Raw genomic sequence first — 113,897 nt, 5'->3', positions numbered from 1 at the left:
CGCCTCTACCAGATGGAGTTGGACCGCCGTCACGCGGAGATCAACGCCCAGCACGAGGCCAAGGGCGAGGCGGGCTGGGGGAACCAGATCCGCTCCTACGTGCTGCAGCCCTACCAGATGGTCAAGGATCTGCGCACGGGGGTCGAGACCTCGGACACGCAGGGCGTGCTGGACGGGGCGCTCGATCCGTTCATGGCGGCGACGCTGGCGCTGAAAGTGTCGGGCAAGAGCCGGTCGGACGCGCAGGCGGAATAAGCCTACGGGCGGGTTGATAAAGCGCGCTTGGTCCGGTCCGATCCCGTGAGAGAAGCGTATCGTTCTGCATGAATGGGGTGCCCGTCTGGGGTGGCTCTTCGGCGTGACACACCTTGAGCATCGCGCGCGCTGAACCCCATGAGTGTAAGACGCGCCCGTTGAACCCTGCGGCCGAAACCGGCGGCGGGTCAGGTAAGGGCCTGACCGACTTTCAATTGCTGACGATGGAAGGGCGGCAGGTCTGCCGCCTCGCAAAGACCGGACTGACGGGCCGCCCGAAGCGCGTTGGCCCGCGACGGACCGATATGTTCATAGACCTGCCGGGCAAATCGCGCGCCGGTTTCCGTCTCCGAGATGGTGCGCGCGGTATAGCCGGACCAGAAATTGTTCTCGAATGTCGGGACGCGGCTCAGGAAGTTGAAGCTCGTCGTCTGACCGCCCCGGCGGCTGATGAGGATCGCGACTCCGTTGAATTGCGGGATGACCAGCCCGCGGAATTCGCGCATCCTCCGATCTAGGGGGAGGCCCTGACGCCGCATTGCCTCGCGTGCTTCGAGACCGCGCAGAAAGGCCTGACCGGATCTGCGGTAGATCATCACGATGCTGATCAGAAATCGCTCGTCATCGACGAAACTGGGGCGTGTGAAGCGGTAGAATCCGGACGGGAAGTCCGCCTCGGGTGGGGCCAGCACGTTCTTTCCGCCGAGGAAATCCTGCAATTCCGCCGATGAGGTCAATCCGTGGCGACCGCGTTCGATCTCCTCCACGGGATCGAGCAGGATGCGCGCATCCACGTCGAAGAATTCGCAGATGCGGTGCAGGATATCGGGTCTGGGGAAGCTTTCACCGGACAAGTAGCGGTTGTACTGCGTACGATTTATACCGATTTCTCGGCACAATGCAGAGATTGACGGCGCCCGTCGGCTCAGGTGACGCAGATTAGCGCCAAACCGGGCCCTGAGATCCGATGGGTTTGGCGGGTCTGTATCCGGCATCGAAAATCCCTGTATTTCAGCTCATTCTACATAAAAACCCAAAATAACGAGACACCAAAACCCTCACTTCTGACGCAGTTAGGCTACAACACCGACGCTATCAAGCGCCACTGTAATCGGCTGTTGGCACAATTTGCTCCGCAGAGTGTCAGCTTGGTCCATATGCGTTGCGCCTGTTTTCTCGGAGACTGAAACCAATGGGGAATAAGGAATTTGAGAAATGACCAGGAACAACGTTTACGGAGTCGTGCTTTGGGCCAACGCTCAAAAGGGTACAGCGGTCATTTGGTGTGAGGACCAGGGGGATCTGGCCTTCGTCACGCCGGACACCGACACCACGCATCTCGGAGCCGAGATAGATGCAGGGGATCTTGTAATGTGTTCGGTTGAAGATGCGGACGATCTCTATCGTCGTGCAGGTAACCTTCGCCGCGTTCAGCAAGGCTCCCACAAGCCGCTTCCGCGGATGCTTGTCCGCGGCGATATTTCCGCCGCAAACAATATTTTCCCGATCCGCTCCACGCCGGACGAGGACAGCGAGCAGCGCGAAAGCTGCGTCGCTTAATTCCGCAATCCCTCGATCAGTGAGTGCCGCGCGCCAGGGCTGCAACCCCGGTGCGCGCCACTTCGAGCAGGCCCAGGGGCCGCATCAGATCGGCAAAGGCATCAACCTTCTCGGGCGTGCCGGTGATCTGAAAGACGAAGCTTTCCAGCGTTGAATCAACAACCTGCGCCCGGAAGATATCCGCAAGCCGCAATGCTTCGACGCGCTTGTCACCTGTGCCCGCGACCTTGATCAGCGCGAGCTCCCGCTCCACCGAGCCGCCTTCGACGGTCAGGTCATGCACTTCATGCACCGGCACGATGCGGCCAAGCTGCGCCTTGATCTGGTTGATCACCTGGGGCGTGCCGGTCGTGACGATGGTGATGCGGGACTGATGGCCCGCATGATCGATCTCGGCCACGGTCAGGCTGTCGATATTGTAGCCGCGTCCCGAGAACAGGCCGATGACCCGGGCGAGGACACCGGGCTCGTTATCCACGATCACTGCAAGGGTGTGCGTCTCCTGATGCTCGGAAAAGGTCGGGCGGAGATTGTAGGCCGAATGCTTGGTCGAGCCCTTCTTGATCTTCAATGCGGACATATGGCGTTTCCTTGAAGGAGGCGCGAGCTTGCGCGCCGGTCGTTTCGACTGGGTGGCATGGGGCAGGGGGCGCGCATCAGCGCGCCCCCGCATATCACACCATCACTGCGCCCTTGGCGCCGATCGCGTCCTTGGTGGACGCCTCGCCCAGCAGCATCTTGTTATGCGGCTCGCCCGACGGGATCATCGGGAAGCAGTTCTCGTGCTTCTCGACGAGGCAGTCGAAGACCACCGGTCCGTCATGCTCGATCATCTCCATGAGCGCGTCATCGAGGTCTGCCGGATCGTTGCAGATGATCCCCTTGCAGCCGAAGGCTTCGGCCAGCTTCACGAAATCGGGCAGGGCCTCGGACCAGCTTTGCGAATAGCGCTCGCCGTGCAGAAGTTCCTGCCACTGACGGACCATGCCAAGGCGTTCGTTGTTCAGGATGAACTGCTTCACCGGCAGGCGGAACTGCACGGCGGTGCCCAGCTCCTGCATGTTCATGAGCCAGGAGGCTTCGCCCGCGACGTTGATGACCAGCGCGTCGGGATGGCCCATCTGCACGCCGATCGAGGCCGGGAAGCCGTAACCCATCGTGCCGAGGCCGCCGCTCGTCATCCAGCGGTTCGGATCCTCGAAGCCCAGATATTGCGCCGCCCACATCTGGTGCTGGCCGACCTCGGTGCAGATGTAGCGGTCGCGATCCTTGGTCAGCGCCTCGAGCCGCGCCAGCGCGTGTTGCGGGCGGATCAACTTTCCGGAGGGCTTGTATTTCAGGCAATCGACCTTCTTCCATTCCTCGATCTCGGCCCACCAGCGCTGCAGGCCTTCGCGGTTGACCTTGCGCCCGCGCGCCTTCCAGACCTTCAGCACATCCTCTAGGACATGGCCCACATCGCCCATGATCGGGAAATCCGTGCGCACGACCTTGTTGATCGACGACGGGTCAATATCGATATGCGCCTTCTTGGAATTGGGCGAGAAGGCATCGAGCCGGCCCGTGATCCGGTCGTCGAAGCGCGCGCCCACATTGATCATCAGGTCGCAGCCATGCATGGCGAGGTTGGCCTCGTAGAGACCGTGCATGCCCAGCATGCCGAGCCATCCGCGCCCCGAGGCGGGATAGGCCCCGAGGCCCATCAGCGTCGAGGTGATCGGGAAACCCGTCGCATCCACGAGCTCGCGCAGAAGCTGGCTGGCCGCGGGGCCCGAATTGATCACGCCACCGCCGGTGTAGAAGATCGGGCGGGATGCCGTCTCGATTGCCTCGACGAGCTTGGTGATCATCTCCATGTCGCCCTTAACCTGCGGCTGGTAGCGCTGGGTCTTGGCGGCGTGGCGCGGCTGGTATTCGGCCGATGCGAACTGCACGTCCTTCGGGATGTCGACAAGGACGGGGCCGGGGCGGCCCGCGGTCGCGACATGGAAGGCTTCGTGGATCGTGGCCGACAGCTTCTCGGTCTCCTTCACCAGCCAGTTATGCTTGGTGCAGGGGCGCGTGATACCCACGGTGTCGGCTTCCTGGAACGCGTCGGAGCCGATCATGAAGGTCGGCACCTGGCCGGTCAGCACGATGATCGGGATCGAATCCATCAGCGCATCGGTCAGGCCGGTCACGGCATTCGTGGCGCCGGGCCCCGAGGTGACGAGGCAGACGCCGGGCTTGCCCGTGGCGCGCGCATAGCCCTCGGCTGCGTGCACCGCACCCTGTTCGTGCCGCACCAGGATGTGGCGAATATCGTTCTGCTGAAAGATCTCGTCATAGATCGGCAGCACAGCGCCGCCGGGATAGCCGAATACCGTGTCCACACCCTGATCCTTCAGGGCTTGAACCACCATTTTCGCTCCGGTCATCGCCTTGCTCATCGAGTGTCTCCATCTGAGGCGTTCAGTCGTGTCGCGCGCATAAAAAAGCCCCCGGTTTTCCGAGGGCGCATGGGGTACCTGTCAGGGTGTCCGTTACCGGCCCATGCGCCAAGATCCTACGATGCCTACAAGGGGGGTGCCCATCTTGTGCTCTCCGTCAGCGTGCCATCTTCGTTTAGGGAGGTGTGACGGCAGGGTCAACCGCCAAAATTCAGAAAAGATTGCGTCGGCCTGCCGCACTTCTTTGCGAATGTTGCGTCTGGCGCGGGTCTTGGGATCGATCTTGGAAATTCCGCAGGGCAGACGTCGCGTCAGCGCCGCCTCGCGCCGCGCCAGCACGAGAACGTGACCGGCTTGCCCTTGGATCGGCGGCGCCATCGGCCACCTCGAAGGGTGCAGCGCGCAATCCGCAGGAGCCTTGATGACCAACCATCCGATCCAACTGACCCGACGTGCCACCTTGCGCGGATTGGCCGGAGCCGCCTGTCTTGCGGCCCCCGCACGGCTTTGGGCGCAAGATGCGGGCGCGCCGTCCGATTTCGCAACCCGCGCCGCCGGGCTCGATCAGTTGCATGCGCTCGTCATCTCGAAAGGCGGGGAGCGCGTCTTCGCGGAGGCGTTTCGCGGCCCCGCCCTCTCGGCGCCCGCGAATATCAAGTCGGTCTCGAAAACCCTCCTTGCGCTGCTGACGGGCCGCGCGATTGCGGAAGGCGCGCTAGACGGGACGGATGCGCGGGTTCTGCCACTTCTGGGCCGCGCGCCTGCGGGCGATGCCCGCGACGCGCTGACCATCGGGCATCTTCTGTCCATGCGCACCGGCCTCGACAGCACTTCGGGCGGCGATTACGGCGCCTGGATCGCGAGCAGTGACTGGGTGGATTATGTCCTGACCCGCGATCTGGTCGCGGAGCCGGGCGGACGGTTCATCTATTCCACCGGCGGCTGGCACGTTCTGGGCGCGGTGCTGGCGCGCGCCACGGGCCGCGATCTGCACGATCTGGCGCAGGACTGGATTGGCGACCCGCTTGATCTGGCGATGCCCATCTGGGTGCGCGACCCGCAGGGCCGCTATCTGGGTGGCAACGAAATGGCCGTGAGTGCGGCAGGCCTCGCCCGGATCGGCGAAGCCGTTCTGTCGCAGGACTCCGCAATTGTGCCGCAGAACTGGATCGAGACGTCCTGGCAGCGGCGCGCGCGCTCGCCCTTCTCCGGGGACGGATATGGCTACGGTTGGTTCCTGACGGAGATCGACGGCACGCCGGTGCGCTATGGTCGCGGCTATGGTGGACAGATCCTTGCCGTCGCACCGGAGCGCGAGGTGGTCATCTCGATCACCTCGGATCCGACGCGGCCCGCGCGCTCAGGCGGCTATTTCGGCGATTTGAAAACGCTCATGTCAGACATTCTGCAGCAAGTCTAAGGCGCGGCATGGGCGCCAGCCCCACGATGGCCTGCAATCGCCTCAACTTTCGGGCGACCTGCTAAACAGGTGTAGGCCCGCACTTTCGGGATCGCCGCACCGCAACGCGGCCGCATCGTCCGGCCGGGTGCGCAGCCCTGATCGGCGCGCCCTTGTTTTCCACCCTCGGCTCCCGAAAGGGCCGCCCGCGCATTTTCATTGATAAAGCGCTGCCGTCTTGCGCTTCACCTTTCTGAAAAAACGCTCTTCTGGTGGCCCGTCGCCACGCGCGCGACGGCAGGAAACCTTACCGCCTGCGCCGCCGCCGCCCGCCTTCGCGGTCTCCGCCCGCGCCGAAGACCACATTGGGAATGGCCGCAATCGCATTCAGCTCCGGGAACGGGTCGGTCTTGTGCGGGATCGCATTGGCCGCGACGAAATGCTCCTGGAAGCGCGGCTCGATTGCCGTTTCGACCTTGGTGATCTCGCGCACCACACGCTCGATCTCGGCCCGGGCGTTGATATTGCACAGCGCGATGCGCGCGCCGGTCCCGGCGGCATTGCCCGCCGAGGTCACCTTGTCGAGCGGCACATCCGGGATCATGCCGAGCACCATGGCGTGTTTGGGAGAGATATGCGCCCCGAACGCGCCCGCCAGCACCACGCGGTCGACCTTCTCGACGCCGCGTTCGTCCATCAAAAGGCGCGCGCCCGCGTAAAGCGCCGATTTCGCGAGCTGGATCGCACGGATATCGCCTTGTGTCACCGTGATGCGCGGCCCGCCCGACGCGGTCCCGTCCCAGATCAGGTATTCATGCGTGCGCCCGTCCGCGACCATGCGCGTGCTGCCCGTCTGCTCGGCCGAGCCCAGAAGCCCGCTTTCATCCATCAGGCCCGCAAGGCGCAACTCCGCCACGGCCTCGATGATGCCCGAGCCGCAGATGCCGGTGATGCCGCCCGCGCCGACGGCTTCGGCAAAGCCCGGCTCGTCCGACCACAGGTCAGAGCCGATCACCCGGAAGCGCGGCTCTTTCGTGTCGGGGTCGATGCGGATCGCTTCGATGGCGCCGGGGGCGGCGCGCTGGCCGCTTGAAATCTGCGCGCCCTCGAAGGCCGGACCCGTGGGCGAGGAACAGGCCAGAACGCGGCTCTTGTCGCCCAGAAGGATCTCGGCATTGGTGCCCACGTCGACGACGAGCACCAGATCGTCAGACTTGCCGGGCTCCTCGGACAGCGCCACTGCCGCCGCATCGGCGCCCACATGGCCTGCAATGCACGGCAGAACGTAGATCTGCGCCGCGCCGGGCAGGGCGGCAAGGCCCAGATCGCGCGCGGTCAGCGTCATCGCGTCGGAGGTGGCAAGCGCGAAGGGCGCCTGGCCCAGCTCCACTGGGTCGATGCCCAGAAGCAGGTGGTGCATGACCGGATTGCAGACGAAGACCGTCTCGAGGATCAGCGCCGGATCGATCCCGGCCTCGGCGGCAATCTCGCCCGTCAGCGTGTCGATGGCCTCGCGCACGGCGCGGGTCATCTCCGCATCGCCGCCCGGATTCATCATCGCGTAGGAGACGCGGCTCATCAGATCCTCGCCGAAGCGGATCTGCGGGTTCATCACGCCCGCCGAGGCCACGACCGCGCCGGTATCGAGATCGGTCAGATGCGCCGCCACGGTGGTCGAGCCCAGATCGATGGCAAGCCCGTAGATGCCGCTTTCATGCAGGCCGGGATAAAGCGCCACGAGGCGGGGCGCGCCCCCTTGGTGATCAGTGTGTACCGCCGCCGTCACCTGCCATTTGCCCTTGCGCAGCACCGTTTGCAGGGTGGCCAGGACCGGAAGGTCGGCCACCAGCCCCTCGATGCCCCATTCGCGCTTGAGCGCGGAAGCGAGGCGTTCGAAATCGCCCGTGGGCACGTGCATGTCCGGCTCGGCCACCTCGACGAAATGCAGACGGGTGGCGGGATCCATGGCGATGGCGCGCGTGCTCGCAGCCTTGCGCACGACCTGGCGATGTACCTGGCTTTCGGCGGGCACGTCGATGACCACGTCGCCCTCGATCTTGGCCTGGCAGCCAAGGCGGCGGCCCGGCTTCAGCCCGCGCTTTTCGTCATATCGCGCCTCGACCGCGTTCCACTCGGACAGCGCATCCTCGCGCGAGGTCAGGCCATGTTTGGAGAATTCCCCGAACGAGGGCGTGATCTGGCATTTCGAGCAAATCCCGCGCCCCCCGCACACCGAATCGAGATCGACCCCGAGCTGGCGCGCGGCCTGCAGGACGGGCGTTCCGACCGGGAAATGGCCGCGCTTGCCCGACGGGGTGAAAACGACGAGGGGATCGCGTGTCATGATGGCTCCTAACGCTGTTCGCCGGGCACATTAGGTATTTTGCAGGCAAGGGAAAGACGGGAGGCGACGTGTCGCGGTCACTCTCCGTCGAGCCAGCGCAATATCTCGCCGCGATTGCCGTCGAGGTCCGGGGCGGGGGTGCGCACGGTGCGATCCTCCGCGCTCGACATCTTGATAGGATTGCCGGGGGCGAGATAGGCCTTGCGCCCGTTCCGGTCGAGCACGTCCACCACCATGTTCCGCGCGGTGATCTGCGGATCCTTCATGGCCTCGTCGATGCCTTGGACGGGCGCGCAGGGAATGCCCGCGGCGGTCAGACGGGCCAGCCAATGGGCGCGCGTCTTCTCCAAGGTGACCGCTTCGATCAGGCGGCGCAGAAGGCGCGCATTCTGCACCCGGTCGGCATTGGTGGCAAAACGCGCATCATCGCTGAGTGGCAGGTTCAGGGCGGTGCAGAGCTTCTCGAAAAGCCGGTCATTGCCCGCCGCCAGCACAATCCGCCCGTCAGAGGTGGCGACGGCTTCCGACGGGGCGATCTCCGCGCTCCGCGTGCCGCGCGGCTCGGGCGTCTTGCCACCCACGGCGCTTTGCGCCACGCCGCGCGATTGCAGGGAAAGCTGCGCATCGAGCATCGCCACGTCGATCCGGCGCCCCTGGCCCGTGCGTTCGCGATCAAAGAGGGCGGCGAGGATGCCTTGAACGAGATACATGGAAGCGGCGATATCGCCGATCGGAGCGCCCAGGCGCACCGGCTCCCCGCCGCGCTCCCCGGTTTCCGCCATGACGCCGCCGCGCGCTTCGGCGATCACGTCGTAGGAGGGGCGCTTCGCATCGGGCCCGGTCTGGCCGTAGCCCGAGATCGATCCATAGATGAGCCGGGGATGGCGCGCCTGCAGCGCCTCATAGCCCAAGCCGAACTTGTCCATGACGCCGGGGCGAAAGCCCTCCACGATGATATCGGCCCGCGCGACGAGCCGCTCGGCGATCTCTTGTCCCGCCTCCGATTTCAGGTCGAGCGCGATGGAGGCCTTGGAATGGTTGAGCGCTGCGAAATGCGCGCTCTTGTCGGCCTTGAAGGGCGGCAGCGCGCGGCCGTCATCGCCCGTGCCCGGGCGCTCGATCTTGATGATGCGGGCGCCGAGATCGGCGAGGATACGTGTCGCAAAGGGGCCCGCGACCACATGGCTGAAGTCGAGGACGATCAGTCCGGCAAGCGGCTGTGACATTGTGAGGGGCTCGTCTGCTCAGGGTCGTGTTTTACACGTTTGAACGCGCTGCAACGCGGCGATGCAAGGGATTTCGGGCGCGCGCGCCGGGATCGGCGGCAAGCTGCTTTCCAGATGGCGCATTCTTCCTGCGCGGGCTCAGCCCCCGGCGCGGCGGGCGTGAAAGACGAAGCCCAGAAGGTTCATCAGGATCTGCGCGGCGAGGATCGCTGTCGATCCGGACGGGTCGTAATCCGGGGCCACCTCCACGAGGTCGATGCCGACGACGTCATGGGCGCGGGCGACCTCCTGCAGGATCTCGAGCACCTCGTAATAGAGAAAGCCGCCATGGGACGGCGTGCCGGTGCCCGGCGCGATCGAGGGGCAGAAGGCGTCGATATCGAGCGTGATGTAGACGCGGGCCCCGGGCGGGATGCGCGCGGCCGCAGCACGGGCGCCAACGCGGCGCACCTGCCGCACCGACAGGATATCGGCGCCCATCGCGCGGGCATCGTCATAGCCTTCCTTCGCGGTGGAGCTGACATTGCGAATGCCAAGCTGGGTGAGGCCGGTGACATAGGGCCGCTCTGCCGCGCGGCGCATCGGATTGCCGTGGCCGTGCCGGACGCCGTGGCGTTCATCGACGAAATCGAGATGCGCGTCGATCTGCAGAACATGGATGTCGCCCGCATCGTCGAAGGCGCGGATCGCGGGAATATTCACCGAGTGATCGCCGCCGATCAGCACCGGAAGCGCTGCGGCGCGCAGGGCGGCACGGATGCCGGTTTCGATATTGGCGTGGCTTTGATGCGTGTCGGTATGGATGATGTCCGCATCGCCCATATCGACGATCTGCACGTCGGGGCCGAGATAGGTGACATCGTCCTCGTGATCGTAGGCGCCTGCATGACCGAAGGAGAACAGCGTGGAGGCTTCCCGCACCGCGCGCGGGCCGAACCGTGCGCCCGCGCGGTATTGCGTGCCTGCATCGAAGGGGGCACCCAGGATCGCCGCATCGGCATCGAGACGGGACCAGTCCGGCTCGAACGGCTTCTTGGCGAAGGTGCAAATTCCGGTGAAGGGCAGGTTGAGTCGGCCCGTATCGTATCCATGGCTCATGCGGTCAGTGTCGACGCAGGCGCGGCCCGTGGCAAGCGCGGATCCGGCGGAATGCGCGCAAGACGCGCATGCAGGTCATGTCCACGGGCAAGCCCGCGGACGGAGGAGGGGGCCGGCCCCCTCTTGGCTCGCAGGCGGGCCAATTCATCCGCTGGGTCCCAATTCGGAAAGGCGGAGGGCAGGGCCCGCGATACTCTCCCCGCAGCATTCGCGTCTTGACCGGACCGGGACGGGACGGTGGCGCGGCCCAGCATATCGGGCCCGCGGCACCTAGAGGGATCAAGGCGCCCTTGTTTCGCGCCCTCGGTTCCCGCATGCGCCGCCCCGCGCAGGCTTTGGTCTGCCGGGCCTGGCCATACCGCTTCACCTTTCCCAAAAAACGCTCTTCTGGCGGCCGTGTGCCATGGCCGTGGCGCGGTCGATCCGCGCATATGCCAGAAAACCCGTGCTTGGCCTTTCCAATCACTCCGCTCCATGTAATAGGGAAGCGCCAAACGAGGCTCCCCACGGAAAGGTCCGACCATGGAGATTCGCGAGGCACTCACCTTCGATGACGTCCTTCTCATTCCCGGTGCGAGCGAGGTCCTGCCCTCGACCGCCGATACCCGCACGCGGGTGACAAAGTCGATCGCGCTCAACATCCCGCTTCTGTCCTCTGCGATGGATACGGTGACCGAGGCGCGGATGGCCATCACCATGGCCCAAGCGGGCGGCATGGGTGTCATCCACAAGAACCTCGGCGTCGAGGAGCAGGCCCGCGAAGTCCGGCGGGTCAAGCGCTTCGAATCCGGTATCGTGTACAACCCCGTGACGCTGACCGCGAACCAGACGCTGGCCGATGCCCGCGCGCTGACGGAGCGCTACGGTTTCACCGGTTTTCCGGTCATCGACGAGGCGCATCGCGTCGTGGGGATCGTGACCAACCGCGATATGCGCTTTGCCGGTCGGGACGACACGCCCGTGCATGCCATGATGACCTCCGAGAACCTCGCCATTCTGCACGAGCCTGCGGATCGCGACGAGGCGATCAACAAGATGAAGGAGCGGCGGATCGAAAAGCTGCTCGTGACCGACAAGGACGGCAAGCTGACCGGCCTTCTGACGCTCAAGGATACCGAGCAGGCCGTCGTGAACCCGACCGCCTGCAAGGACAATCTGGGCCGCCTCCGCGTGGCTGCGGCCACCTCCGTGGGTGATGCGGGCTTCGAGCGGACCGAGGCGCTTCTGGATGCGGGCGTGGATGTCGTCGTGATCGACACGGCCCATGGCCATTCAGCCGGCGTGATCGAGGCCGTGCGCCGCGCCAAGCGTCTGTCGAACGAGCTGCAGGTCATCGCGGGCAATGTGGCGACCGCAGAGGCCACGCGCGCGCTGATCGATGCGGGTGCGGATGCGGTCAAGGTAGGCATCGGGCCGGGCTCGATCTGCACCACGCGCATGGTCGCGGGCGTCGGCGTGCCGCAGCTGACGGCGGTGATGGATTGCGCCGCGGCAGCGGGCGACATTCCGGTCATCGCCGATGGCGGCATCAAGTTCTCGGGCGATTTCGCCAAGGCCATCGCGGCGGGCGCGTCCTGCGCGATGGTGGGCTCGATGCTCGCAGGCACGGATGAAAGCCCGGGCGAGGTGATCCTCTATCAGGGGCGCTCCTTCAAGGCCTATCGCGGCATGGGCTCGCTCGGGGCGATGGCCAGCGGGTCTGCGGATCGGTACTTCCAGAAAGATGCCGCCTCCGACAAGCTCGTGCCCGAGGGGATCGAGGGGCAGGTGCCTTACAAGGGCTCGGCCGGCACGGTGCTCCACCAGCTCGTGGGCGGCCTGCGCGCGGCGATGGGCTATACCGGGAATGCGACGGTCGGCGATATGCGGGGCGGCTGCAATTTCGTGCGCATCACCAATGCGGGCCTGCGCGAAAGCCACGTGCATGACGTGGCAATCACGCGGGAGAGCCCGAACTACCGCATCGGCTAAAAGACGCGCCCGAGATGCAATATGCCCGGTTCGGCCCCTGGCCGCGCCGGGCATTTTTTGTCGCGGAGCAAGGGCAGGAGGTGACGGCCCTGTGAGCGGGTTGGGGGCCTTTCGCGCAGCGGGACACGGCATTCGGGCGCCGAAGACGGAGGCCGCAGAGCACGCCGCGGTCTGACGGTTCCGTGCCGCCACCGTCTTCTGGCAAGGTGCCGCGTGCCCCCCATCGCATCAGGGCTCGATCACACGAGCGCTCCTTTCACTGACGCGCATCTACGCCGAAATTTTCATCAATAGCGCGCTTTGACGCTGCTTCGGGCAGCAGGAGCGCCGCAAACGCCACTCCTTCGCCAACGGAAAGCCGCCGAAAATCCATCCCGGCGGTAACGCGACTGTACATGCAGATCGGATCATGCAACCTAGGCGTGTATCCAGCTGAGAGAAAGGAACTGGCATGAGGTTCTTTGTACTCTGCGCGATGTTCGCGTCCGTATCGACCGCGGCCGCTTCGGGTGAAGCCGCACTCGAGCCTGTCCAACAGAGCGAGCTCAACGCCATGGTCCAGAACGGACAAGCGGCTGAGGCCTTTCTTCACGCCTTCGAGGCCGGGGACGAGTTGACCGAATTCAGTTTCGACGCCGCGGCGGGGGTTGGAGCAAATATCGGTGAAGGGCGCAGATTCACCCGGTTCCCGAGGGCGGATCTGACCGGGGCTGACGAATGGGCCAACCACATCCCGAAGCGCGAAGGCGGTGCGAACGCCACGTCCTGTATCGCTTGCCATAATGCGCCCTTTGCCAACGGCGCGGGCGACGTCGCCCTGAATGTCGTGATCGATCCCGGTCACACCGGCGATCCCTCGAAGTACCTGGAGCGCAATACATTGCCGCTTTTCGCGCTCGGCATTCCTCAACGGCTTGCGGAGGAAATGAGCCTGGAGCTTTACCTGCAACGGGACGCCGCCATCACGAAAGCATGCGGCACCGGACGCGCGGTGGCGCCCCTGTCGGCCAAGACCATCTCCTTCGGCACATTGGAGGTCACACGCCGATCGACCGAGCCCTGCGAAGTTGCCGTCGATACATCCAGGCTGGAAGGCATCGACGATGACCTCGTCGTAAAAGCCTTCGGCTGGAAGGGCACCCATTCGACGATCCGGTCCTTCACCCGAAGCGCGGCGCACAACGAATTGGGTCTGCAAGCGGTGGAACTTGTGGGAGATCTCGACGGGGATTTCGACGGTGTCACCGATGAACTGACCGTCGGAGACATGACCGCCCTCACGGTCTACATGGCCGCGTTGGAAAGGCCCGTCAGCAAGATCGAACTGGCTGATCTGGGATTGCTCGAGCTTTCCGACATTGCGCGTGCGGATATCGTCGCAGGCGAGGCATTGTTCGGGGAAGCCCGATGCGCCAGTTGTCACATCCCTGAGATGGCCCTGTCCGACACCGAATTCCGCGAACCGAGCCGGGTCGCCGGGTTCCATGACGCCACCTTTCCGGACGGGTCTGTTCCTGCGTCTCATGGCCTCGCCGATGCGACCGCCATCGCTTTCGATCTCGCGGCGGATCCGCCCAACAACCGGGTCGAGGCCGTCACAGGCGAAACGTATCATCTGGGCGCGCTCGAACCCTCGGAGGGTGAGGGCGGGATTGCCCGGTGGTTCACGGATCTCAAACGTCACGATATGGGACCTGCGCTGTCGGATCCGGACGATCCGCTTGGTCTTGGCGCGTCGATGTTCCTCACGCGCTCTCTCGCGGGCGTCGGTGTGACCGGCCCGTGGCTGCATGACGGTCGGGCGACCACGTTGAGAGAAGCGATCCTGCTTCACGGTGGAGACGCCTCCGAGAGCGTCGCGCGTTTCGATCAAATGAATGCAGAGGCGCAGGAGAAGCTGCTCGCGTTTCTTGAGAACCTCGTAATGTATCAGGCCGAAGACGCGCACTAGAGCGCGCAAGCGATGCAAGCTGCGGAGACGTGCCTGCGAGCCATGGCGCGATTTTCGACAATGGCGGACACGATCATGTCAGGTCGCGCAGTCAAATCTTCTCAAGAGACCGAAAATTGCGCAGATTTGACCTGAGCGACACCACTTCGGGCTTTTGCAGGGGGCATGGCGGAAGAAAGTTACAAGTCAGCAGGCGCGCACGGCCTTCTTTGGATCGGCGCATCAGGGCGGGGAGGCCACGGCGTTGCGCGGCAATCTCTGCCGTCACGTCTGATCTTCTGCACTGGCCTTGCGTGTTTTGCAGCGCTTTCCGCCGAGGCGCAGGAGCGCGACCCGATGCTGTTCCATGATCGGGACGGCCTGACCGTGCGTGGCCACTTGCAATTCGGATTGAATGCCGTCAGCGAACGCAACCTGTTCTGGGATCTTGCCGCAACCACTGCGCCTGCAAGCGGGTTCGATCCCGACACGAATTGGCTGGAAGGCTATATCACGCCCGGTGTCAGCTTCGAGTACCAGCTCGACGCGGGCGCCAGCATCTACGGCAAGCTTTCGGCGGTGTCGTCCTACACCTGGGGCACGGATGCGTTCGATACGGGCGATACCGGTGCGGAGACGCTCGAAGAGGCTTATCTCGGCATCGGCGGCGATCTGAACAACGGCCTGTCCTACGATGTCTCGCTGGGACCGCGCGAGTTGACGCTCGGCACCGGCATGCTGATCGCGAATGGCGCGACCAGCGGCTTCGAACGGGGCGCGCTGAAATTCGGGCCGCGCAAGGCGTGGGAGAAGGCGGCGATCGGGCGGCTGTCCTACGGCGCGGTGACCGGGACGGCCTTCTACCTCGATCCGAACGAGCTGCCCTCGACGGACGGAAAGAACGAGCTGGCGGGGTTTGATCTGCGCGTCGACGATCCAGCGGGCGGATATCTCGGCGCGACGTTCGTGAACGTTCTGAAGTCCGACACCCCTTATCCGCAGGCTGCCCCGGGCGGGATCGGCCCGCCCTCGGTCACGACGGGTGCGCGCGAGGGGACCAAAACGCTCGGGTTCTACGCCAAGACAAATTCATTCACCGGGCCGCTCGAGAACTGGGTCTTCACCGGCGATCTGGCCTACCAGTGGAACGACCGGACCGATCTCGAGGCCTGGGCCGGCCGGGTCACCGCCGGATATACCTTCGCGAACGTGGCGTGGTCGCCGAACCTGACGCTCGGATACCAGACCTTTTCAGGCGACGATCCGGATACGAGCACACTCGAGCGGTTCGACCCGCTCTACTACCAGGGCAGCCCGAGTGCCTGGGCGACCGGGTCGAAATCCGCCTCGACCTTCATCAATTCGAACGTGAATGCCCTGACGCTGGCCCTGCGCGTGCAGCCGACGAAGCAGGACACCGTCACGCTGCGCTACGCCCATATCCGCGCCAACGAGCTGAACTCCCCCGTGCAATTCGGTCAGGCGACGCGCGTCGACGTGAACGGGAACGTCGTGGCGGGCGTCACGGAGGCGCATCTCGCCGATGACCTCTTTCTCGAATACAGCCGCATCCTCAACCGCAACACATTCCTGACGGCCGGTTTCTCGGTATCCTATCCCGGCGAGGCGATCGATGACGTGATCGGCGGTTCTGCAGACCCTTGGACAGGAGGTTTCGTCAATGTCGTCGTCAATTTCTAATCTTGCCGCGATGGTCGCAGGCGCGGTCCTGTTCCTTGGCGTGCCGGGCAGCGCAGAGGCGCAGACCGAACCGCTGACGGCGCAGGACTCTGACCCCAACGTGATGGGCTGGATGCAGGGCTTCCCGCCGCCGCCCGACAGGATCATCACGCAGCCCGACAGCGTCTATTTCAGCTTCCCGCGGCTGCGCTGGTCGGTCTGCCACCTGCGGGAATTCCTGCCGACAGAAGAGATCAGCCGCGGCTTGGGCGCGCCGGTTCCGCTCGATTATCCCAGCCCGGCGGAGTTTGCCGAACTGCGCCAGCAGATCGACGCCCTGACCTTCACGCCGCAGAACAGCGACGCGGAGATGACGTGGGAAGAGTCGCTCTACGCCAATTACACCGACGGCATGCTGATCCTGCACGAAGGCGAGGTAGTCTATGAGCGCTATTTCGGCTGCCTCGAGGAAGACGGCAAGCACGCGATCATGTCGATGACGAAGTCCTTCACCGGCCTTCTGGCCGAGATCATGGTGGTCGAAGGCACGCTCGACGACGCGGCGCTCGTGCGCGACATCATCCCCGAGATTGGCGACAGCGCCTTCGCCTCGGCGACGGTGCGGCAGGTCATGGATATGACCACCGGCGTCAAGTATTCCGAGGATTATTCCGATCCCAACGCCGATATCTGGCTTTATTCCCGCGCCGCGAGCCCGCTGCCCAAGGCCGAAGATTACGAGGGCCCGGACGGCTACTGGGAATATCTCCAGCAGGTGGAGCCCGAGGGCAGTCACGGCGACGAGTTTCACTACAAGACGATCAATTCCGACATGCTGGGCTGGATCATCAGCCGCGTGTCGGGCCAGTCGGTGACCGAGCTGGCCTCGGACCGGCTCTGGCGGCGCATGGGTGTCGAGCAGGACGCCTACCAGACGGTCGACGGCAAGGGCGTGCCCTTCGCGGGAGGCGGTATCACGGCGGGCCTGCGCGACCTTGGGCGCCTGGGCCAGTTGATGCTAAACGAAGGCGAGATCAACGGCGAGAGGCTCTTCCCGGCCGAGGTCGTGGAAAAGATCAGCGCGGGCGGCGACCGCTCCAAGTTCGGCGACGGATTCCCGACCTTCGGGCCGGGCAGCTACACCAGCCAGTGGTGGGTCTTGCACAACGATCACGGCGCATTCGCGGCCCGCGGCGTGCATGGCCAGACGATCTATGTCGACCCGACCGCAGAGATGGTGCTCGTGCGCCTCGCCTCCTTCCCGCAAGCGCAGAACGGCTTCATCGACCCGACCTCGCTTCCCGCCTATCAGGCCGTGGCCGAGTTCTTGATGGATCGCCGCTGATCCCGGAGGCGATGATCCGGGCTGCCGATCAGGTTGTCCGTCCGTGCCAACGTGGCGAGCGTAGCAATTGCAGCGCGAGGCGGGCCGCGTCGGCGCAACTCTCGGATCTTCCGAATCGCCGCCCGGAAATCGCGCGCGTCTGTCCCTTCTGGAAACCCCGGGCGCGATCTTGCATTACTGATTTGGACAGGGGTGTTTAGCCCCACCGGAATGAATGGCGCTCCGCATGCCACGCCGGGCGCAAGGGAGGAGGCAGGGATGCCCTATGACGCCGAAACACGCCCAGAGGCCGCTTGGGTGAGTGACGCCCCCATCGTGCACAGCGCAAGCATCATCTCCGTATCCCGCAGAAGCCAAATATCCGAAGGGAGCACCGCATGATCTACGATGGACCCGAATTGGCCCGCACGCCCGCCAATTTCGCCGCGCTCTCGCCGGTCTCGATCCTGAAACGCGTGGAGCGGGTGCATCCCGAACTGCCCGCGCAGATCCATGGCCGCATTCGCCGCAACTGGGGCGAGGTGGCGGATCGGTGCAAACGTCTGGCCTCCGCGCTGCAAAAACGCGGGGTGAGCAAGGGCGATACCGTGGCGCTGATTGCGCCCAACATCCCCGAAGCGCTGGAATGCGCGCTGGCTGTTCCCATGCTCGGGGCCGTTCTGAATGCCAACAATGTCCGGCTCGATGCGGGCACGATCGGCTACATCCTCGATCACGGCGAGGCGAAGGTGCTGCTGGTCGATACCGAGTTCTCCGCCATGGCGGCGGAGGCGGTGGCGCAATCGGGCCGGGACCTTCTGATCATCGATATCGAGGACAGCGAAGGGCCGGGCGGGGAGCGGATCGGCGCGCTCAGCTATGACGATCTGCTGGCCGAGGGCGATCCCGATTTCGCCTATGCGCTGCCTGACGATGAATGGGACGCGCTGGCGCTCAATTACACGTCGGGCACGACCGGTCGGCCCAAAGGCGTCGTCTATTCCCATCGCGGCGCCTGGACCAACGCGGTCAACAACGTGGTCACCTGGGAGATGCCGCATCATCCGGTCTACCTCTGGACCCTGCCGCTGTTTCACTGCAACGGCTGGTGCTTTCCCTGGACGATCACGCTCCTGGGCGGCTGCCATGTCTTCCTCCGCGCGCCGCGGGCCGATGCGATCTATGCGGCTTTCGCGGATCATGGCGTCACGCATCTTTGTGGCGCGCCGATCATCATGTCGATGATTGCAGGCGCAGGGCCGGATGACCGTCGCGACTTTCCGCAAAAGATCCGCATGATGACCGCTGCAGCACCGCCGCCCGCCTCCGTCATCGCCAGGATGGAAGACATGGGCATCGAGATCACCCATGTCTACGGCCTGACCGAGGTCTATGGCCCGGCCGTTGTCTGCGCCGAGAAGCCCGCCTGGCGGGATCTGCCCCTTGCGGAGCGCGCGCGACTGAAAGCGCGGCAGGGCGTGGCCTACGAATTGCAGGAGGACGTGCTGGTCCTCGACCCGGAGACCGGCCAACCCGTGCCCTGGGACGGCGAGACCCAGGGCGAGATCGTGTTCCGAGGCAACATCGTGATGAAGGGCTATTTCAAGCAGCCCGAAGAGACCGAGAAATCCTTCCGCGACGGCTGGTTCTGGTCGGGCGATATCGCCGTGCAGCATCCCGATGGCTACGTGGAGATCCGCGACCGGGCCAAGGACATCATCATCTCGGGCGGCGAGAATATCTCGTCCATCGAGGTGGAAAAGGCGATCTATACCCATCCTTCGGTCAGCCTGGCCGCCGTGGTGGCGATGCCCGACGAGAAATGGGGCGAGGTGCCCTGCGCCTTCGTCGAACTTGCGCCGGGGGCTTCGGTCTCCGAGGAGGCGCTTCTCGACCATGCTCGAGAGCGCCTTGCGGGGTTTCAGAAGCCGAAGCGTGTCATCTTCGGGGATTTGCCCAAGACCTCGACCGGCAAGGTCAAGAAGAACGAGCTGCGCCAGACCCTGAAGGAAGCAGGCCCGAGTTGAGCGGGGACGCGGGCGCTGACGCCTCCGGGCTGGGATAATGCGCTGCGCCGATCCGCCTGTGCCGGTGATGTCGCTCTCCCGGACTGGGGCACTGCCGCTCGAAGGCGCGCGAGACCCGTCGCGGCTGCCGCCACCGCCTTTCAGCCGCTGACTTTCCTCCGCGGGCGCATATGCGTAGAGGTAGCCGCACGCACAGATCGATGCGGTGGAGTGGCAAATTATGAGCGATGAGTTGCAACAAGATCGGCGCGTGAACCGCGTCGGGATACCGACCAAGCGGACCCATTTCGCAGCGCAAATCGGCGCGTTCCTGTGACGCCCGCTGCCCGCATACAGGTCGCCGCAGACATCCTCGATCGTGTGGCTGATGGCGAGGCCGTGGAACAGGCTTTGACCCGCTGGGCTCGGAACGCGCGCTTTGCCGGATCGAAGGACCGGGCGGCGATCCGCGATCACGTCTTCGACGCGCTCCGGATGTGGCGCTCGACAGCCGCCGCGGGCGGGGGAGACAGCGGTCGGGCGCGCATGATCGGTCTCTTGCGGTTGCAGGATCAGGACCCGTCCGCGCTATTCACGGGGGAGGGCTACGCGCCCGAGCCTCTGTCGGCCGAAGAGGCCGAGACGCAGGATCCAAGCCCGGACGACCTCCGCGATCTGCCCGATTGGCTGTGGCCGGTCTTTACCGAAAGCCTCGGGGAGGATGCGCCGCGCGTCGCCGAAGCGCTGCGTCATCGCGCACCGGTCAGCCTGCGTGTCAACACACTCAAGTCGGACCGGGCGACCGTGGCGACAGAGCTGGCGGACGAGGGTATCGAAACCCGCCACAACCCGCGTGCCGATACGGCCCTGACTGTGCTGTCCAACCCCCGCCGCGTGGCGCAGTCGCAGGCCTACCAATCAGGCAAGGTCGAGTTGCAGGATGCGGCGTCCCAGGCCGCCGTCGCGGATCTGCCGCTGGCGCCCGGTATGCGGGTCCTCGATTATTGTGCAGGCGGTGGCGGCAAGGCCTTGGCGATGGCCGCGCGGCTCGGCACGCGGGTCGAGGCCCATGACGCGGCGCCCGCGCGCATGCGCGATCTTCCCGCCCGTGCGGCTCGCGCTGATGCGGATATCGCGATAACGGCGCGTCCCGATGGCCCATACGATCTGATCCTGTGCGATGTGCCCTGTTCCGGCGCGGGCACCTGGCGGCGTGCACCCGAAGCGAAATGGCGTCTCACGCCCGAACGCCTGTCGGATCTTGCCGAGACGCAACGCACGATCATGGATGCGGCGGCGGCACTTTTGGCCCCGAACGGAACCCTAGCCTATGCCACATGCTCCGTGCTGGCCCCAGAGAACGAGGCCCAGGTCGACACTTTTCTCAAGCGCCACAAGGGGTTCCGGCGGGCTCTGCAATGGCGAATGTTGCCGGACACAGATGGGGACGGCTTCTTCTTTGCACTCTTGATGCGTGCATAGATCATCGAATTAATCAACTCCTAGTAGTAATTCTGGGGAGCTTTAGGGAATCTTAAGGCTTCGGGGAGAGGATATCGGCCAGTCGGTCGGTCGGGGAGTTGCGGATGGCTTCAGATATGGCGCAAGGCGCATCCCGGAAAACGTTCCGGGCGGGTCCTCTGCTCGCTGCGTGTGTCATCATCGCTGTATTCGGCACGGTGTACATTCTCGACCTTCCGATAAACTTGCCTCTGATGTTGGGGACGCTGCTGGTTTTCGTGATCGCTGTGCAGCTGGTGCGGACCTTGCGGCGACAGGGCCGAACTGCGGCGCGGGTGACGGCCATCTCATACGACGCCTTGATCGAAAGCGATCCGGTCGCAAGCTTCGTCTGCGATGACGAGGGGGCGATCCTGGCTCTGAATGCCCCGGCCGAGGCGCGGTATTCATTGACCAAAGGCATGTCGCTCGGTCTGGTCTTCGCTTCCGACCTGGCCGATCCCGACGCACTCATCCGGGCGCTTGCCGACCGCGCGGCGTCCGCGGGCTGGACGCGCGAGACGATCCTGTGCGGCACGGACCGGGTCGATGTGACCGTTCGGAAAACCATCGGTGTCTTTCACTGGCGGCTGGATCATTCGGCAGGGGTTCATGCGCTTTTGAAGGACACGCCGCTCTTGTCGCTCGGGCGCCAAGGGGTCGTTTTGTCGATGAACAAGGCTGCGCGCGATCTGGTGGGGCACCGCCCCAGAAACGCCGCCCAACTGGTGGCCGATCCCCCGATCGAAGCGTCCCGCGTCTACGAGGTGCTGACGCTGGGTGGCGCGCGTCCGTTTCAGATCTCGCTCCTCGATGATTCGCCCGGGCGCCGCGAAATTGCGCTTTTTCCCGTCGCGCGCCCCGCGGAATCAGCGGGCACCGCATTGCAGGATCTGCCCATCGCTCTGCTCAAGGTCACGCCGGAGGGCAAGATCGTCTTCGCCACAGAGCAGGCCCGCCGCCTGCTTTCGGCAGATACGATCGAAGGCCAGCCCGTGGCCCGGTTCATGGAAGGGCTGGGCCGGTCGATCACCGATTGGCTGCAAGATGCCGCCGCCGGGAAGGGGCTTACCAAATCGGAGTTTCTGCGCCTGTCGCGCGATGATCGCGAGGTTTTCGTGCAGGTGACCCTCGCGCGCGTTCAGGAAAAAGGCCGAACGCTTCTCGTGGCCGTTCTCAACGACGCGACCGAGCTCAAGACCCTTGAAGCGCAATTTGTCCAAAGCCAGAAAATGCAGGCGATTGGCCAATTGGCGGGCGGTGTGGCGCACGATTTCAACAACCTGCTGACCGCAATCTCGGGCCATTGTGACCTGATGTTGCTGCGCCACGATCCGGGCGATCCGGATTACGGCGATCTCATTCAAATCCACCAGAATGCCAATCGGGCTGCCGGCCTCGTGGGGCAGCTTTTGGCGTTCTCACGCAAACAGACGCTTCGGCCTGAAATTCTCGATCTGCGTGAGACGCTCGCCGATCTCACGCATCTTCTGAACCGACTCGTCGGTGAGAAGACGACACTCACCTTGCGCCACGACCCGCTTTTGCCTCCGATACGGGGCGACCGTCGTCAGCTTGAGCAGGTCATCATGAATCTCGTCGTGAATGCCCGTGATGCCATGCCGGACGGGGGTCGAATCGAGGTTGAGACCGATTGCGTATCGCTCACCGCGCCGCTTGAGCGGGACCGCGTCAAGCTGCCGCCCGGGCAATACGTGGTGGTGCGCGTGACCGATGCCGGGACGGGTATTCCAAACGACAAGCTGCAAAAAGTATTTGAGCCGTTCTACACCACCAAGCGGCTGGGCGAGGGAACGGGCCTCGGCCTATCGACCGTCTACGGCATCATCAAACAGACGGGTGGGTACATTTTCGTCGATTCAGAATTGGGGCAAGGCACGACCTTCAGCCTTTATTTCCTGGCGCATGAGAAACAGGCCGACACGCCCTCAACGGTAGTGGAGCCGCCGCAGCGCGCCCCGACTTTGGGCCGCGATGGCGTGATTCTCCTCGTCGAAGACGAGGCGCCGGTCCGCGCATTCGCGTCGCGCGCGTTGCGCCTTCGCGGCTACACCGTGATCGAGGCGGACAGCGCGGAAGCCGCGCTGGACATCTTGTCGGACAGCTCCGTCGAGGTGGATCTGTTCGTCTCGGACGTGATCATGCCCGGGCTGGACGGGCCAAGCTGGGTCAAGAAGGCGCGGGAAGATCGCCCGGATGTCGGCGTGATCTTCGTGTCGGGATATGCGGAGGATGCCCTGGAACGGACGGGATCCGACATGAGCAACATGGCTTTCCTGCCGAAGCCATTCTCTCTCAACGCCTTGTCCGAGATGGTTCAGCAGCAGCTCGGATGAGGTGCGATATCGCCGGACACATGCCGCCACGCATCTCCTGCGGTCAAAGCGGTAGATACGGAACGCTCTCTCCCGCATCGGCGGGGGCTGCATTTGGGCTGCGCACGACGAGCGCGTCGGCCGCGTTCAACACGGACAACAGCCCGGAATCCTGCCGCTCGAACACCTCAAGCGTGCCGTCCTTGAGACGCGCCCGCATGTAATGCGCCCGCGGGCCGTTTGGCTCAAGCGGATGGGCGAGAGGGGCCGTCAAACGCGGGGCAGGCGAGGCGCCCAATCCCTGCATGGCACGCAGCACGGGAATGACGAAAACGTGGCCGCAGACCATGGCTGAAACCGGATTGCCGGGCAGGCCGATCATCATCGCCTGACCCAAGCGCCCCGCCATCAGCGGCTTTCCGGGCCGCATCGCCACCTTGTAGAAGGACCGCTCCAGCCCCAGGTTTTGCGAAACCTCGGCCACCAAGTCATGATCGCCAACGGACGCGCCGCCAACGGTCACAACCAGATCGGCATCGTCGACCAACCCCAAGACCGTCGCCAAAGAGGCGTGATCGTCGCGCGCAATAGGCAGAAGGCGGGTCTCCGCGCCCACGCTTTCGAACAAGGCGGCCAGACCGTAGGTGTTCGATGCGACGATCTGGTCGGGGCCCGGCACCTCGCCGGGTGACACCAGCTCATCCCCTGTCGCGATGATGGCGACGCGGGGTTTCCGCGTTGCGATCACCCGCGATACGTTCATCGCGGCCAGAAGGGCGATGTCGCCGGAACGCAATATGCGCGGCGCGTCTATCCGGGCCCCGGCGGTGAAATCATTGCCCGCTGGCCTGATATAGGTCGCGCGATCGGGCGAATCCGCAACCGTGATCGTGTCGCCGGAGCGCGTCACGTCTTCCTGGATGATGATCCGCGCCGCGCCGTCCGGGACCGGCGCGCCCGTGAAAATGCGCACGGCCTGTCTAGGCCCGACCGTGCCGCCGAAGGCTTTGCCCGCAACGGCTGTACCAATGACCTCGAAACGATCGCCGGGGGCGGCTGCCATTACCGCGTAACCATCCATGGCCGAGGCCGGGAAAGGAGGTTGGTCGCGCTCGGCCACGGCATCTTCCCGCAGGACACGGCCCGCAGCCGCGCGCAGCGCAACCGGCTCGGTCTCCAGAACCGGGGTCAGGGCAAACAACGCATCAAGCGCCGTCTCGACCGAGATCATGGCGCCTCGAACCGGCCGGACTTGCCGCCATCTTTCAGCGTCACGTGGATGCCGCCGATCTCCATGGTTTTATCCACGGCCTTGGCCATGTCATAGACCGTCAGGGCCGTGGTCGAGACCGCGGTCAAGGCCTCCATCTCGACACCGGTCTGCCCAGTCGTCTTGACGCTCGCTTCGATCCGAAGTCCCGGCAGGTCCGGATCGGGCGAGATCTCGACGGCGACCTTGGTCACGGGAAGCGGATGACAGAGCGGGATCAGGTCGGGCGTCTTCTTTGCACCCATGATGCCCGCGAGCCGCGCCACGCCGATCACATCGCCCTTCTTGGCCCGGCCTTCGGTAATGGTCTCAAAGGTTTCACGGGCCATCTTCACCCAGCCCGTTGCGGTCGCGATACGCGAGGTGACAGCCTTGTCGGAGACATCGACCATGTGGGCATCGCCCTTGGCGTCGAAATGGGTCAGACCATTTGCCATGGGTCAGACCACCGGATCGGCAAGGAGCCGCGTGGTCGCTGCTTCGACATCCGCCTGGCGCATCAGCGCCTCGCCGATCAGGAAACTGCGCACGCCGACCGCGGCCATTTCCGCCAGGTCTTCCGGCACGAACAATCCCGATTCCGAGATAACGAGAGCGTCTTCGGGCATCGCTCCGGCAAGTGCCTTCGTTGTCTCGAGGGAGGTCTCAAACGTGTGCAGGTTGCGGTTGTTGACGCCGATCATGCGCGATTTCAGCTTGTGCGCGCGCTCCAGCTCAGCCGCGTCATGCACTTCGATCAGGACGTCCATGCCCCAGTCGAAGGCGGTCGCTTCCAGCTCCGCCGCCTGGCCGTCATCGATCGACGCCATGATCAGCAGGATGCAATCGGCATGGAGCGAGCGTGCCTCGACCACCTGGTAGGGGTCGTAAATGAAGTCCTTGCGGATCGCGGGCAGGCGCGTCGCGTTGCGGGCCTGGCTGAGATAGGGCTTCGCCCCCTTGAAACTGGGCGTGTCGGTCAGCACCGACAGGCAAGTGGCGCCACCGCGTTCATAGGCCTGGGCGAGGGTTGCGGGGTCGAAATCCTCGCGGATCAAACCCTTGGAGGGCGAGGCCTTCTTGATCTCGGCGATCAGCCCGTACCCGGTCGCTTGGGCGCGGCGCAGCGATGCCTCGAAACCGCGCACGGGGTCGGCGGCGCGGGCAGCCTCCTCGATCAGGTTCAGGGGCATGGTCGCCTTGTCGGCAGCGACTTCCTGCAGTTTGTAGGTCTTGATCCGGTCGAGAATGGTCTCGGTCATGTCCGCGTCCAATCGATTTCCTTGTCGCCCCGAGACCTAAGCCAAGCGTTGATCCGGGAAAAGGGCCGTGACCCGAAAAAGCCCCGCCGTGCGGAGAGCGGCGAGGGATGCGGCGCCTCGAGCACGAGATGCGCGTCGCCCGTGATGAAGGGGCGGAAGGATTGTGCATGCGCGCCCCAAAGCACGAAGGCGCGGGGTTGCCCGGACAGCGTGACAAGCACCTCTTCGGTCAATTGCCGCCAGCCGAGTTTCGCATGTCCGCCCGCGGTGCCCGCTGGCACGCTCAGCGCGGTGTTGAGCAAGAGCACACCCTGCGCGGCCCAGTCGGACAGGTCACATTCCTCACGTGACACATTCAGGTCGGAATGCAACTCCTTGAAAATGTTTGACAAGCTGCGCGGAAGGGGGTGCGTGCCCGATGCCGCGGAGAAGGCCAGCCCATTGGCATGTCCGGACGTGGGATACGGGTCCTGCCCAAGGATCACGACGCGCACATCCTCCGGACGCGCGGCTTCGAGCGCTGCGAAAATCTGTGCGGAGGGCGGCAGAACGCGCCGGTGCTCTGCCTCCAGCGCCGCCGCGATGCGGGGCCAATCGGTGCGGAAGAAGGGCAGATGCGCCCAGGACGCGGGCGGTGTCGGGGCGCTCACGCCTGCGACAAGCGCGCCAGCGCCTCGACCCGCGCGCGCGCAGCGCCGCTGTCGATTGATTCGCTGGCCATCCGCGCGCCATCCTTGAGGTCAGGCGCCTTGCCCGCGACCACCAGCGCCGCGGCAGAATTCAAGAGAACCGCATCGCGATACGCGCCCGCTGCGCCCTCGAGAAGGGCGCGAAAGGCCTGGCCGTTCTCTTCCGGCGTGCCGCCAAGGATCGCCTCGAAGGGATGTTCGGGCAGGCCTGCCTCTTCGGGATGCAGCTCAAACTCGCGGATGGCGCCGTCTTCAAGCGCTGCCACCCAGCTGATCCCGGCGATCGACAGCTCATCGGTGCCGTCGCCGCCATGGACAAGCCAGGCGCGTTCGGAACCCAATTCCTGAAGCACCTCGGCCATGGGCCGGATCATTCCGCGCGAGAAAGCGCCGGTCAGCTGTCGTTTGACGCCCGCGGGATTTGTGAGCGGTCCCAATATGTTGAAGATCGTTCTTGTCCCAAGCTCCTGCCGGGTGGGACCGACATGGGCCATGGCCGGATGGTGCATCGGGGCCATCATGAAGCAGATGCCCGCCTCGCGCAGGATCGCCTCGACCCGGGCGGCCTCGATCATGACGTTGACGCCGAGCTGGGTCAGCGCGTCGGCCGCGCCCGATTTCGACGACAGGTTGCGGTTGCCGTGCTTGGCCACCGTGACGCCCGCGCCCGCCACGACGAAGGCCGTCGCGGTCGAGATATTGAGCGTGCCCTTGCCGTCGCCGCCGGTGCCGACAATGTCCATCGCGCCTTCGGGGGCGGCCACCTTGTTGCACTTGGCGCGCATGACGCGGGCGGCTGCGGTGTATTCCGGCACGCTTTCCCCGCGCGTGCGCAGCGCCATGAGAAGCCCGCCGATCTGGCTCGGTGTGGCCTCGCCTTCGAAGAGAAGCGTGAAGGCGCGCTCGGCCTCGTCTGCGGTCAGCGGGCGCTCGGCAGCGGCCCCGATCAGCGGTTTCAGCGCATCGCTCATGCCATCACCGGCAGAAGATCGGTGAAATTTTTCAAAAGCTTGTGCCCATGTTCGGAGGCAATGCTCTCGGGATGGAATTGCACGCCATGGATGGGCAGGTCGCGATGCGACAGGCCCATGATGGTGCCGTCCTCAAGCTCCGCCGTGATCTCGAGGCAATCGGGGAGTGTCTCGCGGTCCACAACGAGCGAGTGATAGCGCGTCGCCTCGAAGGGCGAGGGCAGACCGGCGAACACGCCTTTGCCCTGGTGGTGCATCACGCCCATCTTGCCATGCACGATGTCGGAGTGCCGCTGCACGCGCCCGCCGAAGGCCTGACCGATGGTCTGGTGACCGAGGCAGACACCCATGAGGGGCGTGCCGGTTTCGGCGGCGGCATGGGTCAGGGCCAGGCAGATGCCCGCCTGATCGGGATCGCAGGGACCGGGGGACAGCAGAATGCCCGCAGGCTTCATGGCCATCGCCGCCTGTACATCGAGCGCATCGTTGCGACGCACCACAACCTCGGCGCCAAGCTCGCCCAGGTAATGCACAAGATTGTAGGTGAAGCTGTCGTAATTATCGATCAGAAGAAGCATGCACGCGCCTGTTTTCGCCGGTTTGCGCCCCTCGGGTCTGCCGAGAGGGCTGGTCCGGCAGGGATGATTTCCGGTATAGATGGGCCGAGCGGTCCGCCGAGGTCAAGGGCAGGGGACACCCCTTGCAAACACGACCCGGCCAAGAAGACCGCAGGCAGACGCCCGAGGCGTCCGAAGAAGGCAAACGAGGGGTCGAGCAATGGCGCGCGGATTACTGGCTGGTGCAGCGACGGGACTGGTGATTTCAGTCGCGGGCGCTGCGGGATTGTCGCTGTTCATGGGCTACCCGCCGACGCCGGATGGGGTGCTGCCCGAACCGGCCGTCTCCGACAGCGCCGTGCCCGAAGGCGCGGCCCCGGAGGCTGCGGGCGATGCAGGGATAGCCCCTGCCGGTGAAACGACCCCGGGCCCTGCCGGCAATGTGACCAGCCTCGAGACGCCCGCCCCCGATGCGGCATTGCCCGAAGGCACGGACACAGATCCCGCGGCGGTTCCGGATGTCGCAGGCGAAAGTGCCGCCCTGCAGGCGCCGGACGAGATGACGGGCGAGACCGGCATGGATCGGCAGGCTGATCCTGCGGGGACGGAGACGAGCGGCCCGGCCTCCGCGCCCATGCTGGAGCAACCCGATCCCACGACGGAAGCCGGTGTGGCGGTGGTCACGGATCCGGCCCAGCCGCCCATGCCCGAGATGCCGCAGGACGACATCGCACTGGCCGCACCAATGCCCGAGGCGGAAGATGCCGTACCGCTCATGCCGCGCAGCGACGATCCGGCACCTGAGACGACCCCGAGCCCCAGTGGCATGGACGCGCCCGATGGGGTACAGGATCCCGCCCCCGAAGCGGCCTCCGATCCTGCGCCCGCGCCGTCCATCAGCTTGGAAGACGCGCCCGAGGTGTCAGCGGAAGCGCCGGAAGACGAGGGCGCAGATACGGAGGACACCCCGCCCGAGGCTCAGGACGAGATCGCAGCGCTTACCCCGCCCGCGGAGGAGAACGACGCAGATCGCCCTGGCATCGGCCAGCCCGCACGCTCGCTGACCGATCGCGAGGATTCCGCCCGCAGCACGCGCCTTCCCACCATTGGTGATGCGCCCGAGGCGGGTGCGGAGAACGACAGCGACACCGCGGCCGCAAGCGGGGCGAACGCCGGGGCAGGGGCCGGACCCTTCCAGCGTTATGCCGCCCCGGTCGATATCGCAGCGGACACGCCGCGCATGGCTGTCATCCTGATCGATGACGGCTCCGGCCCGCTGGGACCCAATGCGCTCGATGCGTTTCCCTTCCCGGTCACCTTCGCGGTCGATCCGGCCGCCAGCGATGCGGCACAACGCATGGCGGGCTACCGCGAAAAGGGCTTCGAGGTGCTGGCCCTGATCGACCTGCCCGAAGGCGCGCGCCCGAGCGATCTGGAAGTCACTTTCGAGTCGGCCTTCGGCACGCTGACCGAAGCGTTGGGCGCGCTGGAAGCGCCGGGGGCAGGGATGCAGGCCTCGCGTGAATTGAGCGAACAGGTCGCCTCCTATCTCGGCGCGTCCGGCCATGGCCTTGTGATGCAGGGCAAGGGGCTCAACACGGCCACGTCGCTCGCGCGCCGCGAGGGCGTGCCTGCGGGTGCTGTGTTCCGCGATATCGACGGCGACGGACAGGATCCCGGCGTGCAGCGGCGGCTGCTGGACCGCATGGCGCTGCGGGCGCGGCAGGACGGCCAGGTGATCGCCCTCGGGCGGCTCAAGGCGGACACGCTGTCGGCGCTGCTGCTCTGGGGTTTGCAGGACAGGGCGGGCGCGCTTGAACTGGTGCCCGTCTCGGCGGTCATCGGGCAGGAGTGACGGGGCGCCCCGGAGGCGGGTCGTCTGTGGATCAGCGGCGGGGCTTTGACGCCTCGTCCGTGACCCAGGCTTCCAGCGACCGGGCCAGATCGCCATAACCCGTCGCTCGGCGTTCGAACCGGAGACCAAGCCGCGCCGCGCAGGCGCGCGCCTTCTCCGTCAGCGCCGGATCGTCGGTCTGCGCCTGGTAGACCAGTGTTTCGTAATGGGCGAAATACATGTCCCGCAGCTCAGGGTGCCGGTCGAGGCCGAGCGGCTCCCATACGAAGGCATCGAATTGCCGGACGAGGAAATCCGTCAGGTAGAAGGCGGTCATTTCCTCCTGCGCGGCGAATGTCGCGTTGCCCTCGAAGAAACTGTAGCAATGCGGTCCTTCCAGCATCTCGACGCCCATCTCCACGCAGGCCGCTTCCAGCGCGCCCCCGGTGCCGCAATCCCCGTATAGCACGTAGACCCGATCATAGTCTTCGCGGCGCCCGGTCACGGCCTCGCGCACGGCGGGTGTGATCTTTTCAGGCGTGTTGTGCAGGATCGCGGGCAGGCAATGCAGGTCGAGATGATCCCAGCCATTGGCGGCCTTCAGGTCGATGATCTCGCGGGCGAGCGCGCCGCAGGCCAGCAGCAGGATACGACCCGCGCCCGTTGCGGCGAGGCCTTCGTCGCGCAATCTGTCGGTGTTGGTGTCGTCAGCTGTGGCTGTCGTCATAGGGGACATGTTCGAGGCCCCAGCGGGCCAGAAGCCCGGCGATCAGAATGACGGGGAGCACGGCCAGGACGCCGAAGGCACTCATGGCCCAGACGGTCAGAGCCGCCGCGGCGATGACCAGCAGAATCATGAGAGCGAATGATGTCACAGGCATGAGAACTCCTTTCCTACGGGTAATATGGGCCAGCAAGTGTTAAATAAAAAGCCCCATCCGCTTGGATGGGGCCAATCTGTCGCGTCAGGACGGGAATGCCGTTAGGTCAACCGGCTGCCCGCTGGTTGTGACGCCGGGCCACGAGGCTTTTCGCGGTATCCACGGCGACCGCCGCATCCCGGCAATAGGCATCTGCCCCGATGGCCTTGCCGAATTCCTCGTTCAGGGGCGCGCCGCCCACGAGCACGATGTAATCGTCCCGGATGCCTTGCTCCTTCATCGTGTCGATCACGACCTTCATGTAGGGCATGGTGGTGGTCAGAAGTGCAGACATGCCGAGGATGTCGGGCTGCTCCTTCTCGATCGCTTCGAGATAGCTTTCGACGGCATTGTTGATGCCGAGGTCGATCACCTCGAAGCCCGCGCCCTCCATCATCATCGATACGAGGTTCTTGCCGATATCGTGGATATCGCCCTTCACCGTGCCGATCACCATCTTGCCCATCTTGGGCGCGCCGGTTTCGGCCAGAAGCGGTTTCAGGATGGCCATGCCGCCCTTCATCGCGTTGGCCGCAAGCAGCACCTCGGGCACGAAGAGGATGCCATCGCGGAAATCGCGTCCCACGATGGTCATGCCAGCAACCAGGCCTTCGGTCAGGATCTTGTAGGGCTCCCAGCCCCGTTCGAGCAGGATGTTCACACCCTCCTCGATCTCTTCCTTCAGACCGTCGTAAAGATCGTCGTGCATCTGCGGCACGAGTTCCTCGTCGGGAAGGTCCGACAGGATCAGATCGTCTTCTTCGTCAGACATGCCTCACGTCCTTTCCTTCGGCGCACCGATAGGCACCGGCCGCCGTGTTCATTCGACCATGAGCGCCAAAGCGCCCGGATTGTCCGCCGGATTGCGACGCAGGGCGCGCCGCTTCCGACCTTTTCGCCTTGGGCCCGCCCAGTGTGACGCGGAAACCATTGCGAATGTTCTTACTTCGTTCTAATTTGCCGCCATGCCGCGCCACATCACTCATATTGACGCAGAGGCGCGCCCGGGACGGGGGGCGGCCAGCCGCGATGCGGGCCGGTTCGAACGGTTCGCGCGCGAAGACGCCCATGACGGCTGGGACATCGCCGAGGAGCGACGCGTCGAACGCACCGAAGTCAGTGACGAGCGGCCGCGCTCCGTGATCAACTACACGCGCTCGCCCGATCTGCCCTTCGACCGGACGATCAACCCCTATCGCGGCTGCGAACATGGCTGCATCTACTGCTTCGCGCGCCCGACCCATGCCTATCTGGGCCTGTCGCCGGGGCTCGATTTCGAGACGCGCCTCATCGCGCGACCCGAGGCGCCGGACGTGCTGGCGCGCGAGCTGCGCAAACCCGGCTATCGTCCGGCGACCATCGCGATCGGCACCAATACCGATCCCTACCAGCCGCTGGAGAAAGAGCGCCGCATCATGCGCGGGTTGCTCGAAGTGCTGTGCGAGCACAATCACCCGGTGGCCATCGTCACGAAGGGCACCCTGATCGAGCGCGATATCGACATCCTGTCCGAAATGGCCGCGCGCGGTCTGGCGCGCGTCGGCATTTCGGTGACCACGCTCGACCCGGTGCTGTCGCGCCGGATGGAGCCGCGCGTTCCGGCGCCCGCGCGCCGTCTCGCGACGATCCGGCGTCTGACGGAGGCGGGTATCCCCGTGCGGCTCATGGCCTCTCCGCTCGTGCCGGCACTGACCGATCCCGAGCTTGAGGCGATCCTCGAAGCCGGGCGCGATGCCGGTGCGGATGCCGCGACCTGGATCATGCTGCGCCTCCCGCGCGAGGTCGCTCCCCTCTGGCAGGACTGGCTCGAGACGCATTACCCGAATGCGGCGGGCCGCGTCATGGCGCGGCTGCGGGAAATGCATGGCGGCGCGGTCTATTCGTCCGAATGGCACAAGCGCATGCGCGGCGAGGGGCATTACGCCCAGATCATCGCGCACAGATTCGCGCTGGCCACGAAGCGGCTTGGCCTCGATCGCGCGACGGCACCCCTGCGCACCGATCTTTTCGCGGTGCCGCCGCGTGCGGGCGACCAGCTGGCGCTGTTCTGAGCTCATCACGCGCGGCGGCGACGACGCCCGCCAGAGCGGCGTGCCGCGCTTTCCGTCTTGGCGTCCGCGCCGGTTCCGTCGGAGGCGGAGGAAAATCCGCCGATCTTCGCTTCGATCTCGGCCAGCGTCGGGGCATCGCCGCGAGGACGCGTCTCAAGCGCGGCGCGCATGGCGCGCAGATGCTCGGGCATGGTACCGCAGCAGCCACCGATGATCGTCGCACCGGCATCGCGGGCCATGACCGCGTATTCGGCCATCAGTTCGGGCGTTCCGTCGTAATGGATATGCCCGTCCTCGAAGCGCGGGATACCGGCGTTGCCCTTGGCGATCACCGGGATCTGCGGCGTCTCGGCGGTGAAGCCCAACACGGTGCGCAGAAGGTCCGACGCGCCCACGCCGCAATTGGCCCCGAAGCCCAGGGGCGGGTTGGGCAGCCCCTGGACCAATGCCACCATATCCGAGGAGGTCAGGCCCATCATCGTGCGGCCCGCGGTGTCAAAGCTCATCGTGCCGCACCAGGGCATGTCCGCCAGCGCGAAGGCCTCTGCGGCGGCCTTGAACTCTTCGGGCGCGGAAATCGTCTCGACCCAGAGAACATCCGCACCGCCCGCTTTCAGCGCTTCGGCCTGTTCGTGAAACATTTCGACCGCGTCGGCATGGCTGAGGTTGCCCACCGGCTCCATGATATCGCCGGTGGGGCCAACGGAGCCTGCCACGACGATGGGGCGGTCGGCCTTGTCGGCGATCTCGCGACCCAGCTCCGCGGCGGCGCGATTGAGCTCGCCCACGCGGTTCTGCCCGTCATGCAGTTTCAGTCGCGACGCATTGCCGCCGAAGGAATTGGTCAGGAAGATATCCGACCCGGCCTCCACGGCATTGCGGTAAAGCGCGCGGATCTTGTCGGGCTCGTTCAGGTTCCAGAATTCCGGCGCATCGCCCGATTCCAGACCCATGTTGAACAGGTTCGTGCCCGTAGCACCGTCTGCCAGAAGCCAGTCGCGCGTCTCAAGAAGGGAGGTGAGGGCATTCGTCATCGGCATCGGACCTTTCGGGTTCCGCGCGGGTTCTCGCGCGTTGCGGTTCGGGCGGGCATGCCTGATCGGGCCGACTGAAGCAAATTCATAATCTTCAAGAAGATGTTGAGGAGGACGCAAGGCAGTGCGCTGGTGCGGAGGGGTTTTCGGCTTTGCGGTCCGGGTTTCAAGGGGCTTTTGGCGATGTTGCGCATTGCCCGAGGGGCGTGCTGGCGGCTGCGTTGCGCAGCGAGGGGGCTGTCTGCCCCCTCGCGCTCCCCCGAGAGGTATTTTCGGTCCGGTCGTGACAGGGGGGAGGCGCCCTGGGGCAGACCGGTGCGCTTCGATCTGCGGGTCTGGGATCAGCGGGACTGGGGCGAGATCTCAAAATGCGAGACCCCGGCGCGGGGCCGGGGTCGTCGTTTCTGCGCGATTGCTGCGATGCCCGGCGCTCTGGCCGGGATTGCGGCTCAATGTTCGTCGACGAGCTGGCCTTTGGCGACGACCAGAAGTTCGGCCATCTTGGCGCGGATTTCGTCGGGCGTGGCGGAATCGCCCAGATCGCCCGAGACCTTGCGCACCACGTCCTCGTGGCCGGCCTCTTCGAAATCGGACTTGATGACTTCCTTGGCATAGGCCTCGGCATCCGCGCCTTTCTTGCCCATCATCTCGGCGGCCCAGAGGCCCAGAAGCTTGTTGCGCCGGGCTTCCGCGCGGAATTCCATCTCCGCGTCATGGGCGAACTTGTTCTCGAAGGCGTTTTCGCGATCGTCGAATGTGGTCATGAGGGGTCTCCTGTCCTGCTTTGCATCAGATTACGCCCATAGCGCCTTGCGCCGCAAGCAGACAGGGCAGCGCGCTTGCGGGAAATCGGGCCATGCACTAAAGGGACGCGAAGAGGTGCGCAGGCCAAGGCTCGCGCGCCGATTCCGTCATTCCGAAAGGGCCCGCATGGCACGCCGCAAGAAGATTTACGAAGGCAAGGCGAAGATCCTTTACGAAGGCCCGCGTCCCGGCACGATCGTGCAGTATTTCAAGGACGATGCCACGGCCTTCAATGCCGAGAAGAAGGACGTGATCGACGGCAAGGGTGTGCTGAACAACCGCCTGTCGGAGTTCTTCATGACCGGCTTGAACCAGATCGGCGTGCCCACCCATTTCATCGAGCGGATCAACATGCGCGAGCAACTCTGCCGCTCGGTCGAGATCATTCCGCTCGAGGTGGTGGTGCGCAACGTGGCCGCGGGATCCATGTCGAAGCGTCTCGGAATCGAGGAGGGCACGGCCCTGTCGCGGCCCATCGTCGAATATTACTACAAGGACGACGCGCTCGGCGATCCGCTGGTCACCGAGGAGCATATCGCGGCCTTCGGCTGGGCCAGCCAGCAGGACATGGACGACATCCTGAGCCTCGCCTTGCGCGTGAACGACTTCCTGTCGGGCGTCATGATGGCCGTCGGCATCCGGCTCGTCGATTTCAAGATCGAGATAGGGCGCCTCTTCGAAGGCGATTTCCAGCGTCTGGTTGTGGCCGACGAAATCTCGCCCGACAGCTGTCGGCTGTGGGATATCGAGACCGGCCAGAAGCTCGACAAGGACGTGTTCCGGCGCGATCTCGGCAATCTGGCGGATGCCTATACCGAGGTGGCGCGGCGCCTGGGCGTGATGCCCAAGACAAACCAGACGATCACCAAACCGACGCTCATCAACTGATGGGGCGGGCAGGGCCCCGCCGGGCCTTGCACAGTTTTCGATAAAGACAAGACAGGGGCCTGCGCGATGAAGGCGAAAGTGCACGTGATGTTGAAAGACGGCGTTCTTGACCCGCAGGGCGAGGCAATCCGCCATGCGCTGGGGGGCCTCGGTTTTGCAGGCGTGACGGGCGTCCGGCAGGGCAAGGTGATCGAGCTCGATCTCGAAGACGGCACGTCCGAGGCCACCATCGAGGAGATGTGCAACAAGCTCCTGGCCAACACGGTCATCGAAAGCTACCGGATCGAGGTGCTGTGATGCGCGCCGCGGTCCTCGTCTTTCCCGGCTCCAATTGCGACCGCGATCTCGCCACGGCGTTCCGCGCCGCGGGCTTCGAGACCGAGATGGTCTGGCACAAGGAGACGGCATTGCCGGACGGTATCGACCTCGTCGGCGTGCCGGGCGGCTTTTCCTACGGGGATTACCTGCGCTGCGGGGCGATTGCCGCAAACTCGCCCATCTGCCGCGCGCTCACCGCGCATGCGGAGCGGGGTGGATTTGTTTTCGGGCCGTGCAACGGCTTTCAGATCCTGGCGGAGACGGGGCTGCTGCCGGGCGCCTTGCTGCGCAATGCGGGCCTGAAATATATCTGCCGGACCGTGGGGCTGAGCGTTGCCACCACCGACAGCGTCTTCACGCAAGGCTACGCGCAGGGCGAGGAAATCCAGATCCCGATCGCGCATCACGACGGCAATTACTTCGCCGATGCCGAGACCCTCGACCGGCTTGAGGGCGAGGATCGGGTGGCCTTCCGCTATACCGACAACCCCAACGGGTCGGCGCGCGATATCGCGGGTATCCTGTCCGAGAACCGGCGCGTGCTCGGCATGATGCCGCATCCCGAACGCGCCGCCGATGCGGGCCATGGCGGCACCGATGGTCAGCGCCTTTTCGCTCATCTGACCGAGGCGCTCGTCACCGCCTGACTTGTGGCGGCCGGCACGGGCCCGTATCCTTGCGCCCATGTCCGAGACGACACCCACCGAGACCGGCCGCTTCGGGCCCGGGCCGCTGTCCTGGCGCGTGCGCCTGGCGCTGGTCTTGTTGTTCGTGGTGGCCTCGGCCACGGTCTGGATCACCAATTCGCTGCTGACCGACCGCTTCACGGAGACCACGCGCAACCGCGCGGAGCTGCGTCTGGCGCTTTATTCCGGCAACCTTTTGTCCGAACTCAGGCGCAACGCCATCGTGCCGCAGCTTCTGGCGCGCGACCCCGCGCTGATCAACGCGCTCAACACGATGGATTACAGCCAGTCGACGCAGCGGCTGATCTCCTTCGTCGAGGAGATCGGCGCGGCCTCGCTGATGCTGCTGGACAGCGAGGGCCGGACGGTGGCCGCGACGGATCGCAACCGGCTGGGCCAGACCCATCGCAACGCGCCCTATTTCGTCGACGCCGTGCGCGCCTCCTCGACGATCTTCACCTCGCTTCGGGGGGAGGTCGGCAATTACAGCTTCACCTATTCGCGGCGTGTGGACAGCCAGAACGCGGTGATCGGCGTGATCGTGGTGGAGGTCGACCTGGCGAAATTCGAACGCGCCTGGGCGGGGATCTCGGATGCGGTTCTCGTCACCGACAGCGAGGGCCAAATCATCCTCGCGACGGAGCCGCGCTGGCGCGGGCTGAGCATCGAGGAAGCGCTGGAGCGCCAATCGCCCGACACCGCCATCGAACGCGCGATCCAGGCCACCGCAGATTGGACCGCGCTGCCGGCCGATGCCTATGTCAGGGGGGAGGCAGTGATGCGCATCGACGGGCGCATCCCGTTCCGCGGCTGGTCGCTTGCCTCCTTCACGACGTATCAAAGCGTGCGCGAGCGGGTGAACACGGTGCTGGCGCTTGAAATCATGGCCTTCGCGCTTCTGGCGGCGCTGGCATTCTATGCCCTGTCGCGCCGAACAGCTTTGCGCATGGCGCTTTTCCAGCGCGAAAGCCGGGAGCTCCGGCAACTGAACCTGCGCCTTCAGCGCGAGATCGCAGAACGCGAACGCGTGCAGGAAAACCTCGCCGTCGCGGAGCAGACGCTTGCGCAAAGCTCCAAGCTTGCCGCCCTGGGCGAGATGTCGGCCGCGGTGAGTCACGAGCTGAACCAGCCGCTTGCGGCGATGAAGACCTATCTCGCGGGCGCTCGCCTCCTGCTGCGCCGCAACCGGCCCGAGGAGGCGCTCTCGGCCTTCCACCGGATTGACGATCTGATCGAGCGGATGGGCGCGATCACGCGGCAGTTGAAATCCTATGCGCGCAAGGGCCAGGCCGAGTTTTCGCCCGTCGAGATGGGCGAGGCCATTGCGTCCGCCCTGTCGATGATGGAGCCGCAGCTCAAGGCCCGGAAGGTCCGCATCACCCGCATCCTGCCCGATGCGCCGGTCTACGTGATGGGCGACCGGATGCGGATCGAGCAGGTGCTGATCAACCTTCTGCGCAACGCGCTTGATGCGACGAAATCGGTGCGCAATCCCGAGATCGAGCTGCTGCTCGCCTCGGGCGAGACCGCGACCCTGACCGTGCGCGATAACGGGCATGGGATCGATGACCTCGATTCCCTGTTCGAGCCGTTCTACACCACCAAGCAACCCGGCGACGGGACCGGGCTCGGGCTTGCCATCTCCTCGGGCATCGTCGGCGATCTCGGCGGTCGGTTGATCGCACGGAACGCAGAGGACGGTGGCGCCGTTTTCGAGATGCAGCTTCCGATCATGACAGACTCCACTCAAGCAGCGGAATAAGAACCAATGGCACAGGCAATGAAGATCGCGATCGTCGACGACGAGAAGGATATGCGACAATCGATCAGCCAATGGCTGGCGCTGTCGGGCTACGACACCGAGAGTTTCGCCTCCGGCGAAGAGGCCCTGCGCCAGTTGGGGCAGGATTATCCCGGCATCGTCATCTCCGACATCAAGATGCCCGGCATGGATGGCATCCAGCTTCTCAAGAAGCTGATGGGGCTCGACTCGGCGCTTCCCGTGATCATGATCACCGGTCACGGCGACGTGCCCATCGCGGTCGAGGCGATGCGGATCGGTGCGTATGATTTCCTCGAAAAGCCGTTCAATCCGGACCGGATGTCGGAACTGGCCCGCAAGGCCACCAATGCCCGGCGTCTGACCCTCGATAACCGGCAATTGCGCCGCGAGCTCAGCGATGGCGGGCAGATCATGCAGAAGCTCATCGGGCAGAGCCCGGCGATGGAGCGGCTGCGCGAAGACGTGCTGGATCTCGGCCAGGCTGACGGCCATGTGCTGATCGAGGGCGAGACCGGGACCGGCAAGACGCTGATCGCCCATGCGCTCCATGCGGTGGGTAGCCGGGCGGGCAAGCGCTTCGTGCTCCTGCCTTGTGCGGCGATGGACGAGGCCGCGTTGATGAAGCGGCTCTTCGGCCCGATGGATCCCGAGGATTCCCGCCTGCCCGCGATGGAGGAGGCACGCGGCGGCACGCTTGTCTTGGAAGATATCGAGAGCCTGTCGGATGCGGCCCAGGCGCGCCTTCTGTCGGTCATCAACGATCAGGGCACGCCGCCCGAGACCCGTATCGTGGCGATCTGCAACCTCCAGGACGAGGGCAAGACCTGTGAGACGGCGCTTCGGTCGGATCTCTTCTACCGGCTCGCGGCTTTGCGCATCACCGTGCCGCCCCTGCGGCAGCGGGGCGAGGATATCCTGACGCTCTTCACGCGCCTCTCCGAGCAATACGCCGACGAATATGGCTGCGACGCCCCGCAGGTGACTGCACAGGAAGCCGCGCAGCTTCTGCAGGCGCCCTGGCCCGGCAATGTGCGCCAGCTCATCAACCTTGCCGAGCGCGCGGTGCTGCAATCGCGGCGTGGCACTGGCACGATCGCATCGCTCCTGATGAACGATCACGAGGACATGCAGCCGGTAATGACCACCGAAGGCAAGCCGCTCAAGGAATACGTGGAAGCCTTCGAGCGGATGCTGATCGACAACACAATGCGTCGGCACAAGGGCTCGATCTCGGCGGTGATGGACGAGCTTTGCCTGCCGCGCCGGACGCTCAATGAAAAGATGGCCAAGTACGGCCTGCAGCGGTCCGACTACATCGATTGATCCGGTGGGGGTGTTCCCGCCGTAATATAGATCTCTGCGCTGCGTGGTGAGGAAGCGAGGGGGCTGTCTGCCCACCGGCATTTCGCTTGAGAAATGGCGCGCTTAGAAAAACGAGGGGGCCGTCTGCCCCCTCGCGCTCTCCCGAGAGGTATTTTTGGTCCGAACGTGACAGGGGCTGTCCGTCTGACGTGGGACGCCCGGGCGGTTGGCAGGTTCGGGCAGGTGCGCCGCGTATCGCCTTGAGGCTTGAGCTTTGGTCGTGGATGGCCAGCGGCTCAGTCTCAGGCGCCGGTCGGGGCCGCGCGCATGACCATGCCGAAGAGATCCCGGGGATCGTCCGGATCGGCCAGCAGGTCGAGCGGGGTGGAAAAGGGCGTGCCGCGGATCGCCTCGCGCAGGAAGCACAGCGCGGAGAAATCCTCGATCGCGAAGCCCACGCTGTCGAACAGGGTGATCTCCGAGGTCGATCTGCGCCCTTCGGTCCGCCCTGCAATGACCTGCCAGAGCTCGGTCACCGGGTGATCGGGGTCGAGCTGCTGGATCTCCCCCTCGATCCGCGTCTGTTCGGGATATTCCACGAAGATCGAGGACCGGTGGAGGATGCCCGGCGCCAGTTCCGTCTTGCCGGGGCAGTCGCCGCCGATGGCGTTCACATGCACGCCCGCGCCCACCATGTTGTCGGACAGGATCGTGGCATATTGCTTGTCGGCGGTGCAGGTCGTGAGAATCTCGGCGCCCTCAATGGCCTCTTCAGGGCTGTTGCATTTCGTCACCGACAGGCCCGATCCGGCGAGGTTGCGGACGCATTTCTCGGTCGCGGCGGGGTCGATATCGTAAAGCCGTACTGCCTCGATGCCGACCAGCGCTTTCATGGCGAGACTTTGGAATTCCGCCTGCGCGCCATTGCCAATCATCGCCATGGTCTTCGCGCCCTTGGGCGCGAGATGCTTGGCCGCGACGCCCGACATGGCCGCCGTACGCAGGGCCGTCAGGATCGTCATCTCGGTCAGAAGCACCGGGTAGCCGTTCGAGACATCCGCCAGAAGTCCAAAGGCCGTAACCGTTTGCAGTCCTTCCTTCATGTTCTTCGGATGCCCGTTCACGTATTTGAAGCCATACATCTCGCCATCCGAGGTGGGCATCAACTCGATCACGCCGACGGGGCTGTGCGAGGCCACACGCGGGGTCTTGTCGAAGTTCTCCCAGCGGCGAAAATCGGCCTCGATCCGCTCCGCGATGCCGCGGATCATCGCCTCGATGCCCAGATGGTGAATGAGTCCCATCATGTGATCGACGGAGACGAAGGGGACGAGCGCCTTGTCGGACGGATCTGTGGTCATGGCGAACCTCAATAGATGCGTTGAGTGGGACGGTCGAAGACCTGCCGGCCGAAGGCGGAGGCGGCGAGGTCGACCATGAGCTGAGCGGTACGTCCGCGTTCGTCGAGCATCGGGTTCAGCTCAACGAGATCGAGGGAGGTCATCAGCCCGCTATCGTTGAGCATCTCCATCACCAGATGCGCCTCGCGCACCGTGGCGCCGCCCGGCACGGTCGTGCCGACCGCCGGTGCGACGCTCGGGTCGAGGAAGTCCACATCGAGCGAGACATGCAGCGCGCCGCCCGCTTTCGCCACATCGTCGAGGAAAGCGGCGAGGGGCGCGCGGATGCCGTCTTCGTCGATGGCGCGCATGTCGTAGCGGCGGATGCCTGTGGCTTCGATGGCCGCGCGTTCCGCCGCATCGACCGAGCGCAGGCCCATCATGCAGACATTCTCCCGCGGGACGGGGGCCCTGACGGTCGGGAAGCCCGCAAAGCCGTCACGCCCCGTTGCGTAACCCACGGGCGTGCCATGCAGATTGCCGCTATCGGTGGTCTGGGTCGTGTGAAAATCCGTATGCGCGTCGAGCCAGAGGACGAATTGCGGCCGACCATTGCGGGCGGCGTGGTTCGCCACGCCCGTGACCGTGCCCATTGAGAGCGCATGATCGCCGCCCATGAAGATCGGCGTGCCGCGATCCATGGCCGCCTCGGCGGCACGGGCGAGGGCCTGGGTCCAGCCGACGGTTTCCGGCAGCGCAAAGAGGTGGTCATGTTCCGGCAGATCCACCGCGTCCGGTGCGACATTGCCCAGATCCTCCACCTGATGGCCGAGATCGCGCAAGGCGCCGGGCAGGCGCGCGGTGCGGTAGGCGTCAGGGCCCATCAGGCAGCCCGCGCGGCGTTTGCCCGAATCCATCGGCACGCCCAGAAGAAGGATGGTCTTGTCGCTCATGATCTTGCCTTTTGTCGGTCCGCATTACGTTGGTCGTGGCCGTAATATCCGCCGGATCGTGCAGATGTCACCTTGGCAAAATGGCCGTTTCGGGGGAGTATTGTTCGAATTGGAGGACATGATGCCCGATATGGACGCGACCGATCAGGCGATCCTGTCCGCGCTGCGCCGCGATGCGCGCGCCTCCTACTCCGATCTGGCGCTGCTTCTGGGGCTATCCCGGACCACCGTGCGCGCGCGGGTCGAACGAATGCGCGAGGCGGGGCAGATCCTGGGCTTTACCGTCGTGTTGAAGGAAGACGCGGCGCGCGATCCGGTGCGCGCGATGATGATGATCGGGATTGAGGGGCGGGGGACGGACCGCATCCTGCGCCAGCTTTCGGGCCTGCCCGAAGTGCGCGCGCTGCACAGCACCAATGGCCGTTGGGACGTGATCGCGGAGCTGGGCACGACCAGTCTCGAACAGCTCGACGCGGTGCTGGGGCGCATTCGCGCCATGGGCGGCGTGACCACCAGCGAAACGTCGCTTCTGCTCTCAACAAAGCGCAGCAGCTGAGCGTCAGCTCTTGCGGAACGCCGCGATCCAGAGACCGGCCAGAACAAGCGACAGGATCGCGTTCCACCCGGCCATGGAGATGCCCATGAGCTGCCACGCGATGTCGTCGCAGCGCACCATCGGCGCGTTCATGATCTGGTTCATCAGGTCGTCCGTGGACAGCCCGCCGATATCGCCCGAAGTGCAGGTGTCGGGGCCGGGCCACCAGCCGCGCTCCACGCCCGCATGATAGGCGCCGACCGCCGCGGTGGAGAGGGCGGCCAGAGCGCCGAGGGCAGGCAGGACCCGGCCGGGCAGGGCCAGCGCCACAAGGCCGATCGCGATAGCTGCCACATGGGGATAGCGCTGCCAATAGCAGAGTTTGCAGGGTGGCAGCTCGCCGATGTACTGAAATCCGAGCGCGCCCAGCATCAGGGCCAGCGATCCGCCAGCCGCGGCCAGGATCAGGCTATTCCGTGTCATGCTCATAGAACCTTCAGCACCATGAACCCGCCGATGAGGGCAACACAGAAAAGCGTGAAGACAAGGCCGAGGCGCCGCTCGATGAAGTCGCGGATCGGCGGTCCGAAGAAATAGAGCAGCCCCGCCACGATGAAGAACCGCGCCGCGCGCGCCACGATCGAGGACAGGATGAACGGCACCAGCGGCATCGCCGTCCAGCCCGACATGATCGTGATGACCTTGAACGGGAAGGGGGTCAGACCCGCGATCAGCACCGCCCAGACACCGAATTCGTTAAACTTCGTGTTGAAGGCGGTCATGCTGTCGCCCTTGCCCAGCGCCTCCAGCACCGGCGCGCCGATGCTCTCGTAGAAAAAGGCGCCGATCACGTAGCCAAGAAGCGCCCCGGCAACGGAGGACAGCGTCGCCACGAGCGCGATCAGCCAGGCCCGGCGGGGTGCGGCGAGAATCATCGGAATCATCATCACGTCGGGCGGGATCGGAAAGACCGAGCTCTCGATGAAGGAGATGAAGGCCAACACCCAAAGCGCGCGCGGATGATCGGCGAGCCTCAGCGTCTTGTCGTACATCGGTCGCAGCATGTCGGGTGTCCTTGTCGCCTGTTGCGCCCTCTGAGCATGGTGCCGCGATCACGTCAAGAAAGCCGGTTTTGATCTGGACGAAGTGTCTCCGTCCCGCTATCCCGGCGGCGCGTGCCCGAGTGGCGGAATGGTAGACGCAGGGGATTCAAAATCCCCCGGTGGCAACACCTTGTCGGTTCGAGTCCGACCTCGGGTACCAATCCTTTCAATGACGTTTGGTTTGGAAAAGTGGGCAGCGGTTGCGGCCTGCGTGCCGAAATGCGTCTGCAACTTTCGGCGCGATGCACATACCGTCTCGCGGGCATTTGAGGCGGCCAGGATCCCGGTCGGTCATGGTGCGCGGGGCGGATCAAGCCGAGCATCGCTGGGATGCGCGTCCGAGATATTTCCTTACCCTTTTATCCCGAAATGCGCTTAGCCTGCCGAAAGCAATAAAATGCGGAGGGACAAAATGCATAACGGAGCGGGAGTTACATCCTCCAACGAAGGGTTGGACGGGATCGCGTGGAATGTCGTCGGGCATATCTACCGGCCCAAATTGGTATCGGCGGATGCCTTTGTCTGGCACGCGGAAATCCCCGCGGAGACATTCGTGCCGCCGCATGTCCATCCGCATCAGGATGAGTGGATTTACGTGCTGAGCGGCGCGCTGGAGGTCGATTTCGGCTTCGAGGCGGGCAATGTGCAGCCCCATCGGGCGGGAGCGGGGGACATGGTGCGCATGCCGAAAGGCGTCCTGCATGCGGTGTTCAATCGCTCCGGGGCTGACGCGACTTGCCTCTTCGGCGTCTCGCCCACGCGCAAGCTCTTTGATCTTTTTGGTGCGCTCGATGGGGTTACGGAACCGGCAGAACTCATGCGTCTGTCCGCCTTGCACGAGGTTGATTTCCTGCCGCCGCCGGATGCCGAGGCGTAGCGCGATGACAGGGGGCCGCGCGGTTTGCACGGCCTCGTTCGATCCCGTGTGAGACTGTGACAGGCACGCAGCGGCCTGGGCCGACCGCGCACTGACAAAGGCCTCTCCCATGTCCGGGAAAACGCGCGGGCAAGAAAACCATGACTTTTTACCAAAATTCTGAGATATAATTTCGTTAGATTAATCTTTTCTTAAGTATTTGGTCTTCCGGCCGCTCTTTGTGTTCCTTCTCCGTTTGCGATCGTTCCTTTGAAACAAAGACTTACGCATACGCGCGCTTTTGCCGTTCTGATCCTTGCCCTGAGCATGCTGGCGGGCCCTGCCGCATCGCAAGGCTGTATCGCGCGGGATTTCCTGAACGAAGCTCTGCCTGCAGCGGCCGCCGATCCCGCCTGGATCGCGGCGATCCGGCTGGCCTATCCGGCGGTCACCGTGTCGCAGGCCGAGCCGGGTGGGGCGCGGCTGACCTTTGCGGGCAGATCCGTGGACGCGCAGCCCCCCACGGGGCGACCCGCCCCTGAACGCATTGCGGCGGCCACGATCGAGGACCAGTTCGCCATTGCTTATCCGCTGTCGCGAGACCTCGACCGCCGGATGGATCCCGCGCAGGATCCCGGTCGAGCGCGCAATGGCGCGTTTCTCAGGCTTCTGTTCGGCTCAGACGCGGGCACGGTCGAGCGCGCGCTTGAGACGGTCACCTTCGGCCCCGCGCGGTTCCGGGTCACCGGCGCCCATGGCGTTGCCTGCCAGTTGAAATCGGCCTTTGCCGACCTCGCGCCCCATTGGGATGAGATTGCGCCCGCCTTCACGCAAGTGGGCGGTGGATATGCCTGGCGTCGGATCGCGGGCACCGACCGGCTGAGCGCGCATTCCTACGGGATTGCAGTCGATGTGAATGCCGCATTGGGCGGCTATTGGCGCTGGTCGGGCGCCAAGGAGGGCGCGGTCGGGGCTTATGACAACCGCATCCCCTGGCGTCTCGTGGAAGCGATGGAGCGCCGGGGCTTCATCTGGGGCGGCAAGTGGCACCATTTCGACGGAATGCATTTCGAGTACCGACCAGAATTGATCCTGTTCAGCAGATTGACCGGAGGTGTTGGCGAATGACCATGCGCTTGAGAACGATGACGCTCGCCGCGGCTTTCGCGGCCCTGGCAACCTCGGCACTGCCCCAGACGGTCATTGAAACCTACCGCGCCGAGATCGGCGCCGTCGATCGGCAGAACTCCTCCGGTGCGCCTCTGCGCGGGCCGATCGCGATGATGGTGCAGGACCGGGCCAACGTGCACCGGTTCGGTCGCAGCCAGCCGGGCGATACCGTGGACCGCGTCTTCCAGTCCCGGGGCATGCGCGCGCAGATGCCGTCGCTGCTTGCGCGCGGTGGTCTGTCTCCTGCGGCGGAGGCGGCGCTGCGCTCCGGTGCGCCTGCAATTCTCGAGGTTCGGGTCTTCGGGTCGAACGGGGTCCCCTCCAGCGTGACGGCGGATCTGGTCGGGGCCGCGAGCACCGGCTTTGCGCCGGGCGATCCGCAATTGAGCCCGGCTGAGCTGTCGCGAGAGGCGAGGTCCATTCAATCGGCGCTCAATGCGCGCGGTTTCAATGGGGGGCCCGTGGACGGCCAGCCGGGCCAGCGCACACGCGCGGCGATTGCCGCCTATCAAAGCAGCATCGGTAAGGCGCCGACCGGCGTGCTGACCCGCTCGGAGCTTGCCGCGCTGACCTCGGGGTTCGGCGCGCTCGGGGGAGGGGGGCTGGCGTTGGGAACTCCGGGCGGTGGCAATCTGGCCCCCGGAAACATGGCACCGGCCAATGCGGGCCCAAGCTTCGATTGCGCGCGTGCGGCAACGCCCACCGAAATCGCCATTTGCACAAACCCGTCGCTGGCCGCGCTCGACCGCGCGCTTGCCGATGCCTGGAACGCGCGGGGCAGGCCCGCGGATCAATCCGCCTGGCTTCAGACCCGCAATGCCTGCGGGGCAAATGCCGCCTGCCTCAGCCAAAGCATGCAGAGCCGGATCCAAAATCTGGGCGGATCGCTGGCCGCTGTCCCAGGCGCGGCCCCAATGAACGCACCCGGTCTGCCCTTCGCAGACGGCGCGGACGCCTTTGGTTCTGGGGCGGAGAGCACGCCCGTCGCGCAAATCCCCGCAGGTCCGCGCGCGCATATCGACCAGGGAAAGATCGTCGATGCGCCCGAGGGCTTCGCCCGCCGCCTTGCCATGCTCGCCATTCAGGCCGACCCGTCGGTTCTGGATAATCCCAGCACGGTCGACGCCTTCCGCAGGCTCGCCAATGCCGAGACCGATCCCGCAGACCGCCAGTTCAACGCCCTGAACGTGATCGAGAAAGAGGATGCGCGCGCGGCCCTGCGTGCGGCGTTGATCGCGGAGGCGAACGCCGTGCGCCCGGTCACGCCGGAAGAGCCGCTCGACGTCACGCTCTATGCCTTCGCCCGGCCCGGCACCTATGCCGATGGCCAAGGGCTGGAACTCGTGGGCGGCGCGCCTCAGGTCGTGGTGACCGCGCGGCCCTATCCCGTGGGGCAGATCACCCTGACGCTCCCGACCGAGATTTTTAGCCCCGTGCCGATGGAACGCGCGGAAGCGGCGGCCTTCATCGACCGCGTGACGGAGGCCAGCGCGCAGGGGCGGCAATTGCGCCACGTGATCTGGGGGCAGATCACCCGGATCGGGCGCGATGAAAGCGTCGAGAGCTTTGCCCGGCAGGTGGTCTATCGGGGCGTCCCGGCCACCTTCCAGCCCGCGCGGGCCGAATTGCACCTTGTCGCAATGAACAATCTCCGCCGGGCTATCCTGCCGCTGGAGCCGGGGGCGGAGCCGTTGCATCGCTGGGATCTGGGCCGGAGCGGCTCGGAGGTGGTGGCAGGGCAAAGCGCGCTTGTGCTGGCCCGATCGCTCGGATTGCCGGTCGTCGATGATATGCTCGACGTACCGCTGCCAACGTCCAATGCCAATCGCACGGAATGGAGCACGTTCACCGCGCTCTCGTGGTTGGGTCAGAACCCCGACGCGCCGCGCGAAGGCAACGCCTTCATCGGAGTCGCGCAGGGTTTGATGTCCGAAGCTGATTATCGCAGCTTTTTCGGCCGACCGCGGGGGAACAACCCGTATATCGTCCAGATGGTCACGAACGGTCAGAATGTCTCAGATCCGTTTCCCGACGAGTTCGCCCGCCGGGATGCGAGCCGCGTCTTCTTCGACCGCTATTACGACGCCATCCTTGCGCGCGCGCCAAGCTGGCCCGTGAAGGTCCGGCACAGCACGGTGTTGTCGCTGGGGCAGTACGATTTCGACACCGAGAGCTTCCCGATCCAGCGGTCGCATTCGGGCCTGCCGGACGGGCAATTCCGGGTCGTGAACCTGCCGGCAGACGGGCGGTACGAGGGGTTGGCCTCGGCGTCGCGGTTCGGCAACCTGCCCGAGGCCTTGCAGGTCCCGCCCGACGAAGCACGCGTACTGCGCCAGCTTGCGCAGGAGCGGCAGGTGCGGCTCGTCTGGTGGGCGGATTTCGACTATTCCGTCGACACCTCCGCGACAGAGCAGGCCTTCGGCACAAGGCGCAACAGCACGATCCGCACCGGGCAGGGCACACTGCGCCGCATCGGCATCTATGCAGGTCCGAACCTTGATTGGGAGGTGCTCTCGCTGCCGGTGGAGGCGGTGATGATCCCCGCGCCGCAAGCGCCCGAAACGCCTGCCGAACCCACCGTTTCGGATCTTGCGCGGCAGGTTGCGGAGGCTGAGACATCGGATCAGACGGCGATTGCCGGTCATGTGGCAAAGCTTCTGGGCGAAGACGGTTTCGAGGCGGTCGCGCGGCTGATGCCCGAGGTCGTTCAGGCCAACGAATTCGATGCGCCCGCCGCCGTGGATACCGCCATCGCGGCGCTGCGGGCCGGGGCCGAGCAGCCGCTGGTGATCCGGACCGGTTTGCAGCTCGATACCTATGATCTTGAGAAGGGCACCTTTGCCTTCCGCGAAGGCGGCATGAATGTCCGCGTCCGGCAGGGCAATCTGCAGGCGACGATCAGTCTTGTGGGCCCCGACGCCTTCGCGCCCCTGTCGATGGACCGCGAGACCGCGCGCTTTGTCGCGGAGAGCCGCCGCCGCAACATCATGGTGCTCGCGGCCCTGACGCCCGAGACGGCCGAACGGCTGAATGGACGCGCCAACCAGTTCACGCTTTTTGCGCGCCCCGACCGGATGGTGTTCTACACGCTTGACGACAACAACCTGCCGCAGGTCATCGCCGAGCGCGGTTTTGATGCCGCCAACGCCACCGCAGAGGAGCGCATTTCGCGCCGGTTCGTTCCGGCGGAATTCGAAGGGCTCGACCAGACCCCGCTGCGCATCACGCCGCATATCGTCGATCTGATGGCCCTCAAGGGCGGGCATGCCCCCTCGAACCCGGAGCTCGAGGCCATGGTCGCCGCGGCCTGGGAGGCGCGGGATGCCGGGCATGCGGGTCCGGCCCTGTTCGAAGAGGCGCAGACGCGGCCGGATTCCGTATGGGTGACCCGGCACCGGGCAATGATCCGGTCCTGGCTGCAAGCCAAGGCCGCCGCACTCGGGACGGAGTTCACGGCTCGCATCTCCGCAAGGCCCGATCGGACATGTGGCACATTGGTCGAGGCTTACGGCCATCTCGGTCAGGAGATCATGGCCGCCTTGCCGCGCCTGCGCGAGGATCAGAACGCGCTGGCCCGGGCCGTACAATCCGCCGAGGGGCCTGTCGCGGTGCCGCGCCGCTATGCGATCGCGAATACCCGGCCCCATCCCGCGCAGGCGGATCGCTGCACAAGCGCGATGACGGTCCTCGTATTCGAGGAGGCCGTGCATGAAGCCCGCGCGGCACGGGACGCCACAGCGACCCATGTGGCGTTCACATTGTCCGGCGTGGAGAGCGTCGATGGCCCCGGAAATCTTCCCGGTTTCATCGTGAGAGGAAAGGCCACGGCGACCCGGATCGAGGATGCCGATGGCGGCATCGGTCCCGTGCTGACGCCAGCGCCGGAGGGCGGGCCGGTTCCTGACCCGTCGGCACAGGCATCGCCTCAGACCGATCCTGCCCCACAACCCACGGAGCAGGATCGCCTCGCGGCCGCACAGGCGGTCATCCCGCGCGCGCCCACGCCCGCCGAGGAGGCACCGGCGGACTGGCCCGAGCTTACGCTCGACGGGGCCGGAGAGGCAGAGCGGGATCTGCTCGGCCTCGCCCCGGGTCAGAAGGTGGCGGATGCCGTGGCGGCCATCGAGGCGCAGGACGGGATCGAGGCGGTGTTCGAGACCGCGACGGCCCTCCCGGAAGACGCAACCCCCGCCCAGCGCGCGCTGGGCTATCAGCGCGTCTATCTGCGGCGCGGCGGCACGGAGGCGCTGACGATTGCCTCCTGGGCCCCGGATGGCGAGATCGTGGGGATCATGCGCCGCATGGTGCTGCCCGACGGGATGTTGCCCTTCGACCGCATCGTCGCCGCGCTCGACGAGAAATACGACGCGCCCGACATGGTCTATGACGAGGTCGGTTTCCGGGGCTGGGGAACCGCGCAGGAAAACTGCTTCGCCATGCCGTTCAGCATGCAGGCGCTGCCGCGCCTCGTTCCCGCCGATGACGGAGACACGCCGTTTCTTCAGGTGGAGGGCTCGGCCCACCATCTTGGAATGCCGGACTTCTCCGAGGAGTTCGCGGGCCTCTTTGCCGATTGCGGCGAAGTGCTCAGCTATATCGAGGAGCGGCACAACCCGCGCGGGCCGTCGGGATTCAGCGTGGTGCTGATGGATTTCGACCGGTTGCAGGCCGCGCGATCCTCTTTGACGCCGGAGGGTACGGCGTCCGACGATTTCGAGATCGAGTTTTGATCCATGCAAGGCGGGAGGGGGTGCTGGGGGATCTTTACTGGGGCGGCCAACCGACGTTCAGATGGGCGAGACACTCTGCGCCGCATTCGGGCAATTTCGCTGAGCCGTGGGCGGATTTTGGGGATAGGATCTTCGGGGCGCGTCCTTGACCGGCGCGCTGAAGGATAGGGACACGCAATGAAACGAACGAAAAGCCGCCAGGGGTGCAGCAGGGCAATCCGGGCACGGGTTGCGGCGGGCTGTGCCGCGCTCTGCATCACGGTATTGCCTGCGGCCGCGCAGGATCTCGATGTCGCGGCGCTGATCGCGGATATCGATCAACGCTCGGGCCAGTACCGGCAACTCACCGAAATCCTGCAGGGCGCCGATTCGACCCGCGCGCTGGCAGCCTTCGATGTCATGCTCCAGACCGGCGATCCGACCATGCGCGAGACGGCGATTGCCGCGGCCATGACCGCCACGGATGAGCGGCTGCGCGCCCGCGCCCTATGGGAGACACTGGCGCTGAAGGACTCGCTCACGCTCCGGATTGACACGGACGACCTCGATGACGATGCGCGGGAAGCGCTTGACGGGTGGGTCGGGGCGGTCAGCACCTGGGCCATCACGGCCCGCAATCCCGAGACGCAATGCCTGAACCTCAATGGCGCCGGCGACTGCAACATCGCGTATCACTTGTCGGTCTCGGGCCTGACGGTCGACATGATCTACACAAGCCGCATCAATGGCAGCTTCGCGCTGACCTCCGAGGGTATCCTCGTCGGCGAGGTAACGAATCCCAAAAGCAAGACCGTCTATCCGACAACAATCCAGATGAGGTGATCATGTTTCGATCAATGATATTGGCGCTTTGGGCCGCAATCGCCGTTCCCGCCGCCGCGCAGGTCAGCCTCGATGAACTCGACGCGGCCGCAGATGCGACCGACACGGCGATGGAGGAGTTTCGCAAGCGTTTGAACGACCCCGATCCCGACCGGGCGCTTGCGGTGCTGCATCTTCTGGTCAGCAAGGGCGACGCGGATCAACGGCGCATGGCGGTCAGGCACGGTCTGCAAAGCACCGACCGCGCGATCCGCGCAACCACCCTGCGCGCGATTTTCGATTCCGATCCCACGCTGCGGATCGTCTTCGACCCGGTCAGCGAGGAGCCCGACGGCTATTTTGCCCGCGACGTGAACAATGCAGGGGGCGTGATCGACGCCGATGGCAACGGCTCGGTGACCTTCAAGATCACCGGCTATGACGGCGAAAACGAATGCTGGACCTATACGCGCAGCAATTACTGCCTGGTGCGCATGCGCGGCGATGCGGTCAGCCTGTCCTTCGGGGGCAGCTGGGGCGCCTATGAGTTGAACGGATCGGGCCAGCTCGTGGGGGAACAATCGATCCAGAGAAACCTGGCGCGGGGCACGATAGACCTTTCCGAATAAGCCCGTTTCAGTCGATCGAGACCGCGTCCAGCCGGACCGGTGACGCGCCGCCCCAGCTCGACAGGATCGTGACCGTCACCGTATGCGCGAAGCGTTCGCCGATACGCAGATCGAACTCCCCGTCCGGCGACATGTCCGGCGCGGGAATGGAAGACAGACGCGGGCGGGCGGGATCGGTGGCGCTGTTCGTGACAATGCTGATGCCGCGCGGGATGGCCGCCGCCGTGCCCGTCGCGGCGCGCAGGCGAATGCGGCTCAGCCGGTCCGTGTCGGTCAGGCGCAGGGTCAGCGAGACGGGTTTCGGCCCCAGTTCGAAGATCCATGGGCCTGCGCCGCGCAGCATTTCACCCGGATCGACCGCACCGTCGACCGGGTGCGCGGACCATTCCACCGCTTCCAGCGGATCGCCCGGCGGAAGCGTGGCGGGACTGTCTGCCTCTAAATCCGCGGCTCCGGGTTCTGCGGTCGCGGGCGCCGCCCCGAGCGCGGGTGCCGCGCGGCTCACCGGGTTTTGCAGCATCTGACCGACGAGCCCCGTCACCTTGTCCATGCGCATGGCGATGGCCTCACTCCGCCCGTTTGCCTGCAGCACCATCGCAATCGGCGTGGATCCCTGAAAGGCCACGGCGCCCGACGTACCACCGAAAAGGTCCGCGCGTTCACCGGGTGCCGGAACAAGACGGACAAGCTCTGGGCCGCTGGAATGGAGGATCAGGCGCCGCCCCTCGAAGACCTGCTGGCGCGGACGCTGCAGCATCAATTCGGCACCGGGCGTCAGTCGGTCGCTGAGGTCGCGCGGCAACCTGCGCCATTCCTCGCCGCAATCCCGCTCAAGGCCGCCGCGCACGATGCCGAGCGAGATATCCGCATCATCGGGGGCGACATAGACGATCTTCGCCGTGCCGATCGGCCCGCCCGCGCGGTCGGAGCCGAGGCGGATGCCCTCCATGCTTCGGCCGTGAAGATGAGTGGGCAGCATGACGTAGCAATTGCCGCCCTGACGCACGAGAAACCCCGCGCCGCTGCCATCCTCGACCGTGACGACGCGCGCATGCGCAGCAATTCCGAGCAGACAAAGAAGGCAGCCCGCCATCCAAAGCGTCCCGCGCTTGCGCCAAATCGTTGTAAAATGCGTACCGGAAGATAACATGAACGGGTCTTTCTTGCGAATGACGGGGGGCGAAATGTTTGGGTGTCGTCGACGGGCCTTGGCAATCCTTTTGGGTCTTGCCTTCGTTTTACCCGACCGGGGCGCGCATGCCCAGAACGCAGACAGCTCGCAAGCGGGGGACATCCAGCGGGTCGGGGAATTCTTCGAACGCTTCGACGAACACGGGCGCGTCAGCGGCGATATCGTCATGGGCGTCATGATCGGCGCGCTCGTTGCTCGGCAAAGCAATGAGGAGGGGCAGGGCGATGACGCCGGGCAGGGCAGCGACGCCGAACAAAGAAGCGACACCCCGTTGGCAGACGGTGTCGAGCGCACGACTGCGCATGTGGCGGTGGAGTATCTGCCCCAGGGGCAGGCGCGGGCAGGGCAGCCCAGCGGCGACGAGCAGCAGGATGCGAGGTGGCATGTCTGCGTGCGGATCAATTCCAAGGACGGTCGGTTCGAGGCTGAAAACACCTATTCCATCGCGAATGAAGTCACGGCTCCCGAAGACCCGTTTCTCTATGACGGCGACTACGAAGAGGACGTGACCAAGACGGCTGCGGTCTCGCTCGTGAAAGTCGGGCGTTGCGGCGACCGGACGGAACTGGTGGTGCCATCGGTCTGGTACGGAGGCCCAACCCCGGATGAAAAAGCGCTGCATGTCTTCGTCAATTCCGCGGGCAACCCGACGGGGGTGATCGTGGGAACGGACCAGGCGTTCGTTCCATGCGAGGACGTCGCCGAAACCGACACGCTCAAATATACGGCTTCCTGCATCCTGCCATTCCCCGATCTCAAGGCCCAAGCCGAGGACGGCCGCGTCAAACTCACCTTCTTCGTCACCCGCAGCCTGGGAGAAGACGAGCACGACATCACCGTGATCCTGCCGGACGAGGGTCGCTGACATGACCGCCATGCCGGAGCGTCCGCGGTCCATCCGCGCGAGCCTGCTCCGCTGGTGTCCGTCTTTGCTCACCGCGGCGCGCATCCTCTTCGCGCTCTTGCTGAGCGGTATCATCGCATTTTGGCTCTATTTCGCGTTCTGCCTCGGGCGCACCATCGTTGTGGATGCGGAGACGGGCGCGCTGGAGATCACGCTCGAAGCGGAGATGAGTGGCAAGACGTTCCGCGAAGTCTGGATCTGCGAAAAGCCCAAAGACGGCGATGACGATGAGGTTCTCGAAAGTAAGAGCCCGACGCCGCCGAAACCCATGGGTTGCCCGTCCCGGACGCATCATATCATCGGTCCTGAAATATCATCGACGCGGGTTCTGCCCGCCGGTGCAGAACTGAAGATCTCGTCCTTGCCGGGCGTGGTGCGGATCGATGTCGTATCGCTGCCCGACAGGTACAAAGGCTCGGACGTTGCCAGGCTGGAAGGCGGGGCGCTTGTGCTCATGGGGCAAGAGGTCCTCGAGACATTCGGAACATTGCCGCTCAGCGGCAAACTCAAGATCGGCGCGGGATTTTCGGAAACCGACCGGCTGTCGGTCGCCTCCGGCGGCTACCAGATCCGCGGCTATACCCCCACGGGATGGGTGCGCGGCGACATGCGCCAACTGCGCGGCGGTGCGCTTCTGGGCGGTGCGCTTTTGCGCTTCGTGGACCGGAAGGGCGACACCGCGACGGGCCATTTGGCTATCATGCTGGCCGATCCCGACACATCCCTGATGCGCGTCACTGCAATTTCGGATCATGGGGTGAACGATCTTGAGGTGCGCTATTTTGGTGCTTCTTTCGACGACATCATCATCATCCGCCCATCCTTTTTCGAGGCGGTGATCCTCGATCCGACCTTCCAGTTGGTCGTGACGATCCTCGGTGCCATCGCGGGCTTCGGCTGGCTGAGGCGGCTGCTCACCATTCGCAGAAACGATCAGACGCTCTGACGGCGCGGGTAGGGCTGCGAGCCCCGCGTATCAGGCACGGAGGATCGTGCTGCGGCGCGCCGTGCTCTCTGCTCAATTCATGGGCACTTGCGACGCTTGGAAAAGTTTATGCTGCGTTGCGGCGTTTTTTACTTTGCACCTGCAGCATCGACATGCTCTAAATCAATGGGCAAGCGGTTCACTCCTCCTCCCGAGCCTCTTGCAGACTTAATGGCGGCGGCATTTCCTCCCTTATAAATGTCGTCGCCTCATTTCTCTCTGATGCCGAAAGAACTGGGTCGCCTTGGCGCGGGAATTTTCCTCGTGTGATCTTGTCCGACGCAAAACCGATGATCTTGGCATCATTCCACGTTGGTAAACCCAAGCAAGTCAGATCAGCGCAATCATCCCGCCGCACCGCCCCCTTTCGGTCGGAGGGAAGCTGCGGATTGATTGAACAAAATCATGTTGTTATCAGCCCGGTGCTGGCCCCGGTTCTGCTCTGACTTGTGCAGATCGATGGCCCGTTGCACGGCCGGTCTTGCCTTGATCCGCGCGCGCCAATCGGCCACGCGGGGAAATTCATCAAGCGACGCGCCCAATGGCTTGGCGATAAAGGCCCACGGAAAAGCCAGCATATCGGCGATCGAATAGGTGCCCAGGATATAGTCGCGATCCTCGAGACGGTTCTCCAAAACACCGAGATTGCGGTCATATTCGCCGAGATAGCGCTTGAAGCCGTAATCGCGCGCATCTTCGGGCGCGTAATTGCGAAAATGGCTGAGTTGGCCGCCCATCGGGCCTTGATTGCCCACCTGCCAGAAGAGCCACTCCATCAATTCCTTGCGTCCGCGCAGATCGCTCGGGTGGGGGGCGAATTGCCCCGCCTTGTCGGCCAGATAGAGCAGGATCGCGCCGGATTCGAAGACGGTCACGGGATCGTCGCCCCAGCCCTCGCCGGGCGCGTGGTCCACGATCGCGGGCATCTTCGCATTCGGGCTGATCGCCAGAAACTCGGGCGAGAATTGATCACCCTCGCTCAGCCGCATCAGGATGGGCCGGTAGTTGAAACCCGCTTCTTCAAGCATGATCGCGGCCTTCCAGCCATTGGGCGTCGGGGCGAAATAGAGGTCGATCATTCTGCGCTGCCTTGTGTGTCCGTCGCGATGCCCTGCGAGATCATGTCGGTGATGGTTTGGCTGTCATAGCCCGCCTCGGCCAGAACTGCGCGGGTATCGGCGCCCAGTTGGCGCGCCGGTATCGGAATATCGGGCGGCGTGGCCGAGAAGCGGGCGGGGGTGCGCGTCTGACGGATGCGCCCTGCCTGCGGATGGTCCTGTTCGATCACCGTGCCGTTGGCCTGCACCTGGGGATGGGTATAGACCTGATCGCGGGTCAGGACCGGCGCGCAAGGCACGTCATGCGCGCTCAGCCGCTCCATCCAGTTTGCCGTGGTGTCCGTATGCAGCGCCTCTTGGGTCAATTCGAGCCGGGCGGGTTTGTTTTCCTCACGCGCGGCGACGGTCGCGAAACGCGGATCGTCGAGCCAGTCGGGACGTCCAACCGCGGCGGCCAGCCCTGCCCAGGTGCTGTCGGTATGCGCGGAGACGGCCATCCAGCCATCGGCAGTCTGGTAGATCAGTTCCACGAAGGTCTGCGCATCGCCGCTTTTCGCAGGCTCGATCTCATCGCCCACGAAGGTATAGCCCGCCATGTCGGAGCTCCAAAGGAAGGCCAGCACCGTGTCGAGCATGGAGACCTGCACATGGCTGCCCTCTCCGCTGCGGGAGCGCGCCAGAAGGGCGGCGGTGATCGCCTGCGCCGTCTGGATCGCGGTCAGCTTGTCGGGCAGGATCGTCCGCACGAGCCGGGGGCGGGCGGCATCCGCGCCGCCTTGCACGCTGGCCAGACCCGAGAGTGCCTGAATCAGCGGATCATAGACCGGCTTGCGCGCCCAGTCGCCGGTAAAGCCGAAGCCCGCGATGGAGGTATAGACGATATCGGGCCGCACCGCGCGCACCGCCTCTTCGCCCAAGCCGATCCGTTCGGCGACGCCCGGACGGAAGTTCTGCACGATGACATCCGCGGTTTCACAAAGGCGCAGCGCCGCCTCGACGCCGCGCGGATCCTTGAGGTTGAGCGTGACCGATTTCTTGCCGCGGTTGTTGTTGAGGAAGGACGCGGCAAAGCCACCCCGCCGCCCGGTGACCTGACGGCTGTGATCGCCGCCATCGGGATGTTCGATCTTGATGACCTCCGCCCCCTGATCGGCCAGCGTCATCGTGGCCAGCGGACCGGAGATCATGGTGGTCAGGTCGATGACCCGAAATCCGTGCAAGGGGCCTGGCATGTGAAGCGTCTCCGGGTCGGTATAAGTTGTGAAGCGCGCCCGAGCGGATTCACCGGCGCGCCTGTCTGATCCGTCATGTAGCGGAGAGATCCGCGATTGGCAGGGCGGCATTGCACCGATTTGCCGTCTCGCGCGGTATCGCGATCACGGGCGGGTGCCCCCGTCAGCCGTCCATATGAAAGGTGAAAACGGTGCGCGCGTCATCGGATGCGACCGTCAGCGCGCCTCCGTGGCCGCGCGCGATCTGCGACGCGATGTGCAACCCAAGGCCAAGCCCGCTTCCGGCAGAATGGGCGCTGCCCCTCGAGAACGGCTCGAAGAGCTTTTTCTGCATGTCCTCGGGAATGGGCACGCCGCCATTCGCGACCGAGATCGTCAAGGCACCGTCGCGCGCCTGCGCGGTGATCGTGACCGGTATCGCCGGATCCCCATGCAGCACCGCGTTGGTCACCAGATTGGACAGGAGCTGCCCGAGCCTGTCCTTGTCGCACAGGACGCTGCCCGCGATGTCGATATCGGCGACAACCCGATGGTTCGGTGACACGGCCTGAACCTCGGCGATCACATGCTCCAGCGTGCGGCCAAGATCGTCGCAGGGCTTCTTGCGCACGCTGATCCCGTCACCAAGGCGCACCCGCGCATGATCGAGGATGTTCTCCACCAGCCCCGACATCCGATGCGCCGAGGCGCGCATATGTTCGACAAGCTCGATCGAGTGGGTGTCGAGCGGCTGCTTCTTCAGCATCCTCAGCCCCGATCTGAGAGCGGCGACGGGATTGCGCAGATCATGTCCGAGGATGGCCACGAATTCCTCGCGCAACTTGCCCAGATCGAGCTCTTCGGTCAGGCGCCGCTCCGCCAGATGAAGCCGCTCGTGGGTCTCGAGATTGGCGCCGATGGTGGAGGCGAACAGGCGGAACATCTCGATGACACGCTTATCTTTCAAAGGCCGAGGATGCGGGTCGATGGCGCAGAGCGTGCCGAAAAAGCGGCCATCCGACCGCCGGATCGGCACGGAGACGTAGCTTCGAAAGCCATAGCGTTCGGGCGTGTGATGGTCGCAGTAATGCGCATCCGCCTGCACGTCAGGGATCACGATCTCCTGCATCGACTGATGCACTTCGTGGCAGAGCGTGCTTTCCACATCGAGCTCGTCACCGGGCGTGAGGCCGAATTGCAGATTGTCGACAACCTGGCAGGTGACCCAGCGTGTATCGGTCACGCGCGCCACTGCGGCAAAGCCCATTCCGGTGGCAAGGCAGACCGTCTCGAGGATCGTGGGCACCGCCTCGATTGCGCCAATCGCGTCGATATCGTTCTGAAAGTCGTGTAGCGTCGTCAGATCATCACCAATTCAATTTGCGGCATGGGTTACGTGGCGCGCCCCTAACAGCCGATCTCAATACGCGAAACAAAGGGTACGGGGTGTCGGCTGATATGTCACATGACAATTTTCAACCCGGCCGGGACGGGGGCGATCTGCGATGAAATCTGCGCCCCGCAGGCGCTTTAGCCCGGCGCATGGTTGCGGCGTGGGCGGCGCAAGGTATGGTTCGGCTCCGGCCTTCTCAAACAAACGGGATTCGACAGGATTTATGCGCCACGCCCTTCTTCCAGCCTTTCTTGCGCTCACGCTTATCGCGGGCTGCGCCAGCCCGATCGGCACCCGGACGACCGTCACGGGCACGGGGCCCGATGACTTGCTGAAGCTGCGGGCGGGGCCCGGGCTCGGCTTTCGTGTGATCCTCGGGCTGCCCGACGGCACCAACCTTATCCAGCGCGATTGCGTGACCGAGGCCTTCCAGCTCTGGTGCAAGGTCTCACTTGCAGATGCGCCGTCCGTCACGGGGTATGTGGCTGCGGATTACCTGACCTCCCGGTAACACGGGCTCAGGCGATCAAAAAAACGCCCCCACCGATAAGGCGGGGGCGTTCGTTGGTCAGACCGACCAATCCCGAAGGATCGGGCGGGCAGGGGTCGCGGGTCAGGCTGCGACGTAGAGCGATTTGACGTTCACGAATTCCTTCATGCCGAAGCCGCCATGTTCGCGGCCATAGCCTGAATCCTTCACGCCGCCGAAGGGCATGTTCGGGATTGCGAGGTTGTACTTGTTGATACACACCATGCCGGTGTCGAAGTGCTTGGCGGCCAGTTCGCGGGCGCGCTTGGTGTCCTTCGAAAAGATCCCGCCGCCAAGGCCGTAACGGCTATCATTGGCGATGCGCATTGCGTCCATGTCATCCTTGGCGCGGATGATGGCCGCGACCGGGCCGAAGAGCTCGTCGTCATAGGCGGGCTGACCCGGTGCCACATCGACCAGAACGGTCGCCGGGTAATAGGCCCCCTTGCGGTCCGGCACTTCGCCACCGCAGAGGATGCGTGCGCCTTTCTCGACGCTCTTCTTGACCTGATCGGCCAGCTCGTCGCGCAGATCGGTCTTGGACATGGGGCCGAGTGCGGTTTCCTCATCCGTCGGATCGCCCAGCTCGGTCGCGCGCATCTTTTCGGTGAAGCGCTCGACGAAGGCATCGTAATTGGCGTCGGTCACGATGAAGCGCTTGGCGGCCACGCAGGTCTGGCCGTTATTGTAGAGACGGCCGGCGACGCAGCTTTCGACTGCGAGGTCGAGATCGGCATCATCAAGGACGAGATAGGCATCGTTCGAGCCCAGCTCCAGCACGGTCTTCTTGAGGTTCTTCGCGGCCTGTTCCGCCACGATCCGGCCCGCGCCATCGCTGCCTGTCAGGGTCACGCCGCGCACCTTGTCATGGGCGATCACGTCGTCGGATTGATCGTGGTCGATCAGCAGCACGGTGAAGAGGTTCTTGGGCAGGCCCGCCTTTTCGAAGAGATCGCGCAGGTAGAGCCCGCTGCCGGTGCAGTTCGCGGCGTGCTTCAGCAGAACGCCGTTGCCGGCCATGAGGTTGGCGATGGCATAGCGCACCACCTGGTAGGCCGGGAAGTTCCACGGCTGAATGCCGTAGACCACACCGATGGGCGCATAGGCCACGACGCCGGTGCCGCCGGGGATGTCACGCTCTTCGGACGACAGCTCGCTCGGGCCGTTCTCGGCGGTGAAGTCGCAGATCGCGGCGCAGAGGTCGATCTCGTCCCGGCTGTCGCCGATCAGCTTGCCGACTTCGCGGGTCATGAGCGCGGCAAATTCTTCCTTGTTGTCGCGCAGGGCCTGACCGATGGCCTTGATGGTCGCAGCCCGGTCTTCGGGCTCGACGAGGCGCCACTCGTCGAAGGCTGCGTGGCAGGCATCCACGGCCTTCATGGCCTCGTCGTCGGACATGAGATCGTAGGTTGCGATCTCTTCTTCGGTGGCGGGATTGACGGTCTTGATCGGGCTGCCCATGGCTGCCTCCGTGTTCGTGTGAATTGTTGCGGGATCAACACGCGCCGTCAGGTTTGGTTTCACCGCAGGGCCAATTCATCTTGTGATCGGGGGCCGCTTGTTTTGCGGGGATTGCACACTACCGGGCGGCGTGGGCGATGCAGGAAGTCGCACGCCCGTCTTGCGAAAAAGCCGCTATATCAGCGTTCTATTGGATCTTCGGGCGCTGTCCCGAAAAGAGCAGGGGCCGTGGAGCGGCTCAGGCCTCTTCGAGGTCGTCGCCCGCCGTCACGCCGCTGATCAGCTGATAGGACAGCAGATCCGGGATGTCCTGTGGTGCGCGTACGAGAGGACGGGCCGCCCCGCGCAGACCCTTCCGGCGGGTGGCCTCGCGCCGCTCGATCTCGTGCGCGGTGGCGAGGTCCACGAAGCTGAAGGTGATCGTTGCACCGGCGGGCGCCTGCGCCACGCGGGGCAGGTCCGTGGGCAGGACCGATCCGATCCGGGGATAGCCGCCGGTGGTCTGGCTTTCGGCCAGGAGCACGAAGGGCGTGCCGTCGCCCGTGACCTGGATATCGCCCGGCACGATGATCTCGGACAGGACGGAAAGGCCCGCCTCGCTTTCGAAACCGGCGCCATCCGGCACCATCCGCACACCCATGCGGTTGCCGCGCGAATCGCGGGTAAACCGGGTGGCCTCGAAGCGCGCGCGCTCTTCGGGGGCGAAGAAGTCGGTTTGCAGGCTTTCGACGATGCGCACGGCCCCGCCATCGAGCCGTCCGCCCACATCGAGCGTCATGCCCACCCGGTCGCCCTTGTCGGGCCCAACGGGCAGCCGGTCGCCCGCGACGATCCGCGCGCCGAGCCCCGCGGCCAGATGTGCCGATTGCGCGCCGAGACGCTCCTCGCAGGCGAGCCCGCCGCCGACGCTCAGATAGCCGTAGCTTCCGCGCTCCACCGCACCGATGGATAGCCGCGCGCCACGGGGCAGAAGGTGGCTCGCGTTCCACGCCACCCGCGCGCCATCGATGCTGGCGCGCATGGGCGCGCCGGTCAGCGCGATGCGGATATCCTCGCCCGCCTCGAACTCGCCGCCCATGCCTGCCATTTCCAGCGCGGGCAGGACGGGTTGGGCCAGAAGGGCGGCCCCTTCCTCAAGGGCGAGCCGGTCCGCAGCCCCTCCGCGCGACAGGCCGAAAGCAAGGTAGCCGTGCCGACCCATATCCTGAACCGTGAGGCCGGGGCCCGCCTGGTGAACGATCAATGCGCGGCTCATGCGACGGCCTCCGACGTGGCGCCGCCATCGGGGCCGCTTTGCTGCAGGTTCTCGAACGTGGCGCGGTCCACCGGGTCGAATTGCACCTCGTCGCCGGGACGCAGCACGAAGGGCGTGTCGCTGTCAGGACGGAAGAGCTTCACCGCCGTCTGGCCGATATGCCGCCAACCCGTGGGGGTTGAGACGGAAAACAGCACAAGCTGGCGCACGGCGACGACGAGCGCGCCAACGGGCACCTGATCGGTCAGCTGGCTCTGGCGGGGAATGTTCCAGGCCTCGGGCAGGGCGCCGAGATAGGGCTGACCCGGGGCGAAGCCGATGGTCTGCACGCGCACGCGGGCCTCCGAGATGGAGCGCACCGCCTCCTTGGCCGTCATGCCGGCCGCCTCGGCCGCTTCTTCGAGCTGCGGCGCCAGATCCGTGCCGTAGAGCGTCGGGATGCGCCAGAAGCGACGGCCTTCGGGCAGGGCCTCGGCATACCAATCCTTGTCGCCCAGAAGCTCGGCCACGCCTGCGCGGATCGCCTCCGGATCGCCCGCGATAGGGTCATAGCGCAGATAGGTGGAGACGAGGGAGGTCGAGGTCTCCTCGATCCCCTCGGGGCCATTACGGTCGAGCGCGCCACGGAAGGCCAGCGCCGCGCGGTTCGCCGCCTCGCTCAGCCTGTCGCCGAAGCTCACGAGCAGGCCGTCGACGCCGACGGTGCGGATCTTCGGCCAATCGTTCGCACCTGCTTCACTCATTGCAGTGCATCCGGCAGCCACAGGGCAATCGACGGGAAGGCAATCAGCGCCATCGCCATGGCCAGCATCGCGATGATGTAGGGTATCGTGCCCAGCATCACGTCCGACATCGGCCCCGATCGTCGCGCGCCCTGCACCACGTAGAGGTTCAGACCCACAGGCGGCGTGATCAGCGCCATCTCGATCAGCACGATCATCAGGATACCGAACCAGATCGGATCGAAGCCCATCTCGACCACCAGCGGCACGATGATCGGGATCGTCACGACCATCAGCGATAGCGTCTCGATGAAGAAGCCCAGAACGATGTAGATCAGCACGATCACGAAGATCGTCATCAGCGGCGTGAGGCCGAGCCCCGCGAGGAAGTCCTGCAATTCGCGTCCGATCCCGGCCGAGGCCAGCGTGAAGTTCAGGAAGGAGGCACCGATCACGACGAGCATGATCATCGAGGTGATCTTCACCGTGCCGAGGATCGAGTCCTTGAACATCTGCAAAGACACGCCCCCGAAGGCCGCGGCGATGACGATGGCACCTGCGACGCCCACGGCGGCGGCCTCGGTGGGGGTGGCCCAGCCCTTGTAGATCGTGCCGATGATGACCGTGAAGAGCAGGATGATCGGGATGAGTTCCAAGAGCGCCTTCAGCATCTGCGCAAAGGGGAAAAACCGGCGTTCGCCGCCGAGGCCCGGACGGATCATGCACAGGATCATGGTGATGACGACAAAGGCCAGTGCCAGCGCGATGCCCGGGACGAGGCCTGCAAGGAAGAGGCGCGGGATCGAGGTCTGCGTCAGGAAGCCGTAGACGATGAGGTTGATGGACGGCGGGATCATGATGCCGAGCGTGCCGCCGGCGGCAATGGCGCCCGAGAAGAGCTTCGGATCGTAGCCCAGCTTTTCGGCCTGCGGCATGGCCACGGTGGCCACGGTCGCGGCGGTGGCCACCGACGAGCCGGAGGTGGCCGAAAACATGGTCGCCGTGGCGATATTGGCATGGACAAGCCCGCCCGGCATCCAGCTCACCCAGCGGTCGAGCGCAGCATAGGTGCGGGTGGCAAGACCCGAACGCACGAGGATCTCGCCCAGCAGCACGAAGAACGGAATGGCGATCAGGGTGGCGTTGTTCGAGGTCGACCAGACGAGGTTGCCCAAGCCCCGGATGAGCGGGAAGGGCGAGAAGAACTGGTCGATGCCGAAGCCCAGAAGGAACAGCACGATGCCGACGGGGATCGACAGGCACAGAAGGCCCAGAAGGCCTGCGGAGATATAGGTAATCATTTCAGTTGATCCGCTTCGCCGAAAGTACCGATGGCCGCGTCGGAGGCGGCGTAATCGCCCTTGAGGACGAGCGAGGCCGCGGCGATGAGGGTGATCCAGGAGGCGAGCGCAAACCACACCCAGCCCAGGAACCACGGGAATTGCACAAGCGCGAGCGGCGTTTCGAGATTGGTATTGGCCCGCGATCCGTTGGCGAGCGAGCGCTCCAGCACCGGCCAGGCCTTGATCGCGATCAGGCTGATCGTGGCCGACAGGACCAGCATGGAAAAGAGATCGAAGAGGGCACGCCCCCGGGCCTGAACCCGGGAGCGCAGCAGGTCGATGCGGACATGGCCGAGCTCTGTGAGCGTGTAGGCCATGCCCCAGGCCGTCGCGATGGCCATTACGTAGCCCGAGACCTCGTCGGTCCCGCCCAGCGTGGACCCCATCCGGCGCAGCACGATATCGGCCAGCACGAAGGCCACGCAGGCAAAGAGCAGAATCCCGATCAGGATCGCCAATATGCCGTTCGCGGCGCGCAGCCGATGCAGAAGTGTCTCCGCCATGGGATGGGGCCTCGCTTTCAGGACGTCAGGGTTCAGTTGACCGGAACAGTCACACCGACGGCCGCGCCGACGCTGTCATTCCAGCGTGTGGCCCAGTCGCCGCCCGCGCGCTCGGCCCATTCGGGCAGCACTTCGGCGACAAGCACCTCACGCGCGCGTTCGAAATCAGCCTCGGAGGCCTCGACGAGCATCATGTTGCGCGCATCGCCCGCGGGGCACTCGCCATTGCCGGTGAGGCAGGCGATGTCGTTGACCAGCGCATCCTGCGCCACGGCCCAGGCGGGGGCTTCGAACTCGGACGCCGCCTGCTCGGTCAGAAGCGCCTTGTGCTCGTCCGAGAGGCTGTTCCACTTATCAAGGTTCACCGCCGTCACGACGCTGTCCCAACCGCCGAGCGGGATGGGCAGAAGATGCGTGGACACTTCCCACCAGCCTGCGGAATAGCCCGAACCGGCCCCCGTCACGGCGCAATCGACAACGCCTTTCTGCAAAGCGCCCGGCACTTCCGAGAACGACACGTTCACGCCCTCGGCGCCGAGAGCCTCAAGGAATTTCGCGGTCATCCGGCCCGATGCGCGGACCTTCTTGCCTTCGAGATCCGACAGCCCCGCGATCTCCGCGTTGCAGAAGACGACCTGCGGCGGGTAGGGCGCGATGGCCAGAACATGCGCGTTGAAGCGGTCGTTGTAGATGTCCTCGACCATGGGGCGGGCCGCATCGACCATGGCCTTCGCCTCATCCGCCGTGAGTGCCACGAGCGGCACGTCCAGTCCTTCCAGTTCGGGCGCGTCAGCCACGGCGTAATCGGCCACGGTCATCGCCACGTCGTAGACCCCGTCGCCCAGAAGGCGGTACACATCTCCCACGCCGAGGTTCATCTGGTCATGCGTGGTCAGCGCCACGTTGATCTCGCCATCGGAGGCGGCGGGCACGGTCTCGGTCCAGAAGGGCGCCTCGTATTCCTTGTGCAGCGGCAGGCCAGACCAGGAGCCCACGACCGACAGCTCTTCGGCCAGAGCCGGGGAGGCAAGCGCCGTCGTGGCGGCGAGGAAGGTCAGAGTGCGTTTCATGTCAGTCTCCTTGTTGGATGATGTTGGTCTTGTTGGTGTTATTTCTCTTGCCCGCTGGCCGCTCAGGCGGCCTTGGGATTGCGCACCGGGACTTCGGCGTCCTCGGCGATATCGGTGATCAGCATGTGACCGGGCTTGTGCGTGATGCAAAGCGGGATGCCCGCGCGCTCGATGGCCACTTGCGGTGTGACGCCACAGGCCCAGAAGACGGGGATCTTGCCCGGCTCGATCTCGCACGGATCGCCCCATTCCGGCGCCGACAGGTCGGTGATGCCGATTTTTGCCGGATCGCCCCAATGCACCGGCGCACCATGGGCAAGCGGAAAGCGTCGAGAGATGGCGATCACCTCGTCCAGCCGTTCGGGCGCGATGAAGCGCAGCGACACGACCGTCTTGCCTGAAAACGGCCCCGCAGGCACTGTCTCGAGGTTGGAGCGGAACATCGGCACGGTCGTGTCGTGGTCGATATGCCATTGCGGGATACCCGCCTCTTCGAGCGCGCGCTCGAAGGTGAAGGAGCAGCCCAGCGCGAAGGCCACAAGATCATCCGTCCAGATATCGGTAATGTCGTCGCGGCTGCCCGTAAGCTTGCCGTTCTCGTAGATATTGTAGGCGGGCACGTCGGTGCGGATGTCGATATCGGCGCCCAGCGTCATCATCATCGGGTTGCCGGTATCGGACACGCCCACGAGCGGGCATGGCTTCGGATTGCGCTGGCAGAAGCGCATGAAGTCGAGCGCGAAGGCCTCGGGCATGATGGCGAGATTGGTCTGCAGATATCCGGGCCCGAGTCCCGCCGTGTGCTTGGCGTAATGTCCGGCGCGGATTTCGCGGCGGAGGTTCGGCAGGTCGCTGCGGCGCAGCTCTTGATAGGTTGCAGTCATGTGAAGCCCCCCATGGTCAGGATGAGCGTGGCGGGAAGCTGCAATAAAAGCAAATCGAATAAAGTTGTCGGTAGTGATCAGGAATTTTGATCGGCGTAAAGCTGCGCGACCTCCAGCGCCATGCGCGCCGCGGTCTCGACCACATGGCTTTTCGGTGTGCCCCGATAGGAGGCGGTGAAGCGCAGGGGTTGCGGCGTCCAGCCCGGATCGAACCTGCGGATCGTGCCCGCATCGACATAGGTCTGGCCAAGCGCGCTGGGCAGGGCGGCGACGCCCAGATCGGCCTCCACCAGACGGAAGCAGGCCGAGAGCGACGACGAGGGAAAGATCGCCACATCGGGCCCGACCCGCTCGAACAGAAGGTCGCGCAATTCGCGGAAAGGCCGGGTGTTGCGTGCATAGGTCAGGATGGGGCGCCTGAGATAATGCGTGGGATCCTCCTCCGCCGGGGCCTTGGCGGAGACATACCAGGCCAGATCGAAGCCCGGCAGCGCTACGTTGTCGATGGAATATTCCGAGATCGGACCGAGCAGGATCGCCATGTCCAGTTCCTGCGCCAGCAGCGCCTCCCGCAGATCATTGGAGATGTCGACGCCGAACTCGATTTCCAGGTTGGGATAATGCGCGTGAAGCGCTGCGATGAGATCGGGCAGCCAGCATTGCGCGATGGTCTCCGAGACGCCGAGACGCAGACGCTTGTCGACACCGCCGGGATCGATCACGTCGCGCTCCACCATTTCGGAAATCTGTTCGAACTTTTCGGCATAGGAGACCAGCAGCTCGCCGCGCTTTGTCAGCCGCATGCCGCCGCCGCTGCGGTCAAAAAGCTGCGCCGAGAGGGTCTCTTCCAGCGCCTTGATGCGCGCGGTCACCGCAGGCTGCGTCAGGTTCAGACCGATGGCCGCCTTGCGCACGCCGCCCAGTCGCACGACGCCAAGGAAGGTTTTGACCTGTTCGAGATTGATTCTGCTCATGGGGTCAGCATGCCATCCGCATCCGCCGAGAACAGGGGCGTCTGTATGGACTGGGCGCGGGCATCCCGATTGTGGCGAAAATGGGGCAGAGCCCGAGCGTCGCCCTTCGCCGATTATGGCGAAATATGGCGTCGGTGCCTCCAACGATTCGGGGTCTGGTCGGGTCATTACTCCCAGAGCTGCGCGATAATTCTGCAAAGCACGCGCGATTGGTTCTCAACGCGGAACAACCCTGAATAGACTAGGGCGCGAATGAGGCAGCGCTCCGTTACGTCACTCTTTTGCGGCTCGTTTGGCGCGATTTTCGAAACAATGACGCACGGTTTCGCGGGGAAATGGCCGATTTTCTGCGGTTTTGGCTGATTTCGCCCGAAAATCGGAAACAATCGCGCGGGTCGGTCGGGTCAGGAGCGGTCCGAACCGGGGCCGGAAAAAGGCGATCGTGCCGATTTCGGACACTTTTCCAACAATTTTCCCTTTGTCCCGCCCCGGCGTTCACGTATCTCTGTGTGCAAGCCCACTGGGGGGTGACATCTGCTGGCCACGGGGGCGGCCACCAAAACGACCATCCTGACGGATGTATCGGAACATGTGGCCCGGCATATGCCGGGAGGCCGCCTGAGTCCTTGCGCGCTGACGATCGCGCCGCAAGACGCCCCGATCTCTGACCATGGATGCCGTGCTGGATTGTGTTTGGCGAGCCTTCGGGGCCGCCGCCGCTAAGAGGGACTGAAGTCCCCGGATCGTGGAAGGGTAAAAGATGCCAGATCTTACACTGGACTGGGTAGCATCGGGGTTGAACAGGGTCAGCGACGGCCCCGGACAGGATGGTGCCGTAACTGTCGAGACGGGCGGCGTCGCGGTCGATGTGACCTACGATTCCATCTCGGATAACTCGACCACGTATATCGTCGACATTCCGGGCTATGTCGCTCCGGGCGAGGATTTCGATGCCAACTCGCACCTCAAGCTTTACGCCGAGGGCAATGATACGGGCAGCCCGTCGCCGGAGCTGACCTCGACTGTCACGTTCGACTTCCGGTCGACCGACCCGCTTTACGGCGACAGCGTCACCAATGTGAGCTTCCGTCTGAACGACGTCGATGCCGGTCCCCAGGACCTCGCCGCGGGCCCCGGCCCGGGCTTCGAGGACCAGATCACCATCGAGGCGGTCGACGCCAATGGCGACCCGGCCACGATCACCATCACCTCTTCGGGCGAGGCAATCGTCTCGGGCAGCACGGCCATCGGTCAGGTGCTGACCAATTTCGACGATCCCAACGGTTCGCTCCTGATCGAGATCGAGGGGCCAATCCAGTCGATGTCCCTCATCCAGGACAATGGCGGCTCCGCGCAGCAGACCGTTCTCGTCTCCAACATCAACTTCTCCACGACCGATGGCGGCGACGGCAACCAGCCGCCCGTGGCCGTGGATGACGCCACGAATACCGAGGCAGGCGAGGCTGTTGCCTTCGCGGTCCTGGGCAATGACAGCGATCCGGACGGCGATCCGCTGACCGTGACGGCCGTCACGGATGGCGCCAATGGCACCGCGACGGTCAATGCGGCGGGCGAAGTTGTCTACACACCCAATGCCGGTTTCACGGGTGAAGACACCGTCACCTACACGATCGACGACGGCAATGGCGGCACCGCGACCGCAAACCTCGTCATCACCGTTGCGGATGGTCCGAACCTTCCGCCGGTCGCCGTGGACGACACCGCCGAGACCGACAACGAGACGCCCATCGTCGTGGACGTGGCTGACAACGACTCCGATCCCGACGGCGATCCGCTGACGGTGACAGGTGTGACCGACGGCACGAACGGCACCGCGACGATCAATGGCGATGGCGATGTTGTCTACACGCCCAACGCGGATTTTGTCGGGGACGATACCGTCACCTACACGATCGATGACGGCAATGGCGGCACCGATACCGGTGAACTCGTGGTCACCGTGACCGAGCCGGAGCCCGCGGGCGGACGCATCGATACGGATGTCTTCCCCGTGGCGCCTGCGGATCAACCGCTCGATCCGCTCAACGGCAACGACCAGGACCCCGACCCGAATGACGATCTCGACGTGGTCGAGGGCACCGGCGCGGGCGAACTGATCGAGACCGGCGACGATGCCGACACGATTTCCGGCAATGGCGGCGACGACACGATCCGTCCGGGCATCGACGACGACGTGGTCGGCGGCGGCGGCGGCAATGACCTGATCGAGGATATCCAGGGCTCCGACACGATCCGGGGCGGCCAGGGGGATGACACGATCATCGCGGGCGTCGACACCTTCTCCGATTACGAGAATGACGATCCGACCCTGCCGATCACCATCGGCGGCACCACCTTCGACAGCGATCCGAACCCGGAAGACGGCCGCGACTATGTCGAGGGCAACCAGGGCAACGATTTCATCTCCACGGGAGATGACCGCGATACGCTGGATGGCGGGCAGGGCAACGACACCCTTGCAGGCGGCATCGACGACGATCTCGTGATGGGCGGGCAGGGCAATGACATCCTGCTGGGCGGTCACGGCTCCGACACGCTCGATGGCGGTCAGGACGACGATCTGATCGACGGCTCGGCACCGCCCTCGCTTGAGATCCCGGACGATACCGACCCGCAGCCCGAGAATGACCGCGACCTGCTGCAGGGCTTCCTGGGCAACGACACGCTCATCGGCGGCGATGACGACGATACGCTCGAAGGTGGCTCCGGTGAGGACCAGCTCGACGGCGGTATCGACGATGACCTTCTCGGTGGCGGCGATGACAACGACACGCTGCTTGGCGGCGACGGCAACGACACGCTGAACGGCGATGGCGGGCTCGACTTCATCGACGGTGGTGCGGATCGCGACACGATCGTCGTCTCCGCGGCAGCCGAGGCGTCGATTGAAGACCTGGCAAACCCCGGCGAGTTCCTCGGCGACACCGTTCAGGGCGGCAATGCAGGCGATGATTTCGACACGCTGGACCTGTCCGGTGTGGGCCAGAAGGATGTCGACTGGCGCCTCGTGAACGAGCGTCCGGACGATGACGGCCCGCGTGAATCGAACGGCATCGACGGCACGATCGAGTACCTGAACGCGGCGGGCGAAGTCACCGGCTCCATGGATTTCTTCAATATCGAGGAAATCGTGCCCTGCTTCACGCCGGGGACCAAGGTGGCCACGCCGCAGGGCGAGCGTCTTGTCGAGGACCTGCGCGAGGGTGACAAGATCATCACTCGCGACAACGGTCTGCAGGAGATCCGCTGGGTCGGCCGCAAGGATCTGAGCGGCTTCGAGCTGGCGCGCAAGCCCCACATGAAGCCGGTCCTGATCCGCGCAGGCTCGCTTGGCAACAACCTGCCCGAGCATGACATGCTGGTCAGCCCCAACCACCGGATGCTGGTCAACAACGACAAGACCGCGCTCTACTTCGAGGAGCGGGAGGTTCTGGCCGCGGCCAAGCACCTCACCGGGCTTGAAGGGGTGGACGAGGTCCGCGCGCTGGGCGTCAGCTACATCCACTTCATGTTCGACCGCCACGAGGTCGTGCTCGCCAACGGGGCCTGGACCGAAAGCTTCCAGCCCGGCGATTACAGCCTCAAGGGAATCGGCAATGCACAGCGCAACGAGATCCTGGAACTCTTCCCGGAGCTTGCCGAGACCGAGGGCCTCAAGGGCTATGCCGCGGCACGCCGCTCGCTGAAGAAGCACGAGGCGCGTCTGCTGACAAAATAATCCACCGATTGCAGCGGCCCGAAGCGCCGTGCGATCGGAGGCTTCGGGCAGGATACGGGGCGGAGCGTGTGGGGCGCTTCGCCCCGCATTTATTCCGGGCTGTGCCGTTTTGAGGGCCCGCTGGGACGCGCTACTGCCAATCGTTCTCGGTGATCTCCATCGACTTGATGCGGGAATAAAGCGTGGTGGGACGCACCCCAAGAAGGGCCGCCGCCCCATTCGCCCCCGACACCCGCCCCCCGGTTTCCCGCAGGCAGGCCACGACGTTTTCGCGCAGGATGCGCTGCATCTCGGCCTCGGTGCGGATGGTCGCGTGGCTGGCACCGCTGTCTTCCGCAGTCCCGCCAAGTTCCAGCACCAGTTTCGGCCCCTTCGAGACGATGGCCGCGCGGTCGATCACATTGCGCAGCTCCTTCACGTTGCCCGGCCAGTCGTAGCGCATCATCTGCGCCATCGTGCCTTCGGTGATGACCGGCGCGGGGCGGTTCAGCCGGCGCGAGGCGATGTCGAGGATATGCGTCGCCAGGAGCGGGATATCCTCGATCCGGTCGCGCAAGGGCGCGCAGGTGACGGGAAAGACGTTGAGATGCAGCAGCAGGTCTTCGCGCAGTCGTCCGCTCGACACGGCCTTTTCGGGCGGCAGGGTGGTCGCGGCGATGACGCGGATATCCACGGGCTTGGCGCGCACGTCGCCCATCCGCGTGACCGTCTTCGACTGTAGCGAATGCAGAAGCTTGCCCTGATGTTCGACAGGCAGTTCCTGCACATCGTCCAGAAACAACGTTCCGCCATGGGCAAGCTCCAGCTTGCCCGGCTTGTCCCGGACGGCCCCCGGTGTCGCGCCTCTGATCTGGCCGAAGAGTTCCGCCTCTACGGCCTCGGGGGCGACGGAGCCGCATTTGAAATGAATGAGTGGACGGCGTGACCGCGGGCTGGCCTTGTGGATCGCCGTGGCGACCAGCGCCTTGCCCGTGCCCGTCTCGCCCGAGATCATCACCGTGGCCTCTGTCTGCGCCACGAGGTCGATCCGGCTCAGCACCTGCCGGATCGCGGGCGAGGTGCCGATGATGTCGTGATGCGCCCGCTCGGTGGTGATGGCTTCCTGCAGATAGGCGTTTTCCTGCTCCAGCCGGTCGCGCAGCGCGGCCACTTCGTCCAGCGCCTCGCGCAGCTTGCGCTCGCCTTCCTTGCGTTCCGTGATGTCGCGGAAGATTACCACCGCGCCCGCGAGAACGCGCTGATCGTAGATCGGGGTCGAGACATATTCGACGCGGATCGGCTTGCCATCCTTGCGCCAGAACACCTCATCCTCGATCCGGTTGACCTGTTCGAAGCGGAACGAGCGATAGATCGGGCAATCATGGGCCGGGTAGGCATCCCCGTCCATGTGGTGATGGTGGATCATCGAGTGGATGTCCCGGCCCAGCAGATCCTCCGTGGTCCATCCCAGCATTTCCTGCGCCGCGCGGTTCACGAATGTGGTCTTGCCCTCGGCATTGACGCCGTAGATGCCTTCACCCGCAGCATTCAGGATCAGCTGGTTTTGCCGCTCAAGCTCGGCAAAGAAGCTTTCGGCGCGCTTCCATTCATCAAGGCCCGCGCGGTGCAGGCCCGTGGTCTCGGCGATGCGGGCGCGCATTTCCAGAAGATCGAGGTCGATCAGCAGAAGCAGCACGAGATCGGGGGCGTTCCCCAAGAACCGTGCCCGCAATTCGCAGCGGATCTCCGTGCCGTCGCGGGTCCAGAGCCGCACGTCGCGGGTCCAGCCGGTGCCGCGATAGGCCACCTCTTCGAGAAAGACGATGAAGTCCGACAGGGCAGGCCCGAGATGCGGCGCAAAGCGCGGCCGGTCGATATCGCCACATTTGAGGAGGGCTGAGGCCGCGCCGTTCATCGCCTCGATACGGTCCGCGCGGGTGTCGAGGATCAGGGCCGCCTCGGGCAGGGCGGCAATCAGGGAATCGGGATCGAAGGCAGCATCGCGCATGCGGATGAGCCTACCGCATGACCCGGCGAGGTCATTACGATAATTCGCAATTTACGAAATATCGTGATGCATTCATGGGCGCATGTCTAGTTAAGGCAATGTTTTTGCGATATTTTATTATGTGCTGAAATGTTGGGCAGGTGAATTTCCGTCCGTGTCCATGATCCGCATGATGGCTCCAGACCAACAAAGGGGTGCATCATGACGATCAAGAGCTTGGGAAATCCATTCTCCGGAAAGACCGACCTGCGGCACGGCGCGGATTGCGGCTGCGACGGGTGTCTGTCCGGTCACGGCCATGACAAGGACCACGTCGAACCGGCGCAGATGAACTCCGAAGAGATGATGGAGCGCGCCGTCGAAAGCGCGATTGTCCGCTCCGTCTTCGGTCACAGCGATATCGGCCGACGGTCCTTCATGGGCATGCTGGGCGGGTCGACCGTTGCCGCCGCACTCGCCTCCGTCTTCCCGATGGATCAGGCCAAGGCCGCGATCCTCGACAATCTCGGGCCCCCGGAAAAGACCGACCTCAATATCGGCTTCGTGCCGATCACCTGCGCCACACCGATCATCATGGCGCAGCCCCTGGGCTTCTACGAGCGGTACGGCCTCAACGCCCAGGTCATCAAGACCGCAGGCTGGGCCGTGGCCCGCGACAAGTCGCTGTCCGGCGAATACGACGCCTCGCACATGCTGACGCCCATGCCACTTGCCATGACGCTGGGCGCAGGCTCCGTGGCTGAACCCTACATCATGCCCGCCGTGGAGAACATCAACGGTCAGGCGATCGTTCTGTCGAACGAGCATCTCGACAAGCGTGATCCGGCGCAGTGGAAGGGCTTCACCTTCGGCGTGCCGTTCGAATATTCGATGCATAACTTCCTTCTGCGCTACTACGTCGCCGAGTTCGGCCTCGACCCGGATGTCGACATCCAGATCCGCGTGGTGCCGCCGCCGGAGATGGTCGCGAACCTGCGCGCGGGCAACCTCGACGGCTATCTCTCGCCGGACCCGTTCAACCAGCGCGCGGTCTGGGAAGGCATCGGCTTCATTCACGTTCTCACGAAGGAGATCTGGGAAGGCCATCCCTGCTGCGCCTTCGCCGCCCCCCTGTCTTTCGCCGAAGAACTGCCCAACACCTACGGCGCGCTGCTGAAGTCCATCATCGATGCGACGCAATACGCCTCGAACCCCGACAACCGGAAGGAAATCTCGGCGGCCATCGCGCCCACCAACTACCTCAACCAGCCGGTCCCGGTGATCGAGCAGGTCCTGACCGGCACCTATGCGGACGGTCTGGGCGAGGTGCAGCGCGTGCCCGACCGGATCGATTTCGACCCGTTCCCGTGGCATTCCATGGGCGTCTGGATCCTCACGCAGATGAAGCGCTGGGGCTATATCGAGGGCGATATCGACTACAAGGCCGTGGCCGAGCAGGTCTATCTCGCCGCCGATGCGAAGAAGGTGATGGAGGATCTCGGCTACGAGGCGCCTGACGTCACCTACAAGTCGCACACGATCATGGGCAAGACCTTCGATCCGGCGGAGCCCGAGGCCTATGTGTCGAGCTTCCCGATCGGGAAAGGCTAAGCCATGCCCAGCGTGACGCTTACCCTCAACCAGCGCGCAGCGCTTCTGTCCATCGTCATGCTGGTGGTCGGCCTCCTGATCTGGGAGGCCGCCATACCGGCGCAGACGGCAGCGACCGAACTGACCGAATACGAACGGCTCATGGGCCTCGGCGAGGAGCGGGCAGGGGTGCCGCCCCCGTCCGACGTGATCGCCAAGGCGTGGGAGCAGCTGTCGGATCCGTTCTACGATGCGGGCCCCAACGACAAGGGCATCGGCATCCAGATCGGCTACTCGATCTACCGGGTCCTGACGGGCTACCTTCTGGCCGCGCTCGTGGCGATCCCATTGGGCTTCCTCATTGGCATGTCGCCCATCGCCTACAAGGCGCTCAACCCGTATATCCAGGTGCTGCGCCCGATCTCGCCGCTGGCATGGATGCCGCTTGCGCTGTTCATCATCCAGGACAGCGAGGCCTCGGCGATCTTCGTGATCTTCATCTGTTCCATATGGCCGATGCTCATCAATACCGCCTTCGGGGTGGCGGGCGTTCGGCAGGACTGGGTGAACGTGGCCCGCACGCATGAGCTGGGCAGCCTGAAGACAGCCTTCACGGTCATCCTGCCCGCCGCTGCCCCCACGATCATCACCGGCATGCGGATCTCCATCGGGATCGCTTGGCTCGTGATCGTCGCGGCCGAGATGCTCGTCGGCGGTACCGGGATCGGCTACTACGTGTGGAACGAGTGGAACAACCTCGATCTCACCTCCGTCATCTTCTCAATTCTCATGATCGGCGTCGTCGGCATGCTTCTGGACTCGGCCTTTGCCGTCCTGCAGCGCGCCGTGGCCTATGCCGAGTAAGGAGCGATCCAATGTCGAAACCGTTTCTTTCCATCGAACGGCTGACGCAACAATTCCCCGACGGTCAGGGGGGCACCCTGACCGTCTTCGAAAATGCCACCTTCGGCATCGAGAAGGGCGAGTTCGTGTGTATCCTCGGCCATTCCGGCTGCGGCAAGTCGACCATCATGAACATCCTCGCCGGTCTGGCGGAGCCCACATCGGGCGTCGTGAAGATGGACGGGTTCGAGGTCTCGGGGCCGAGCCTCGACCGGGGCGTGGTGTTCCAGAACTACTCGCTTCTGCCCTGGCTCTCGGCGCTGAAGAACGTCACCTTCGGGGTCGCGGCGCGCTATCCCGACTGGTCCAAGACCAAGGTGATCGAGCATGCCAAGCAATACCTGGCCATGGTCGGGCTTGAGGGCGATGTGGTGCACCGAAAGCCCAGCCAGCTTTCGGGCGGCATGCGGCAGCGCGTGTCGATCGCGCGGGCCTTCGCCAACCATCCCAAGCTTCTGCTGCTGGATGAACCCTTCGGCGCGCTCGACGCGCTGACCCGCGGCACGATCCAGGACGAGCTTCTGAAGATCTGGGGCGGGACCGAGCAGACGGTCTTTATGATCACCCACGACATCGACGAGGCGATCCTGCTCGCCGACCGCATCCTGCTCATGTCGAACGGACCCTACGCCCAGGTCGCGGAGGCGGTGGAGATCACCATTCCCCGTCCGCGCAACCGCACCGAGATCGTGGAGCATCCGAACTATTACGCGATCCGCAACCATCTGGTGCAGTTCCTCGGCAAGCGCTCGAAAGAGCTGTCGGGCCAGAAGTCCGACAAGGCCGACCTGTCGCCCGAGACCGTGCGTATCGACAAGACCGGCGCGGCCGAGGACGGCGCGGAAAGCGAGCCACGGCGGCTCAGGGCCGTGAACGAGTAAGCGAAGGTTCGCCACAGTGACTGACGCCGAACCTCCGCGCCCGCCGCTGCCGCCCTTCAGCTTCGAGGATGCGGTGAAGAAGGTCCGCATGGCCGAAGATGCGTGGAATACCCGCGATCCTGAGCGTGTGGCGCTGGCCTACACGCCGGACACGCGCTGGCGGAACCGCTCGGAGTTCCTGCAGGGACGCGACGAGGTGCGGGCCTTCCTGACCCGCAAGTGGGAGAAGGAAAACGGCTATCGCCTGATCAAGGAGATCTGGGCCCATGGCGAGGACCGCATCGCCGTGCGCTTCGTCTACGAGTGGCACGACGCGGAGGGCCAGTGGTTCCGCGCCCATGGCAACGAGAACTGGGCCTTCGACGAGAAGGGCTTCATGGCCGAGCGCCACGCCTCGATCAACGATGTGCCGATCTCGGAAGAGGACCGCAAATTCCGCTGGCCGCAAGGCAAGCGGCCTGACGACCACCCCGGGCTCACCGAGCTCGGCCTGTAATCCACCAAACGAACGCGACTGGAGAGGAGAAAACCATGAAGGATAGTTTTGAGATGCCCGAGACCATGGACAAGGAAGACGTCACCGCGATGATCCTGTCGGCCAAGAAGCAGGCGGGCCTCACTTGGGAGGAGATCGCCGCGAAGATCGACATGTCGCCCGTCTGGACCCACTCGGCCTGCATGGGCATGAACGCCATGCCCGCCGAGAAGGCCAAGGCGCTGGTGTCGGTCATGGGTCTGCCGCAGGAAGCGGCGTCCGTGCTTGAAGAAAGCCCCACAAAGGTCTGGGAACAAACAGTTCCGACCGACCCCTGCATCTATCGCCTCTACGAGATCGTGGGCGTCTACGGCCCCACCATCAAGGCGCTGATCCACGAGAAATTCGGCGATGGCATCATGTCCGCCATTGATTTCGACATGCAGATCACCCGCGTGGAGCACCCCAAGGGCGACCGCGTGAAGATCGAGATGTCGGGCAAGTATCTGGGCTACAATTCCTGGTAAGCGCCGCCGGGCCTTGCTGCCCGATCACGGTCAATGAATGTCGGGCGGGGCTTGGGCTCCGCCCGGTTTTGTTTTGCGGGCGGCACCGCTGACCGCACCCGGCTCAGGTTGAGGCGCTGCGATGCGGGCTCACCCGTCCATGCGCCCCGCACCTTGGGCTGCGCGCCAACGGGCCCAATCCTCCGGCGTATCGAGATCGACGCGCGCGCGATTGGCGGGCAGGGCCACGTGGTCCACGCAACCGGCCTCCGCCTCAGCCGCCAGAATATCCCGCGCGCCTGCATCGCCGGTCAATTGCGTGAGCGCTGCGCGAAAGTGGGACGGAAAGATCACCGGATGACCGGGCGCGCCATTCTCCGTCGTTGCGCGCAGGATCCGCTGGCCGTCGCCTTCCGCGAAGTGCTGCGCGAGATGGCGCAGATCCGCGGCCGTGATCTCGGGCATGTCGGCGGGCAGGATCAGGATGCCCCGCGCATTTTCCGGCACGGCGCGGGCCGCCCGGACCAGGGACCGGGCCATGCCCTCCGCCGCGTCCGGCACAGGAATCCGCAGGACATCGAGCCCGTCGAGCGCAGCCCCCCGCGCACCGGCCGGGTCGGGCAGGGCGACAATGACCCGCGCGCTCACACTGCTTGCGGCAAGGGCGATCCGGCGCAGCAACGCTACGCCGTCCACCTGCTCGGTCAGCTTGTCACCGCCCCGCATACGCGTTCCAAGACCCGCTGCGGGAATAATGCTGGCCAACTGCGTCATATCGTCTATTTGAGCTTTTCAAACGGTAAGTCGGGTGCGTATAGCCGGGTTTCGCCAACTATATTACAAATGTGCATATCAATGACTCCAAAAATTGACAGGTGCATTTGTCCACGTTAGTTGACGGGCCAGCGATCTCGGTTCGCCTTTTGCAGGTTGGGATATTCCAGGCTTGGGGGTCCCGGGTGAGAATGCCGCAGATCATACTTCTGCGGCGGCACGGTACATCGGTCCAAAAGTCGGACCGGAGGAAGGTTTAGCGGATGCGCGCACCGACGCCCAGCGACCAAATTGAACGGCTCGAAGAGCTGCGCGACTACGACATTCTAGACACAGAACCGAACGAGGCGTTTCAGGACATCGTCCAGCTTGTGAAAGCGATCTGCGATGTGCCCGTCGTCCTGATTTCGTTCGTGGACGAGAACCGGCAATGGTTCAAGGCCAGTTGCGGTTTCGATTACGACGAGACGCCGCTCGAGACGGCGATCTGCGGGCACACGATCCTGCAGCAGGACGTGCTTGAGATTCATGATATCGCCGCGGATGACCGCACGAAGCATATCGAATTGTTCATCGAAGACACCAAGCCCGTGCGGTTCTATGCAGGCGCACCGCTGGTGTCGCAGCGCGGTTTCGCGCTGGGGTCCCTCTGCGTGCTTGATGTCGAGCCGCGCAAGCTGACCGATCGTCAGCGTGAGGCCCTGCGCTTGCTCGCAAGCCAGGTGATGCAGCTCCTGGAATTGGGCAAGAGCCTGAAGAACGAGGAAATTCTGCGCAACGAGATCGACCACCGGGTCAAGAACTCGCTGCAGACGGTGTCCAGCTTCATCCGCATCTACGCGACCCGCAGCCAGACGCCCGAGACAAAGGAGGCCCTGTCGGCCATCGGGCGCCGGGTCAATGCGATCGCACAGCTGCATGCCGAGCTCTACAACACCAACGAGCTCAGCGTGATCCGGCTCGATCAGTACCTGGCCCGCGTGATCGACCTTCTCCGCCCGCAAATGGCCGCGAATGTCTCGATCAACACGAGCCTGCGCCCGATCAAGACCGAAAGCCGCAAAGCCTCGCAGATCGCCATGATCGTCAGCGAGTTTGCGGCGAACGCCTCCAAGCACGCTTTCCCCGATGGGCGGCCCGGCTTCATCTCGATCCTGCTGGAGCCCGGCGAAGAAGGCACGATCCGCCTTGTCTGCGAAGACAACGGCATCGGCGATCAGGCCACGACGCTACCCAGCGAAGAGAACGAGATTGCCTCGATCGGGATGCGCCTGATGGAAAGTGCTGCCGACCAGATCAGCGCCAAGATCGAGATGGGCGCAGACAAGGGCGGCTACCGGCTGGAACTCGTCACCCATCCTGAGCCGGAAGAGGCACCGTTTCGAGCGGGCGTACTTTCAGCCGAGTGATCCGGTTGTTCTCGCGGGCCACGACTTCGAACCGGAAGCCGTGGAACGCGAAGGCCTGCCCGACGGTGGGGATCATCTGCGCCTCGTGAATGACAAGGCCGGCCACCGTGTTGGCCTCGTCATCGGGCAGCTGGAAGTCCGTCGCGCGGTTGAAGTCGCGGATCGTCATCAGGCCGTCGATCCAGTAATGCCCGTCTTCGGCCATCTTGATCGTGTGATCGGCATCGGGATCGAATTCGTCGGTGATCTCGCCCACGATTTCCTCGAGGATGTCCTCAAGCGTGATCAGCCCCTGTAGCGCGCCGTATTCATCGACGACGAGTGCGAAATGCGTGCGACGACGCAGGAATTGGCGCATCTGGTCATCGAGCGACGTGGTGTCCGGGATGAAGTAGGGCTTCATCGCGACCTGCGTGATCTCGAAATCCTGCAAGGCCGCCATCGACGCCTCGGCGCCCTCCATCAGCTTGTACATTGCGCGAAGCAGGTCCTTGGCGTGGATGACGCCGATGATGTTCTCTGGATCGTCGCGGAAGATTGGCAGGCGCGTATGCGGGCTGTCGAGGCATTGCTGAAGGATGGCCGAGGGGTCGCTGTCGGCATCGATCATCTCGATCGCGGAGCGGTGAAGCATGATCTCCTCGACCGTGCGGTCCGACAGATCGAGCGCGCCGAGGATGCGGTCACGGTCCTCCTTTTCGACGACGCCTTCGGAATGGCCGAGGTTGATCGCGCCCGCGATTTCCTCGCGCACGGCCAGAACCTGGCTGTCGGGATCCGTCTTCACGCCGAAAAGGCCCAGGATGCCGCGCACCAGCATGCGCACCGCGCTGACCATGGGGGCAAAAACCAGAACGACGACCGCGATGACCGGCGAGACGCGGGCAGCGGCACTTTCGGGATTGGTGATCGCGTAGGTCTTGGGCAGCACCTCGGCGAAGATCAGGACCAGCAGCGTCATGATCAGCGTCGCCATCGCCACGCCCGATTCCCCGAAGAGATTGGTGAACAGCGCCGTGGCGAGCGAGGTGGCCAGGATGTTGACCAGGTTGTTGCCGAGCAGGACCGAGCCGATCAGCCGTTCGTTGTCCTCGGTGATCTTCAGCGCGCGTTCCGCCCCCTTGTCGCCCTTGTCCATGGCCGACCGGAGCTTGCCGCGCGATGCCGCGGTCAGCGCCGTCTCGGATCCCGAAAAGAAACCGGACAGGACCAGAAGCCCCATGATTGCGCCGGTGGTGATGAAAAAGGCCGCGTCCAAGATATTGCTTTCCTGCTAGATGAAACTGTTGAATGTTATGTGGCCGAGACGCGCCCGCGACAAGGGGCAGGGCGTCAGTCCCGCGCCAACGGGTGATGCTCAAGCACCAGATCGCGCAGCCGTTCTTCCAGAACGTGGGTGTAGATTTCGGTCGTCGCGACGTCCGCGTGACCGAGGAAGGTCTGGATCGCGCGCAGATCGGCCCCGTTTTCCAGAAGATGCGTGGCAAAGGCATGGCGCAGCGTGTGGGGCGTGACCTTTGCAGGCGACACGCCCGCCGCCACGGCCAGATCCTTGATCAACGCGTAAAATCCGTGCCGCGTGAGATGCCCGGCTTTCGACCGGGAGGCGAAGAGATAGGCCGATCCGCGTTTGCCGTCGCTGCGGGCCTGATCCTCCTCCGCGTCTCGTAAGGCCAGCCATTCGGCAAGCGCCGTGCGGGCAGGCGCGGAAAGCGGCACCATCCGCTCCTTGCCGCCCTTGCCCCGGATCAGCAGCATGCGCGGATCGCCCTTCGCCGCCGCGAGGGGCAGGGTGACCAGTTCCGAGACGCGCATGCCCGTCGCATAGAGCAATTGCATCAGGCAGGTGTTGCGCACCCGGTCCGTGGGCGTGCGGCCATGGCTTTCGGCCGCATCGAGAAGGCGGTCCACCTCGGCGACGGACAACGTCTTCGGCAGGCGCTTGTCGCGGCCGGGCCCTGCGATCTGGACGGCGGGATTGTCGGTGCGAAGCCCCTCCTCGAATGCGAAGCGATAGATCTGCTTGATCGCCGAGAGCCTGCGGGCGCGGGTCGATTTGGCGAAGCCCTGCGCGTCGCAATGCACGAGGTACCCTTCGATATCCTGCCGTTGGGCCGAGGCGAAATCGCGCCCCTGAGCCGCCAGCCACTCGGCCACGGCGCCCAGATCGCGCGCATAGGCCAGCAGCGTGTTTTCCGCAGCACCCCGCTCCGCGGCCTGCGCCTCCAGGAAAGAGGAGATCAGCCGCTGATCGTTCATGGCCGCGTTCCGCGCGTCTCGCTCAGAAGCGCCAGTTGCAGTGCTGCACGCCGCGCCGTGTCCTCGAGCCCGACCGCCCGGAAGGTCGCCAGCGCGTCGGTCAATTGCGGATCGTTGCCGGCCGCCCCTTGCGAGAAGAGGGCGATCGCCCGCAGGATCGCCTCGCCAAGCTGGCCATCCTGCAACATCCGCTGAAGTATCGCGGGCGGGGTGGCGCCTTCGCTGAAGGCCGCGGCGATGGCGCTGGCATGGGGCAGGTCCGATTGCGCCGCAGGGGCGGTGCCGCGCGCGATCGCGGACAGGAAGGCGGTTTCCGGATCGTTGGATTCGGTGATGGCAGCCGCACTCTCATAGACCGGCGACAGGAAGCCTGCGCGCACGGACAACCGGCGCGCCGCTCCCGACAGGGGAAGCGCCAGAAGGCGTTCGGCGTAGAGCGTGGCAAACGGCACGAGGAGGCCTGCCTCCTCCATCTGGGGCCAGACGCGCAGCAGCGCCGTCGCGACAGAGGTGGGATTGCGCGCGGTCATGGCGATGTCGAAGCGTTGCAGCGCCTCGACCCGGTCCCAGATGCCCCCCGACGCGGCGGGCTGGCGCAGCGAATAGATCCCAAGAAGGCGGTTCTCCGACAGCGTGCCGGCCCGCGCGAGCCGCTCCGCCGCGGTCAGCTGCGCCTTCCAGCCCTGGTCGCCGCCCAGATCCGTCGCCGCGAAGGCGCGCGGCAGGCGCGTGGTGGGCAGCGGCTCTCCGATCGCCTCGAACAGGCGGAATTGCAGCACGCTCGGACGCACGGGCGGCGGCAGAGACGGCAATTCCTCGCTGAACTCGGGCTCCAGGAACCGCCAAAGCAGATCGGTATCCCGCGCCGACAGAAGATCGAGGCTGCGGGCGCTTTCGAAGGTGAGCATCGCACGGGGCCAGTCACCCTGCCGCGCGGCGCAGAAGATCGTCGTTGCGAGGTCTTCGCTGAGGGACGCATCTTCGGTCAGCGCCTCGCACGGGGCTGCGGGGTTCCCCTGCAGGAGTGCCGCTTCGAGCCAGAGCGGAAAGAGATCGGGCCGGGCAGGGCCCGCGCGCTCCAGAAGCGCCAAGGCGGGGTCGATGGCACCGCCTTCGATCAGGCGGGCGATCCGGGCGGCCAGAAACCGCGCCTCTGGCCCCGTATACCGCGGCGGATGCGCCTCGGCCAAGAGGAGCGTGTTGAGAAGGGCCGCGATGGCGGGCACGTCCGCCTCGGTCCTGTGCACAAGCCGCGCGAGCCGCGCGCCGTCGCTTGATGACCACAGGCTTGCAGGCAGGCCTGTGCGATTTGTCGGCAATAGCCCCACGGCCTCGATGGAGGGCGCGTCGAGCGGTCGCGCTTCGACATCCGGCACCTGCACGCTGTCCGCCACCGGCGGTTCGCCCGTCAGGCCATTCGGCCGCGCGGTGGGCGGGGTAATGGGGGCCGCGACGGGCGGTGTGACCGGGGCGGCCACGGGCGGCGCGTTCCGTCCATCCAGCCAATCGATGACGGAAAGTGGCTCCTGCGACAGGGCAGGGCCTGCAATCACCGAGGCAAAGGCCGCTGCTCTAATCGACATCCAGGTCGACCGGCTGGCGAATCTCCGCCTGTGGCGGGGAGAAGTCCGCGCCGAAAAACTCACCCAGATAGGCATAGCCCACCAAGGCAATTGCAGCGAGAATTACCAGGTAAAACAGCCATTTGAGAAGTCGCCCCATCGTTACCTTCGCCTTCTGCCTCGGCATTTTTTTGCACTTATAACTGGCAATCTGAGCGAGTTCACGTCATTCACGCCGAAAACTTCGTGATTGGGCGGCAGATGGCCGAGACAGATCTTCGCACAGTTTTGAAATTGCGCAAATCCGTGGTGCTCGTCGGCATGATGGGCGCGGGCAAGACCGCTGTGGGGCGGGCGCTGGCGCAGATGCTGCACGTGCCCTTTCTCGATTCCGATGCGGAGATCGAGACCGCCGCCTCCATGTCCATCGCCGAGATCTTTGCCCGCGACGGGGAGCGGTTCTTTCGTCGCCGCGAGAGCGAGGTCATCGCCCGGCTGCTTGCCGGCCGTCCTGCGATCCTGTCCACGGGCGGGGGCGCGTTTCTCCAGGAGCGAAACCGCGCGATGATCTCCGACAAGGGTGTGTCGGTCTGGATCGATGCTGGGCTCGATCTTCTGTGGCAGCGCGTGCGGCACAAGAACACCCGGCCCTTGCTGCGCACCAGCGATCCGCGCCAGACCCTGACCGAGCTTTACGAGGCGCGGGTGCCGATCTACCGGCTGGCGGATCTTTCGGTCCGCTCGGAGCCGCAATTCTCCATCGAGGATACCGCCCGCGCGGTGTTGGAAACCCTGCGCAGCCGCGACGACGTATTGGAAGCAAACCCATGATCGACACAGTCCATGTCCCCCTTGGCGCGCGTGCCTATGACGTGCGTATCGGCCCCGGTCTTTTGGACCGCGCGGGCGCCGAGATCGCGCCGCTTCTGGACCGCAAGCGCTGCACCATCGTGACCGACGACCGCGTGGGCGCGTTGCATCTCAGCGCGCTCCAGACCGCGCTCGAGGCCGAAGGCATCGCGTCAGAGGCGCTTGTTCTGCCCGCGGGCGAGGCCACGAAAAGCTGGGCGCGTCTGCAGGAGACGACCGAATGGCTTCTCGCCCAGAAGGTGGAGCGGCGCGACGTGGTCATCGCCCTGGGTGGCGGCGTGATCGGCGATCTGGTGGGCTTTGCCGCGGCGATCCTGCGGCGGGGCGTGCGCTTCGTGCAGGTGCCGACCTCGCTTCTGGCGCAGGTGGACAGCTCCGTGGGCGGCAAGACCGGAATCAATTCGCCCCATGGCAAGAACCTCGTGGGCGCCTTCCATCAGCCCGCTCTGGTGCTGGCCGATATCGCGGTTCTGGGCACGCTGACCCCGCGCGATTTCCTGGCCGGGTACGGCGAGGTAGTCAAATACGGCCTTTTGGGGGATTACGCATTTTTTCAATGGCTTGAGGGGCAAGGCTCATCCATTGCATCAGGAGATGCGGCCGCCCGAATGCGCGCAGTCAAACGCTCCGTCGAGATGAAGGCCGAGATCGTGGTGCGCGACGAGACCGAACAGGGCGACCGCGCGCTTTTGAACCTCGGGCACACCTTCTGTCATGCGCTGGAGGCGGCAACGGGCTATTCGGACCGGCTGCTGCACGGCGAGGGCGTGGCCATCGGCTGCGCGCTGGCCTTCGAGTTGTCCGCGCGCCTCGGTCTCTGCGCGCAGGAAGAGCCGGGCCGCGTCCGCGCCCATCTGCGCCAGATGGGAATGAAGGCGGATTTGGCAGACATTCCGGGCGATCTGCCGGATGCCGACGCGCTTCTGGCGTTGATGGCGCAGGACAAGAAGGTCGTGGCGGGCAAGTTGCGCTTCATCCTTGCGCGCGGCATCGGCGATGCTTTCGTGACCTCCGACGTGCCGGACGCGACGGTGCGCACGCTTCTTCAGGATGCGCTCAGCGCCCGCGCCGCCGCCTGAGAAGCGCCACGGCTTGCGCCTGTGTGACATAGCCGACAAACCGCCCCGACGGGCCGGTCACGCCGATGGCGGGGGCCTCTGACAGCACGTCGAACAGCGCATCCGCCCCGCGGCTTTGGGGCAGGCTCGGTGGCTCCGTCTCGATCAGGTCGCGCACGCGCAGCGGATGCTCGCCCTGCGGGCGCTTCTCGTGCAGCGCGTCGCGGGTGACGAAGCCTTGCAGGCGGCCGTCGCTGCCAATCACCGGGAAAATGTCCTGATCGCCGCTTTCCGACAATTCGGCCGCGGCGGCGAGCGGCGCCTCGGGCGACAGATGCGTGAAGTCCGAGATCATCGCGTCGCCCACGCTCAGATCCGCGACCTTGGCGCGGGCCGACATCTCGCCCAGCTCGGCATTGCCCGCAAAGAAGATGAAGACGGCGATCAGCGGCAACATGAAACTGCCGGTCCAGAAGCCGTAGGCCGCAAAGAGAACGGCGAAGGCCTGACCCACGCGCACGGCAACCTTCGTGGCCCGCAGCCGGGGCAGGAAGATCGACAGCGCCCCGCGCAAGACGCGGCCCCCATCCATCGGGAAGGCCGGGATCATGTTGAACAGCACCAGAAGCACGTTCACGGATAGCAATCCGCCCAGAATGGCGCCCGCGCCCGAGGCATCGCCCAGAACGGCAAATCCCGGTCGTACGCCCGCGATGAACAGCAAGCCCGCGATGACCACATTCACCAGCGGACCCGCCAGCGCCACCGCGATTTCCTGTCCGGGTCGGTCCGGCATCCGCTCAAGCCGCGCCAGGCCGCCAATGGGCAGCAGCGTGATGTCGGGCGTCCGGATGCCGAAGCGTTTCGCCATAAGCGCGTGGCCGAACTCATGCGCCACAACGCAGGCGAAGAGCGCCAGGATGAAGACGAGGTTCAGCACCGCGCCGGTGAGGCCGCCCGTGTTGAAGGCCGTGATGGCGATCCACGCCAGGAGGAAGAAAAACGTGCCGTGGATCCGCACTTCCGAGCCGAGCACCCGGCCTATGGGGAAGGACCATGTCATATTGCCTGCCTGTCTCCGGTTTCTCCATTCATAGATGGGAACGGGGCGCGCGGATACCAGTTCCGGGGCAGGGCGGTGTTGTCACACCCAAGGGGCGTTCGGGCCTGTTTCGTTAAGAATGGTGCCGTTCGGGCAGGGCTGATACGGCGAAGCCGGACACGGCACGTCTACCGGAGCAAAGAAAAAGGCCGCGCCGGGCATCTCCCGGGCGCGGCCATTTGTTTCGATCATCCGCAGAGGCCGATCAGAACGGGATCTCGTCGTCGATGTCCCGCGCCGGTGCACGGGAGCCGCCACCGCCGCCGCCGGAGCCCTGGCCACCGCCGTAGCTGCCGCCCTGATCGCCACCGCCATAGCCGCCGCCGTAATCGTCGGAATAGCCGCCGCCTCCGCCGCCGCCGCCGCCATAGCCGCCGCCACCGCCGCTATCGGACCGGCTGTCGAGCAGCGTCAGCTCCCCGCGATAGGGGCGCAGCACGACCTCGGTCGAATAGCGGTCCTGGCCGGATTGATCCTGCCATTTGCGCGTCTCGAGCTGGCCCTCGATATACACCTTGGAGCCCTTCTTGAGATATTGCTCCGCGATGCGTGCCAGCGGTTCGGAGAAGATGGCGACAGAATGCCATTCCGTCTTCTCGCGCCGCTCGCCGGTGTTCCTGTCTTTCCAGTTCTCGGAGGTCGCGATGCGCAGGTTGCACACCTTGCCGCCGTTCTGGAACGTGCGCGTTTCGGGATCGCGCCCGAGATTGCCCACGATGATGACCTTGTTCACGGATCCGGCCATGTCGGTCCTTTCCTTGTTCCCTGATTCCGGGCCTTCGCCCTTGTTGCAGGAGACGGTATACCAGTGCCGCGGCGCCCGAAACCTTCGATCTCGCCTCTTGGCTATGGCAAAGTGGTTAACACCCCATGAGCGCGGGCACGCAAGGACTCGCCAAGCGCGCCGTTTTCCGTATAGTCGGCAGGGATTTCCGGCCATGCCGGTCCGTAGGGAACGGAGCAATCATGCGTTTAGTGTTTACCGCTGCCATTGTCGGCACATTGGCCCTCGGAACCGGGGCCGCACAGGCGGACGTCCTGTCCTCGCAAGGCCGGGCCAAGCTTTTCAGCAACCAGACCGGCGTACTCGACCGGCGCGCCTCTGAGCAGTACCGCGCCTCCGTGCGGCTGCAGCCCGCGCGGGTGAACACGCCGACGAAATGGGACGACGCGGTGCCGCGCTATGCGGGGCGCTACAAGGGGGTCTACCTGAACGTGGCGAAATCCGCGGCGCGGCGGCATGGCATCCCCGAGGATCTGTTCCTGCGCCTCGTGCAGCAGGAATCGGGTTGGAACCCCGGTGCGGTGTCGCACAAGGGCGCGATGGGCCTCGCACAGTTGATGCCGGGCACCGCCCGCCTGTTGGGTGTTGATCCCGCTGATCCGAGCCAGAACCTCGAAGGAGGAGCGCGCTATCTCGCGGCGCAATACAAGCGCTTCAAATCCTGGCGGCTGGCGCTTGCAGCCTATAATGCAGGGCCCGGCGCGGTTGAGAAGTACGGCGGCGTGCCGCCCTACAAGGAAACCAAGAATTACGTGAAGATCATTTGGGGCAGCTGATCAGTTGCCCGTGGGGGCGCTGCCCTCGGCCCAGCCTAAACGATAGAGATGGATCTCGAAGGACGGGTGCATCTCCGCGCCGATAAGTCCGGGCCGGTAATGCCGGAAAAGCGCGCGCCAATAGGGCTGCACGACCACCCAATCCTCCCGCAGCATGGTCTCGAGCCGCGCCATGACCTGTGCGCGGGTTCCGGCATCCGCAATCGCCAGCGCCTCGTCGAGCGTCGCGTCGAACTCGGGGTTGGCATAGGCGCTTTCGTTCCAGACCGCGCCGGTGCGATAGGCCAGCGCCATCGTCTGCACCCCGAGCGGGCGATGGTTCCATTCGGTGATCGACAGCGGGAAGTCCTTCCAGCTCGACCAGAACCGCGAGCCGGGCAGCACCACCTGCCGCGCCTTGATCCCGGCATCGAGGAGGAGTGCCACAACGGCCTCGCCCGTGCGGCGCGCCACCCCGTCATCAAGCGTCACGACCGCATGTTCCACATCGATACGGCCCGCCTGCACCAGCGCCGCGCGGCCCTGAACCGGATCGTAAACAGCCGGACCGATATCGGCGTAATCGGGCTGGATTGGGGCCACGTGATGATTGGCGGCCACCTCTCCCCGGTCGCCATAGCCCAGCTCAAGGCAGATCGCGTTGTCGATGGCGAGGCTGAGGCCGCGCCGGACCTGACGGTCCGCATAGAGCTTTTCGCCGCCGACATCGGCGTTCTGGTTGGCACGCAGGACGACCGTCGCGGCGGTGACGACGTCCGACTTCTCCCAACCGAGCGCGTCAGCGGCATCGATGAAGCGCCCGACATTTTCATAGAGCATGTCGACGCGTCCATCCTCGATGGCGGCGACCCAGGAGGCCGGATCGGTGCCGAGATCGATGAACTCTATCCGGTCGAGGGTCGCGGGGCCGATCCCGTCAACCTCGTCGCCCCACCAGTCGTGATCGTCGCGGCGCACCAGGACGGCCAGATCGCCCTCAAGAATGAACTCCGGCCTGTAAGGCCCTGTACCCACTGGGTTATCCGTCATGGTCGCGGGGTCGAAACCGGGCGGGATCACCGCGGCGGGATAGTCCGACAGGGCCACGATCAGCGTCACATCCGGTTTCGGCAGGGTCACCTCGACCGTCAGCGGATCGCGGATGGTCACGGCGCCGTCGCGCAATTGACCGGTTTCGGGGTCGCCGAGGCTGGCGAGCCCTGCGGCCATGACGTTGCCTTCGACGGAGGTATCGCACCAGTAGGCGAACATGCGCGCCACGTCGTCTGCGGTGAAGTCGGTGCCATCCGACCAGCGCACGCCCTCGCGGACAAAAAGCGTGTAGGCAGTGGCGTCGTCGTTCACCTCCCAGCGGTCCAGAAGCATGCCGCGCAGACTGCCATCGGGGCGCTGTTCCACGAGGTATTCGAGCCAGCCGCGGCTGATATTGGCAATCTCGGGCCAGTCGAAGGTGCGCGGATCCTTCAGGGGCCGCACATCCTGCTGGATGCGCAGGGTGCCACCCATGGCGCGGGCCGGTTGCGCATTGGCCGGGCGGGGCAGGCCGAGCGTGCCCAGAAGGGCGGCGCTTGCCCCGAGGGCCGTCGCCCGCGTCAGGAATTCCCGCCGGGACAAGAGGCCCGCACGGTATTCCGCGCCAAGGCCGGGCAGGGCGGGATGCCCGGTCTTTCCGGGATCGGTGACCCGCGTCATGCCGCGCCCTTTGCCAATTGCGCCGCGCGCCGCAGGCTCGACGGGGTCTGGCCGGTATGGCTTTGCACGAACCGGGTGAAATAGGCCGCCGAGTGAAACCCCAGATCGGTGGCAACCTGCGCGATGCTGGGTTCCTTCCGGGACAGCATCTGCCGCGCGGCATAGAGCTTGCGTTCGGTGATCATTTCCGCCGCCGTCATGCCCGACACGGCCTTGCAGACCCGCGTGAGATGCGTCGGCGTCACGTCGAGCGCGCTGGCATAATCGGCCATGACCCGGTCGCTGCGGTGGTCGCGCACGACGAGGGCCGCAAAACGATGGGCCAACCGCTGGCTCGCGCCTTCCTTGGGACGGTCGGCGGCACCGGCGGCCACCTGTCTCCGCAGCCAGACCGAGATGAGGGCCAGATGCGCCTCGAGCGCGTCGCGCAGGTACAGCCCGTCGCGCGACATCTCGCGCTGCATCGCCTCGATCTCGCCCGTCAATTCCGCCTGGGACAGGGCATCCCGGCAGCGCAGATGCAGCGCCTCTCGCTTGTCGAGCGCGATCATCCCGGCCGGGGCCTGCACGACCTGCGCCAGCGCCTGCGGTCCCAATTCCAGCGCCATGAGCGTGCCCGCAGGCAGGATCAGAGCGTTATGCGCGCCGAAACCGCGCCGCACGCCCGCGATATTCACGAGCCCCTGTCCGCGCGTGATCCAGATCACCAGATCGTCCTCGCGGTCATGCAGATCGCGCAACCGCCAGGCCGCCCCTTGCGTGAACTGCGCCGCGTTCTGGCACAGGATCGGGCGCGCCGCCTCGGTCGCCTCGTGGATGCGGGCGGGTTTGCGAAGGAAGGAGGGGCCGCGCATCTCTCAGACCTCCGCGCGGGCGGGATCGAGCCAGCGCCAGTCACGCATGTTGGCACGGAACCAGCTGCGTTGCCGCTTGGCGTATTGGCGGGTCTGGATCACCGCGCGGTCTATGGCATCGCTGAGGGACATCTCGCCCCTAGCATGGGCCACAAGCTCCGCCGCGCCAATGGCTTTTGCCGACGGGCGCGCGGTTGTGAACGTCTCTGCCTGTCTTTGTGCCTCCTCGAGGGCCCCTTCGGCGACCATTTGCCGGAACCGACGCGCGATCCGGGGCGTGAGCCAGTCCTTCTCCGCGCCGATCACGAAGGCTTGGCTGTCGGCAAGGGGCAGGCGCGGGGGAGGCGTGTCGTCCTGCCAGGCAGCCAGGCCCCGACCCGTGGCGCGCTGCACCTCCCAGGCCCGTTGGACCCGCATCGGGTTGCGGGTGTCGATGCGCGCACGGGTCTCGGCATCGATCTCGGGCAGGAGCGTCTCGAACCCTTCGTCGGCGATCCGGGCCATCGCCTCGACGCGCAGAGGCTCCGGCGTCGGGGGGATCTCGGCCAACCCCTTGGTCAATGCGGTGAAGTACAGTCCGGTGCCGCCCACGATGATGGGGCGCTGACCGGCCAGATACGGTTCCAGATCGCGCAGCCATTGACCCACCGAATAGGCCGTGTCGCCGGGAATGTGACCGTAAAGGACATGCGGCGCGCGGGCTTCGTCCGCACGGGCAGGGCGGGCGGTCAGCACGCGCCAATCCTCGAAGACCTGAAGGGCGTCTGCATTGACGATCACGCCGCCTTGCCGCTCCGCGATCGTGAGGGCGAGGCCCGATTTGCCGGACGCGGTCGGCCCGGCAATCAGCACCGGGCGGTCGGGATCGAGCGTGTCGGGATCGAGCATCGGGCGCCTTCGGCGTTTCATCCGCACCCAGCATTGTCATCGCGCGGGTTTTCGGACATCTATGCCCACGATCCTAGACCGCCAGCCGGATGGAGCGCAACATGGCCGAGACCGACATTCCCGAGACAACCTTCAATCGCGTTTTGCTGAAGATATCCGGGGAGGCGCTGATGGGAGATCAGGGCTACGGGCTGCATCCTCCCACGGTCGAGCGGATCGCCCGCGAGGTCAAATCCGTGCACGATCTGGGTGTCGAGATCTGCATGGTGATCGGCGGCGGCAACATCTTCCGGGGCCTTGCGGGATCCGCGCAGGGCATGGAGCGGACCACGGCCGATTACATGGGCATGCTGGCCACGGTGATGAACGCGCTCGCGATGCAATCGGCGCTCGAGGGCCTCGGCGTCTATACCCGCGTGATCAGCGCCATCCGAATGGACGAGGTCGCCGAGCCCTATATCCGCCGCCGCGCCGTGCGCCACCTTGAAAAGAAGCGCGTCTGCATCTTCGCCGCGGGCACCGGCAATCCCTATTTCACCACCGATACGGCGGCGACGCTTCGCGCCAACGAAATGGCCTGCGAGGCGATCTTCAAGGGCACGAAGGTCGATGGGGTCTATGACAAGGACCCGATGAAGCATGACGACGCCGTGCGCTACGACGTTGTCAGCTATGACGATTGCCTCGCCAAGAACCTCAAGGTGATGGACGCGTCGGCGATTGCGCTGGCGCGGGACAACAACCTGCCGATCATTGTCTTCTCGCTCGATGAACCGGGGGGCTTCAACGGCATCCTCGCGGGGCGCGGCACGTTCACGAAGGTGCAGGGCTAGGGCCCACACGCGCGGCCCCTTCATGCGCCGTCAGCGGCCGGTTTGCGGGCGCAGTCGGCGTGGCGTCACAGCGCAGCTGCGTTCGTCCCGGCAAGGGCGGGGTCGCCTGATCCGCAGTGGTTTGCGGCAGCGCCGGTAGATCCGATAACGGTTTTCGGTTTTTGAGCAATCGTTCGATCAGCCGCCGCTGGCGCGCGCCGCCCGGTTCGAATCGCGCCTTGGCCTGGGGCGGTGGATGCGCGGCGTCGCCCGAAATGACCAACGCTTTCGCGATCTCCGCGCGCTTTTTCCCTGACAGCGATTGCCAGGCCATCGGACCCAGAAAAAGCGTCTCCGCCGGCATCCCGTTCGCGAAAATGACCTCGTGCCCGTCGCAGAGAAGGTGCCAGTAGCGCACGGGTTTCGAAGGATCTGCGCGCGCAATTCCGGGCAGCGGCAACAGGCGTTTGGCGGGAAGCAGCACGTGATCGGTTCCGAACATCCGCCGCACGACGGGCCCGCTGGCAAGAAGCCTGTGCTGCGGCGAGACATGAAGCGCGCGATCGGGCCGGCCGGGGCCAAGGCTGCCGGGCCCAATCGTCACCGGCGCTGACGGCCCAGGACGCTGATACCGCTGTGAGCCGATCCAGAGCAGGGGTGCCAAGCCCTGATCGAAGGTCAGAAGCCGCATGTCGGGGCGCAGCTGCTCAACCGCGACATCGCCCTCAGCCGTGCGGATCATCGTGCCCGAGCAATAGCAGACCGACGTGTTCGAGACGTTGTAAGTGCTCGTATAGCCCGCGAAATTCGTGTCCGGGATCGAATAGACCTCGACCGATCTGATCGTCAGATTGTCGAGCGTGCCCGCGTTGAAAAGATCGGTGATGAAGAAATCGCCGTTATCCATCTGGATGCCTGCGACCTCGATATCCGACACGTTGCCCTGCTCATCGGTGATCCGCACCCACATATCCATGGTGGTGTCGGATTTGGCGACGTAATTCGTGCCGTCCCGCGTGTAGGTTACGAAATCGCCGGTGCCGAATTCGTCGTCCCGGATCGCGCCGTCATTGTCGACATCCTCGTTGGTGACCTCGACGAGCTGGAGATCGGAAAACGCGTCATAGGTGCCCAGCAGGGTGTTGGCCGATTCCGCATCGGCATCCGTCTCGTCGGTATCCACATCGGCGAAGTTGCCGAGAAAGATCATGTTTACGACGCTTGTGGCCATCATTCCTCTGCGCGTGGGGATGTCTCCCCCGCTCCATTAAGGGAAAGCTGCTTAAAATCCCGATAACGCCACAGGGCGGGGGCCTCGTTCTGACCCGGCCCTTCCCGGGCTGCGGGATCAAAGCCACATCGCGCCGAAATCTATGTCGGCTCTGGCATTTAGGGCGCGCCTTGCTCTATACCGACGACAGACTGAGCGGGCCCCAAGGCCCTGCCAAAACGACCGGGAACTCTTATGGCTGACGACTTCGAGCTAGACACAGACGATCTCACCCGCCGTATGGATGGCGCCATGACCAATCTGCGCACCGAATTCGCGTCGCTGCGGACGGGCCGGGCATCGGCCTCCATGCTGGAGCCGGTGCAGGTCGAGGCCTATGGCCAGATGACGCCGATCAACCAGGTCGGCACCGTGAACGTGCCGGAGCCGCGCATGGTCACGATCAATGTCTGGGACAAGGGCCTCGTGAACAAGGTCGAGAAGGCCATCCGCGAGAGCGGGCTGGGCATCAATCCCCAGCTCAACGGCACGATCATCATGCTGCCCATCCCCGAGCTGAACGAGGAACGCCGCCGCGAGCTGACCAAGGTCGCGGGCTCCTACGCGGAGAATGCGCGCGTCTCGATCCGCAACCTGCGCCGCGACGGCATGGACCAGATCAAGAAGGCCAAGGCCGATGGTCTCTCCGAGGACGATCAGAAGTTCTGGGAGACCGAGGTGCAGGAGCTGACCGACACCTACATCAAGAAGGTGGACGAAGCGCTCGAAGCCAAGCAGCAGGAAATCATGCAGGTCTGAGACACGGACCGCGCGCGACAGGTTCGCCAGCTCGCCAAAGGAGAGACCCGATGCCCAAGGCCAAAAACGCAGACGCCCCGCGTCACGTCGCCGTCATCATGGACGGCAATGGCCGATGGGCGCAAAGCCGTGGCCGTCCCCGGCTTTTCGGTCACCAGGCGGGCGCGCGCCGCGTGCGCGAGATCGTCGAGGCCTGCCCGGATTGCGGCGTGGAATACCTGACCATCTTCGCCTTCTCGACGGAGAACTGGAAGCGCACCCAGGACGAGGTGGCGGGGCTGATGAGCCTCTTTCGGCTCTACATCACCCGCGAGGCCCGCGCGCTGCGCGAGAACAATGTGCGCGTGCGCTTCATCGGTGACCGGCCCGGGCTCGACCGCAAGCTGCGCGAGCTCATGGACCAGCTCGAGGCGATGACCGCGCATTGCGACGGTACCAACCTCACGATCGCGCTGAACTACGGAGGCCGCGACGAAGTTGCCCGCGCGACGCGGCGGCTGGCGCAGGACGTGGCCGATGGCAAGCTCAAGCCCGAGGATGTGGGCGAGGAGACGCTGCCGCGTTACCTCGATACCTGCCTGTTGCCAGATCCGGACCTCGTGATCCGCACCTCCGGCGAGGCGCGCATCTCCAACTTCCTGCTGTGGCAATCCGCCTATGCCGAATACGAGTTCGTCGACACGCTCTGGCCCGATTTCACCGCCGGTGAATTCATGCGCCTGACCGAAGGCTTCGGACGCCGCGACCGCCGCTTCGGAGCCGTGCCTGCATGAGCCCAAAAGGCAATTGGGGGGATCTGTCCGAACGCATGATCTCCGGCCTGGTGATGGTCGGGGTGGGCATGGCCTGCGTCTGGGCGGGTGGTCTGACCTTCCACATCCTCATCGCGCTGGTCTCCGGGCTCATGGTCTGGGAACTCGTGCGCATGATCGATTCCGATCGCATCCGCACGCCCAAGGTTCTGGGCGTGGCGGCGGCGGGCGCGGTGTTGATCGCGGCCGAATTGCCCCCCGCCTACGCGATGCCGCTGCTGCTCGCGCCGTCGATGCTGGGCTTCGGGCAGATGACCCGGGGCGGGCCGACCTATGCGGCCTTCGCGGCGATGATCCTGCTCGCGGGCTACGGCATGATGGGCGTGCGCGACGATTTCGGTCTGATCTGGATGCTGTGGCTCGTCCTTGTGGTTGTCGCGACCGATGTGGCGGGATACTTCGCAGGCCGCATGATCGGCGGACCCAAGTTCTGGCCGCGCGTCAGCCCCAAGAAGACCTGGTCGGGCACGGTTGCGGGCTGGATCGCCGCAGGCGGGCTTGGCGCGATCTTCGCCGGGCTGACCGGCGCGGATATGAGCCTCGTGCCCCTCTCCATCGCGATCTCTATGGCGAGCCAGCTCGGCGATATCGCGGAATCGGCGATCAAGCGGCGCGCGGGCGTCAAGGACAGCTCGACCCTCATCCCCGGCCATGGCGGTCTCTTCGACCGCTTCGACGGGATGCTCGGGGCGGCCTTGTTCATCCTGATCGTCGGGCCGCTGGTGGGTTTCCCCTCGGGTATCAGCTGAGATGAGCGGGCGGCGGCAGATCTCGATCCTCGGGGCGACCGGCTCCATCGGGCAGAACACGATTGACCTGATCGCGCGCGATCCTGACGCCTACCAGGTGGTGGCGCTCACGGGCGGGCGCAATGTGGCCCGGCTCGCCGCGGATGCGAAGCGGCTTGGGGCCGAAATCGCGGTCACCGCCCATGAGGATATGCTGGAGGATCTGCGCGCGGCCCTCAAAGGCAGTGATGTCGAGGCCGCGGCGGGCACCAACGCCCTCTCTGAGGCTGCGCGCCGTCCTGCGGATTGGGTCATGTCCGCCATTGTCGGCGCGGCCGGGCTCGCGCCGGGGCTTGCCGCGCTCGAGACGGGGGCGACGCTGGCGCTCGCCAACAAGGAAAGCATGGTCTGCGCGGGCCCGCTCGTCATGGCGACCGCGAAGGCGCATGGCGGGGCCATCCTGCCCGTCGACAGTGAGCATTCCGCCGTGTTCCAGGCGCTCATTGGCGAAGACATCGCGGCGGTGGAGCGGGTCATCATCACCGCATCGGGCGGCGCGTTCCGCGACTGGCCGCTTGAGGATCTGGCCCGTGCCACGCCCGAACAGGCCGCCACCCATCCCAATTGGGACATGGGCCAGCGGATCACCATCGACTCCGCGTCGATGTTCAACAAGGCGCTGGAACTCATCGAGACGCGGGAATTCTTCGGCATCGAGCCTCAGCGGATCGAGACCGTGGTGCACCCCGAATCCATGATCCATGCCCTTGTCGGGTTCCGCGATGGCGGTCTGATGGCCCATGTGGGGCCTGCGGACATGCGCCACGCCATCGGCTTTGCGCTGCATCATCCCGCGCGCAAGCCGCTTCCCGTCGAGCGGCTCGACCTCGTGGCGCTTGGTCAATTTACCTTCCGCCCGGCCTGCGAGATGCGCTGGCCCGCGCTGCGGCTTGCGCGCGCCGTCATGGAGACGGGTGGTCTTTCGGGTGCGGTCTTCAACGCCGCCAAGGAACGCGCGCTCGATGCCTTCATCGAAAAACGCATCGGCTTTCTGGAAATGGCACAAGTCGTCGAGACCGTGCTCGACCGTCTTTCGGCGCAATCGGTCCTTAATGTCGACGAGATTACGCTTGATATGGTCCGGGAGGCAGACCATCTCGCAAGAGAAACCGCAGACGCGGTGATGACAGAATAAAAGGGCAGGGCATTTGGATTTCGTTTCTTTGATTCCGCAGTTCGGGGGGCTTTTGTGGACCCTCGTGGCCTTTGTCATCGCCCTGTCGATCATCGTCGCGATCCATGAATACGGCCATTACATCGTGGGCCGCTGGTCGGGCATCCATGCGGATGTCTTCAGCCTGGGCTTCGGCCCGGTCATCTATTCGCGCCACGACAAGCGCGGCACGAAATGGCAGATCGCGCTGTTTCCGCTGGGCGGCTACGTCAAGTTCAAGGGCGACAGCAATGCCTCCGGCGGCAAGGACGAGGCCGCGATGGATGCCCTTTCGGAGGCGGAACGACGCCGCACGATGAACGGCGCGCCGCTCTGGGCGCGGGCGGCCACGGTCGCGGCGGGTCCGATCTTCAATTTCGTCCTGTCGATCCTTGTCTTCACCGCGATCTTCATGGCGCGCGGCGTCGTGTCGGAGCCCATTACCGTGGGCGAATTGCGCGTGCTTCCCGCAAACCAGGAGCTGCGCATCGGCGACGAAATCGTCGCGATCGAGGGCACCGCACCGCCGGGCTTCGACGAGGATGAGGCCTTCACCGCCTTCCTCGACGCGCTGCCCCAGCAGGAGGCACTGGACTATACCGTGCTGCGCGACGGCTCCGAGATCGACGTGACCGGGCCGTATGTCTATCCGCCGATTGCCACGCAGGTGGTGCCGCGATCGGCCGCCGATGATGCGGGCTTCCGGCCCGGTGATGTGATCCGCACCATCAACGGCGAGGAGGTCTTCGCCTTCGATCAGCTGCGCGAACGGGTGGAGGGCTCCGAAGGGGCCGCACTCGACCTGACGATCTGGCGCGATGGCGATATCGTGGAGACCACGCTGACGCCGCGCCGCACCGATGAGCCGCAGCCCGACAATTCCTTCCGCACGGTCTACCGGATCGGCATCGTGGGCGGCATGTTCTTCGAGCCCGCCACCGAGACGCCCGGTGTCTGGGGCGCGTTCACCTCGGGGATCAGCCAGACGGGCGCGATCATCGAGGGGTCGATCTCCGGCATGTGGCACATGATCACCGGCGCGATTTCGACCTGCAATCTCTCCGGGCCCATCGGCATTGCCGAAACCTCGGGCTCGATGGCCAGTCAGGGCACCACCAATTTCATCTGGTTCATCGCGGTTCTGTCGACGGCCGTGGGCCTTCTGAACCTCTTTCCGATCCCTGTCCTCGATGGCGGGCATCTGTGTTTCTACGCCTACGAGGCCGTGCGCGGTAAGCCGCCCAGCGACCGGGCGCTCAGGGTGCTGATGTCGGCGGGGCTTGTCCTGATCCTGTCGATCATGGTGCTGGGTCTGACGAACGATATCTTCTGTCCGTAAGCTCGGTCTCGTTTCAGGCCGAAGCAGGCCGGGGCAGGGCGCGTGCCGCCAACTTGCCCCGGCCTTGCCGCATTTCCGTCGCAATCCGCCCTTATCTAAGACCCTGACGCAATCTCTATCGCGACAGGTGACGCTATGCAGACCCTTCAACAAGGCTACCGCGGACTTGAGCTTCTCTGGAACCTGAACTGGGACCGGCTGCTCTATGTCTGCACGATCATTTTCGCCCTCTGCTTCGGCGCGTTTTTGGGCTCGCTTTAAACCCGCCCGAAAAGGCGTTTCCGCCTTTTGACAAGGACTTCCAATCCCGATACTGACATCTCAGAGGGAAGTCGGAAGGAATTGGCGGAATGTCGAAAACGGCTGTCGCGCGCCCTGGTATGTCGGCGCTCAACGGGTTCGCGAAAATAAGCGCCATCGCCGCTTTCTCGCTTTCAACCGCTGCAGTATTGGTCACCGTACCAACGCCGGTCGTGGCGCAAAGCTTCGTCTTCACGAATGTCGAGATCGAGGGCGCACAGCGCATCGAGCCGGGCACGATCCTGTCTTACGCGGGCATCGCGCGCGGTCAGCCGGTCTCCGCATCGCAGCTGAACGACGCCTTCCAGAACATTCAGAATTCCGGCCTTTTCGAGGAGGTCGAGATCGTGCCGCAAGGCAACACGCTGCTCATCCGCGTGGTCGAATATCCGACGATCAACCGCATCGCGATCGAGGGCAATCGCCGTATAGATGACGAGGACCTTCAGCCGCTTCTGCAATCCCAGTCCCGTCGCGTCTACAGCCCGTCCACGGCGGAGGCCGATGCCAACCTGATCGCCGAGGCTTACGTGGCCCAGGGCCGGATCGCCGCCCGCGTGCAGCCGCGCTTGATTCGCCGCTCCGACAATCGCGTCGATCTGGTCTTCGAGGTGTTCGAAGGCGGCGTCGCCGAGGTGGAGCGGATCGCCTTTGTCGGCAACCAGCAATTCTCAGACCGCCGTCTGCGCCGCGTCCTCGAGACGAAGCAGGCGGGGCTTCTGCGCGCGATCATCACGCGCGACACGTTCATCGCCGACCGGATCGAGTTCGACCGCCAGCTTCTTGAGGATTTCTATTCCTCGCGCGGCTATGTCGATTTCCGCATCACCGGCACCAATGCCGAACTTGCCGCGGAACGGGACGGATATTTCGTCACCTTCAATGTCGAGGAAGGGCAGCAATTCCGCTTCGGTGAGATCACCGTGACCTCCGATCTGGCCGAGGTCGACATCGACGCGTTCCAGCGTGCGGTCGCCGTACGTCCGGGCAAGGTCTACGCGCCGCAGCTTGTGGATCGCGACATCGAACGGCTGGAGCGTCGCGCGGTCGAGGAAGGCCTCGACTTCGTGCGGGTGGAGCCGCGCGTGACCCGCAACGACCGCGATCTGTCGCTGGATATCGAATATGTCCTGACCCGCGGCCCGCGCATCTTCGTCGAGCGGATCGATATCGAGGGCAACACCACCACGCTCGACCGGGTCGTGCGCCGCCAGTTCGAGACCGTCGAGGGCGATCCCTTCAATCCGCGCGAGATCCGCAATGCCGCCGAACGTATCCGCGCGCTTGGCTTCTTCGCGGATGCCGAGGTGCAGGCGCGTGAAGGCTCGACCCCGCAGCAGGTCATCGTCGATGTCGATGTCGAGGAACAGCCGACCGGCTCGATCTCCATCGGGGGCAGCTACTCGACCTCCTCGGGCTTCGGTCTGAACCTGTCCTTCGCGGAGCGGAACTTCATCGGTCGCGGCCAGCAACTCAGCCTCGGCCTGACCTCCAGCTCCGACAGCAACCGTTACTCGTTCAGCTTCGTCGAACCGGCGCTTCTGGGCCGCGATCTCGCCTTCGGGATCGGGCTCAGCTATTCGAACACCGAACGGCAGAACGCGGATTACAACACCGAAACGGGCACTTTCTCGCCGTCGCTGACCTTCCCGATTTCCGATAATGGGCGGCTGCAACTGCGCTACACGCTCGAATATACCGATCTGACGCTGCCCGACGAATCCGATGTCGGTGGCATCGTGACCTCGGAAGCCGAGGCGGGCGCGCTTTATCAAAGTTCGATCGGGTACCGGTTCAGCTATGACACGCGCCGCACCGGACTTGATCCGAATGCGGGTGTTCTGCTCGAGTTCGGGCAGGATTTCGGCGGCGTGGGCGGAGATACGACCTTCGTGAAAACCGATGTGCGCGCGGTGGCGCAGCGGCTGGCCTTCTCCGAAGAGGTCACGCTGCGCGCGATCTTCGAAGGTGGCGCGCTGAATTACACCGGCGATCAGGGCAGCCGGGTGACCGACCGTTTCTTCCTGGGTTCCAGCCGGATGCGCGGCTTTGAGCCGGGCGGCATCGGCCCGCGCGAAAAGGGGGCGGGCTTCGACGACGCGCTTGGCGGCAATTACTACGCCGTCGCCCGCTTCGAGGCGGAATTCCCCCTTGGCCTGCCCGAGGAATACGGCATCGCGGGCGGTGTCTTCTACGATGTGGGCTCGCTCTGGGGGCTCGATGATACCGACGCGGCCACGGGCGAGGTCCTCTATGAGGACGGCGCTGTCCGTCAGGTCATTGGCCTGTCGCTCTTCTGGACCACACCGCTCGGTCCCTTGCGGTTCAACTTCTCCGAGGCCTTGCAGAAAGAAGACGAGGATCGCGAGCAGAACTTCGAGCTGACGATCTCGACCGATTTCTGATGACCGGATCCGCGGCGATACGCACCAGCCTCGCCGCGGCGCTGCTGGCGCTTGGGGCATGGGCGGCCTTTTCCGCACCGGCCCTCGCGCAGACGGCCGATCAGGCCCCCGTTGCGCGCGCGGAGGCGTCCCAGCAGGAAAATGATACGGATCGGCAGATCGTCCGCTCGCCGATCCTGACGCTCGAATCCGAGCGGCTTTTCACCGATAGCGCACTTGGCCAGCGTCTCATCGGCGATGTCGAGGCTGCGGGGCAGGCGCTTGCCGCGGAGAACCGCGAGATCGAGGCCGAGCTGTCGCAGGAAGAGCGGCGCCTGACAGATCTTCGCGCCGAGACCGATGCGGCCCAGTTTCGCGCACTGGCCGATGCCTTCGATGCCCGCGTGCAGGAATTGCGCCAGCGGCAGGATGCCAAGGCCCGCGATCTGGCCAATCGCGGCGACCGCGTGCGGCGCGTCTTCTTCAACGCCGTGCAGCCCGTTCTGACCGATATCCTGCGCGAGGCGGGCGGTGCGCTGATCATAGAGCGGGCGAATGTGCTCCTGTCGGCCAATGCGATCGACATCACCGATCTCGCGATTGCGCGCGTCGATGCCCGTATCGGGAACGGCGAAGGCATATCGCTGCCCGATCCGGCCGCGGCCCCCGAAAACGCGGCGCCGAACCCGTCCGGCGCGCAGTCCGACAGGTCGGAAGGTGGCGCTTTGTTCGACATGGGTGACCCCGACGCGTCGCCCGCCGGGACCGAGTAGGGACCGGTCGCGCTTGCACCGTGCGGCGCCGATTGCTACCCACCGGGAACTGCCCCAGCCCCCGTCGCGCCCCGGCGCATTTGGGCCAGCCGAGAGGAAGACCATGTCCAGTGATCTGAAACGCGCCGATATCCAGCTCATCCAGCGCATCCTGCCGCATCGCTATCCGTTCCTGCTGGTGGACCGGGTCGAGGAGATCGACGGCACCGCCTCGGCGCTCGGCATCAAGAACGTCACCATGAACGAGCCGCATTTCCAGGGGCATTTCCCCGGCACGCCGATCATGCCCGGTGTCACCATCGTCGAGGCGATGGCCCAGACGGCAGGTGTGATGGTGGGCGTCGCGCTCGATCTCGCCGACAAGGACATGCTGATCTATTTCATGGGGATCGACGGCTGCAAGTTCCGCCGCAAGGTGATCCCCGGCGACCAGTTGCAGATGCGGCTCGAGACGCTGCGCGGCAAGCCCGGCGGCAAGGTCTGGAAGTTCAAGGGCACGGCCACCGTCGATGGCGAGATGGCCGCCGAGGCCGAGTTCACCGCGATGATGGACATGCCGAAGTGAGCGACACCGCCCCCCGCATCCATCCCTCCGCCTATGTCGAAGAGGGCGCCGAGATCGGCCCCGGCTGCGAGATCGGCCCCTTCTGCCATATCGGCCCCGATGTGCGCCTCGGTCCCGACAACGTGCTGAAAAGCCATGTCGTGCTGACCGGTGATACCGTGATCGGCACGGGCAACACCTTCTTCTCCTTCGGCGTGATCGGAGAGATCCCGCAGGACAAGAAGTTCAAGGGTGAAAAGACCCGCCTCGAGATCGGCGACCGCAACCGCATCCGCGAACACGTCACGATCAATGCAGGCACCGAGGGGGGTGGCGGCGTCACGCGCGTGGGCAACGATTGCCTGATCATGGCGGGGGCCCATGTGGCCCATGACGTTGTGGTCGGCAATAACGTGATCCTCGTGAACAATTCCGCGCTGGCGGGCCATTGCGTGATCCATGACGACGTGATCGTCGGTGGCCTTTCCGGCGTTCACCAGTTCGTCCGCATCGGGCGCGGCGCGATCATCGGCGCGGTCACAATGGTGACGAACGATGTCATTCCCTACGGTCTCGTGCAGGCGCCGCGCGGGGTGCTCGACGGGCTGAACCTCGTGGGTCTGAAACGGCGTGGCGTGGCCCGGCGGGACATCACCGCCTTGCGCGCGGCCTTCCAGATGCTGGCCCAGGGGGAGGGCGCCTTTGCCGATCGCGCGCGCCGCCTCGGTGAGGAAACCGAAAGCGATTACGTGCGCGAAATCGTCGACTTCGTGACCGGCGCCACCGACCGGCACTTCCTGACCCCGGGCTGAGGCGGCATGCTCGCGCTCATCGCAGGCCGGGGGGCGCTGCCCGGAGCCGTGGCCGCGACGCGGATCGAGGTGCCGCTGATCTGCGCGCTTGCGGGCAATCCGCCGGACAGCCTCGCACCCGACCTGACCTTCCGGATCGAAACGCTGGGCAGCCTGATCTCGGAGCTGAAAGCGCGCGGTGTGACGCAGCTTTGCCTCTGCGGTGGGATCGACCGCCCGCAGATCGACCCGTCAGCCATTGATGCCGCGACCGAGCCTTTGGTGCCCCGGCTCACGGCAGCGCTGGCGCAGGGCGATGACGGGGCGCTCCGCGTGGTCATGGCGCTTTTCGAGGAGGCGGGGTTCGCCATCCTGGCCGCGCATGAAGCCGCCCCCGATCTTCTCCTGCCGCCGGGCATTCCGACACGGGCGCAGCCGCCTGCCATCGCCAGCACGGAGGCACGCACGGGCGACCGCGTGCTCGCGCAGATGGGCGCGGAGGATCGCGGCCAGGCCTGCATTCTGCGCGGCACGGAAGTGCTTGCGCGCGAAGATGCGCGCGGCACCGATGCCATGCTGGCCGATCTGGCACGAGGGGCAGGCGCCACGGGCGGTGCGGCGCAAGGCGCGGGGCTTGGCGATCCCGCCGACACGTTGATGGACTCGACCTTCGACATTCTGGGCGAGGCGGCGGATTGGCTGTCGGGCGGGGCGCCCGCGCGCGCAGGCTGCCTCTACAAGGGGCCGAAGCCCAGCCAGGACCGCCGTGCCGATCTGCCGGCGATTGGCCCCGATACCGTGACCGGGGCGGCGGCTGCGGGCCTTGCGGGCATCGTGATCGAGGCAAACGGAGTGCTGGTGCTCGACCGCGCGAAGACGCTCGCAAGAGCGGATGAGCTGGGCCTTTTCCTCTGGTCCCGCGAAAGGCCCCGCTGATGCATGTCTTCGTCATCGCAGGCGAGCCTTCGGGGGACCGACTGGGTGCAGCGCTCATGCGGGGTTTCAGGCGCACGGCGCTCGAACCTGTCACCTTCGAGGGGATCGGCGGCGAGCGCATGATCGAAGAGGGCCTGTCGAGCCTCTTTCCCATGGACGAGATCTCGATCATGGGCATTTTCGAGATCCTGCGCGAATATCGCAGCCTGAAGGCCCGGATCCGGCAAACGGCCGATGCGATCATCGCCGCCAAACCCGACGTTCTGGTCACCATCGACCTGCCGGAGTTTTGCCTGCGCGTGGCCGAGCTCGTGAAAGCCAAAAGCGATATCCGCGTCGTGCACTACGTGGCCCCAACGGTCTGGGCTTGGCGTCCGAAACGCGCCCAGAAGATGGCCGCCCATGTGGATCAGGTTCTGGCGCTCCTGCCGTTCGAGCCGCCCTATATGGAAGCCGCGGGCATGCGCTGCGACTTCGTGGGGCATCCGGTCGTGACCGACCCGCAGGCGAGCCATGCCGAGATGGCCGCCTTCCGGCTGACCCATGGTCTGGGCGAGGCCCCGCTCTGCCTCATCCTGCCGGGCTCGCGCCGCTCGGAGGTGGCCCGACTCGGCCCGGTCATGGGCGATGTGGTGGCGCGCTTGCACGCGGCCCGGCCCGATTTGCGCGTTGTGGTGCCTGCGGCGCACTCGGTCGCGGGGGCCGTGCAGGAGACGGTGCGCGACTGGCCCGGAAACCCCATCGTGCTCGATCCGCGCGACCCGGAGCGGCTCGATATGGTCACGGCCAAGCGCGCAGCCTTCGGGGCGGCCGATGTCGCCCTTGCCGCCTCGGGCACCGTGTCGCTGGAACTGGCGGCCGCGGCCACCCCCATGGTCATCGCCTATGACATGAGCTGGCTGTCGCGGCAGATCATCGGGCGCATGCTCATCACCGATACGGTCACGCTGGTCAATCTCGTCTCCGAGACGCGGGTCGTACCCGAATTCATCGGCAAGGACTGCAAGCCCGGACCCATCGCGGATGCGGTCTTGCAGGTTCTGGACGCGCCAGAGGCGCAGACCCGGGCCATGATGGAAACGATGGTCCGGCTCGGTCTTGATGGCCCGCCGCCCGGCGAGCGCGCAGCACGGGCGGTTCTGGACGGCTTGGGAAAGCCCTATCAATAGCGGCGGAACGGGGCTGAGAGAGCGCAGAAAGCGGTCGCTGCCCCTTAATCCGGCACAAGAAAAAGGCCCGAAGCGATGTGCTCCGGGCCTTTTGCGTCTGAACCGGCGCTCAGCGCGTCCTACTGCGACACGGCCACCGAATCGTAGCTGTCGGTGAAGCCCGTGAGCGACATGCCCACCGTCACGGTCTGATCCGGTGCCGCTGCGGGCACGATGGTCACGTTGGCCGTGGCGCCCCGCTTGAACTGGTTGATATCCGCCTCGGTGAAGCCCACCCGCGCCACGCAGCCCAGCTGCGCGCAGAAGGCGAAGTCGTAGCGCTTGGCCTGACCGCCATCGACCGCGACCGTCAGCTTCTGGGTCAGCAGCGTCTCGAGCGGCACGATGAAATTGGCACCCGCCACCGCCTGGCCCTGGCCCTCAACCTTGAACAGGCTGACCTCGGCCACGGAATTGCCGTCGGCGTCATTCAGAAGCTGGTAGAGCTGGCAGGGATCGTCGCCGTCTGGATTGCGCAGGCACTGGATCGACCAGTCGCCGATGGTCTCGCGCACGTAGCTTGTGCTTTCGCCCTCTGCGCCGCCTTCGGCCGTGGCATCGCCCACAGGCTCGCCCGTGTCGAAGATCGGCGGGCTTGCGGGGGCGTCGCTTTCGCTTTGCGCAGGCTCACTTTGTGCAGGCGCCGCATCTTCGGTTTCGGGGGCCGCGCTTTCGTCCTGGGCCAGCGCGGGCGCTGCGGACAGAAGGGCAATGAGGGAAAGGTGGGTCAGCGTCGTCTTCATCTACAGCGCTCCTCAGGGCAGCTTGATCGAATTCGACGTCTCCTCTAGCACGCTCTCGCCCCGGTGTCAGGGGGGATTGCAGCGCTGCAATGCACCAAAATGTGCGTCAGCTTCGCCCCGCAAGGATTTGATCCCAAGACAAAAAAGAAAAGAGAGCTCGAAAGCTCTCTTTTCCATTCTCTCCCCGTCGGACTGGCCGACTTTGTCATTGGTTGGGACGCTACGATGGGATCGATGACCCGTCAACAGGCAATATCAACAGTTTTCCACACAGGCCCCACTTGTAATGTTGCCGCAAAAAAGACCGCGTCCGAAGACGCGGCCAGTCTGACAGGGAGGAAGTCAATCCGCACTCAAAGAGAACACGTGAGCCGGACAAAATTCACACTGACAGCAATTGGTTAAGTAAGTATGTTGCCAATCGCACAAATCAGGAACGGGGCAGGCGGCATGGATAACGGCATCTTCGTGGGTGGTGGCGGCGAAGGCTACGGCGACAAGCAATGGCTCGATCTGGCCTATGCCAACCGCCACGGGCTGATCGCGGGCGCGACCGGTACGGGCAAAACGGTGACGTTGCAGATCCTCGCCGAAGGCTTTTCGAATGCGGGTGTGCCGGTCTTCCTGTCGGACGTGAAGGGTGATCTTTCGGGTCTTGCGGCGAGCGGATCGGCGGAGTTCAAACTGCATGGCCCCTTCACCGAGCGCGCGGCGACGATCGGTTTCTCGGACTACATCTACGAGGCCTTTCCGACCACCTTCTGGGACCTTTTCGGCGATCAGGGCCATCCGATCCGCACCACCGTGGCCGAGATGGGGCCGCTGCTGATCTCTCGCCTGCTGGAACTTTCAGAGGCGCAGGAGGGCATCCTCAACATCGCGTTCCGTGTCGCTGACGAAGAAGGCCTGCCGCTTCTCGATCTCAAGGATCTGCAGGCGCTCCTGGTCTGGGTGGGCGAGAACCGCGAGACGCTGTCGCTGCGCTACGGCAATATCGCCACCCAATCGGTGGGTGCGATCCAGCGGCGTCTACTGGTGCTCGAGAACCAGGGCGGGGCGAAGCTCTTCGGCGAACCCGCGCTCGACCTGTCGGACATCATGCGCCTGCGCGAAGGCGGGCGCGGGCAGATCAACATCCTCGCCGCCGATACGCTGATGGCCTCGCCCCGGCTATACGCGACCTTCCTTCTGTGGCTCCTGTCCGAGCTCTTCGAGGAGCTGCCCGAGGTGGGCAATCCCGACAAGCCGAAGCTCGTCTTCTTCTTCGACGAGGCGCATCTGCTGTTCGACGACGCGCCCAAGGCGCTGGTGGACAAGGTCGAACAGGTGGCGCGGCTCATCCGCTCGAAGGGCGTGGGCGTCTATTTCATCACCCAGAACCCCGACGATGTGCCCGAGGACATCCTGGGCCAGCTCGGCAACCGCGTGCAGCATGCGCTGCGCGCCTTCACCGCGCGCGACCGCAAGGCGCTGCGGCTGGCCGCCGAGACCTACCGCGAGAACCCGCGCTTCGACATCGAGGAGGCGATCAAGGAGGTCGGCACCGGTGAGGCGGTGACCTCCATGCTGCAGAAGAAGGGCGTGCCCGGCGTGGCCGAGCGCACGCTGATCCGCCCGCCCTCGTCGCAGCTGGGCCCGCTCGATCCCTCGGCGCGGCGGGCGATCATCGATGCCAGCGATCTCGATCTGAAATACCGCAAGACGCTCGACCGCGCCTCGGCCTACGAGATGCTGAAAGCCCGCGCCGAGGAGGCGGCGAAAGCGGCCGAGGAGGAAGAGCGCCGCGAGGACGAGGCCGAAATGGCCGAGCGCGAATACAAGGCCGCCCGGCGTTATTCGGGCAGCCGCGTGGAACGCTCCACATCCCGGCCGACGCGGCGGCGTTCCTCGCGCGACACGTCCATCGGCGGGGCCATCGCATCAGCCGTCGTGAAGGAGCTCAAGGGCACCACGGGCCGCCGCATCGTGCGCGGCATCCTGGGCGGGCTCTTCAAGGGACGGTGACCATGCGCCTCACGCTCGATCACCTGGCCGTCCCGGGCGAGACGCTCGCCGCGGCAACCGCTCATTGCGAAGCCATGCTCTCCGTGCCGATGGGACCCGGCGGGCGACATGCGCGCTATGGCACCCATAACCGGCTTCTGGGGCTCGATGGAGGGCTGTATCTGGAGGCCATCGCCATCGACCCGGACGCCGCCCCGCCCGCAGGTCCGCGCTGGTTCGGTCTTGATACCTTCGCGGGGGCCCCACGATTGGTGCGCTGGATCCTGCGCACCGATGACATGGATGCGGCTCTCGACGCGCTGCCCGAGGCCGGGCAGGCGGTGCAGCTGGAACGCGGCGACCTGCGCTGGCGCATGGCCGTGCCCGCCTCGGGGGAGCCTGCCTATGACGGGCTCTTTCCCGCGCTTATCGAATGGCAAAGCCCGACGCCTGCCGGTGACCTGCTGCCACCCTCCGGGCTGGTCCTGACCGATCTTGTCATCCGCCATCCCGACGCACCCGCGATGGCCGCGCGGCTGGCACCCTATCTCGACGCGCCGCTGGTGCGCTTCGAGCCAGGCCCGCCGGGCATGGAGGCGCGGCTGACCGGCCCGGACGGTGCCATATGCCTGCGTTAGAGCTGCGCGCAGCCCGCGAGCAGGACGCGCCCGCCATCGCCGCCATCTGGGCGCATTGGGCCGAGACCAGCACCGTCACCTTCACGACCGATCCCCCGGACGCGGACGCCATTGCCGCCCAGATCGCCGAGCGTCCGATCTTTCTGGTGGCCGCGGGGGCAAGCGGGATTGCGGGCTACGCCACCTACGGGGCGTTTCGCCCCGGTCCCGGCTACCGCAGATGTGTCGAGCATACGATCCATCTCGCCCCCGATTGGCGCGGGCAGGGCACGGGTGGCGCGCTCCTTTCGGCGATCGAGGCGCATGCGACGCGGGCCGGGCACCGTTCGCTCATCGGAGGTCTCAGCGGGGAGAATGCCGCCGCCATCGCCTTTCACCGCAAACACGGCTTTCAGGAGGCCGGACGCATCCGCGATGCGGGGCGCAAGTTCGACCGCTGGATCGATTTGATCCTGATGCAAAAAATGCTGTCGTCTTCGGCCTGACTTCTGCATGCAATCGCCCTAGTCTTCCCCCATGTCGATCTGGTCCCGCATCTCCGACGCGCTTTCGGCGCTTACCTCCGGCGAAAGCCTCGCCACGGTGTTCGAGCGCCTGCGCACGCCGCCCGAACGCTCGGTCGCGTTCACCATCGCGGTGATCGCGCTCTCGGCCAAGATGGCCAAGGCGGACGGGCAGGTCAGCCGGTCCGAGGTGGCCGCTTTCCGCGAGGTGTTCCATATCGCCCCCGAAGACGAGGCCGGGGCTGCGCGCGTGTTCAACCTCGCGCGTCAGGACGTGGCCGGGTTCGAGGATTACGCGGCCCGCATCGCGGCGATGTTCCGGGGCGATCAGGCCGTGCTCTGCGACCTGATGGAGGGGCTTTTTCATATCGCACTCGCCGATGGGACCTATCACCCCAAGGAAGATGCCTTCCTGACCCGCGTGGCCGAAATTTTCGATTTGTCGGGTACGCGGTTCCGCACGTTGCGCACGCGCTATGCGCCCGATGCCGATCCCGACCCCTATGCGATCCTCGGCGTCGATCCCGACACGCCCTTGCCCGACATCCGGCGCGCCTGGCGCGCGCTGGTGCGTGACAGCCATCCCGACCGCATGGTCGCGCGCGGCCTGCCCGAGGAGGCGGTCAAGATGTCCGAAAAACGCCTGATCGCGGTCAATCGCGCCTGGGAAGAGATTTCGGCCAGCCGGGCCACCTGATCGCGCGCCAAGCCACGGAGCGGACCCATCATGCGCATCGCCACCTACAATATCGAATGGTTCGATGCGCTTTTCGACGACGAGGGCAGGCTGCGGGACGATGGCGGGTGGTCCGGCCGGCAGGATATCACCCGCGCCGAACAGATCGCGGCCCTCGGACATGTGTTCCGCGCCATGGATGCGGACGCGATCATGGTGATCGAGGCCCCGGACACCAACAGGCGTCGCAACACCATCGCGGCCCTCCAGACCTTCGCGGAGGCGTTCGATCTGCGCACCAGCCACGCGCGGATGGGCTTTCCCAACGGCACGCAGCAGGAAATCGCGCTGCTCTTCGATCCGGCGGTGATCGATGCCCGGCACGCGCCCTTGGAAAGCCCGGATGCGCCGCGGTTCGATCGTACCTTCAGCATCGATCTCGACATCGACGCCACCCGGGACGAGGTCGTCTTCTCCAAACCGCCCTTCGAGGTGGCGCTGCGCTGGCGGGATCGTGTCGACCTCACGCTGATCGGGGCGCATCTGAAATCGAAAGCCCCCCATGGCGCGCGGTCGCGGGACGAGATGATGCGCCTCTCCATCGCCAATCGGCGCAAGCAATTGGCCCAGGCGATCTGGCTTCATCGTCGCATCGCCGTTCATCAGGCGCAGGCACGGCCCATCATCGTACTGGGGGATCTGAACGACGGTCCGGGGCTCGATGCCTTCGAGGCGCTGTTCGGACGCTCCTCGGTCGAGATCGTCATGGGTCAGGGGGCCGACGCGCTTTATGATCCGCATGCCGTTCAGGCCTTGTCGCAAAGGGTGGGCGCGCAGCCCGCCACGGCGCGGTTCTACATCGCGCCGGAAAAACGCTTCCTGCAGGCGCTTCTCGATTACATCCTGATCTCGCCCGATCTGCGCCGCGCGGCGCGGGGCTGGCGCATCTGGCATCCGTTCGACGATCCGGAATGTTATGCCGATCCGGTGCTGCGCGAGGCGCTGCTTCTGGCGTCTGACCATTTCCCCGTGACACTCGATCTGGATCTCGACGCGGCCCTTAGCGGCGCGTGATTTGGGAAACGGGCACGTCGCGCATATATTGCCCGCATGAGACAGATTGCCCTGACCGCCGCTCTATGCCTGGCCCTGACCCCCGCCGCCGCACAGGAGGCCGAGGAGGAGCGGGGGCTGTCGCTGATGGAGCGCGGCCTGTCGCTCTTCTTTGACGGGCTGCGGCAGGAGGCCGAACCCGCCCTGACTGAGTTGCAGCGTCTGATGGAGGAGTTCGAGCCCGCCATGCGCGCCTTCGCCGACGAGATGGGCCCCGCCTTGCGCGAGTTAATGACCGAGGTGGAGGATTGGTCGGCCTATCACCCGCCCGAGATGCTGGAGAACGGCGATATCATCATCCGAAAGAAAACGCCCGAGGAGCGCGCGCAGCCGGATGAAACGGGCGAGGGGATCGAGCTCTGAGCGCCCGCTTACCGGCCCGTTGGTGACGGTTTACCGCGTGTCGTGAAAGGACCGGGCGGGCCAAAAGCTCAGCCGGTGGCCTTGCCGATCTTGACCTCGGCCTCGGCGCCCAGCGATTTCACCAGGCTCTGGAACCGCGCTTCGGCGACTTCGCCGTAAAGCGGCGCGGCCTCCGCGGTCAGTCGCAGCGTCAGGTGCTTTTTGCGGGGACGCCATTCGAACCACGCGCCGGGCGACTCGTCCGACATCCAGAGCATTGCGCCGAAGCGCAGCGCCTTGCCGAGGATTTCGGCCTCCTGCACCTCTGCATCGCTCAGGATCGAGGCCATGGCCTCGAACCGCGTGCCTTCGCGCTTGTTGCGGTAGCGGTGCAGCAGCGCGAGCCCTAGAAATACCCGTTCCTCGTGCTTGAGCCCGCCGAGATTGGCGCGGGTTGCGTTGTCGAACACGGTTTCGGCACGGTAATCGGGATGGGCGCGCCAGCTGACGTCATGCAGAAGGCAAGCAGCCTTCACGATGCGCAGCTTGGCGGGCTTCGCGCCGCCGAAGAGCGGCTCCACGAAGTTGAACAGGCGCTTGCCGTAGCCCGGAAGCCGCGCATCCTTGGCCTCGGCATGGCGGCTGGCCTCGATCAGCGGATCGCGGTCGCGCAGCTTCTGCGGCATCTGTTCGAACAACATGCCCTCGCGAATCCCGTAGGAGGAGATCGCGATATCCTTGGGTTTGAAGGTCTGCACCAGGCGGCTCAGCACTTCGGTGGCATAGGGAACGAGCGACATGCGGGCATTGGAGATGCTCACCCGTTGGCGCAGCTCTTCGAGATCCTGTTTGGCGATGTATTTCGCGGTCGCGCGAACGGCGGCGGCATCCATGCGGTATTCGTGCAGGACGTGCAGGGGATAGCCGCGCCGCTCCATGTCGATCCGCGCGATGGCCCGCCAAGACCCGCCCACGAGGAACAGGCGGTCGCGCTGGCTGCCCATCACCTTCTCGAGCCGGATCATCGTCTCCTTGATGACCGCGTCGCGGCCTTTCTTGCCGCCCTTGATGTCCACGAGCTTCAGCGGCCCCAGATCCGAGGTCACCCGTCGCCCGACCTGACCGCCCGATATCTCGGCAAGCTCCATCGAGGAGCCGCCGATATCGCAGACCAGCCCGTAGGAGCCGGGCCAGCCTAGCAGGACACCTTGGGCGGACAGGCGTGCTTCTTCCTCGCCGTCGATCACGAAGATCTTGAGGCCGGTTTCGCGTTCGACCTCTTCGCAGAAATCCGGGCCGTCTTCCGCCGACCGGACGGCCGCGGTTGCCACGGCCGAGAGTTCTGTGCCCATGCCGCGAGCCAGAAGCTGGAAGCGGTGAATGGCCTTGAGCGCGCGTTCGCGCCCCTCGGGATTGAGCTTGCCGGTCTCGCCCAGGCCCGCCCCCAGCGCACACATGATCTTCTCGTTGTAGAAATAGGCAGGCGAGCGTGCCGCGCCGTCAAACACCACGAGCCGGACGGAGTTCGATCCAATATCGACCACGCCCACACGGCTCAGGGCACGCACATCGGGATCGGCGAAGAGGGGGCGGCCGAACGGCTCCCAATCGGGATTGGTCGGCTCGATCGTTCCATCCATGGCATGGCCCTGGCTTGTCATTCGCGTCGTCGGGGACACTGCGGGAATGCCCGCGAGAGGTCAACCGGAAGGGCGGCAGGGCCTGCGCGGTCGGGATCGCATCCGCAGGGCGCCGCAGCAGCCATCGCCTCAGCGGTGGGTCAGGATCGGCACATCGCTCGCCCCGGCAGAGCCACGGCCCGACAGCGACGGGTTTTCCATGAAGAACCGGTGGCAATTGAACGCGAAAGCGCCGTCTTCCACCTCGGCCCGCTCGAAATGCCCGTCGGGTTTCATGACCCAGCTTTGCGCCACATCGGCAAGGTTCGCGGCCATGACCTGGCTGACGATCTGTGCCTTCACGGTGGGGTTGTTCACCTCGAGCAGAGTCTCCACACGCCGATTGAGGTTGCGTCCCATCCAATCTGCCGAGGACATGAAGACCCGCGCCTTTTCATGCGGCAGGCCGTGGCCATTGCCGAAACACGAGATTCGGCTGTGCTCGAGGAACCGGCCGACGATGGATTTCACACGGATATTCTCGGACAGGCCCTTCACGCCGGGGCGCAGACCGCAGATGCCGCGCACGACAAGGTCGATCTTCACGCCGGCCTGGCTCGCGCGGTAGAGCGCGTCGATCATGTCCGCCTCGATCAGCGAATTCATCTTGGCCCAGATCTGCGCAGGGCGCCCCGCGCGGGCATGCTCGATCTCGCCCTCGATCATCTCCAGAAGCTTGGGCTTGAGCGAATGGGGCGAGAGCGACAGGTTCTCCAGCCCCTCGGGATTGGCATAGCCAGAGAGGTAGTTGAACACCTTGGCCGCGTCGCGCCCGAGGGCGGGATCGCAGGTGAAGAGGCTGAGATCGGTGTAGATCTTCGCCGTGATGGGGTGGTAATTGCCCGTGCCCCAATGGGTATAGGTCACCAGCTTGTCGCCTTCGCGGCGCACGACCGTGGCGATCTTGGCATGCGTCTTCCAGTCCAGAAAGCCGTAGACCACATGCGCGCCGGAGCGTTCGAGTCTGCGCGACTGGCGAATGTTCGCGGCCTCGTCGAAGCGCGCCTTCAGCTCCACCAGCGCCGTGACGGATTTGCCGTCCTCCGCCGCCTCGCACAGCGCCTCCACGATGGGGGAGTTCTTCGAGGTGCGGTAGAGCGTGTTCTTGATCGCCACCACGTTGGGATCACGCGCCGCCTGATTGAGGAAGCGCACCACCATGTCGAAGGTCTCATAGGGGTGATGCAGCAGCATGTCCTTCTGGCGGATGGCTGCGAACATGTCGCCGTCATGGTCCTGAACGCGCTCGGGCACAC

103 protein-coding genes, 1 tRNA gene and 1 pseudogene (2 of these 105 running past the window's edge) are annotated in these 113,897 nt (G+C 65.1%); 56 read left to right on the top strand and 49 right to left on the bottom strand.

What is annotated here, in order from left to right; translation table 11 throughout:
• On the top strand, positions 1-255 hold the end of the coding sequence (gene prfB / locus FIV09_RS11090; protein ID WP_152450005.1) for a peptide chain release factor 2. The gene continues 870 nt to the left of window position 1, outside the view; the window shows 255 of its 1,125 coding nt (coding positions 871-1,125); its start codon lies beyond the left edge, outside the window; its stop codon occupies positions 253-255.
• A 188-nt stretch (positions 256-443) separates the two neighbouring features.
• Here the strand turns inward: prfB and FIV09_RS11085 are convergent, their stop codons facing one another.
• Complete coding sequence (locus tag FIV09_RS11085; RefSeq protein ID WP_152450004.1) at positions 444-1,250, bottom strand: helix-turn-helix domain-containing protein; 807 nt, start codon at positions 1,248-1,250, stop codon at positions 444-446.
• Between the two features lie 220 nt (positions 1,251-1,470).
• Between FIV09_RS11085 and FIV09_RS11080 the strand changes: the two genes are divergently transcribed.
• Positions 1,471-1,815 carry a hypothetical protein gene (locus FIV09_RS11080; RefSeq protein WP_152450003.1) on the top strand — a complete coding sequence of 115 codons (345 nt, stop codon included), beginning with the start codon at positions 1,471-1,473 and terminating at the stop codon, positions 1,813-1,815.
• 16 nt (positions 1,816-1,831) lie between these two features.
• Here FIV09_RS11080 and ilvN read toward each other — a convergent pair whose 3' ends face one another.
• Together ilvN and FIV09_RS11070 are read right to left on the bottom strand one after the other, a co-directional pair.
• Positions 1,832-2,395 (bottom strand): acetolactate synthase small subunit, encoded by a 564-nt coding sequence (gene ilvN / locus FIV09_RS11075; RefSeq protein ID WP_152450002.1) that lies wholly within the window; start codon positions 2,393-2,395, stop codon positions 1,832-1,834.
• Positions 2,396-2,489: 94 nt separating this feature from the next.
• Entirely contained in the window at positions 2,490-4,244 is a 1,755-nt protein-coding gene (locus tag FIV09_RS11070; RefSeq protein WP_152450001.1) for an acetolactate synthase 3 large subunit, read from the bottom strand.
• A gap of 421 nt (positions 4,245-4,665) precedes the next feature.
• On the opposite strand from FIV09_RS11070, the gene FIV09_RS11065 reads away from it, so the two are divergent.
• On the top strand, positions 4,666-5,664 hold the full coding sequence (locus tag FIV09_RS11065) for a serine hydrolase (protein ID WP_152450000.1): 999 nt from the start codon (positions 4,666-4,668) through the stop codon (positions 5,662-5,664).
• A gap of 286 nt (positions 5,665-5,950) precedes the next feature.
• On the opposite strand, the gene FIV09_RS11060 is transcribed toward FIV09_RS11065, so the two are convergent.
• From FIV09_RS11060 to speB, 3 genes are all read right to left on the bottom strand, one after another.
• Positions 5,951-7,987: an ASKHA domain-containing protein gene (locus FIV09_RS11060; RefSeq protein ID WP_152449999.1), complete on the bottom strand. Its 2,037-nt coding sequence runs from the start codon at positions 7,985-7,987 to the stop codon at positions 5,951-5,953.
• A 77-nt stretch (positions 7,988-8,064) separates the two neighbouring features.
• A complete protein-coding gene (locus FIV09_RS11055; RefSeq protein WP_152449998.1) occupies positions 8,065-9,213 on the bottom strand; it encodes a CaiB/BaiF CoA-transferase family protein in 1,149 nt (382 codons plus the stop codon).
• 138 nt (positions 9,214-9,351) lie between these two features.
• Complete coding sequence (gene speB / locus FIV09_RS11050; protein WP_152449997.1) at positions 9,352-10,311, bottom strand: agmatinase; 960 nt, start codon at positions 10,309-10,311, stop codon at positions 9,352-9,354.
• A gap of 522 nt (positions 10,312-10,833) precedes the next feature.
• On the opposite strand from speB, the gene guaB reads away from it, so the two are divergent.
• The 7 genes from guaB to FIV09_RS11015 all read left to right on the top strand — a co-directional run bounded on the left by guaB (position 10,834) and on the right by FIV09_RS11015 (position 23,079).
• Positions 10,834-12,282 (top strand): IMP dehydrogenase, encoded by a 1,449-nt coding sequence (gene guaB, locus FIV09_RS11045; RefSeq protein WP_152449996.1) that lies wholly within the window; start codon positions 10,834-10,836, stop codon positions 12,280-12,282.
• 451 nt (positions 12,283-12,733) lie between these two features.
• On the top strand, positions 12,734-14,233 hold the full coding sequence (locus FIV09_RS11040) for a di-heme oxidoredictase family protein (RefSeq protein WP_152449995.1): 1,500 nt from the start codon (positions 12,734-12,736) through the stop codon (positions 14,231-14,233).
• Positions 14,234-14,569: 336 nt separating this feature from the next.
• Positions 14,570-15,913 (top strand): alginate export family protein, encoded by a 1,344-nt coding sequence (locus FIV09_RS11035; RefSeq protein WP_152449994.1) that lies wholly within the window; start codon positions 14,570-14,572, stop codon positions 15,911-15,913.
• The gene (locus FIV09_RS11030) at positions 15,894-17,237 is read left to right on the top strand and encodes a serine hydrolase (RefSeq protein WP_172975692.1); all 1,344 of its coding nucleotides are present in this window, start codon (positions 15,894-15,896) and stop codon (positions 17,235-17,237) included. The genes FIV09_RS11035 and FIV09_RS11030 overlap by 20 nt, the downstream gene beginning before the upstream one ends.
• Before the next feature lie 377 nt (positions 17,238-17,614).
• Complete coding sequence (locus tag FIV09_RS11025; protein WP_152449993.1) at positions 17,615-19,243, top strand: acyl-CoA synthetase; 1,629 nt, start codon at positions 17,615-17,617, stop codon at positions 19,241-19,243.
• A gap of 312 nt (positions 19,244-19,555) precedes the next feature.
• Positions 19,556-20,704 carry an RsmB/NOP family class I SAM-dependent RNA methyltransferase gene (locus tag FIV09_RS11020; RefSeq protein WP_152449992.1) on the top strand — a complete coding sequence of 383 codons (1,149 nt, stop codon included), beginning with the start codon at positions 19,556-19,558 and terminating at the stop codon, positions 20,702-20,704.
• A gap of 233 nt (positions 20,705-20,937) precedes the next feature.
• Positions 20,938-23,079 (top strand): ATP-binding protein, encoded by a 2,142-nt coding sequence (locus FIV09_RS11015; RefSeq protein WP_152449991.1) that lies wholly within the window; start codon positions 20,938-20,940, stop codon positions 23,077-23,079.
• Positions 23,080-23,122: 43 nt separating this feature from the next.
• On the opposite strand, the gene glp is transcribed toward FIV09_RS11015, so the two are convergent.
• The 6 genes from glp to FIV09_RS10985 are packed head-to-tail and all read right to left on the bottom strand — an operon-like array spanning position 23,123 to position 27,807.
• On the bottom strand, positions 23,123-24,289 hold the full coding sequence (glp, locus tag FIV09_RS11010; protein ID WP_152449990.1) for a gephyrin-like molybdotransferase Glp: 1,167 nt from the start codon (positions 24,287-24,289) through the stop codon (positions 23,123-23,125).
• The gene (gene moaC, locus FIV09_RS11005) at positions 24,286-24,765 is read right to left on the bottom strand and encodes a cyclic pyranopterin monophosphate synthase MoaC (protein WP_152449989.1); all 480 of its coding nucleotides are present in this window, start codon (positions 24,763-24,765) and stop codon (positions 24,286-24,288) included. Before moaC ends, glp begins: the two co-directional genes overlap by 4 nt.
• 3 nt (positions 24,766-24,768) lie before the next feature.
• The gene (trpC, locus tag FIV09_RS11000) at positions 24,769-25,569 is read right to left on the bottom strand and encodes an indole-3-glycerol phosphate synthase TrpC (protein ID WP_152449988.1); all 801 of its coding nucleotides are present in this window, start codon (positions 25,567-25,569) and stop codon (positions 24,769-24,771) included.
• Positions 25,566-26,219 (bottom strand): uracil-DNA glycosylase, encoded by a 654-nt coding sequence (locus FIV09_RS10995; protein WP_152449987.1) that lies wholly within the window; start codon positions 26,217-26,219, stop codon positions 25,566-25,568. The genes trpC and FIV09_RS10995 overlap by 4 nt, the downstream gene beginning before the upstream one ends.
• On the bottom strand, positions 26,216-27,229 hold the full coding sequence (gene trpD, locus FIV09_RS10990) for an anthranilate phosphoribosyltransferase (protein WP_152449986.1): 1,014 nt from the start codon (positions 27,227-27,229) through the stop codon (positions 26,216-26,218). The genes FIV09_RS10995 and trpD overlap by 4 nt, the downstream gene beginning before the upstream one ends.
• Entirely contained in the window at positions 27,226-27,807 is a 582-nt protein-coding gene (locus FIV09_RS10985; RefSeq protein WP_152449985.1) for an aminodeoxychorismate/anthranilate synthase component II, read from the bottom strand. Before FIV09_RS10985 ends, trpD begins: the two co-directional genes overlap by 4 nt.
• A 199-nt stretch (positions 27,808-28,006) precedes the next feature.
• Between FIV09_RS10985 and FIV09_RS10980 the strand changes: the two genes are divergently transcribed.
• Positions 28,007-29,641: a divergent polysaccharide deacteylase family protein gene (locus FIV09_RS10980; RefSeq protein ID WP_172975691.1), complete on the top strand. Its 1,635-nt coding sequence runs from the start codon at positions 28,007-28,009 to the stop codon at positions 29,639-29,641.
• A gap of 31 nt (positions 29,642-29,672) precedes the next feature.
• Here FIV09_RS10980 and FIV09_RS10975 read toward each other — a convergent pair whose 3' ends face one another.
• The 3 genes from FIV09_RS10975 to FIV09_RS10970 all read right to left on the bottom strand — a co-directional run bounded on the left by FIV09_RS10975 (position 29,673) and on the right by FIV09_RS10970 (position 31,312).
• On the bottom strand, positions 29,673-30,347 hold the full coding sequence (locus tag FIV09_RS10975) for a DUF1638 domain-containing protein (RefSeq protein WP_152449983.1): 675 nt from the start codon (positions 30,345-30,347) through the stop codon (positions 29,673-29,675).
• Positions 30,328-30,501 carry a hypothetical protein gene (locus FIV09_RS20405; RefSeq protein ID WP_172975690.1) on the bottom strand — a complete coding sequence of 58 codons (174 nt, stop codon included), beginning with the start codon at positions 30,499-30,501 and terminating at the stop codon, positions 30,328-30,330. Before FIV09_RS20405 ends, FIV09_RS10975 begins: the two co-directional genes overlap by 20 nt.
• Before the next feature lie 106 nt (positions 30,502-30,607).
• Positions 30,608-31,312 carry a B12-binding domain-containing protein gene (locus FIV09_RS10970; protein ID WP_152449982.1) on the bottom strand — a complete coding sequence of 235 codons (705 nt, stop codon included), beginning with the start codon at positions 31,310-31,312 and terminating at the stop codon, positions 30,608-30,610.
• A 193-nt stretch (positions 31,313-31,505) separates the two neighbouring features.
• Between FIV09_RS10970 and FIV09_RS10965 the strand changes: the two genes are divergently transcribed.
• The gene (locus FIV09_RS10965) at positions 31,506-32,591 is read left to right on the top strand and encodes a PA0069 family radical SAM protein (protein WP_152449981.1); all 1,086 of its coding nucleotides are present in this window, start codon (positions 31,506-31,508) and stop codon (positions 32,589-32,591) included.
• 5 nt (positions 32,592-32,596) lie between these two features.
• Here FIV09_RS10965 and bmt read toward each other — a convergent pair whose 3' ends face one another.
• Together bmt and FIV09_RS10955 are read right to left on the bottom strand one after the other, a co-directional pair.
• Entirely contained in the window at positions 32,597-33,625 is a 1,029-nt protein-coding gene (bmt, locus tag FIV09_RS10960; protein WP_152449980.1) for a betaine--homocysteine S-methyltransferase, read from the bottom strand.
• Positions 33,626-34,074: 449 nt separating this feature from the next.
• Positions 34,075-34,389 carry a DUF1476 domain-containing protein gene (locus FIV09_RS10955; protein WP_152449979.1) on the bottom strand — a complete coding sequence of 105 codons (315 nt, stop codon included), beginning with the start codon at positions 34,387-34,389 and terminating at the stop codon, positions 34,075-34,077.
• A 166-nt stretch (positions 34,390-34,555) separates the two neighbouring features.
• Here FIV09_RS10955 and purC point away from each other — a divergent pair, with 166 nt between their 5' ends.
• The 5 genes from purC to FIV09_RS10930 all read left to right on the top strand — a co-directional run bounded on the left by purC (position 34,556) and on the right by FIV09_RS10930 (position 39,427).
• Entirely contained in the window at positions 34,556-35,317 is a 762-nt protein-coding gene (gene purC / locus FIV09_RS10950) for a phosphoribosylaminoimidazolesuccinocarboxamide synthase (protein ID WP_152449978.1), read from the top strand.
• A gap of 66 nt (positions 35,318-35,383) precedes the next feature.
• The gene (purS, locus tag FIV09_RS10945; RefSeq protein ID WP_152449977.1) at positions 35,384-35,614 is read left to right on the top strand and encodes a phosphoribosylformylglycinamidine synthase subunit PurS; all 231 of its coding nucleotides are present in this window, start codon (positions 35,384-35,386) and stop codon (positions 35,612-35,614) included.
• A complete protein-coding gene (gene purQ / locus FIV09_RS10940) occupies positions 35,614-36,282 on the top strand; it encodes a phosphoribosylformylglycinamidine synthase subunit PurQ (RefSeq protein WP_152449976.1) in 669 nt (222 codons plus the stop codon). Before purS ends, purQ begins: the two co-directional genes overlap by 1 nt.
• 37 nt (positions 36,283-36,319) lie before the next feature.
• Positions 36,320-38,083: an ATP-binding protein gene (locus FIV09_RS10935; protein ID WP_152449975.1), complete on the top strand. Its 1,764-nt coding sequence runs from the start codon at positions 36,320-36,322 to the stop codon at positions 38,081-38,083.
• 6 nt (positions 38,084-38,089) lie between these two features.
• Positions 38,090-39,427 carry a sigma-54 dependent transcriptional regulator gene (locus tag FIV09_RS10930; protein WP_152449974.1) on the top strand — a complete coding sequence of 446 codons (1,338 nt, stop codon included), beginning with the start codon at positions 38,090-38,092 and terminating at the stop codon, positions 39,425-39,427.
• 281 nt (positions 39,428-39,708) lie between these two features.
• On the opposite strand, the gene FIV09_RS10925 is transcribed toward FIV09_RS10930, so the two are convergent.
• A complete protein-coding gene (locus tag FIV09_RS10925) occupies positions 39,709-40,767 on the bottom strand; it encodes an ornithine cyclodeaminase (RefSeq protein WP_152449973.1) in 1,059 nt (352 codons plus the stop codon).
• Positions 40,768-40,775: 8 nt separating this feature from the next.
• A complete protein-coding gene (gene rocF / locus FIV09_RS10920; protein ID WP_152449972.1) occupies positions 40,776-41,699 on the bottom strand; it encodes an arginase in 924 nt (307 codons plus the stop codon).
• A gap of 130 nt (positions 41,700-41,829) precedes the next feature.
• Between rocF and FIV09_RS10915 the strand changes: the two genes are divergently transcribed.
• On the top strand, positions 41,830-42,255 hold the full coding sequence (locus FIV09_RS10915) for an Lrp/AsnC family transcriptional regulator (protein WP_152452533.1): 426 nt from the start codon (positions 41,830-41,832) through the stop codon (positions 42,253-42,255).
• Positions 42,256-42,258: 3 nt separating this feature from the next.
• On the opposite strand, the gene FIV09_RS10910 is transcribed toward FIV09_RS10915, so the two are convergent.
• On the bottom strand, positions 42,259-42,717 hold the full coding sequence (locus tag FIV09_RS10910) for a disulfide bond formation protein B (RefSeq protein WP_152449971.1): 459 nt from the start codon (positions 42,715-42,717) through the stop codon (positions 42,259-42,261).
• 2 nt (positions 42,718-42,719) lie between these two features.
• Complete coding sequence (locus FIV09_RS10905) at positions 42,720-43,298, bottom strand: YqaA family protein (RefSeq protein ID WP_152449970.1); 579 nt, start codon at positions 43,296-43,298, stop codon at positions 42,720-42,722.
• A 113-nt stretch (positions 43,299-43,411) separates the two neighbouring features.
• Between FIV09_RS10905 and FIV09_RS10900 the strand changes: the two genes are divergently transcribed.
• The 6 genes from FIV09_RS10900 (at position 43,412) to FIV09_RS10875 (ending at position 51,523) form a co-directional block, all read left to right on the top strand.
• Positions 43,412-43,497 (top strand) — tRNA-Leu (locus FIV09_RS10900).
• 252 nt (positions 43,498-43,749) lie between these two features.
• Positions 43,750-44,214 carry a cupin domain-containing protein gene (locus tag FIV09_RS10895; RefSeq protein WP_152449969.1) on the top strand — a complete coding sequence of 155 codons (465 nt, stop codon included), beginning with the start codon at positions 43,750-43,752 and terminating at the stop codon, positions 44,212-44,214.
• Between the two features lie 249 nt (positions 44,215-44,463).
• On the top strand, positions 44,464-45,321 hold the full coding sequence (locus tag FIV09_RS10890; protein WP_152449968.1) for a M15 family metallopeptidase: 858 nt from the start codon (positions 44,464-44,466) through the stop codon (positions 45,319-45,321).
• Positions 45,318-50,093 (top strand): peptidoglycan-binding protein, encoded by a 4,776-nt coding sequence (locus tag FIV09_RS10885; RefSeq protein WP_152449967.1) that lies wholly within the window; start codon positions 45,318-45,320, stop codon positions 50,091-50,093. The genes FIV09_RS10890 and FIV09_RS10885 overlap by 4 nt, the downstream gene beginning before the upstream one ends.
• A 177-nt stretch (positions 50,094-50,270) precedes the next feature.
• Positions 50,271-50,915, top strand: coding sequence for a hypothetical protein (locus FIV09_RS10880; RefSeq protein ID WP_152449966.1), 645 nt, complete (start codon positions 50,271-50,273; stop codon positions 50,913-50,915).
• 2 nt (positions 50,916-50,917) lie between these two features.
• The gene (locus FIV09_RS10875) at positions 50,918-51,523 is read left to right on the top strand and encodes a hypothetical protein (protein ID WP_152449965.1); all 606 of its coding nucleotides are present in this window, start codon (positions 50,918-50,920) and stop codon (positions 51,521-51,523) included.
• 7 nt (positions 51,524-51,530) lie between these two features.
• On the opposite strand, the gene FIV09_RS10870 is transcribed toward FIV09_RS10875, so the two are convergent.
• Positions 51,531-52,616 (bottom strand): hypothetical protein, encoded by a 1,086-nt coding sequence (locus tag FIV09_RS10870; protein WP_152449964.1) that lies wholly within the window; start codon positions 52,614-52,616, stop codon positions 51,531-51,533.
• Between the two features lie 16 nt (positions 52,617-52,632).
• Here FIV09_RS10870 and FIV09_RS10865 point away from each other — a divergent pair, with 16 nt between their 5' ends.
• Together FIV09_RS10865 and FIV09_RS10860 are read left to right on the top strand one after the other, a co-directional pair.
• Positions 52,633-53,580 carry a hypothetical protein gene (locus tag FIV09_RS10865; protein WP_152449963.1) on the top strand — a complete coding sequence of 316 codons (948 nt, stop codon included), beginning with the start codon at positions 52,633-52,635 and terminating at the stop codon, positions 53,578-53,580.
• A 1-nt stretch (position 53,581) separates the two neighbouring features.
• Positions 53,582-54,565 (top strand): hypothetical protein, encoded by a 984-nt coding sequence (locus FIV09_RS10860; protein ID WP_152449962.1) that lies wholly within the window; start codon positions 53,582-53,584, stop codon positions 54,563-54,565.
• Positions 54,566-54,948: 383 nt separating this feature from the next.
• Here FIV09_RS10860 and FIV09_RS10855 read toward each other — a convergent pair whose 3' ends face one another.
• The 3 genes from FIV09_RS10855 to FIV09_RS10845 all read right to left on the bottom strand — a co-directional run bounded on the left by FIV09_RS10855 (position 54,949) and on the right by FIV09_RS10845 (position 58,179).
• Positions 54,949-55,683: a glutathione binding-like protein gene (locus tag FIV09_RS10855; protein WP_152449961.1), complete on the bottom strand. Its 735-nt coding sequence runs from the start codon at positions 55,681-55,683 to the stop codon at positions 54,949-54,951.
• Positions 55,680-56,894, bottom strand: coding sequence for a CaiB/BaiF CoA-transferase family protein (locus tag FIV09_RS10850; protein ID WP_152449960.1), 1,215 nt, complete (start codon positions 56,892-56,894; stop codon positions 55,680-55,682). Before FIV09_RS10850 ends, FIV09_RS10855 begins: the two co-directional genes overlap by 4 nt.
• 163 nt (positions 56,895-57,057) lie before the next feature.
• Positions 57,058-58,179, bottom strand: coding sequence for a GAF domain-containing sensor histidine kinase (locus FIV09_RS10845; RefSeq protein ID WP_254702209.1), 1,122 nt, complete (start codon positions 58,177-58,179; stop codon positions 57,058-57,060).
• Positions 58,180-58,489: 310 nt separating this feature from the next.
• On the opposite strand from FIV09_RS10845, the gene FIV09_RS10840 reads away from it, so the two are divergent.
• Positions 58,490-58,777, top strand: coding sequence for an SH3 domain-containing protein (locus tag FIV09_RS10840; protein ID WP_152449958.1), 288 nt, complete (start codon positions 58,490-58,492; stop codon positions 58,775-58,777).
• 102 nt (positions 58,778-58,879) lie between these two features.
• Here the strand turns inward: FIV09_RS10840 and FIV09_RS10835 are convergent, their stop codons facing one another.
• The 9 genes and pseudogenes from FIV09_RS10835 to FIV09_RS20750 all read right to left on the bottom strand — a co-directional run.
• On the bottom strand, positions 58,880-60,256 hold the full coding sequence (locus tag FIV09_RS10835; RefSeq protein WP_152449957.1) for an NAD-dependent succinate-semialdehyde dehydrogenase: 1,377 nt from the start codon (positions 60,254-60,256) through the stop codon (positions 58,880-58,882).
• Between the two features lie 238 nt (positions 60,257-60,494).
• Positions 60,495-61,511 carry a biotin-dependent carboxyltransferase family protein gene (locus FIV09_RS10830; RefSeq protein WP_152449956.1) on the bottom strand — a complete coding sequence of 339 codons (1,017 nt, stop codon included), beginning with the start codon at positions 61,509-61,511 and terminating at the stop codon, positions 60,495-60,497.
• Entirely contained in the window at positions 61,508-62,254 is a 747-nt protein-coding gene (locus FIV09_RS10825) for an allophanate hydrolase subunit 1 (RefSeq protein WP_152449955.1), read from the bottom strand. The genes FIV09_RS10830 and FIV09_RS10825 overlap by 4 nt, the downstream gene beginning before the upstream one ends.
• Complete coding sequence (locus FIV09_RS10820) at positions 62,251-63,534, bottom strand: TRAP transporter large permease (RefSeq protein ID WP_152449954.1); 1,284 nt, start codon at positions 63,532-63,534, stop codon at positions 62,251-62,253. The genes FIV09_RS10825 and FIV09_RS10820 overlap by 4 nt, the downstream gene beginning before the upstream one ends.
• Complete coding sequence (locus tag FIV09_RS10815; RefSeq protein WP_152449953.1) at positions 63,531-64,079, bottom strand: TRAP transporter small permease subunit; 549 nt, start codon at positions 64,077-64,079, stop codon at positions 63,531-63,533. Before FIV09_RS10815 ends, FIV09_RS10820 begins: the two co-directional genes overlap by 4 nt.
• 32 nt (positions 64,080-64,111) lie before the next feature.
• Positions 64,112-65,149, bottom strand: coding sequence for a TRAP transporter substrate-binding protein (locus FIV09_RS10810; RefSeq protein ID WP_152449952.1), 1,038 nt, complete (start codon positions 65,147-65,149; stop codon positions 64,112-64,114).
• Between the two features lie 62 nt (positions 65,150-65,211).
• Entirely contained in the window at positions 65,212-66,033 is an 822-nt protein-coding gene (locus tag FIV09_RS10805; RefSeq protein WP_152449951.1) for a putative hydro-lyase, read from the bottom strand.
• 77 nt (positions 66,034-66,110) lie between these two features.
• Positions 66,111-66,770 (bottom strand): substrate-binding domain-containing protein, encoded by a 660-nt coding sequence (locus FIV09_RS10800; RefSeq protein ID WP_371417776.1) that lies wholly within the window; start codon positions 66,768-66,770, stop codon positions 66,111-66,113.
• A gap of 102 nt (positions 66,771-66,872) precedes the next feature.
• Positions 66,873-67,007 (bottom strand): annotated as a pseudogene (locus FIV09_RS20750) (LysR family transcriptional regulator); the annotation flags it as partial.
• A gap of 760 nt (positions 67,008-67,767) precedes the next feature.
• Here FIV09_RS20750 and FIV09_RS10795 point away from each other — a divergent pair.
• Positions 67,768-70,746, top strand: a complete 2,979-nt coding sequence (locus FIV09_RS10795) for a Hint domain-containing protein (RefSeq protein WP_152449949.1) — start codon at positions 67,768-67,770, stop codon at positions 70,744-70,746.
• Between the two features lie 130 nt (positions 70,747-70,876).
• Here FIV09_RS10795 and FIV09_RS10790 read toward each other — a convergent pair whose 3' ends face one another.
• Positions 70,877-72,733 carry a sigma 54-interacting transcriptional regulator gene (locus tag FIV09_RS10790; RefSeq protein WP_152449948.1) on the bottom strand — a complete coding sequence of 619 codons (1,857 nt, stop codon included), beginning with the start codon at positions 72,731-72,733 and terminating at the stop codon, positions 70,877-70,879.
• 201 nt (positions 72,734-72,934) lie between these two features.
• Here FIV09_RS10790 and FIV09_RS10785 point away from each other — a divergent pair, with 201 nt between their 5' ends.
• The 5 genes from FIV09_RS10785 (at position 72,935) to cynS (ending at position 77,088) form a co-directional block, all read left to right on the top strand.
• Positions 72,935-74,323, top strand: coding sequence for a CmpA/NrtA family ABC transporter substrate-binding protein (locus FIV09_RS10785; protein ID WP_152449947.1), 1,389 nt, complete (start codon positions 72,935-72,937; stop codon positions 74,321-74,323).
• A 3-nt stretch (positions 74,324-74,326) separates the two neighbouring features.
• Positions 74,327-75,166: a nitrate ABC transporter permease gene (gene ntrB, locus FIV09_RS10780; RefSeq protein WP_152449946.1), complete on the top strand. Its 840-nt coding sequence runs from the start codon at positions 74,327-74,329 to the stop codon at positions 75,164-75,166.
• Positions 75,167-75,177: 11 nt separating this feature from the next.
• A complete protein-coding gene (locus FIV09_RS10775) occupies positions 75,178-76,086 on the top strand; it encodes an ABC transporter ATP-binding protein (protein WP_152449945.1) in 909 nt (302 codons plus the stop codon).
• Between the two features lie 88 nt (positions 76,087-76,174).
• Positions 76,175-76,582: a nuclear transport factor 2 family protein gene (locus tag FIV09_RS10770; protein ID WP_216646470.1), complete on the top strand. Its 408-nt coding sequence runs from the start codon at positions 76,175-76,177 to the stop codon at positions 76,580-76,582.
• 35 nt (positions 76,583-76,617) lie between these two features.
• Positions 76,618-77,088, top strand: a complete 471-nt coding sequence (gene cynS, locus FIV09_RS10765) for a cyanase (protein WP_254702208.1) — start codon at positions 76,618-76,620, stop codon at positions 77,086-77,088.
• 129 nt (positions 77,089-77,217) lie between these two features.
• Here the strand turns inward: cynS and FIV09_RS10760 are convergent, their stop codons facing one another.
• Positions 77,218-77,841, bottom strand: a complete 624-nt coding sequence (locus FIV09_RS10760; RefSeq protein WP_152449943.1) for an NTP transferase domain-containing protein — start codon at positions 77,839-77,841, stop codon at positions 77,218-77,220.
• Positions 77,842-78,104: 263 nt separating this feature from the next.
• Between FIV09_RS10760 and FIV09_RS10755 the strand changes: the two genes are divergently transcribed.
• A complete protein-coding gene (locus tag FIV09_RS10755) occupies positions 78,105-79,250 on the top strand; it encodes a sensor histidine kinase (protein WP_152449942.1) in 1,146 nt (381 codons plus the stop codon).
• On the opposite strand, the gene FIV09_RS10750 is transcribed toward FIV09_RS10755, so the two are convergent.
• From FIV09_RS10750 to FIV09_RS20400, 4 genes are all read right to left on the bottom strand, one after another.
• Complete coding sequence (locus tag FIV09_RS10750) at positions 79,192-80,472, bottom strand: HlyC/CorC family transporter (protein WP_152452529.1); 1,281 nt, start codon at positions 80,470-80,472, stop codon at positions 79,192-79,194. The two genes, FIV09_RS10755 and FIV09_RS10750, sit on opposite strands and share 59 nt — an antisense overlap.
• Positions 80,473-80,582: 110 nt before the next feature.
• Complete coding sequence (locus FIV09_RS10745; protein WP_152449941.1) at positions 80,583-81,509, bottom strand: site-specific tyrosine recombinase XerD; 927 nt, start codon at positions 81,507-81,509, stop codon at positions 80,583-80,585.
• Entirely contained in the window at positions 81,506-83,092 is a 1,587-nt protein-coding gene (locus tag FIV09_RS10740; RefSeq protein WP_254702429.1) for a hypothetical protein, read from the bottom strand. Before FIV09_RS10740 ends, FIV09_RS10745 begins: the two co-directional genes overlap by 4 nt.
• Entirely contained in the window at positions 83,082-83,231 is a 150-nt protein-coding gene (locus FIV09_RS20400) for a hypothetical protein (RefSeq protein WP_172975688.1), read from the bottom strand. Before FIV09_RS20400 ends, FIV09_RS10740 begins: the two co-directional genes overlap by 11 nt.
• Positions 83,232-83,332: 101 nt before the next feature.
• Between FIV09_RS20400 and FIV09_RS10735 the strand changes: the two genes are divergently transcribed.
• On the top strand, positions 83,333-83,902 hold the full coding sequence (locus FIV09_RS10735; RefSeq protein ID WP_152449940.1) for a shikimate kinase: 570 nt from the start codon (positions 83,333-83,335) through the stop codon (positions 83,900-83,902).
• Positions 83,899-85,020: a 3-dehydroquinate synthase gene (gene aroB, locus FIV09_RS10730; protein ID WP_152449939.1), complete on the top strand. Its 1,122-nt coding sequence runs from the start codon at positions 83,899-83,901 to the stop codon at positions 85,018-85,020. Before FIV09_RS10735 ends, aroB begins: the two co-directional genes overlap by 4 nt.
• On the opposite strand, the gene FIV09_RS10725 is transcribed toward aroB, so the two are convergent.
• Together FIV09_RS10725 and ssb are read right to left on the bottom strand one after the other, a co-directional pair.
• Entirely contained in the window at positions 84,998-86,062 is a 1,065-nt protein-coding gene (locus FIV09_RS10725) for a site-2 protease family protein (RefSeq protein ID WP_152449938.1), read from the bottom strand. The two genes, aroB and FIV09_RS10725, sit on opposite strands and share 23 nt — an antisense overlap.
• Before the next feature lie 244 nt (positions 86,063-86,306).
• Positions 86,307-86,846 (bottom strand): single-stranded DNA-binding protein, encoded by a 540-nt coding sequence (ssb, locus tag FIV09_RS10720; protein WP_152449937.1) that lies wholly within the window; start codon positions 86,844-86,846, stop codon positions 86,307-86,309.
• 221 nt (positions 86,847-87,067) lie between these two features.
• Here ssb and FIV09_RS10715 point away from each other — a divergent pair, with 221 nt between their 5' ends.
• The gene (locus FIV09_RS10715) at positions 87,068-87,661 is read left to right on the top strand and encodes a lytic transglycosylase domain-containing protein (RefSeq protein WP_152449936.1); all 594 of its coding nucleotides are present in this window, start codon (positions 87,068-87,070) and stop codon (positions 87,659-87,661) included.
• Here the strand turns inward: FIV09_RS10715 and FIV09_RS10710 are convergent, their stop codons facing one another.
• Genes FIV09_RS10710 through miaA form a run of 3 tightly spaced genes read right to left on the bottom strand, consistent with a single transcriptional unit; the run spans position 87,662 to position 91,116 of the window.
• Positions 87,662-89,353 carry an ABC transporter substrate-binding protein gene (locus tag FIV09_RS10710; RefSeq protein ID WP_152449935.1) on the bottom strand — a complete coding sequence of 564 codons (1,692 nt, stop codon included), beginning with the start codon at positions 89,351-89,353 and terminating at the stop codon, positions 87,662-87,664.
• Complete coding sequence (locus FIV09_RS10705; RefSeq protein ID WP_152449934.1) at positions 89,350-90,207, bottom strand: helix-turn-helix transcriptional regulator; 858 nt, start codon at positions 90,205-90,207, stop codon at positions 89,350-89,352. The genes FIV09_RS10710 and FIV09_RS10705 overlap by 4 nt, the downstream gene beginning before the upstream one ends.
• Before the next feature lie 3 nt (positions 90,208-90,210).
• The gene (miaA, locus tag FIV09_RS10700) at positions 90,211-91,116 is read right to left on the bottom strand and encodes a tRNA (adenosine(37)-N6)-dimethylallyltransferase MiaA (protein WP_172975687.1); all 906 of its coding nucleotides are present in this window, start codon (positions 91,114-91,116) and stop codon (positions 90,211-90,213) included.
• An 80-nt stretch (positions 91,117-91,196) separates the two neighbouring features.
• On the opposite strand from miaA, the gene pyrH reads away from it, so the two are divergent.
• Complete coding sequence (gene pyrH, locus FIV09_RS10695) at positions 91,197-91,928, top strand: UMP kinase (protein WP_216646423.1); 732 nt, start codon at positions 91,197-91,199, stop codon at positions 91,926-91,928.
• On the opposite strand, the gene FIV09_RS10690 is transcribed toward pyrH, so the two are convergent.
• Positions 91,909-93,138, bottom strand: a complete 1,230-nt coding sequence (locus FIV09_RS10690; RefSeq protein WP_216646954.1) for a Hint domain-containing protein — start codon at positions 93,136-93,138, stop codon at positions 91,909-91,911. The genes pyrH and FIV09_RS10690 overlap by 20 nt on opposite strands.
• 234 nt (positions 93,139-93,372) lie before the next feature.
• On the opposite strand from FIV09_RS10690, the gene frr reads away from it, so the two are divergent.
• From frr to lpxB, 12 genes are all read left to right on the top strand, one after another.
• Positions 93,373-93,936 (top strand): ribosome recycling factor, encoded by a 564-nt coding sequence (gene frr / locus FIV09_RS10685; RefSeq protein ID WP_152449931.1) that lies wholly within the window; start codon positions 93,373-93,375, stop codon positions 93,934-93,936.
• A 50-nt stretch (positions 93,937-93,986) separates the two neighbouring features.
• Positions 93,987-94,709 carry a polyprenyl diphosphate synthase gene (gene uppS / locus FIV09_RS10680; protein WP_152449930.1) on the top strand — a complete coding sequence of 241 codons (723 nt, stop codon included), beginning with the start codon at positions 93,987-93,989 and terminating at the stop codon, positions 94,707-94,709.
• Complete coding sequence (locus tag FIV09_RS10675) at positions 94,706-95,497, top strand: phosphatidate cytidylyltransferase (RefSeq protein ID WP_152449929.1); 792 nt, start codon at positions 94,706-94,708, stop codon at positions 95,495-95,497. Before uppS ends, FIV09_RS10675 begins: the two co-directional genes overlap by 4 nt.
• A gap of 1 nt (position 95,498) precedes the next feature.
• Entirely contained in the window at positions 95,499-96,671 is a 1,173-nt protein-coding gene (dxr, locus tag FIV09_RS10670; RefSeq protein WP_152449928.1) for a 1-deoxy-D-xylulose-5-phosphate reductoisomerase, read from the top strand.
• Between the two features lie 13 nt (positions 96,672-96,684).
• Positions 96,685-98,028, top strand: coding sequence for an RIP metalloprotease RseP (rseP, locus tag FIV09_RS10665; RefSeq protein ID WP_152449927.1), 1,344 nt, complete (start codon positions 96,685-96,687; stop codon positions 98,026-98,028).
• A 135-nt stretch (positions 98,029-98,163) separates the two neighbouring features.
• A complete protein-coding gene (locus FIV09_RS20700) occupies positions 98,164-98,289 on the top strand; it encodes a hypothetical protein (protein WP_256371848.1) in 126 nt (41 codons plus the stop codon).
• Between the two features lie 89 nt (positions 98,290-98,378).
• On the top strand, positions 98,379-100,733 hold the full coding sequence (gene bamA / locus FIV09_RS10660; protein ID WP_254702205.1) for an outer membrane protein assembly factor BamA: 2,355 nt from the start codon (positions 98,379-98,381) through the stop codon (positions 100,731-100,733).
• Positions 100,733-101,485, top strand: a complete 753-nt coding sequence (locus FIV09_RS10655) for an OmpH family outer membrane protein (protein ID WP_152449926.1) — start codon at positions 100,733-100,735, stop codon at positions 101,483-101,485. Before bamA ends, FIV09_RS10655 begins: the two co-directional genes overlap by 1 nt.
• A 103-nt stretch (positions 101,486-101,588) precedes the next feature.
• Entirely contained in the window at positions 101,589-102,050 is a 462-nt protein-coding gene (gene fabZ, locus FIV09_RS10650) for a 3-hydroxyacyl-ACP dehydratase FabZ (RefSeq protein WP_152449925.1), read from the top strand.
• The gene (gene lpxA, locus FIV09_RS10645; RefSeq protein ID WP_152449924.1) at positions 102,047-102,841 is read left to right on the top strand and encodes an acyl-ACP--UDP-N-acetylglucosamine O-acyltransferase; all 795 of its coding nucleotides are present in this window, start codon (positions 102,047-102,049) and stop codon (positions 102,839-102,841) included. The genes fabZ and lpxA overlap by 4 nt, the downstream gene beginning before the upstream one ends.
• 6 nt (positions 102,842-102,847) lie before the next feature.
• Complete coding sequence (locus FIV09_RS10640; RefSeq protein WP_152449923.1) at positions 102,848-103,756, top strand: LpxI family protein; 909 nt, start codon at positions 102,848-102,850, stop codon at positions 103,754-103,756.
• A complete protein-coding gene (lpxB, locus tag FIV09_RS10635) occupies positions 103,756-104,925 on the top strand; it encodes a lipid-A-disaccharide synthase (RefSeq protein WP_152449922.1) in 1,170 nt (389 codons plus the stop codon). The genes FIV09_RS10640 and lpxB overlap by 1 nt, the downstream gene beginning before the upstream one ends.
• 119 nt (positions 104,926-105,044) lie before the next feature.
• Here lpxB and FIV09_RS10630 read toward each other — a convergent pair whose 3' ends face one another.
• The gene (locus FIV09_RS10630; protein ID WP_152449921.1) at positions 105,045-105,707 is read right to left on the bottom strand and encodes an invasion associated locus B family protein; all 663 of its coding nucleotides are present in this window, start codon (positions 105,705-105,707) and stop codon (positions 105,045-105,047) included.
• A 450-nt stretch (positions 105,708-106,157) separates the two neighbouring features.
• Here FIV09_RS10630 and FIV09_RS10625 point away from each other — a divergent pair, with 450 nt between their 5' ends.
• Genes FIV09_RS10625 through FIV09_RS10600 form a run of 6 tightly spaced genes read left to right on the top strand, consistent with a single transcriptional unit; the run spans position 106,158 to position 110,983 of the window.
• On the top strand, positions 106,158-107,711 hold the full coding sequence (locus FIV09_RS10625; RefSeq protein ID WP_152449920.1) for a helicase HerA-like domain-containing protein: 1,554 nt from the start codon (positions 106,158-106,160) through the stop codon (positions 107,709-107,711).
• A gap of 2 nt (positions 107,712-107,713) precedes the next feature.
• Positions 107,714-108,328 carry a VOC family protein gene (locus tag FIV09_RS10620; RefSeq protein WP_152449919.1) on the top strand — a complete coding sequence of 205 codons (615 nt, stop codon included), beginning with the start codon at positions 107,714-107,716 and terminating at the stop codon, positions 108,326-108,328.
• Entirely contained in the window at positions 108,316-108,813 is a 498-nt protein-coding gene (locus tag FIV09_RS10615; protein ID WP_152449918.1) for a GNAT family N-acetyltransferase, read from the top strand. The genes FIV09_RS10620 and FIV09_RS10615 overlap by 13 nt, the downstream gene beginning before the upstream one ends.
• 31 nt (positions 108,814-108,844) lie before the next feature.
• Positions 108,845-109,528 carry a molecular chaperone DjiA gene (locus tag FIV09_RS10610; RefSeq protein WP_152449917.1) on the top strand — a complete coding sequence of 228 codons (684 nt, stop codon included), beginning with the start codon at positions 108,845-108,847 and terminating at the stop codon, positions 109,526-109,528.
• Positions 109,529-109,558: 30 nt separating this feature from the next.
• On the top strand, positions 109,559-110,581 hold the full coding sequence (locus FIV09_RS10605) for an endonuclease/exonuclease/phosphatase family protein (protein WP_152449916.1): 1,023 nt from the start codon (positions 109,559-109,561) through the stop codon (positions 110,579-110,581).
• A 36-nt stretch (positions 110,582-110,617) separates the two neighbouring features.
• Positions 110,618-110,983 (top strand): hypothetical protein, encoded by a 366-nt coding sequence (locus FIV09_RS10600; RefSeq protein ID WP_152449915.1) that lies wholly within the window; start codon positions 110,618-110,620, stop codon positions 110,981-110,983.
• A gap of 68 nt (positions 110,984-111,051) precedes the next feature.
• Here FIV09_RS10600 and FIV09_RS10595 read toward each other — a convergent pair whose 3' ends face one another.
• Positions 111,052-112,602 (bottom strand): Ppx/GppA family phosphatase, encoded by a 1,551-nt coding sequence (locus FIV09_RS10595; RefSeq protein WP_152449914.1) that lies wholly within the window; start codon positions 112,600-112,602, stop codon positions 111,052-111,054.
• 129 nt (positions 112,603-112,731) lie between these two features.
• A protein-coding gene (locus FIV09_RS10590; protein WP_152449913.1) for an RNA degradosome polyphosphate kinase crosses the window boundary here: on the bottom strand, positions 112,732-113,897 show its 3' portion. 1,003 nt of this gene lie beyond the right edge of the window; only the last 1,166 of its 2,169 coding nucleotides appear in the window; the start codon falls outside the window, past its right edge; it ends in the stop codon at positions 112,732-112,734.

This window comes from Roseivivax sp. THAF197b, assembly GCF_009363255.1.
GTDB lineage: Bacteria > Pseudomonadota > Alphaproteobacteria > Rhodobacterales > Rhodobacteraceae > Roseivivax.
This window is presented reverse-complemented; position numbering and strand designations above follow the sequence as displayed.

Excerpts from the sequence above, each read along its gene's own strand:
- FIV09_RS11085 (WP_152450004.1), bottom strand. The coding sequence starts at position 1,250 with ATGCCGGATACAGACCCGCCAAACCCATCGGATCTCAGGGCCCGGTTT.
- FIV09_RS11080 (WP_152450003.1), top strand. The coding sequence starts at position 1,471 with ATGACCAGGAACAACGTTTACGGAGTCGTGCTTTGGGCCAACGCTCAA.
- ilvN (WP_152450002.1), bottom strand. The coding sequence starts at position 2,395 with ATGTCCGCATTGAAGATCAAGAAGGGCTCGACCAAGCATTCGGCCTAC.
- FIV09_RS11070 (WP_152450001.1), bottom strand. The coding sequence starts at position 4,244 with ATGAGCAAGGCGATGACCGGAGCGAAAATGGTGGTTCAAGCCCTGAAG.
- FIV09_RS11065 (WP_152450000.1), top strand. The coding sequence starts at position 4,666 with ATGACCAACCATCCGATCCAACTGACCCGACGTGCCACCTTGCGCGGA.
- FIV09_RS11060 (WP_152449999.1), bottom strand. The coding sequence starts at position 7,987 with ATGACACGCGATCCCCTCGTCGTTTTCACCCCGTCGGGCAAGCGCGGC.
- FIV09_RS11055 (WP_152449998.1), bottom strand. The coding sequence starts at position 9,213 with ATGTCACAGCCGCTTGCCGGACTGATCGTCCTCGACTTCAGCCATGTG.
- speB (WP_152449997.1), bottom strand. The coding sequence starts at position 10,311 with ATGAGCCATGGATACGATACGGGCCGACTCAACCTGCCCTTCACCGGA.
- guaB (WP_152449996.1), top strand. The coding sequence starts at position 10,834 with ATGGAGATTCGCGAGGCACTCACCTTCGATGACGTCCTTCTCATTCCC.
- FIV09_RS11040 (WP_152449995.1), top strand. The coding sequence starts at position 12,734 with ATGAGGTTCTTTGTACTCTGCGCGATGTTCGCGTCCGTATCGACCGCG.
- FIV09_RS11035 (WP_152449994.1), top strand. The coding sequence starts at position 14,570 with ATGCTGTTCCATGATCGGGACGGCCTGACCGTGCGTGGCCACTTGCAA.
- FIV09_RS11030 (WP_172975692.1), top strand. The coding sequence starts at position 15,894 with ATGTCGTCGTCAATTTCTAATCTTGCCGCGATGGTCGCAGGCGCGGTC.
- FIV09_RS11025 (WP_152449993.1), top strand. The coding sequence starts at position 17,615 with ATGATCTACGATGGACCCGAATTGGCCCGCACGCCCGCCAATTTCGCC.
- FIV09_RS11015 (WP_152449991.1), top strand. The coding sequence starts at position 20,938 with ATGTTGGGGACGCTGCTGGTTTTCGTGATCGCTGTGCAGCTGGTGCGG.
- glp (WP_152449990.1), bottom strand. The coding sequence starts at position 24,289 with ATGATCTCGGTCGAGACGGCGCTTGATGCGTTGTTTGCCCTGACCCCG.
- moaC (WP_152449989.1), bottom strand. The coding sequence starts at position 24,765 with ATGGCAAATGGTCTGACCCATTTCGACGCCAAGGGCGATGCCCACATG.
- trpC (WP_152449988.1), bottom strand. The coding sequence starts at position 25,569 with ATGACCGAGACCATTCTCGACCGGATCAAGACCTACAAACTGCAGGAA.
- trpD (WP_152449986.1), bottom strand. The coding sequence starts at position 27,229 with ATGAGCGATGCGCTGAAACCGCTGATCGGGGCCGCTGCCGAGCGCCCG.
- FIV09_RS10985 (WP_152449985.1), bottom strand. The coding sequence starts at position 27,807 with ATGCTTCTTCTGATCGATAATTACGACAGCTTCACCTACAATCTTGTG.
- FIV09_RS10980 (WP_172975691.1), top strand. The coding sequence starts at position 28,007 with ATGGCGCGCGGATTACTGGCTGGTGCAGCGACGGGACTGGTGATTTCA.
- FIV09_RS10975 (WP_152449983.1), bottom strand. The coding sequence starts at position 30,347 with ATGACGACAGCCACAGCTGACGACACCAACACCGACAGATTGCGCGAC.
- FIV09_RS20405 (WP_172975690.1), bottom strand. The coding sequence starts at position 30,501 with ATGCCTGTGACATCATTCGCTCTCATGATTCTGCTGGTCATCGCCGCG.
- FIV09_RS10970 (WP_152449982.1), bottom strand. The coding sequence starts at position 31,312 with ATGTCTGACGAAGAAGACGATCTGATCCTGTCGGACCTTCCCGACGAG.
- FIV09_RS10965 (WP_152449981.1), top strand. The coding sequence starts at position 31,506 with ATGCCGCGCCACATCACTCATATTGACGCAGAGGCGCGCCCGGGACGG.
- bmt (WP_152449980.1), bottom strand. The coding sequence starts at position 33,625 with ATGACGAATGCCCTCACCTCCCTTCTTGAGACGCGCGACTGGCTTCTG.
- FIV09_RS10955 (WP_152449979.1), bottom strand. The coding sequence starts at position 34,389 with ATGACCACATTCGACGATCGCGAAAACGCCTTCGAGAACAAGTTCGCC.
- purC (WP_152449978.1), top strand. The coding sequence starts at position 34,556 with ATGGCACGCCGCAAGAAGATTTACGAAGGCAAGGCGAAGATCCTTTAC.
- purS (WP_152449977.1), top strand. The coding sequence starts at position 35,384 with ATGAAGGCGAAAGTGCACGTGATGTTGAAAGACGGCGTTCTTGACCCG.
- purQ (WP_152449976.1), top strand. The coding sequence starts at position 35,614 with ATGCGCGCCGCGGTCCTCGTCTTTCCCGGCTCCAATTGCGACCGCGAT.
- FIV09_RS10935 (WP_152449975.1), top strand. The coding sequence starts at position 36,320 with ATGTCCGAGACGACACCCACCGAGACCGGCCGCTTCGGGCCCGGGCCG.
- FIV09_RS10930 (WP_152449974.1), top strand. The coding sequence starts at position 38,090 with ATGGCACAGGCAATGAAGATCGCGATCGTCGACGACGAGAAGGATATG.
- FIV09_RS10925 (WP_152449973.1), bottom strand. The coding sequence starts at position 40,767 with ATGACCACAGATCCGTCCGACAAGGCGCTCGTCCCCTTCGTCTCCGTC.
- rocF (WP_152449972.1), bottom strand. The coding sequence starts at position 41,699 with ATGAGCGACAAGACCATCCTTCTTCTGGGCGTGCCGATGGATTCGGGC.
- FIV09_RS10915 (WP_152452533.1), top strand. The coding sequence starts at position 41,830 with ATGGACGCGACCGATCAGGCGATCCTGTCCGCGCTGCGCCGCGATGCG.
- FIV09_RS10910 (WP_152449971.1), bottom strand. The coding sequence starts at position 42,717 with ATGACACGGAATAGCCTGATCCTGGCCGCGGCTGGCGGATCGCTGGCC.
- FIV09_RS10905 (WP_152449970.1), bottom strand. The coding sequence starts at position 43,298 with ATGCTGCGACCGATGTACGACAAGACGCTGAGGCTCGCCGATCATCCG.
- FIV09_RS10895 (WP_152449969.1), top strand. The coding sequence starts at position 43,750 with ATGCATAACGGAGCGGGAGTTACATCCTCCAACGAAGGGTTGGACGGG.
- FIV09_RS10885 (WP_152449967.1), top strand. The coding sequence starts at position 45,318 with ATGACCATGCGCTTGAGAACGATGACGCTCGCCGCGGCTTTCGCGGCC.
- FIV09_RS10880 (WP_152449966.1), top strand. The coding sequence starts at position 50,271 with ATGAAACGAACGAAAAGCCGCCAGGGGTGCAGCAGGGCAATCCGGGCA.
- FIV09_RS10875 (WP_152449965.1), top strand. The coding sequence starts at position 50,918 with ATGTTTCGATCAATGATATTGGCGCTTTGGGCCGCAATCGCCGTTCCC.
- FIV09_RS10870 (WP_152449964.1), bottom strand. The coding sequence starts at position 52,616 with ATGGCGGGCTGCCTTCTTTGTCTGCTCGGAATTGCTGCGCATGCGCGC.
- FIV09_RS10860 (WP_152449962.1), top strand. The coding sequence starts at position 53,582 with ATGACCGCCATGCCGGAGCGTCCGCGGTCCATCCGCGCGAGCCTGCTC.
- FIV09_RS10855 (WP_152449961.1), bottom strand. The coding sequence starts at position 55,683 with ATGATCGACCTCTATTTCGCCCCGACGCCCAATGGCTGGAAGGCCGCG.
- FIV09_RS10850 (WP_152449960.1), bottom strand. The coding sequence starts at position 56,894 with ATGCCAGGCCCCTTGCACGGATTTCGGGTCATCGACCTGACCACCATG.
- FIV09_RS10840 (WP_152449958.1), top strand. The coding sequence starts at position 58,490 with ATGCGCCACGCCCTTCTTCCAGCCTTTCTTGCGCTCACGCTTATCGCG.
- FIV09_RS10835 (WP_152449957.1), bottom strand. The coding sequence starts at position 60,256 with ATGGGCAGCCCGATCAAGACCGTCAATCCCGCCACCGAAGAAGAGATC.
- FIV09_RS10830 (WP_152449956.1), bottom strand. The coding sequence starts at position 61,511 with ATGAGCCGCGCATTGATCGTTCACCAGGCGGGCCCCGGCCTCACGGTT.
- FIV09_RS10825 (WP_152449955.1), bottom strand. The coding sequence starts at position 62,254 with ATGAGTGAAGCAGGTGCGAACGATTGGCCGAAGATCCGCACCGTCGGC.
- FIV09_RS10820 (WP_152449954.1), bottom strand. The coding sequence starts at position 63,534 with ATGATTACCTATATCTCCGCAGGCCTTCTGGGCCTTCTGTGCCTGTCG.
- FIV09_RS10815 (WP_152449953.1), bottom strand. The coding sequence starts at position 64,079 with ATGGCGGAGACACTTCTGCATCGGCTGCGCGCCGCGAACGGCATATTG.
- FIV09_RS10810 (WP_152449952.1), bottom strand. The coding sequence starts at position 65,149 with ATGAAACGCACTCTGACCTTCCTCGCCGCCACGACGGCGCTTGCCTCC.
- FIV09_RS10805 (WP_152449951.1), bottom strand. The coding sequence starts at position 66,033 with ATGACTGCAACCTATCAAGAGCTGCGCCGCAGCGACCTGCCGAACCTC.
- FIV09_RS10800 (WP_371417776.1), bottom strand. The coding sequence starts at position 66,770 with ATGGTGGAGCGCGACGTGATCGATCCCGGCGGTGTCGACAAGCGTCTG.
- FIV09_RS10795 (WP_152449949.1), top strand. The coding sequence starts at position 67,768 with ATGCCAGATCTTACACTGGACTGGGTAGCATCGGGGTTGAACAGGGTC.
- FIV09_RS10790 (WP_152449948.1), bottom strand. The coding sequence starts at position 72,733 with ATGCGCGATGCTGCCTTCGATCCCGATTCCCTGATTGCCGCCCTGCCC.
- FIV09_RS10785 (WP_152449947.1), top strand. The coding sequence starts at position 72,935 with ATGACGATCAAGAGCTTGGGAAATCCATTCTCCGGAAAGACCGACCTG.
- ntrB (WP_152449946.1), top strand. The coding sequence starts at position 74,327 with ATGCCCAGCGTGACGCTTACCCTCAACCAGCGCGCAGCGCTTCTGTCC.
- FIV09_RS10775 (WP_152449945.1), top strand. The coding sequence starts at position 75,178 with ATGTCGAAACCGTTTCTTTCCATCGAACGGCTGACGCAACAATTCCCC.
- FIV09_RS10770 (WP_216646470.1), top strand. The coding sequence starts at position 76,175 with ATGGCCGAAGATGCGTGGAATACCCGCGATCCTGAGCGTGTGGCGCTG.
- cynS (WP_254702208.1), top strand. The coding sequence starts at position 76,618 with ATGAAGGATAGTTTTGAGATGCCCGAGACCATGGACAAGGAAGACGTC.
- FIV09_RS10760 (WP_152449943.1), bottom strand. The coding sequence starts at position 77,841 with ATGACGCAGTTGGCCAGCATTATTCCCGCAGCGGGTCTTGGAACGCGT.
- FIV09_RS10755 (WP_152449942.1), top strand. The coding sequence starts at position 78,105 with ATGCGCGCACCGACGCCCAGCGACCAAATTGAACGGCTCGAAGAGCTG.
- FIV09_RS10750 (WP_152452529.1), bottom strand. The coding sequence starts at position 80,472 with ATGGGGCTTCTGGTCCTGTCCGGTTTCTTTTCGGGATCCGAGACGGCG.
- FIV09_RS10745 (WP_152449941.1), bottom strand. The coding sequence starts at position 81,509 with ATGAACGATCAGCGGCTGATCTCCTCTTTCCTGGAGGCGCAGGCCGCG.
- FIV09_RS10740 (WP_254702429.1), bottom strand. The coding sequence starts at position 83,092 with ATGTCGATTAGAGCAGCGGCCTTTGCCTCGGTGATTGCAGGCCCTGCC.
- FIV09_RS20400 (WP_172975688.1), bottom strand. The coding sequence starts at position 83,231 with ATGGGGCGACTTCTCAAATGGCTGTTTTACCTGGTAATTCTCGCTGCA.
- FIV09_RS10735 (WP_152449940.1), top strand. The coding sequence starts at position 83,333 with ATGGCCGAGACAGATCTTCGCACAGTTTTGAAATTGCGCAAATCCGTG.
- aroB (WP_152449939.1), top strand. The coding sequence starts at position 83,899 with ATGATCGACACAGTCCATGTCCCCCTTGGCGCGCGTGCCTATGACGTG.
- FIV09_RS10725 (WP_152449938.1), bottom strand. The coding sequence starts at position 86,062 with ATGACATGGTCCTTCCCCATAGGCCGGGTGCTCGGCTCGGAAGTGCGG.
- ssb (WP_152449937.1), bottom strand. The coding sequence starts at position 86,846 with ATGGCCGGATCCGTGAACAAGGTCATCATCGTGGGCAATCTCGGGCGC.
- FIV09_RS10715 (WP_152449936.1), top strand. The coding sequence starts at position 87,068 with ATGCGTTTAGTGTTTACCGCTGCCATTGTCGGCACATTGGCCCTCGGA.
- FIV09_RS10710 (WP_152449935.1), bottom strand. The coding sequence starts at position 89,353 with ATGACGCGGGTCACCGATCCCGGAAAGACCGGGCATCCCGCCCTGCCC.
- FIV09_RS10705 (WP_152449934.1), bottom strand. The coding sequence starts at position 90,207 with ATGCGCGGCCCCTCCTTCCTTCGCAAACCCGCCCGCATCCACGAGGCG.
- miaA (WP_172975687.1), bottom strand. The coding sequence starts at position 91,116 with ATGAAACGCCGAAGGCGCCCGATGCTCGATCCCGACACGCTCGATCCC.
- pyrH (WP_216646423.1), top strand. The coding sequence starts at position 91,197 with ATGGCCGAGACCGACATTCCCGAGACAACCTTCAATCGCGTTTTGCTG.
- FIV09_RS10690 (WP_216646954.1), bottom strand. The coding sequence starts at position 93,138 with ATGGCCACAAGCGTCGTAAACATGATCTTTCTCGGCAACTTCGCCGAT.
- frr (WP_152449931.1), top strand. The coding sequence starts at position 93,373 with ATGGCTGACGACTTCGAGCTAGACACAGACGATCTCACCCGCCGTATG.
- uppS (WP_152449930.1), top strand. The coding sequence starts at position 93,987 with ATGCCCAAGGCCAAAAACGCAGACGCCCCGCGTCACGTCGCCGTCATC.
- FIV09_RS10675 (WP_152449929.1), top strand. The coding sequence starts at position 94,706 with ATGAGCCCAAAAGGCAATTGGGGGGATCTGTCCGAACGCATGATCTCC.
- dxr (WP_152449928.1), top strand. The coding sequence starts at position 95,499 with ATGAGCGGGCGGCGGCAGATCTCGATCCTCGGGGCGACCGGCTCCATC.
- FIV09_RS20700 (WP_256371848.1), top strand. The coding sequence starts at position 98,164 with ATGCAGACCCTTCAACAAGGCTACCGCGGACTTGAGCTTCTCTGGAAC.
- bamA (WP_254702205.1), top strand. The coding sequence starts at position 98,379 with ATGTCGAAAACGGCTGTCGCGCGCCCTGGTATGTCGGCGCTCAACGGG.
- FIV09_RS10655 (WP_152449926.1), top strand. The coding sequence starts at position 100,733 with ATGACCGGATCCGCGGCGATACGCACCAGCCTCGCCGCGGCGCTGCTG.
- fabZ (WP_152449925.1), top strand. The coding sequence starts at position 101,589 with ATGTCCAGTGATCTGAAACGCGCCGATATCCAGCTCATCCAGCGCATC.
- FIV09_RS10640 (WP_152449923.1), top strand. The coding sequence starts at position 102,848 with ATGCTCGCGCTCATCGCAGGCCGGGGGGCGCTGCCCGGAGCCGTGGCC.
- lpxB (WP_152449922.1), top strand. The coding sequence starts at position 103,756 with ATGCATGTCTTCGTCATCGCAGGCGAGCCTTCGGGGGACCGACTGGGT.
- FIV09_RS10630 (WP_152449921.1), bottom strand. The coding sequence starts at position 105,707 with ATGAAGACGACGCTGACCCACCTTTCCCTCATTGCCCTTCTGTCCGCA.
- FIV09_RS10625 (WP_152449920.1), top strand. The coding sequence starts at position 106,158 with ATGGATAACGGCATCTTCGTGGGTGGTGGCGGCGAAGGCTACGGCGAC.
- FIV09_RS10620 (WP_152449919.1), top strand. The coding sequence starts at position 107,714 with ATGCGCCTCACGCTCGATCACCTGGCCGTCCCGGGCGAGACGCTCGCC.
- FIV09_RS10615 (WP_152449918.1), top strand. The coding sequence starts at position 108,316 with ATGCCTGCGTTAGAGCTGCGCGCAGCCCGCGAGCAGGACGCGCCCGCC.
- FIV09_RS10610 (WP_152449917.1), top strand. The coding sequence starts at position 108,845 with ATGTCGATCTGGTCCCGCATCTCCGACGCGCTTTCGGCGCTTACCTCC.
- FIV09_RS10605 (WP_152449916.1), top strand. The coding sequence starts at position 109,559 with ATGCGCATCGCCACCTACAATATCGAATGGTTCGATGCGCTTTTCGAC.
- FIV09_RS10600 (WP_152449915.1), top strand. The coding sequence starts at position 110,618 with ATGAGACAGATTGCCCTGACCGCCGCTCTATGCCTGGCCCTGACCCCC.
- FIV09_RS10595 (WP_152449914.1), bottom strand. The coding sequence starts at position 112,602 with ATGGATGGAACGATCGAGCCGACCAATCCCGATTGGGAGCCGTTCGGC.